This window comes from Streptomyces thermodiastaticus, assembly GCF_014656135.1.
Classification (GTDB): Bacteria; Actinomycetota; Actinomycetes; order Streptomycetales; family Streptomycetaceae; genus Streptomyces; species Streptomyces thermodiastaticus.
In genome coordinates, this window is record NZ_BNBV01000015.1 from 1 (window position 1) to 113,531 (window position 113,531).

The 113,531-nt window shown below is 73.1% G+C and carries 99 protein-coding genes, 1 tRNA gene and 3 pseudogenes (1 of these 103 running past the window's edge); 48 read left to right on the plus strand and 55 right to left on the minus strand.

Translation table 11 applies throughout. The annotated features are described in order from the left end of the window. Nucleotides 1–64 precede the first annotated feature (64 nt). Together IE286_RS15160 and IE286_RS15165 are read left to right on the plus strand one after the other, a co-directional pair. Nucleotides 65–977 (plus strand): annotated as a pseudogene (locus tag IE286_RS15160) (RecB family exonuclease); the annotation flags it as partial. A gap of 32 nt (nt 978–1,009) precedes the next feature. After that, a complete protein-coding gene (locus tag IE286_RS15165) occupies nt 1,010–1,681 on the plus strand; it encodes a response regulator (protein WP_189797252.1) in 672 nt (223 codons plus the stop codon). 99 nt (nt 1,682–1,780) lie between these two features. Here the strand turns inward: IE286_RS15165 and IE286_RS15170 are convergent, their stop codons facing one another. The 3 genes from IE286_RS15170 to metH form a co-directional block, all read right to left on the minus strand. Next, on the minus strand, nt 1,781–3,385 hold the full coding sequence (locus tag IE286_RS15170; protein ID WP_189797253.1) for an ABC transporter substrate-binding protein: 1,605 nt from the start codon (nt 3,383–3,385) through the stop codon (nt 1,781–1,783). A gap of 473 nt (nt 3,386–3,858) precedes the next feature. Next, nucleotides 3,859–4,608: an HAD family hydrolase gene (locus IE286_RS15175; RefSeq protein ID WP_189797254.1), complete on the minus strand. Its 750-nt coding sequence runs from the start codon at nt 4,606–4,608 to the stop codon at nt 3,859–3,861. 176 nt (nt 4,609–4,784) lie between these two features. Beyond that, nucleotides 4,785–8,300, minus strand: a complete 3,516-nt coding sequence (metH, locus tag IE286_RS15180) for a methionine synthase (RefSeq protein WP_189797255.1) — start codon at nt 8,298–8,300, stop codon at nt 4,785–4,787. A gap of 352 nt (nt 8,301–8,652) precedes the next feature. Here metH and IE286_RS15185 point away from each other — a divergent pair, with 352 nt between their 5' ends. The 5 genes from IE286_RS15185 to IE286_RS15205 all read left to right on the plus strand — a co-directional run bounded on the left by IE286_RS15185 (nt 8,653) and on the right by IE286_RS15205 (nt 15,291). Beyond that, on the plus strand, nt 8,653–9,417 hold the full coding sequence (locus IE286_RS15185; RefSeq protein WP_189797256.1) for an IclR family transcriptional regulator: 765 nt from the start codon (nt 8,653–8,655) through the stop codon (nt 9,415–9,417). A 491-nt stretch (nt 9,418–9,908) separates the two neighbouring features. Beyond that, on the plus strand, nt 9,909–10,703 hold the full coding sequence (locus IE286_RS15190; RefSeq protein ID WP_189797257.1) for an MIP/aquaporin family protein: 795 nt from the start codon (nt 9,909–9,911) through the stop codon (nt 10,701–10,703). 89 nt (nt 10,704–10,792) lie between these two features. Next, nucleotides 10,793–12,352 (plus strand): glycerol kinase GlpK, encoded by a 1,560-nt coding sequence (gene glpK / locus IE286_RS15195; RefSeq protein WP_372462512.1) that lies wholly within the window; start codon nt 10,793–10,795, stop codon nt 12,350–12,352. Nucleotides 12,353–12,361: 9 nt separating this feature from the next. After that, nucleotides 12,362–13,978: a glycerol-3-phosphate dehydrogenase/oxidase gene (locus tag IE286_RS15200; RefSeq protein WP_189797258.1), complete on the plus strand. Its 1,617-nt coding sequence runs from the start codon at nt 12,362–12,364 to the stop codon at nt 13,976–13,978. A 257-nt stretch (nt 13,979–14,235) separates the two neighbouring features. Continuing rightward, complete coding sequence (locus IE286_RS15205; protein ID WP_229862822.1) at nt 14,236–15,291, plus strand: PAC2 family protein; 1,056 nt, start codon at nt 14,236–14,238, stop codon at nt 15,289–15,291. Nucleotides 15,292–15,360: 69 nt separating this feature from the next. On the opposite strand, the gene mshC is transcribed toward IE286_RS15205, so the two are convergent. From mshC to IE286_RS15225, 4 genes are all read right to left on the minus strand, one after another. Further along, a complete protein-coding gene (gene mshC / locus IE286_RS15210) occupies nt 15,361–16,590 on the minus strand; it encodes a cysteine--1-D-myo-inosityl 2-amino-2-deoxy-alpha-D-glucopyranoside ligase (protein ID WP_189797259.1) in 1,230 nt (409 codons plus the stop codon). A gap of 189 nt (nt 16,591–16,779) precedes the next feature. Then, on the minus strand, nt 16,780–17,628 hold the full coding sequence (locus IE286_RS15215; protein WP_189797260.1) for an SCO1664 family protein: 849 nt from the start codon (nt 17,626–17,628) through the stop codon (nt 16,780–16,782). Continuing rightward, the gene (locus tag IE286_RS15220) at nt 17,592–18,182 is read right to left on the minus strand and encodes a DUF3090 domain-containing protein (protein WP_189797261.1); all 591 of its coding nucleotides are present in this window, start codon (nt 18,180–18,182) and stop codon (nt 17,592–17,594) included. The genes IE286_RS15215 and IE286_RS15220 overlap by 37 nt, the downstream gene beginning before the upstream one ends. Before the next feature lie 119 nt (nt 18,183–18,301). Then, a complete protein-coding gene (locus tag IE286_RS15225) occupies nt 18,302–18,988 on the minus strand; it encodes a histidine phosphatase family protein (protein ID WP_189797262.1) in 687 nt (228 codons plus the stop codon). Between the two features lie 61 nt (nt 18,989–19,049). Between IE286_RS15225 and corA the strand changes: the two genes are divergently transcribed. Beyond that, nucleotides 19,050–20,051, plus strand: a complete 1,002-nt coding sequence (gene corA / locus IE286_RS15230) for a magnesium/cobalt transporter CorA (protein WP_189797263.1) — start codon at nt 19,050–19,052, stop codon at nt 20,049–20,051. 323 nt (nt 20,052–20,374) lie between these two features. On the opposite strand, the gene IE286_RS15235 is transcribed toward corA, so the two are convergent. Then, nucleotides 20,375–21,430: an LLM class F420-dependent oxidoreductase gene (locus IE286_RS15235; RefSeq protein WP_189797264.1), complete on the minus strand. Its 1,056-nt coding sequence runs from the start codon at nt 21,428–21,430 to the stop codon at nt 20,375–20,377. A gap of 193 nt (nt 21,431–21,623) precedes the next feature. Here IE286_RS15235 and IE286_RS15240 point away from each other — a divergent pair, with 193 nt between their 5' ends. Then, complete coding sequence (locus IE286_RS15240) at nt 21,624–22,607, plus strand: aldo/keto reductase (RefSeq protein WP_189797265.1); 984 nt, start codon at nt 21,624–21,626, stop codon at nt 22,605–22,607. Next, nucleotides 22,604–25,030: an ATP-dependent DNA helicase gene (locus tag IE286_RS15245; RefSeq protein ID WP_189797266.1), complete on the plus strand. Its 2,427-nt coding sequence runs from the start codon at nt 22,604–22,606 to the stop codon at nt 25,028–25,030. The genes IE286_RS15240 and IE286_RS15245 overlap by 4 nt, the downstream gene beginning before the upstream one ends. Before the next feature lie 85 nt (nt 25,031–25,115). Here IE286_RS15245 and IE286_RS15250 read toward each other — a convergent pair whose 3' ends face one another. Then, nucleotides 25,116–25,838 carry a hypothetical protein gene (locus IE286_RS15250; RefSeq protein WP_189797267.1) on the minus strand — a complete coding sequence of 241 codons (723 nt, stop codon included), beginning with the start codon at nt 25,836–25,838 and terminating at the stop codon, nt 25,116–25,118. Between the two features lie 47 nt (nt 25,839–25,885). Between IE286_RS15250 and IE286_RS15255 the strand changes: the two genes are divergently transcribed. Then, nucleotides 25,886–26,074, plus strand: a complete 189-nt coding sequence (locus IE286_RS15255; protein WP_027758838.1) for a DUF5703 family protein — start codon at nt 25,886–25,888, stop codon at nt 26,072–26,074. Nucleotides 26,075–26,206: 132 nt separating this feature from the next. Here the strand turns inward: IE286_RS15255 and IE286_RS27775 are convergent, their stop codons facing one another. The 3 genes from IE286_RS27775 to IE286_RS15270 all read right to left on the minus strand — a co-directional run bounded on the left by IE286_RS27775 (nt 26,207) and on the right by IE286_RS15270 (nt 28,932). After that, nucleotides 26,207–26,989, minus strand: a complete 783-nt coding sequence (locus IE286_RS27775; protein WP_189797268.1) for a chaplin — start codon at nt 26,987–26,989, stop codon at nt 26,207–26,209. A gap of 186 nt (nt 26,990–27,175) precedes the next feature. Then, on the minus strand, nt 27,176–27,409 hold the full coding sequence (gene chpH / locus IE286_RS15265; RefSeq protein ID WP_189797269.1) for a chaplin ChpH: 234 nt from the start codon (nt 27,407–27,409) through the stop codon (nt 27,176–27,178). Nucleotides 27,410–27,606: 197 nt separating this feature from the next. Then, on the minus strand, nt 27,607–28,932 hold the full coding sequence (locus tag IE286_RS15270; protein WP_189797270.1) for a M20/M25/M40 family metallo-hydrolase: 1,326 nt from the start codon (nt 28,930–28,932) through the stop codon (nt 27,607–27,609). A gap of 251 nt (nt 28,933–29,183) precedes the next feature. Between IE286_RS15270 and IE286_RS15275 the strand changes: the two genes are divergently transcribed. Further along, nucleotides 29,184–29,267 (plus strand) — tRNA-Leu (locus IE286_RS15275). Nucleotides 29,268–29,359: 92 nt separating this feature from the next. Here the strand turns inward: IE286_RS15275 and IE286_RS15280 are convergent. Both IE286_RS15280 and IE286_RS15285 read right to left on the minus strand, forming a co-directional pair. Next, nucleotides 29,360–30,655, minus strand: coding sequence for a phosphoribosyltransferase family protein (locus tag IE286_RS15280; protein WP_189797271.1), 1,296 nt, complete (start codon nt 30,653–30,655; stop codon nt 29,360–29,362). A gap of 27 nt (nt 30,656–30,682) precedes the next feature. Next, complete coding sequence (locus IE286_RS15285; RefSeq protein WP_189797272.1) at nt 30,683–30,994, minus strand: dsRBD fold-containing protein; 312 nt, start codon at nt 30,992–30,994, stop codon at nt 30,683–30,685. Between the two features lie 192 nt (nt 30,995–31,186). Here IE286_RS15285 and IE286_RS15290 point away from each other — a divergent pair, with 192 nt between their 5' ends. Next, nucleotides 31,187–31,564: a YchJ family protein gene (locus IE286_RS15290; protein ID WP_189797273.1), complete on the plus strand. Its 378-nt coding sequence runs from the start codon at nt 31,187–31,189 to the stop codon at nt 31,562–31,564. A 25-nt stretch (nt 31,565–31,589) separates the two neighbouring features. On the opposite strand, the gene IE286_RS15295 is transcribed toward IE286_RS15290, so the two are convergent. Beyond that, complete coding sequence (locus IE286_RS15295) at nt 31,590–32,291, minus strand: FadR/GntR family transcriptional regulator (protein ID WP_189797274.1); 702 nt, start codon at nt 32,289–32,291, stop codon at nt 31,590–31,592. 142 nt (nt 32,292–32,433) lie between these two features. Here IE286_RS15295 and IE286_RS15300 point away from each other — a divergent pair, with 142 nt between their 5' ends. Further along, nucleotides 32,434–32,973 carry a gluconokinase gene (locus tag IE286_RS15300; protein WP_189797275.1) on the plus strand — a complete coding sequence of 180 codons (540 nt, stop codon included), beginning with the start codon at nt 32,434–32,436 and terminating at the stop codon, nt 32,971–32,973. Nucleotides 32,974–33,052: 79 nt separating this feature from the next. Next, nucleotides 33,053–34,450: a GntP family permease gene (locus IE286_RS15305; protein WP_189797276.1), complete on the plus strand. Its 1,398-nt coding sequence runs from the start codon at nt 33,053–33,055 to the stop codon at nt 34,448–34,450. On the opposite strand, the pseudogene IE286_RS27205 reads toward IE286_RS15305, so the two are convergent. After that, nucleotides 34,427–34,777 (minus strand): annotated as a pseudogene (locus IE286_RS27205) (IS5/IS1182 family transposase); the annotation flags it as partial. The gene IE286_RS15305 and the pseudogene IE286_RS27205 sit on opposite strands and share 24 nt — an antisense overlap. 202 nt (nt 34,778–34,979) lie before the next feature. Between IE286_RS27205 and IE286_RS15310 the strand changes: the two are divergent. From IE286_RS15310 to IE286_RS15335, 6 genes are all read left to right on the plus strand, one after another. Then, a complete protein-coding gene (locus IE286_RS15310; RefSeq protein WP_189797277.1) occupies nt 34,980–35,873 on the plus strand; it encodes a DMT family transporter in 894 nt (297 codons plus the stop codon). Nucleotides 35,874–35,940: 67 nt separating this feature from the next. Next, nucleotides 35,941–36,456 carry an NUDIX domain-containing protein gene (locus tag IE286_RS15315; RefSeq protein ID WP_189797278.1) on the plus strand — a complete coding sequence of 172 codons (516 nt, stop codon included), beginning with the start codon at nt 35,941–35,943 and terminating at the stop codon, nt 36,454–36,456. A gap of 180 nt (nt 36,457–36,636) precedes the next feature. After that, nucleotides 36,637–37,029: a YidH family protein gene (locus tag IE286_RS15320; RefSeq protein ID WP_189797279.1), complete on the plus strand. Its 393-nt coding sequence runs from the start codon at nt 36,637–36,639 to the stop codon at nt 37,027–37,029. After that, nucleotides 37,026–37,451, plus strand: a complete 426-nt coding sequence (locus tag IE286_RS15325) for a DUF202 domain-containing protein (protein ID WP_189797280.1) — start codon at nt 37,026–37,028, stop codon at nt 37,449–37,451. The genes IE286_RS15320 and IE286_RS15325 overlap by 4 nt, the downstream gene beginning before the upstream one ends. Before the next feature lie 138 nt (nt 37,452–37,589). After that, the gene (locus IE286_RS15330; protein WP_189797281.1) at nt 37,590–38,624 is read left to right on the plus strand and encodes a phosphotransferase family protein; all 1,035 of its coding nucleotides are present in this window, start codon (nt 37,590–37,592) and stop codon (nt 38,622–38,624) included. Between the two features lie 6 nt (nt 38,625–38,630). Further along, nucleotides 38,631–39,845, plus strand: a complete 1,215-nt coding sequence (locus tag IE286_RS15335; protein ID WP_189797282.1) for an acyl-CoA dehydrogenase — start codon at nt 38,631–38,633, stop codon at nt 39,843–39,845. A 120-nt stretch (nt 39,846–39,965) separates the two neighbouring features. Here IE286_RS15335 and IE286_RS15340 read toward each other — a convergent pair whose 3' ends face one another. Next, nucleotides 39,966–40,478 carry a PadR family transcriptional regulator gene (locus IE286_RS15340; RefSeq protein ID WP_189797283.1) on the minus strand — a complete coding sequence of 171 codons (513 nt, stop codon included), beginning with the start codon at nt 40,476–40,478 and terminating at the stop codon, nt 39,966–39,968. 57 nt (nt 40,479–40,535) lie between these two features. Between IE286_RS15340 and IE286_RS15345 the strand changes: the two genes are divergently transcribed. After that, nucleotides 40,536–41,228: a cysteine hydrolase family protein gene (locus IE286_RS15345; protein ID WP_189797284.1), complete on the plus strand. Its 693-nt coding sequence runs from the start codon at nt 40,536–40,538 to the stop codon at nt 41,226–41,228. 90 nt (nt 41,229–41,318) lie between these two features. Here the strand turns inward: IE286_RS15345 and IE286_RS15350 are convergent, their stop codons facing one another. After that, a complete protein-coding gene (locus tag IE286_RS15350) occupies nt 41,319–41,990 on the minus strand; it encodes a TetR/AcrR family transcriptional regulator (protein ID WP_189797285.1) in 672 nt (223 codons plus the stop codon). Between the two features lie 101 nt (nt 41,991–42,091). Between IE286_RS15350 and IE286_RS15355 the strand changes: the two genes are divergently transcribed. After that, nucleotides 42,092–43,054, plus strand: coding sequence for an NAD(P)-dependent alcohol dehydrogenase (locus IE286_RS15355; protein ID WP_189797361.1), 963 nt, complete (start codon nt 42,092–42,094; stop codon nt 43,052–43,054). Between the two features lie 138 nt (nt 43,055–43,192). Here IE286_RS15355 and IE286_RS15360 read toward each other — a convergent pair whose 3' ends face one another. From IE286_RS15360 to IE286_RS15370, 3 genes are read right to left on the minus strand one after another with little or no spacing between them, the layout of a single operon-like run. Then, nucleotides 43,193–43,786 (minus strand): TetR/AcrR family transcriptional regulator, encoded by a 594-nt coding sequence (locus IE286_RS15360; protein ID WP_189797286.1) that lies wholly within the window; start codon nt 43,784–43,786, stop codon nt 43,193–43,195. A 26-nt stretch (nt 43,787–43,812) separates the two neighbouring features. Continuing rightward, entirely contained in the window at nt 43,813–45,480 is a 1,668-nt protein-coding gene (locus IE286_RS15365) for a class I adenylate-forming enzyme family protein (RefSeq protein ID WP_189797287.1), read from the minus strand. Next, a complete protein-coding gene (locus IE286_RS15370; RefSeq protein WP_229862825.1) occupies nt 45,477–46,238 on the minus strand; it encodes an SDR family oxidoreductase in 762 nt (253 codons plus the stop codon). Before IE286_RS15370 ends, IE286_RS15365 begins: the two co-directional genes overlap by 4 nt. Before the next feature lie 215 nt (nt 46,239–46,453). Here IE286_RS15370 and IE286_RS15375 point away from each other — a divergent pair, with 215 nt between their 5' ends. Beyond that, complete coding sequence (locus IE286_RS15375; RefSeq protein ID WP_189797288.1) at nt 46,454–47,701, plus strand: exo-beta-N-acetylmuramidase NamZ family protein; 1,248 nt, start codon at nt 46,454–46,456, stop codon at nt 47,699–47,701. A gap of 55 nt (nt 47,702–47,756) precedes the next feature. Here IE286_RS15375 and IE286_RS15380 read toward each other — a convergent pair whose 3' ends face one another. Continuing rightward, a complete protein-coding gene (locus tag IE286_RS15380; RefSeq protein ID WP_189797289.1) occupies nt 47,757–50,549 on the minus strand; it encodes a penicillin acylase family protein in 2,793 nt (930 codons plus the stop codon). A gap of 272 nt (nt 50,550–50,821) precedes the next feature. On the opposite strand from IE286_RS15380, the gene IE286_RS15385 reads away from it, so the two are divergent. Together IE286_RS15385 and IE286_RS15390 are read left to right on the plus strand one after the other, a co-directional pair. Continuing rightward, the gene (locus IE286_RS15385) at nt 50,822–51,424 is read left to right on the plus strand and encodes a hypothetical protein (protein WP_189797290.1); all 603 of its coding nucleotides are present in this window, start codon (nt 50,822–50,824) and stop codon (nt 51,422–51,424) included. Nucleotides 51,425–51,651: 227 nt separating this feature from the next. Beyond that, nucleotides 51,652–52,719 carry an RNA ligase (ATP) gene (locus IE286_RS15390; RefSeq protein ID WP_189797291.1) on the plus strand — a complete coding sequence of 356 codons (1,068 nt, stop codon included), beginning with the start codon at nt 51,652–51,654 and terminating at the stop codon, nt 52,717–52,719. Between the two features lie 45 nt (nt 52,720–52,764). On the opposite strand, the gene soxR is transcribed toward IE286_RS15390, so the two are convergent. After that, entirely contained in the window at nt 52,765–53,328 is a 564-nt protein-coding gene (gene soxR / locus IE286_RS15395) for a redox-sensitive transcriptional activator SoxR (protein ID WP_229862828.1), read from the minus strand. A 104-nt stretch (nt 53,329–53,432) separates the two neighbouring features. On the opposite strand from soxR, the gene IE286_RS15400 reads away from it, so the two are divergent. Then, a complete protein-coding gene (locus tag IE286_RS15400) occupies nt 53,433–53,894 on the plus strand; it encodes a MaoC family dehydratase (protein ID WP_189797292.1) in 462 nt (153 codons plus the stop codon). A gap of 11 nt (nt 53,895–53,905) precedes the next feature. Here the strand turns inward: IE286_RS15400 and IE286_RS15405 are convergent, their stop codons facing one another. The 3 genes from IE286_RS15405 to IE286_RS15415 all read right to left on the minus strand — a co-directional run bounded on the left by IE286_RS15405 (nt 53,906) and on the right by IE286_RS15415 (nt 56,220). Beyond that, a complete protein-coding gene (locus tag IE286_RS15405) occupies nt 53,906–54,535 on the minus strand; it encodes a TetR/AcrR family transcriptional regulator (RefSeq protein ID WP_189797293.1) in 630 nt (209 codons plus the stop codon). A 136-nt stretch (nt 54,536–54,671) separates the two neighbouring features. Further along, nucleotides 54,672–54,959 (minus strand): YiaA/YiaB family inner membrane protein, encoded by a 288-nt coding sequence (locus IE286_RS15410; protein ID WP_189797294.1) that lies wholly within the window; start codon nt 54,957–54,959, stop codon nt 54,672–54,674. Between the two features lie 109 nt (nt 54,960–55,068). Further along, nucleotides 55,069–56,220, minus strand: a complete 1,152-nt coding sequence (locus IE286_RS15415; RefSeq protein WP_189797295.1) for an acyl-CoA dehydrogenase family protein — start codon at nt 56,218–56,220, stop codon at nt 55,069–55,071. Between the two features lie 89 nt (nt 56,221–56,309). On the opposite strand from IE286_RS15415, the gene IE286_RS15420 reads away from it, so the two are divergent. Next, a complete protein-coding gene (locus IE286_RS15420; RefSeq protein ID WP_189797296.1) occupies nt 56,310–56,957 on the plus strand; it encodes a TetR/AcrR family transcriptional regulator in 648 nt (215 codons plus the stop codon). A 41-nt stretch (nt 56,958–56,998) separates the two neighbouring features. Here the strand turns inward: IE286_RS15420 and IE286_RS15425 are convergent, their stop codons facing one another. From IE286_RS15425 to IE286_RS15445, 5 genes are all read right to left on the minus strand, one after another. Beyond that, entirely contained in the window at nt 56,999–58,081 is a 1,083-nt protein-coding gene (locus tag IE286_RS15425; protein ID WP_189797297.1) for a Zn-dependent alcohol dehydrogenase, read from the minus strand. A 13-nt stretch (nt 58,082–58,094) separates the two neighbouring features. After that, nucleotides 58,095–59,483, minus strand: a complete 1,389-nt coding sequence (locus IE286_RS15430) for an aldehyde dehydrogenase family protein (protein WP_189797298.1) — start codon at nt 59,481–59,483, stop codon at nt 58,095–58,097. Nucleotides 59,484–59,658: 175 nt separating this feature from the next. Next, entirely contained in the window at nt 59,659–60,369 is a 711-nt protein-coding gene (locus tag IE286_RS15435; RefSeq protein WP_189797299.1) for a class F sortase, read from the minus strand. After that, complete coding sequence (locus IE286_RS15440) at nt 60,359–61,024, minus strand: hypothetical protein (protein WP_189797300.1); 666 nt, start codon at nt 61,022–61,024, stop codon at nt 60,359–60,361. Before IE286_RS15440 ends, IE286_RS15435 begins: the two co-directional genes overlap by 11 nt. A gap of 450 nt (nt 61,025–61,474) precedes the next feature. Then, nucleotides 61,475–62,092 carry a TetR/AcrR family transcriptional regulator gene (locus tag IE286_RS15445; protein ID WP_189797301.1) on the minus strand — a complete coding sequence of 206 codons (618 nt, stop codon included), beginning with the start codon at nt 62,090–62,092 and terminating at the stop codon, nt 61,475–61,477. Between the two features lie 253 nt (nt 62,093–62,345). Between IE286_RS15445 and hmgA the strand changes: the two genes are divergently transcribed. From hmgA to IE286_RS15460, 3 genes are all read left to right on the plus strand, one after another. After that, a complete protein-coding gene (gene hmgA, locus IE286_RS15450; RefSeq protein WP_189797302.1) occupies nt 62,346–63,662 on the plus strand; it encodes a homogentisate 1,2-dioxygenase in 1,317 nt (438 codons plus the stop codon). A gap of 55 nt (nt 63,663–63,717) precedes the next feature. After that, complete coding sequence (locus IE286_RS15455; RefSeq protein ID WP_189797303.1) at nt 63,718–64,452, plus strand: GntR family transcriptional regulator; 735 nt, start codon at nt 63,718–63,720, stop codon at nt 64,450–64,452. Between the two features lie 77 nt (nt 64,453–64,529). Further along, nucleotides 64,530–65,705: a type ISP restriction/modification enzyme gene (locus IE286_RS15460; protein WP_189797304.1), complete on the plus strand. Its 1,176-nt coding sequence runs from the start codon at nt 64,530–64,532 to the stop codon at nt 65,703–65,705. 245 nt (nt 65,706–65,950) lie between these two features. On the opposite strand, the gene IE286_RS15465 is transcribed toward IE286_RS15460, so the two are convergent. Further along, the gene (locus tag IE286_RS15465; RefSeq protein WP_189797305.1) at nt 65,951–66,217 is read right to left on the minus strand and encodes a hypothetical protein; all 267 of its coding nucleotides are present in this window, start codon (nt 66,215–66,217) and stop codon (nt 65,951–65,953) included. A gap of 342 nt (nt 66,218–66,559) precedes the next feature. Further along, entirely contained in the window at nt 66,560–67,369 is an 810-nt protein-coding gene (locus IE286_RS15470) for an SGNH/GDSL hydrolase family protein (protein ID WP_189797306.1), read from the minus strand. A gap of 303 nt (nt 67,370–67,672) precedes the next feature. On the opposite strand from IE286_RS15470, the gene IE286_RS15475 reads away from it, so the two are divergent. The 6 genes from IE286_RS15475 (at nt 67,673) to IE286_RS15500 (ending at nt 75,992) form a co-directional block, all read left to right on the plus strand. Continuing rightward, nucleotides 67,673–68,098, plus strand: a complete 426-nt coding sequence (locus IE286_RS15475; RefSeq protein ID WP_229862831.1) for a hypothetical protein — start codon at nt 67,673–67,675, stop codon at nt 68,096–68,098. A 1-nt stretch (nt 68,099) separates the two neighbouring features. Next, nucleotides 68,100–69,194 carry a GNAT family N-acetyltransferase gene (locus tag IE286_RS15480; protein WP_189797307.1) on the plus strand — a complete coding sequence of 365 codons (1,095 nt, stop codon included), beginning with the start codon at nt 68,100–68,102 and terminating at the stop codon, nt 69,192–69,194. A gap of 394 nt (nt 69,195–69,588) precedes the next feature. After that, nucleotides 69,589–70,419, plus strand: a complete 831-nt coding sequence (locus IE286_RS15485) for a glycosyltransferase family 2 protein (protein WP_189797308.1) — start codon at nt 69,589–69,591, stop codon at nt 70,417–70,419. After that, complete coding sequence (locus tag IE286_RS15490) at nt 70,416–71,414, plus strand: glycosyltransferase family 2 protein (protein ID WP_189797309.1); 999 nt, start codon at nt 70,416–70,418, stop codon at nt 71,412–71,414. Before IE286_RS15485 ends, IE286_RS15490 begins: the two co-directional genes overlap by 4 nt. Further along, the gene (locus IE286_RS15495; RefSeq protein ID WP_189797310.1) at nt 71,411–72,214 is read left to right on the plus strand and encodes a polysaccharide deacetylase family protein; all 804 of its coding nucleotides are present in this window, start codon (nt 71,411–71,413) and stop codon (nt 72,212–72,214) included. Before IE286_RS15490 ends, IE286_RS15495 begins: the two co-directional genes overlap by 4 nt. Further along, nucleotides 72,207–75,992, plus strand: coding sequence for a lipopolysaccharide biosynthesis protein (locus IE286_RS15500; protein WP_189797311.1), 3,786 nt, complete (start codon nt 72,207–72,209; stop codon nt 75,990–75,992). The genes IE286_RS15495 and IE286_RS15500 overlap by 8 nt, the downstream gene beginning before the upstream one ends. Nucleotides 75,993–76,068: 76 nt before the next feature. Here IE286_RS15500 and IE286_RS15505 read toward each other — a convergent pair whose 3' ends face one another. Continuing rightward, nucleotides 76,069–77,490, minus strand: a complete 1,422-nt coding sequence (locus IE286_RS15505; RefSeq protein ID WP_189797312.1) for a GH39 family glycosyl hydrolase — start codon at nt 77,488–77,490, stop codon at nt 76,069–76,071. Nucleotides 77,491–77,622: 132 nt separating this feature from the next. Here IE286_RS15505 and IE286_RS15510 point away from each other — a divergent pair, with 132 nt between their 5' ends. Together IE286_RS15510 and IE286_RS15515 are read left to right on the plus strand one after the other, a co-directional pair. After that, complete coding sequence (locus IE286_RS15510) at nt 77,623–78,717, plus strand: DUF5925 domain-containing protein (RefSeq protein ID WP_189797313.1); 1,095 nt, start codon at nt 77,623–77,625, stop codon at nt 78,715–78,717. Nucleotides 78,718–78,819: 102 nt separating this feature from the next. Beyond that, nucleotides 78,820–79,593, plus strand: a complete 774-nt coding sequence (locus tag IE286_RS15515; RefSeq protein WP_189797314.1) for a DUF72 domain-containing protein — start codon at nt 78,820–78,822, stop codon at nt 79,591–79,593. 137 nt (nt 79,594–79,730) lie between these two features. Here the strand turns inward: IE286_RS15515 and IE286_RS15520 are convergent, their stop codons facing one another. After that, complete coding sequence (locus IE286_RS15520; protein WP_189797315.1) at nt 79,731–80,102, minus strand: GntR family transcriptional regulator; 372 nt, start codon at nt 80,100–80,102, stop codon at nt 79,731–79,733. A gap of 213 nt (nt 80,103–80,315) precedes the next feature. On the opposite strand from IE286_RS15520, the gene IE286_RS15525 reads away from it, so the two are divergent. Continuing rightward, nucleotides 80,316–81,245 carry a GNAT family N-acetyltransferase gene (locus tag IE286_RS15525; RefSeq protein WP_189797316.1) on the plus strand — a complete coding sequence of 310 codons (930 nt, stop codon included), beginning with the start codon at nt 80,316–80,318 and terminating at the stop codon, nt 81,243–81,245. 71 nt (nt 81,246–81,316) lie between these two features. On the opposite strand, the gene IE286_RS15530 is transcribed toward IE286_RS15525, so the two are convergent. Beyond that, entirely contained in the window at nt 81,317–81,943 is a 627-nt protein-coding gene (locus IE286_RS15530) for a class I SAM-dependent methyltransferase (RefSeq protein ID WP_189797317.1), read from the minus strand. A gap of 137 nt (nt 81,944–82,080) precedes the next feature. On the opposite strand from IE286_RS15530, the gene IE286_RS27645 reads away from it, so the two are divergent. After that, a complete protein-coding gene (locus tag IE286_RS27645) occupies nt 82,081–82,215 on the plus strand; it encodes a hypothetical protein (protein WP_267969273.1) in 135 nt (44 codons plus the stop codon). Between the two features lie 141 nt (nt 82,216–82,356). Here the strand turns inward: IE286_RS27645 and IE286_RS15535 are convergent, their stop codons facing one another. The 10 genes and pseudogenes from IE286_RS15535 to IE286_RS15580 form a co-directional block, all read right to left on the minus strand. Further along, nucleotides 82,357–83,232 carry an esterase/lipase family protein gene (locus tag IE286_RS15535; protein WP_189797364.1) on the minus strand — a complete coding sequence of 292 codons (876 nt, stop codon included), beginning with the start codon at nt 83,230–83,232 and terminating at the stop codon, nt 82,357–82,359. A gap of 572 nt (nt 83,233–83,804) precedes the next feature. Beyond that, nucleotides 83,805–84,809, minus strand: a complete 1,005-nt coding sequence (locus tag IE286_RS15540) for a DNA polymerase Y family protein (RefSeq protein WP_189797318.1) — start codon at nt 84,807–84,809, stop codon at nt 83,805–83,807. Beyond that, complete coding sequence (locus IE286_RS15545) at nt 84,806–88,390, minus strand: DNA polymerase III subunit alpha (protein ID WP_189797319.1); 3,585 nt, start codon at nt 88,388–88,390, stop codon at nt 84,806–84,808. Before IE286_RS15545 ends, IE286_RS15540 begins: the two co-directional genes overlap by 4 nt. Nucleotides 88,391–88,716: 326 nt before the next feature. Then, nucleotides 88,717–89,796: a S1 family peptidase gene (locus IE286_RS15550; RefSeq protein WP_189797320.1), complete on the minus strand. Its 1,080-nt coding sequence runs from the start codon at nt 89,794–89,796 to the stop codon at nt 88,717–88,719. A 406-nt stretch (nt 89,797–90,202) separates the two neighbouring features. Then, a complete protein-coding gene (locus IE286_RS15555) occupies nt 90,203–91,108 on the minus strand; it encodes a S1 family peptidase (protein WP_189797321.1) in 906 nt (301 codons plus the stop codon). 233 nt (nt 91,109–91,341) lie between these two features. Then, nucleotides 91,342–92,120 (minus strand): annotated as a pseudogene (locus IE286_RS15560) (DUF1684 domain-containing protein). 4 nt (nt 92,121–92,124) lie between these two features. Beyond that, a complete protein-coding gene (locus IE286_RS15565) occupies nt 92,125–93,219 on the minus strand; it encodes an LLM class flavin-dependent oxidoreductase (protein ID WP_189797322.1) in 1,095 nt (364 codons plus the stop codon). A gap of 101 nt (nt 93,220–93,320) precedes the next feature. Next, nucleotides 93,321–94,082: an amino acid ABC transporter ATP-binding protein gene (locus tag IE286_RS15570; protein WP_308115045.1), complete on the minus strand. Its 762-nt coding sequence runs from the start codon at nt 94,080–94,082 to the stop codon at nt 93,321–93,323. Between the two features lie 81 nt (nt 94,083–94,163). Further along, nucleotides 94,164–95,918 carry an FAD/NAD(P)-binding protein gene (locus IE286_RS15575; protein ID WP_189797323.1) on the minus strand — a complete coding sequence of 585 codons (1,755 nt, stop codon included), beginning with the start codon at nt 95,916–95,918 and terminating at the stop codon, nt 94,164–94,166. Beyond that, nucleotides 95,915–96,775: an amino acid ABC transporter permease gene (locus IE286_RS15580; RefSeq protein WP_189797324.1), complete on the minus strand. Its 861-nt coding sequence runs from the start codon at nt 96,773–96,775 to the stop codon at nt 95,915–95,917. Before IE286_RS15580 ends, IE286_RS15575 begins: the two co-directional genes overlap by 4 nt. A 513-nt stretch (nt 96,776–97,288) precedes the next feature. Here IE286_RS15580 and IE286_RS15585 point away from each other — a divergent pair. Continuing rightward, nucleotides 97,289–98,257 (plus strand): ABC transporter substrate-binding protein, encoded by a 969-nt coding sequence (locus IE286_RS15585; RefSeq protein ID WP_189797325.1) that lies wholly within the window; start codon nt 97,289–97,291, stop codon nt 98,255–98,257. On the opposite strand, the gene IE286_RS15590 is transcribed toward IE286_RS15585, so the two are convergent. Further along, entirely contained in the window at nt 98,254–99,540 is a 1,287-nt protein-coding gene (locus tag IE286_RS15590) for a DUF5685 family protein (protein WP_189797326.1), read from the minus strand. The two genes, IE286_RS15585 and IE286_RS15590, sit on opposite strands and share 4 nt — an antisense overlap. Nucleotides 99,541–99,833: 293 nt before the next feature. Between IE286_RS15590 and IE286_RS15595 the strand changes: the two genes are divergently transcribed. Next, a complete protein-coding gene (locus IE286_RS15595; protein ID WP_125498706.1) occupies nt 99,834–100,271 on the plus strand; it encodes a cell division protein SepF in 438 nt (145 codons plus the stop codon). 56 nt (nt 100,272–100,327) lie between these two features. Here IE286_RS15595 and IE286_RS15600 read toward each other — a convergent pair whose 3' ends face one another. Then, nucleotides 100,328–101,524, minus strand: a complete 1,197-nt coding sequence (locus tag IE286_RS15600) for an acyl-CoA dehydrogenase family protein (protein ID WP_189797327.1) — start codon at nt 101,522–101,524, stop codon at nt 100,328–100,330. Between the two features lie 108 nt (nt 101,525–101,632). Next, entirely contained in the window at nt 101,633–103,234 is a 1,602-nt protein-coding gene (locus tag IE286_RS15605; RefSeq protein ID WP_189797328.1) for an MFS transporter, read from the minus strand. 258 nt (nt 103,235–103,492) lie between these two features. Between IE286_RS15605 and IE286_RS15610 the strand changes: the two genes are divergently transcribed. Together IE286_RS15610 and IE286_RS15615 are read left to right on the plus strand one after the other, a co-directional pair. Next, a complete protein-coding gene (locus IE286_RS15610; RefSeq protein WP_372462510.1) occupies nt 103,493–104,794 on the plus strand; it encodes a putative hexosyltransferase in 1,302 nt (433 codons plus the stop codon). A gap of 292 nt (nt 104,795–105,086) precedes the next feature. Further along, nucleotides 105,087–106,106, plus strand: a complete 1,020-nt coding sequence (locus IE286_RS15615) for a phosphatase PAP2 family protein (RefSeq protein ID WP_189797329.1) — start codon at nt 105,087–105,089, stop codon at nt 106,104–106,106. Nucleotides 106,107–106,193: 87 nt separating this feature from the next. Here the strand turns inward: IE286_RS15615 and IE286_RS15620 are convergent, their stop codons facing one another. Next, nucleotides 106,194–106,409 (minus strand): I78 family peptidase inhibitor, encoded by a 216-nt coding sequence (locus IE286_RS15620; RefSeq protein ID WP_189797330.1) that lies wholly within the window; start codon nt 106,407–106,409, stop codon nt 106,194–106,196. A gap of 680 nt (nt 106,410–107,089) precedes the next feature. Here IE286_RS15620 and IE286_RS15625 point away from each other — a divergent pair. Both IE286_RS15625 and IE286_RS15630 read left to right on the plus strand, forming a co-directional pair. After that, complete coding sequence (locus IE286_RS15625) at nt 107,090–107,992, plus strand: DUF8842 C-terminal domain-containing protein (RefSeq protein ID WP_189797331.1); 903 nt, start codon at nt 107,090–107,092, stop codon at nt 107,990–107,992. Nucleotides 107,993–108,029: 37 nt separating this feature from the next. Further along, nucleotides 108,030–108,404: a hypothetical protein gene (locus IE286_RS15630; RefSeq protein WP_189797332.1), complete on the plus strand. Its 375-nt coding sequence runs from the start codon at nt 108,030–108,032 to the stop codon at nt 108,402–108,404. A 67-nt stretch (nt 108,405–108,471) separates the two neighbouring features. Here IE286_RS15630 and der read toward each other — a convergent pair whose 3' ends face one another. The 5 genes from der to aroH form a co-directional block, all read right to left on the minus strand. Next, nucleotides 108,472–109,953: a ribosome biogenesis GTPase Der gene (der, locus tag IE286_RS15635; RefSeq protein WP_189797333.1), complete on the minus strand. Its 1,482-nt coding sequence runs from the start codon at nt 109,951–109,953 to the stop codon at nt 108,472–108,474. 69 nt (nt 109,954–110,022) lie between these two features. Continuing rightward, complete coding sequence (locus IE286_RS15640) at nt 110,023–110,625, minus strand: lysophospholipid acyltransferase family protein (protein WP_189797367.1); 603 nt, start codon at nt 110,623–110,625, stop codon at nt 110,023–110,025. A 62-nt stretch (nt 110,626–110,687) separates the two neighbouring features. Then, nucleotides 110,688–111,383, minus strand: a complete 696-nt coding sequence (gene cmk / locus IE286_RS15645; protein WP_189797334.1) for a (d)CMP kinase — start codon at nt 111,381–111,383, stop codon at nt 110,688–110,690. A gap of 157 nt (nt 111,384–111,540) precedes the next feature. After that, entirely contained in the window at nt 111,541–112,626 is a 1,086-nt protein-coding gene (locus tag IE286_RS15650) for a prephenate dehydrogenase (RefSeq protein WP_189797335.1), read from the minus strand. Then, nucleotides 112,623–112,985 carry a chorismate mutase gene (gene aroH / locus IE286_RS15655; protein WP_189797336.1) on the minus strand — a complete coding sequence of 121 codons (363 nt, stop codon included), beginning with the start codon at nt 112,983–112,985 and terminating at the stop codon, nt 112,623–112,625. The genes IE286_RS15650 and aroH overlap by 4 nt, the downstream gene beginning before the upstream one ends. A 301-nt stretch (nt 112,986–113,286) precedes the next feature. Between aroH and IE286_RS15660 the strand changes: the two genes are divergently transcribed. Further along, nucleotides 113,287–113,531, plus strand: partial view of a Rieske (2Fe-2S) protein gene (locus tag IE286_RS15660; RefSeq protein ID WP_189797337.1) — the 5' portion only. Its footprint extends 211 nt past the window's final position; the window shows 245 of its 456 coding nt (coding positions 1–245); its start codon is at nt 113,287–113,289; the stop codon falls past the right edge of the window.

Consider the following 113,531-nt stretch of genomic DNA (forward strand, 5'->3'; position numbering starts at 1 on the left):
GGCGGCCGTGGTGCCCGCGCAGACGGTGGCGGCCGAGCCACCGGTCGCCGGGGCGGGCGGTGCGGTGCCGCGGGAGACCGGTGTTCCCGGGGCCGGGGCGGCCGGGGGCGCGGCCACACGGTCGCCGGCGCCGCCCGGCTCGCTCTCCCCGTCCCGGGCCTCGGACTTCATGCGCTGCCCGTTGCTGTACCGGTTCCGGGTGATCGACCGGCTGCCGGAGAAGCCGAGCGAGGCGGCGACCCGCGGCACCCTGGTGCACGCCACCCTCGAACGCCTGTTTGACGCGCCGGCCGCGGAGCGCACCGTGTCCCGGGCCAAGGCGCTGCTCCCGGACCAGTGGGACCGGCTGCGCCGCGAGCGCCCGGAACTGACGGAGCTGTTCGCCGACGATCCGGGCGGCGAGCGGATGGCCCGATGGCTGGCCCAGGCGGAGCAGCTCGTGGAACGCTGGTTCGCGCTGGAGGATCCCACCCGGCTGGAACCCGCCGAGCGGGAGCTGTTCGTCGAGGCGGAGCTGGAGTCGGGGCTCCGGCTGCGCGGCATCATCGACCGGGTGGACGTCGCGCCCACCGGCGAGGTGCGGATCGTCGACTACAAGACGGGCAGGGCGCCCCGGCCCGAGTACGCCGACGAGGCGCTGTTCCAGATGACGTTCTACGCCCTGGTGGTGTGGCGGCTGAAGGGGATCGTCCCGCGCCGTCTGCAACTGGTGTACCTGGGCAGCGGTGATGTGCTCACCTACGACCCGGTGCCGGCCGATCTGCGGCGGGTGGAGCGCAAGCTGCTGGCGCTGTGGGACGCGATCCGGCAGGCGACCGAGACCGGTGACTGGCGGCCGCGGCCGACCCGGCTGTGCGGCTGGTGCGATCACCAGGCGCACTGCCCGGAGTTCGGCGGCACTCCCCCGCCCTACCCGCTGCCGGTGACCCGGACCGGCCCGTAGCGGCCGGGCGGCCCAGGGCAGAATGGGGCCGGACCGGTTCTCAAGGCCCCACCGAAGGAGACTCACGTGGCCATCCGCGTCCTGCTGGTCGACGACCAGCCGCTGCTGCGCACCGGGTTCCGGATGATTCTGGAGGCGGAAGGGGACATCGCGGTCGTGGGCGAGGCCGGAGACGGCCTGCAGGCTCTCGACCAGGTGCGTGCCCTGCAGCCCGATGTGGTGCTGATGGACATCCGCATGCCGCGGATGGACGGCGTGGAGGCGACCCGGCAGATCACCGGGCCCGGACGGGACGGTCCGGCGAAGGTGCTGGTGCTGACGACGTTCGACCTCGACGAGTACGTGGTGGAGGCGCTGCGGGCGGGCGCGAGCGGTTTCCTGCTCAAGGACGCTCCGGCGGCCGAGCTGGTGCAGGCGATCCGCGTGGTGGCGGCCGGCGAGGCGATGCTGGCGCCCAGCGTCACACGGCGGCTGCTGGACAAGTACGCCGTCCATCTGCCGCTGAACGAGGAGCCGGTGCCGGACACGCTCAGCACGCTCACCGAGCGCGAGGTGGAGGTGCTGAAGCTGGTGGCGCGCGGGCTGTCGAACGCGGAGATCGCCGCGGATCTGTTCGTCAGCGAGACAACGGTGAAGACCCATGTCGGGCATGTGCTGACCAAGCTGGGGCTGCGCGACCGCGTGCAGGCGGCGGTGTACGCCTACGAGAGCGGTCTGGTGCGGCCCGGCGCACAGTAGACCGCGCCGGCCGGACGCCGTGTGATCGACGGGGGCGCCCCTCCCGGGTCCACCGGGAGGGGCGCCCCCGTGTGCGGTCCGTGCGTGGCCGGCGGACCGTCAGCCGCTCACGCCCCGGCCCAGCTCCCACAGTTGCAGCGCGGAGGTGGAGTTGAGGGTGTAGGCGGTACCGGTGATGTCGTCGCGGGCGGCGACGTACTGCTTGCCCTGCCACAGCGGCAGCACCGGAACGTCGTCGGCGACGATGTCCTGGATCTTGGTCAGGCTGGGAGACGCGGACAGCCGGTTGGCCTCGCGGCGGGACTGCGGGATCAGCTGGTCGCGGATCTCGTCGTTGCTGTACGGCGTGCTGAGGAAGTTGTCCTTGTCGAGGAACGGCGCCAGGAAGTTGTCGGCGTCGGAGAAGTCCGGGAACCAGCCCATGCCGTAGACGTCGTACTCGCCCTTCTGCTGGGCGGGGCGGAACTCCGTCCAGGGCGTGCCCTGGATGCTGACGTCGAACAGCCCACTGGAGGTCAGCTGCTGCTTCAGGACCTCGAACTCCCGCTGCATGGCGGTGCCGTAGTGGTCGGTGGTGTAGTGCAGGGTCAGCTTCACCGGGGTGGTGATGCCGGCGCTCTCCAGCAGCGCCTTGGCCTTGGAGACGCTCGGGTCGCCGTACCTGTTGAAGAAGGAGTTGGAGTGACCGGTGATGGTCGCCGGCACGAGCGAGTAGAGCGGTTCGGCCTGGGTGCCGTAGACCTTGGAGACCAGTTCGTTGCGGTTGACGAGCTGGGCCATGGCCTGGCGGACGGCCTTGTTCTTCACCGTCGGGGCGTCGGTGTTGAAGGCCAGGTAGCGGATCTCCAGGCCGGGGCTCTCGACGAGGTCGACGGGGCCGTCGTCGGCGTTGGACAGCTTCTGGATCTGTTCCGGCGTCATGGTCCGGGTCATCAGGTCGATGTCGCCCTTGTCCAGGGCGGCCCCCATGGCGTCGGCGTCGGCGAAGGAGCGGATCTCCACCTTGTCGTTGTTCACCTTCAACGAGCCCTTGTAGTGGGGGTTCTTGGTGAACACGGCCCGGACCAGCTCGTTGTTCTCGACCTCCGGCTTCATGGTGTAGGGGCCGGAGCCGTCCACCTGGAAGCCGGTGCGCAGCTTGTCCTTGGGGTAGATCTTCGGGTTGACGATGCCCGCGACCGGTGTCGACAGCTTGTACGGGAAGGTGGCGTCGGCGGTGTTGAGGTGGAAAACGACCTCGCGGTCGCCCTGGGTCTCCACGGTGTCGATGGTGGAGAGCAGTCCGGCCACGCCGCTGTCGGCCTTGATGCTGCGGGCGCGGTCGATGGAGTACTTCACGTCGGCCGCGGTGACGGGGTCGCCGTTGGCGAAGGTCAGCCCCTTGCGCAGGGTGCAGGCGTAGCGCTCGTTGCCGCTGTCGGTGAAGCGGCACTGCTCGGCCGCCTCCGGTATGGGGTCGCCGTCGCCCTTCGGCATGATCATCAGGGTCTGCACGGTCTGGCGCAGGATGTTCCAGAGGCCGACGTCATAGGCGTAGGCGGGGTCGAGGGGTGCGGGGGCCGCCTTGGAGGCGGTGAACCGGTCCGTGGTGCCGACGACGATCGGGTCGGCCCCGTCGTCTCCGCTCCCGGAACCGCCGCATGCGGCGAGCACCGGCGCGAGCAGGCCGACCACAGCCGGCAGCACCAAAGTCTTGCGGTTCATGCGCGATTGTCTCCAAGGCTGTCGTGTCCGTGAGCCCGGCGCGCTGGGGTGGTGCGGGCCGGGCACGGGTGGGGGGCGTTGTTCTCCCGACGAGATTAGTCCGCGCCCGTCGCGCCCCTGACAGGCACCGGAGTTGTGCGCCATCACACAGCGGAATCAGGCGTGGACGCACGGAAAATGTGCCACTGGAATATATTCGTGCAGCATCTCACCAACCGGGACACAAGGGCGGGCCGGCGACTTAGGCCGACGGGACGTTCGTACGCTCCGGTAGGTGCCCGGCCGACCGGAGGAGTGTCGAACGTCACATCATCAACGAGGGTGGTGCGTACAGGAATTGCGCAGCCGTGCGCGACCGGGGCGTACGGGTGCGAACCGGTGGGGACCGGCGGCCCGAGGCGGCTGAGGCGCACCGTGGCCGCCCGTGAGGCCCCGTGGCCGGCCGGGCATGCGCTGGCTGAGGGGGCCGGGGCTCAGTTGGGGCAGGCCATCAGGCGGTGCAGGAACGGCAGGTCGACCTCTTCGAGGGAGGTGACGACGGTGCGCCGCGGGGCCGGCGGGATCGGGGCGACGGAGGGCACGGCGACAACCCGGCAGCCCGCGGCCTCGGCGGCGGCGACTCCGGTGGCGGTGTCCTCGACGACCGCGCACCGGGCGGGGTCCACACCCAGCCGGGAGGCGGCCAGCAGATAGGGGTCGGGGTGCGGCTTGGTGCGGGCCACCTCGTCGCCCGCGACCGACAGGGCGAAGTGCTGCGGGCCGATCGCGGCGAGCACCCGGTCGATGATGCGCCGGTGGGAGGCGGAGACCAGCGCGGTGGGGACGCGGTGCGCGGACAGCTCCGCCAGCAGGCGCGCGGCACCGGGCATGAGCGGCACGGCGTGGTCGATGCGGTCCTCGAAGCCCTGGTTGAGCAGGTCCGTCAGCTCGGCGAGGCTGACGGAGGCCCCGGTGGCCTCCAGCAGGAAGCCGGCGCTGCGGCTCATCGGGCCGCCGACGACCACGTGTCTCCAGGACTCGTCGAGGGTGTGGCCGAGCGCGGCGAACACCTCGACCTCCACGTCCCACCAGAACCCTTCGGTGTCCACCAGGGTGCCGTCCATGTCGAGGAGCACGGCCTGCAGACCGGATCCGTCGGCCGATGGGGTCGTGGCCCGCGTCGTCGCACGCGTGGAGCCGGCGGACTGGGACTGGGTGCCGAGCGCAGGGACCGTGCTGGTCATCCGGGCGTACCTCCTCCAGGGACGACCAGGCCGGTTCCCACGGGGGAACCGGCCTGAGGGGGACCGACCAGTTTACGACGCCGGCGCCGCGAACGCCTCATCACGGCCGCGCGGCACCCCGGCCGAGCGCCCGGCGCCCGCGTCCCCGCAGGGCCCCGGGCGGCCGGGGCACCGGGTCACCGGGCGTTGAAGTACTTCGCCTCCGGGTGGTGGACGACGATGGCGTCGGTGGACTGCTCGGGGTGCAGCTGGAACTCCTCGGAGAGGTGGACGCCGATGCGCTCGGGCTCCAGCAGGGCGGCGATCTTGGCGCGGTCCTCCAGGTCGGGGCAGGCCCCGTAGCCGAGCGAGAAGCGGGCACCGCGGTACTTCAGCTCGAACATGCCCTGGATCTCGTCGGGGTCCTCCCCGGCGAAGCCCAGCTCGGCGCGGACCCGTGCGTGCCAGTACTCGGCCAGGGCCTCCGCCAGCTGCACCGACAGACCGTGCAGCTCCAGATACTCGCGGTAGGAGTCGGAGGCGAACAGCCGGGCCGTCTCCTCGCCGATGCGCGAGCCGACGGTGACCACCTGGAAGCCGACCACGTCGGTCTCCCCGGACTCCTCCGGGCGGAAGAAGTCGGCCAGGCACAGCCGGCGGCCGCGGCGCTGGCGCGGGAAGGTGAACCGGGTGCGTTCGTTGCCCTGCTCGTCCAGGACGATCAGGTCGTCGTCCTTGGACACGCACGGGAAGTAGCCGTAGACCACGGCCGCCTGCAGCAGGTTGTCGGTCTGCAGCCGGTCGAGCAGGCCGCGCAGCCGGGGCCGGCCCTCGGTCTCGACCAGTTCCTCGTAGCTCGGCCCCTCGCCCGTGCGGGCCTGCTTCAGCCCCCACTGGCCCTTGAACAGGGCGCCCTCGTCGAGCCAGGACGCGTAGTCCTTCAGCGGGATGCCCTTGATCACGCGGGTGCCCCAGAACGGCGGGGTGGGCACCGGGTTGTCGGTGGCCACATCGGAGCGGACGTGCCCCTCCTCCGGCCGGGTGTCCTCCACCACGGACGCGGAGGCGCGCACCCGGCGCGGGCGCAGCTCGGGCAGCTTCGCCCCGGGCACGCCCCGCTTGACGCCGATCAGGGCGTCCATCAGGCGCAGCCCTTCGAAGGCGTCGCGGGCGTAGCGGACCTCGCCCTCGTACAGCTCGTGCAGGTCCTGCTCGACGTAGGCCCGGGTCAGGGCGGCGCCGCCGAGGATGACCGGATAGCGGGCGGCCAGACCGCGGGCGTTGAGCTCCTCGAGGTTCTCCTTCATGACCACGGTGGACTTCACCAGCAGCCCGGACATGCCGATCACGTCGGCGTTGTGCTCCTCGGCGGCCTCCAGGATCGCCGAGACCGGCTGCTTGATGCCGAGGTTGACCACGGTGTAGCCGTTGTTGGACAGGATGATGTCCACGAGGTTCTTGCCGATGTCGTGCACGTCGCCGCGGACCGTGGCCAGCACGATGGTGCCCTTGCCGGCCTCGTCGGTCTTCTCCATGTGCGGTTCGAGGTGGGCCACGGCGGCCTTCATCACCTCGGCGGACTGCAGCACGAACGGCAGCTGCATCTGCCCGGAGCCGAACAGGTCGCCGACGACCTTCATGCCGTCCAGCAGGGTGTCGTTGACGATGTCCAGGGCGGGGCGGTCGCGCAGCGCCTCGTCGAGGTCGGCCTCCAGGCCGTTGCGCTCGCCGTCGATGATGCGCCGCTTGAGGCGTTCCTCCAGCGGCAGCGCGGCCAGCTCCTCGGCCTTGGACGCCTTCAGCGACGTGGCGGTGGCGCCCTCGAACAGCTCCATGAGCTTCTGCAGCGGGTCGTAGCCGGGGCGCCGGCGGTCGTAGATCAGGTCCAGGGCGGTGGCCACCTGCTCCTCGTCGAAGCGGGCGATCGGCAGGATCTTGCTGGCGTGGACGATCGCGGAGTCCAGCCCGGCCTTGACGCACTCGTCGAGGAAGACGGAGTTCAGCAGGATCCGGGCGGCCGGGTTGAGGCCGAAGGAGATGTTGGACAGACCGAGGGTGGTCTGCACGTCGGGGTGCCGCCGCTTCAGCTCGCGGATGGCCTCGATGGTGGCCATGCCGTCCTTGCGGGACTCCTCCTGGCCGGTGCAGATGGTGAAGGTGAGGCAGTCGACGAGGATGTCCTCCTTGCGGATGCCCCAGGTTCCGGTCAGGTCGGCGATGAGCCGCTCGGCGACCTCGACCTTCCGTTCGGCGGTGCGGGCCTGCCCCTCCTCGTCGATGGTCAGCGCGATCAGCGCGGCACCGTGCTCCTTGGCCAGGGCCGTCACCTTGGCGAAGCGCGACTCGGGGCCGTCGCCGTCCTCGTAGTTCACCGAGTTGATCACCGCGCGGCCGCCCAGCTTCTCCAGGCCGGCCCGGATCACGTCCACCTCGGTGGAGTCCAGGACGATCGGCAGCGTGGAGGCGGTGGCGAACCGGCCGGCCAGCTCCGTCATGTCGGCGACGCCGTCCCGGCCGACGTAGTCCACGCACAGGTCCAGCATGTGCGCGCCCTCGCGGATCTGCTCCCGGGCCATCTCCACGCAGTCGTCCCAGCGGCCCTCGAGCATGGCCTCGCGGAACTTCTTCGAGCCGTTGGCGTTGGTGCGCTCGCCGATGGCCAGGTAGGAGGTGTCCTGGCGGAACGGCACCGTCTGGTAGAGCGAGGCCGCGCCCGGCTCGGGACGCGGGTCGCGCTCCGGCGGGGTGACGCCCCGCACCCGCTCCACGACCTGCCGCAGGTGTTCGGGGGTGGTGCCGCAGCAGCCGCCGACCAGCGACAGGCCGTACTCGCGGACGAAGGTCTCCTGGGCGTCCGCAAGGCCTTCGGGGCCGAGCGGGAAGTGGGCGCCGTCCTTGGTGAGCACCGGCAAGCCGGCGTTCGGCATGCACAGCAGCGGGATGCGGGAGTGGCGGGCGAGGTAGCGCAGGTGCTCGCTCATCTCCGCGGGGCCGGTGGAGCAGTTCAGGCCTATGAGGTCGATGCCCAGCGGCTCCAGCGCGGTCAGGGCCGCACCGATCTCCGAGCCGAGCAGCATGGTGCCGGTGGTCTCGAACGCCATCGAGCACAGCAGGGGCACCTCGACGCCGGTTGCCTCCATGGCACGCCGGGCGCCGAGCACCGAGGCCTTGGTCTGCAGCAGGTCCTGCGTGGTCTCCACGATCAGCGCGTCCACGCCGCCGGCGAGCAGGCCCTCGGCGTTGGCCTGGTAGCCGTCGCGGATCGTGGTGTAGCCGACGTGGCCGAGGGTGGGCAGCTTGGTGCCGGGGCCCATGGAGCCGAGCACCCAGCGGACGCGGCCGTCGCGGGCGGTGTACTCGTCGGCCACCTCGCGCGCTATGCGGGCGCCGGCCAGGGACAGCTCGTGCACCCGGTGCGAGATCTCGTACTCGGCGGTGGCGGTGTGGTTGGCGCCGAAGGTGTTGGTCTCGACGCAGTCCACGCCCGCCGCGAAGTACGCCTCGTGCACCGAACGGACGATGTCCGGACGGGTGATGTTGAGGACCTCGTTGCAGCCCTCCAGCTGCTGGAAGTCCTCCAGGGTGGGCTCCTGGGCCTGGAGCATGGTGCCCATCGCTCCGTCGGCGACCACCACGCGGGTGGCCAGTGCCTCGCGCAGGGCGGACACGCGGGTGCGGGCGTCGGGGACGGGGATGGACGGCAACGCGGCCATGAAGGGCTCCCTGGAGGTGCGACGGCTGTCGGCTTTGCGCCTTCCGCCCGAGCGCGGACAGCCCGTTCCGAGCCGCCCGCCGGCTTCCCGGGGGAGGGCGCACGCGGCCAGAGTAGCCGGGACCGGCACCCGATGGTCAGGGCGTCCATCACCCGGACGATGATGACAACCACGTCACCTGCGCGGACGCCCGCGAGAAATCGGGTGACGCGACGGAACTCGGTCCAGCCATTGGCGATGAGTCGGCATGGACCGGTAGTGTTCGGCATTGCCGAACGGCGGTGGAGGCTCGACGGAGGACGGCCCCACCCGCCGCTCGGTGACGGTCGAAGGGGACGGAGGCAGGACGGCGATGGCACGGAACATCCAGTCGCTCGAGAGAGCGGCCGCGATGCTGCGCCTGCTCGCGGGTGGCGAGCGGCGGCTCGGTCTGTCGGACATCGCCTCGTCGCTGGGCCTGGCCAAGGGCACCGCCCACGGCATACTCCGCACCCTGCAGCAGGAGGGCTTCGTCGAGCAGGACGACGCCTCCGGCCGCTACCAGCTGGGCGCGGAGCTGCTGCGGCTGGGCACCACCTATCTCGACGTGCACGAGCTTCGGGCGCGCGCCCTGGTGTGGACGGACGACCTGGCCCGCTCCAGCGGGGAGAGCGTCTACGTGGGGGTGCTGCACCAGCAGGGGGTGCTGATCGTGCACCACGTCTTCCGGCCGGACGACAGCCGGCAGGTGCTGGAGATCGGCGCCATGCAGCCGCTGCACTCCACGGCGCTGGGCAAGGTGCTGTCGGCGTACGACCCGGTCGCGCACAGCGAGGCCGTGGACAGCGAGCGCAAGGCGTTCACCGACCGCACGGTGTGCGCCCTGGAGGACTTCGAGCAGATCCTGGACCTGACCCGGGCCCGCGGCTATGCGGCCGACGTGGAGGAGACCTGGGAGGGGGTGGCGTCCATTGCCGCACCCATCCACGACCGGCGGCGGATGCCGGTCGGCGCGGTCGGCATCACCGGCGCCGTGGAGCGGGTGTGCCGGGAGGGCGAGCTGCGCCCGGAGCTGATCGCGGCGGTGCGGGACTGCGCCCGCGCGGTCTCCCGGGACCTGGGCGCCGGGCGGTTCTGAGCCGGGCCGCATCCAGGCGAGCGTGCGTCTCACCGAGGGGCCGGTACGTCACCGACGTGCCGGCCCCTGGTCGCGCCGCGCCCCCGGCCGGTCCGCCCGCCGTACGCCCGGGCGCTTCGCGTTGCGCCGTACGCCCGGATGTTCCGCGCGCCGTACGCCCGACCCCCTCCGGCACCGCGTCCCCGGCCCGGTCCGGGCACGCCTCCCCCACCCCCTTGCGCATCCCCTCCCCGCCCCCTCGCCCACCGCGTCCCACGCGCCCCACCAGGACGATCAGTAACGATCGTGCATTGGGCAACAGAACTCTTGACGGCCACGTGACGGCCACGTGAGACTCCCGTCCATCGGTCGGCATTGTCGAACGCCTTGCGGCAATAGGCGCTAGAGTGTGACAAGGCCAAGGGACCGGCAACGCTCTCACACCGAGGGCGCCAACCCCCGGGACGACCCGGGGTTCGGCTACCCCTGGACGAAGGACAAAGGAGTCGCGGGTGTCCAGCTCCGACATCTTCATCGGCGAGACCGTAGGGACCGCCATACTCATCCTGCTCGGCGGAGGCGTCTGCGCCGCCGTCACCCTCAAGGCCTCGAAGGCCCGCAACGCCGGCTGGCTCACCATCGCCTTCGGGTGGGGTTTCGCCGTGATGACGGCCGCGTACATCTCCGGGCCGCTCTCCGGAGCACACCTCAACCCGGCTGTGACGCTCGCGTTCGCCATCAAGGACGGCGACTGGACCGACGTCCCGACCTACCTCGCCGGTCAGCTCCTCGGCGCGATGATCGGTGCGGTGCTCGTGTGGGCCGCCTACTACGGGCAGTTCCAGGCTCACCTGACCGACAAGGAGATCGTCGGCGGTCCGGGGGCGCAGGCCACCTCCGCCAAGGCGGTCGAGGCCCGGGACAAGGGCGCCGGCCCGGTCCTCGGAGTCTTCTCCACCGCTCCGGAGATCCGCCACACGGTGCAGAACCTCGTCACGGAGATCATCGGCACCTTCGTGCTGATCCTCGCCATCCTCACCCAGGGTCTGAACGACAAGGGCAACGGTCTGGGTGTCGTCGGCGCACTGATCACCGCGTTCGTGGTCGTCTCCATCGGTCTCTCGCTCGGCGGCCCGACGGGTTACGCGATCAACCCGGTCCGTGACCTCGGCCCGCGGATCGTGCACGCTCTGCTTCCGTTGCCCAACAAGGGCGGCTCCGACTGGAGCTACGCCTGGATCCCGGTGGTCGGCCCGCTGGTCGGCAGTGCGATCGCCGCCGGCGTCTACAACGCCGCGTTCGCCTGACGACCGGCGCGCCCGCGCCCCCGGGCGGCGGGCGCGCACCGCACCCGCAACCCACCGACCACGGACTTCACAGGACCGAGGAGCACACAGTGACCGACGCCCACACCACCGCCATCGCCTCCCGCGGCCACGGACCCTTCATCGCCGCCATCGACCAGGGCACCACCTCCTCGCGGTGCATCGTCTTCGACCGGGACGGCCGGATCGTCTCCGTCGACCAGAAAGAGCACGAGCAGATCTTCCCCCGGCCCGGCTGGGTCGAGCACGACGCCGCCGAGATCTGGACCAACGTCCAGGAGGTGGTCGCCGGAGCGATCGCCAAGGCCGGCATCACCCGCGACGACATCAAGGCCATCGGCATCACCAACCAGCGCGAGACCACCGTGCTGTGGGACAAGAACACCGGTGAGCCCGTCCACAACGCCATCGTCTGGCAGGACACCCGCACCGACGCCCTGTGCAAGGAGCTGGGCCGCAACGTCGGCCAGGACCGCTTCCGCCGCGAGACCGGCCTGCCCCTGGCCTCCTACTTCGCCGGCCCCAAGGCCCGCTGGCTGCTCGACAACGTCGAGGGCCTGCGCGAGCGCGCCGAGCGCGGCGACATCCTCTTCGGCACCATGGACACCTGGGTCATCTGGAACCTGACCGGCGGGGCGAACGGCGGCCGGCACGTCACCGACGTCACCAACGCCTCCCGCACCCTGCTGATGAACCTGCACACCATGCAGTGGGACGAGCGGATCTGCCAGTCGATCGGCGTGCCGCGCCAGATGCTGCCGGAGATCCGCTCCTCCGCCGAGGTCTACGGCGAGATCAAGGGCGGCCGGCTCGGCGAGCTGCTCGGCGGCGTCCCGGTCGCCTCCGCGCTCGGCGACCAGCAGGCGGCCCTGTTCGGCCAGACCTGCTTCAGCGAGGGCGAGACCAAGTCGACGTACGGCACCGGCACCTTCATGGTGATGAACACCGGTGACAAGATCATCAACTCCTACAGCGGCCTGCTGACCACCGTCGGCTACCAGATCGGCGACAACAAGCCGGTCTACGCCCTGGAGGGCTCGATCGCCGTCACCGGCTCGCTGGTGCAGTGGATGCGCGACCAGATGGGCCTGATCTCCACCGCCGCCGAGATCGAGACGCTCGCGCTGTCCGTCGAGGACAACGGCGGCGCGTACTTCGTACCGGCCTTCTCCGGCCTGTTCGCCCCGTACTGGCGTGCCGACGCCCGTGGTGTGATCGCCGGCCTGACCCGGTACGTCACCAAGGCGCACCTCGCGCGCGCCGTCCTGGAGGCCACCGCCTGGCAGACCCGTGAGATCGCGGACGCCATGACCAAGGACTCCGGCGTGGAGCTGAAGTCGCTGAAGGTCGACGGCGGCATGACCTCCAACAACCTGCTGATGCAGACGCTCGCGGACTTCCTGGACGCCCCGGTGGTGCGCCCGATGGTCGCCGAGACCACCTGCCTCGGCGCCGCCTACGCCGCCGGTCTCGCCGTCGGCTTCTGGAGCAGCACCGACGAGCTGCGCCAGAACTGGCGCCGCGCCGCCGAGTGGACCCCCCGCATGGACGCGGCAACCCGCGACCGTGAGTACAAGAACTGGCTCAAGGCCGTCGAACGGACCATGGGCTGGCTCGAGGACGAGGAGTAAGAAACCGTAATGACCAGTCAGTCCACCCTGCAGTCCGTGCCTGCCCTCGGGACGCACCCGGCATCCGGTTCGAACCCGAGCCGTGCCGAGACCCGGGAGCAGCTCTCCAAGGCGACGTACGACCTCCTGGTGATCGGCGGCGGCATCCTGGGCATCTCCACCGCCTGGCACGCCGCGCAGTCCGGCCTCAGGGTGGCCCTGGTCGACGCCGGCGACTTCGCCGGCGCCACCTCCTCCGCCTCCTCCAAGCTGCTCCACGGCGGACTGCGCTACCTGCAGACCGGTGCGGTGAAGCTGGTGGCGGAGAACCACTTCGAGCGCCGTGCGGTCTCCCGCCAGGTGGCCCCCCACCTGGCCAACCCGCTCACCTTCTACCTGCCGGTCTACAAGGGCGGACCGCACGGCGCGGCGAAGCTCGGGGCGGGCGTGTTCGCCTACTCGGCGCTGTCCGCCTTCGGGGACGGCGTGGGTCACCTGCTCTCGCCGGCCAGGGCGCAGCGGGACGTGCCCGAGCTGCGCACCGAGAACCTCAAGGCCGTGGCCGTCTACGGCGACGACCAGATGAACGACGCCCGCATGGCGCTGATGACGGTCCGCGCGGCCGTCGAGGCCGGCGCGGTCGTGCTCAACCACGCCGAGGTCACCGGGCTGCGCTTCACCCGCGGCCGGGTGACCGGTGCGGAGGTGCGCGACCGGATCGGCGGCGAGGAGTTCGGGGTGAACGCCCGCCTGGTGCTCAACGCCACCGGCCCGTGGGTGGACCACCTGCGGAAGATGGAGGACCCGGACGCGGCGCCGTCCATCCGGCTGTCCAAGGGCGCGCACCTGGTGCTCAAGCGGACCTCGCCGTGGAAGGCGGCGCTCGCCACCCCGATCGACAAGTACCGCATCACCTTCGCCCTCCCCTGGGAGGACATGCTGCTGCTCGGCACCACGGACGAGGAGTACGAGGGTGACCCGGCCGAGGTCGCCGTCACCGACAAGGACATCGCGCAGATACTCGACGAGGCGTCTCTCTCCGTCCGCGATCAGCAGCTGCGCCGCGAGCTGATCACCTACTCCTTCGCGGGGCTGCGGGTGCTGCCGGGCGGCCCCGGTGACACGGCCAAGGCCAAGCGCGAGACGGTGGTCACCGAGGGCAAGGGCGGCATGCTGTCCGTGGCCGGCGGCAAGTGGACCACCTTCCGGCACATCGGCAGGACGGTGATGAAGAAGCTGCAGTCCCTGCCCGGCCGGCCGCTCGGCGAGGACTTCGAGCCGGTCTCCACGCTGCCGAAGAAGCTGCCGCTGCCGGGCATCGCCAACCCGCGCGCGGTCGCCCACCGGCTGCTGGTGGACCGCCCGGCCCCCGGTCCGCGGATGGCCGCCGACACCGCCAGGCACCTGGCCACCCACTACGGCTCGCTGGCCTTCGACATCGTCCGCCTGGCCAACGAGCACCCGGAACTGGGCGAGCGGATCCACCCCGAGGCTCCGGAGATCTGGGCGCAGGTCGTGTGGGCCCGTGACCACGAGTGGGCGGAGTCGGTGGACGACGTGCTGCGCCGCCGCACGACGCTGACGATCCGCGGTCTGGACACCGACGAGGTCCGCGGCAAGGTGCAGGACCTGCTCGACCGGAAGTGAGGAGCCACCCGCCGTCCTCGGCGGCGGGCGGCACGAGCGTGGGGCGGCTCCCCATACGCGGGTGGCCGCCCCGCCGTCGTCGGCCGGGACCGCCCCGCCCGGCGTGCGCGCCGCTCCGCGTCGGCGGCCGCGGGTGTCCGGGCGGCGTGGACGGGGCAGTGATGCGTTCACTCCCCCGGGCAAGGGGGTGCGGGCGCCCCCGCGGCACGCCGTAAGGTTGGTGGGTCAGGCGAGGGCACGTCGGAAGGAGGCACTGGGTGATCGAGCTCGAGGGGGTTCCCGAGCTGATCGACCCGGTCATGGTGGCCGCGTTCGAGGGCTGGAACGATGCCGGCGACGCCGCCTCCACCGCGGTCGCGCACCTGGAGCGGGAATGGAAGGGCGAGGTGTTCGCGGCGCTGGACGCCGAGGACTACTACGACTTCCAGGTCAACCGCCCCACGGTGTTCATGGACGGCGGTGTGCGCAAGATCACGTGGCCGACGACACGGCTGTCGGTGGTGCGGGTCGGCGGCGACAACCCGCGGGACCTGGTGCTGGTCCGCGGCATCGAACCGTCCATGCGCTGGCGCTCGTTCTGCAACGAGCTGCTGGGCTTCGCGCACGAGCTGGGCGTGGAGCTGGTGGTCATCCTGGGCGCGCTGCTCGGGGACACCCCGCACACCCGGCCCGTGCCGATCAGCGGGACCACGTCGGACGCGGATCTGGCCCGGCGGATGGACCTGGAGGAGACCAAGTACGAGGGGCCGACGGGCATCGTCGGGGTGCTGCAGGAGGCCTGCACGCACGCCGGTGTCCCGGCGGTGTCCCTGTGGGCGGCCGTCCCGCACTACGTGTCGCAGCCGCCCAACCCGAAGGCCACCCTGGCCCTGCTCAACCGTCTCGAGGACCTGCTGGACCTGCGCATCCCGCTCGGCGAGCTGCCGGAGGACGCACGCGCCTGGCAGCTGGGCGTGGACCAGCTGGCCGCGGAGGACAGCGAGGTCGCCGAGTACGTGCAGACCCTGGAGCAGGCGCGGGACACCGCGGAGCTGCCGGAGGCGTCGGGCGAGGCGATCGCCCGGGAGTTCGAACGGTATCTGCGGCGCCGTGACAGCGCCGGCCCGGCGGCCTCGGGCGGGCACGCCACGGCGGACGGCGGCGAGAGCGGCTCGTTCCTGCGGGACACCCCGAGTGAGCGCACCCGGCCGCCCCGGGCGCCGAAGCCCGAGACGGACACCGGCCGCACCGCCGACACGGGCGGCGGGGAGTCCTCCGGCTCCTCGGACGGCCCGGACACCCCGGACGACTCCTCCGCGCCCTCGGAGGACTGAGCCGGTCCGCGAGACGCCGAAGGGGCGGTGCGCCGAGCGCACCGCCCCTTCGTCATGCGTCCCGGACGGTCACAGGGCCACGCCGAGCAGCGCGTCCACGGCACGGGAGACCAGGCCGGGGGCGCCGGTGTCCGTGCCGCCCCGCTCCTGCTGGAGCGCGACCCAGCGGTCCACCGCGGCGAGCGCCGCCGGGGTGTCGAGGTCGTCGGCGAGGGCCTCGCGGATCTCCTCGATCAGGGCGTCCGCGGCGGGCCCGTCGGGCCGGGAGACGGCCGAACGCCAGCGGCCCAGGCGGGCGACGGCTTCCTGCAGGCCCTGGTCGGTCCACTCCCAGTCGGAACGGTAGTGGTGGGCGTGCAGGGCGAGCCGGATGGCGGCGGGGTCCACGCCGTCGCGCCGCAGCTGGGAGACGAACACGAGGTTGCCCTTGGACTTGGACATCTTCTCGCCGTCCAGCGCGACCATGCCGGCGTGGACGTACGCCTTGGCCATGGGGAACTCGCCGGTGAGCACCTGGGCGTGCGAGGCGCCCATCTCGTGGTGCGGGAAGGCCAGGTCTGACCCGCCGCCCTGGACGTCGAAGCCCATGCCGAGGTGGTCGAGGGCGATGGCCACGCACTCGATGTGCCAGCCGGGCCGGCCACGGCCCAGCGAGCCGCCGTCCCAGCTGGGCTCGCCGTCGCGGGCTGCCAGCCACAGCAGCGGGTCGAGCGGGTTCTTCTTGCCGGGACGGTCGGGGTCGCCGCCGCGCTCGGCGGACAGCAGCCGCATCGCGGTGGCGTCGAGGCGGGAGACCTGCCCGAAGTGGGGGTCGGACTCGACGGAGAAGTAGATGTCCCCCTCCAGCTCGTAGGCCGCGCCGAGGTCGCGCAGCCGTTCCACCAGCGGGACGATGCCGGGTATCGCCTCCACGGCGCCTGTGTAGTGCTTCGGGGGCAGCATGCGCAGGGCGGTCATGTCCTCGCGGAACAGGGCCGTCTCCTGCTCGGCGAGCTTCACCCAGTCCACGCCGTCGCGCTGCGCTCGCTCCAGCAGCGGGTCGTCGACGTCGGTGACGTTCTGGACGTAGTGCACCTGCCGCTTGGTGTCGAGCCATACGCGCTGCACGAGGTCGAACGCGTTGTAGGTCGCCGCGTGACCCATGTGGGTCGCGTCGTACGGGGTGATGCCGCAGACGTAGAGACGGGCGACGGGTCCGGGGCGGAGAGTGACCCGTCCCCCGGACGCGGTGTCGTGGATCCTCAGGTCGCGGCCCTGACCTGGCAGGGCGGGGACTTCGGAAGCGGGCCAGGCATGCATGTCATGAGCGTAACCGGGGGTCGGTTCCGTCCACGAACCGGACTGTCCGAATGACCGGGAAGGCACTCTTGCCGAACGTCCGCGGATGTGATCCGCCGCTGCCGGTCTCGGGCGTTTCGCACCTGTCGCGGGGGGAACGGGCGGGTTCCGCCCGCGGGCCCCGCACCGGTACCGGGGAACCGGCGGGCCCTACACCGGGGGCCAGGGGATCGCGGGCCAGGTGCCCGACGGCTCGGGGTGGACGCCGCCGGTGAGCAGGGCGGCGACCCGGGCGCGGGTGGCGTCCAGCTCGGCCGGGGTGATCAGCCGCGCCAGCCGGCCGGCGAGGGGGCCGTCGTCGCCGAGGGCGTCCTGGAGCGATTTGAGCACCTCCAGCGCCTGTGCCGGCAGGGGTTCGCCCGCCCAGCCCCACAGCAGGGTGCGCAGCTTGTCGTCGGTGTGGAAGGTCACACCGTGGTCGATGCCGTACAGGCGGCCGTCGCGGGTGGGCAGCAGGTGGCCGCCCTTGCGGTCGGCGTTGTTGATCACCGCGTCGAGGACGGCCAGCCGGCGCAGCCGGTCGTCGTCGGCGTGCACGAGCAGCGCGGTGCGGCCCTCGCCGACCTCCGCGAACCCGATCGCCTTCCAGCCCTCGCCGGGCTCCTCGCCGTCGACGAGCGCGAGCAGCTCCGCCTCGGGCGACGCCTCGATCCACAGCTGGACCATGCCCTCGCCGTAGGGGCCGTCGCGCAGCACGGTCGGCGGGACCAGGCCCCAGCCGGTGGCCTCGGAGACCTCGTAGGCCGCCACCTCGCGGGCGGCCAGGGTGCCGTCGGGGAAGTCCCACAGCGGCCGTTCCCCGGCGACCGGCTTGTACACGCAGAGCGCCTCCTGGCCGTCCAGGGCCACCGTGCACAGCAGGGCGGCGTTGGACGCCTCACGGATACGGCCGCGGACGGTCAGCTCGCCGTGGGCGAGCAGCTCGGTCGCGGGCAGCGCCGCCTCGCGGGACGCACCGGGCGTCACGCTCCGCGGCGGTATCCGTTCTGGCGCGGGCATACGTGTCCTTCCGGGTCGAGCGGGAGGCTGCACAGCGGGCACGGCGGCCGCCCGGCGTTGACGACGTCGAGAGCGCGTTTGGCGAAGGCCCTGGCCTGGGCGCCGGTGAGCCGGACCCGCAGCATCGGGGGGCCGTTCTCCTCGTCCTGCAGCAGCCGCTCCTCGGCCTCGGCGAGGTCCTCGTCGGAGTCGGCGTCGAGTTCCACCAGGGCCTGCGCCTCGACGATCATGCGCTCGTTCTCGCCGTCCCAGGCGAGCGCCATGGTGCCGACGCGGAACTCCTCCTCGATGGGCGTGTTCAGCGGAGCGGTGTCGGCGATGTCGGCGGGGGCCACCGCGGGCACGGCGGCGCTGCCGCCGCTGCGGCGCAGCACCTCGTCGAGCAGCTCGTCCATGCGCTGGGCCAGCGCGGCCACCTGGGTCTTCTCCAGGGCCACACTGGTCACCCGGTTGCCGGCGGTGGCCTGGAGGAAGAACGTCCGGCGCCCGGGCAGTCCGACCGTGCCGGCCACGAAGCGGTCCGGGGAGTCGTAGAAGAACACCTGACGGGACACGTTCCTGTCTCCTGCAAGTCGGTCGGAAGAGAGTCGGGAGGGTTCGGGAGCGGGCTGGGGCTGGATCGTCGCCGCGGGCCGGCGGCCGGTGGCGACGCTTCACCCTACTGCGCCCGCGATCACGGTGCTCCCGCTCCGCCCCCCACGGGTGCGTCCTCGTCCGCGGGTTCCTCGCGCGGGACGAGCGAGGCGAAGTCGCCGGTGTCGCCCAGCCGGACCAGGAAGGGCCGCGTCCGGGTGTAGCGGATCGCGGTCACCGAGCAGGGTTCCACGGCGATGCGCTGGAACAGGTCCAGGTGCAGGCCGAGGGCGTCCGCGACGAGGGACTTGATGACGTCGCCGTGGGAGCACATCAGGTAGACGGCGTCGGGGCCGTGGTCGCGCTCCACGCGCGCGTTCCATTCCCGCACCGCCTCGGCGGCCCGGGTCTGCATGGCGCGCAGGGACTCGCCGCCGGGGAACGCCGCGGCCGAGGGGTGCGCCTGCACCACCTCCATCAGCGGCTCGTCCTTCAGCTCGGCGAGCTTGCGGCCGGTCCAGTCGCCGTAGTGGCATTCGCCGATCCGCTCGTCGGTGTGGACGGTCAGCCCGGGACGGGCGTCCAGGAGAGGCTGTACGGTCTCCCGGCAGCGTTGCAGCGGACTGGTGACGACCTCGGCGACCGGCAGGCCGTCGAGCCGGCCGGGCAGCGCGGCGGCCTGGGCGGCGCCGCGTTCGTCCAGACCGACGCCGGGGGACCAGCCCGCGAGCACGCCCGCGGTGTTGGCGGTGGACCGTCCGTGCCTGACGAGGAGCAGCATGGGCATGCGGCCAGGGTAGGCGTACACGCGGAGTGTGCGTCAGCCGGGCGAAGGGAGAACACGCTCCGTGATCGTCGACTGTGGCATCTACCGCGACGGGCGCCGCCTTGAGGGCCCGGAGGACTTCTCAGCCGCCCTGGCCGGGGCGCGGGCGGCCGGCGGCTTCGTCTGGGTGGGCCTGCACGAGCCGAGCGCACGGGAGTTCGACCTGGTCAGCCAGGAGTTCGCGCTGCACGCCCTGGCAGTGGAGGACGCGCTGAAGGCGCACCAGCGGCCGAAGATGGAGGTCTACGACGACTCGCTGTTCGTGGTGCTGAAATCCGTGGTGTACGAGCCGCGCCGCGACGCCGTCTCCACCGGCGAGATCATGATCTTCCTGGGTGACGCGTTCGTGGTCACCGTCCGCCACGGCGAGGGCGCCGGGCTGGCCGCGGTGCGCAGCCGGCTGGAGCGGGAGCCCGCGCTGCTCGGCAAGGGCCCGACGGCGGTGCTGTACGCGATCGCCGACACGGTCGTCGACCACTATCTGGACGTGGCCACCGAGCTGCAGACGGACCTGGAAGAGCTGGAGGCGGAGGTCTTCTCGCCCGCCCGGGCCGGCTCGCGGCACATCGCCTCGCGCATCTACGCGTTCAAGCGGCAGATCACCGAGTTCCGGCGGGCCACGGTGCCGCTGGGGCCGCCGTTGGCCCGCCTGGGCGGCACGGGCCCGTCCGCCTTCGCCACGGCCGTGCCCTTCGTCGACGACACGGCACGGCCCTTCTTCCGGGACGTCAGCGACCACCTCACCCGGGTGAACGAGTCGGTGGAGAGCCTGGACCGGCTGGTGTCGGACGTGCTGTCGGCGCATCTGGCGCAGACCAGCGTGCAGCAGAACGACGACATGCGGAAGATCTCCGCGTGGGCGGCCATGGCCGCCGTGCCCACGCTGATCGCCGGCGTCTACGGGATGAACTTCCAGCACATGCCCGAACTGCACTGGCTGTGGGGCTACCCGGCGGTGATCGTGCTGATGGTGGTGCTGGAGGTGCTGCTGTACCGCCTGTTCCGGCGCCGCGACTGGCTGTAGGGCACCGGGCGGTTCGGGGCGGGACGGGGCGGACCGGCGGACGGGGCCGGCCGCCGTGCCCGGGGCCGGGAACCGGCGGTGCGGGCCCGGGGGCGGTGGCGGGGGCGCCGAGCACGTCGCGCCGCTCGGGCATCGTCAGGGGACGGGCTGGGCCGAACGGAGCAGCTCAGGCGCACCGCGGGGGCGGCGGCCGCCCCGCGCGGCGGCGCGGGGCGTGACCGGGCGGCGCCACGGGCGTTGTTCTCCGTGACGGCCGTGGCGGGGAAGACCCCCGAGCCCCCACCACGGCCGCGGAAAGGCTTCCCGGTGCGGTGCGAACGGCGTCAGGCCAGTCCCGCGCGCTCCAGGGCCTCCGCGCCGGCGCGCAGCGCGGCGATCCGCTCGTCCAGGGTGAGACCGGCGGGCGACAGGGTGAGCGTGGTGACGCCGGCCTCGGCGTAGGCCTTCATCCGGTCGGCGATCCGGTCGACGGAGCCGAGCAGCGTGGTCTGGTCGATGAGATCCTCCGGGACGGCTGCCGCGGCACCCTGCTTGTCGCCGGCGAGGTACTTGTCCTGGATCTCCGCGGCGGCCTGCTCGTAGCCCATGCGGCAGGCGAGCTGGTTGTAGAAGTTCTGCTTGCGGCTGCCCATGCCGCCGACGTACAGGGCGGTGTACGGGCGGAAGGTGTCGGCGAGGCGGCCGAGGTCCTTGTCGTCGCCGAGCGCGAGCGGCACGGTCGGGCAGACGTCGAAGCCGTCCAGGGTCAGCCCGGCCTTCTCGCGCCCCGCCCGCAGGTGACGGATCGCGGTCTCCTCCAGGTGGGCGGCGGAGGGGAAGATCAGCAGCGCGCCGTCGGCGATCTCGCCGGTCTGCTGCAGGTTCTTCGGGCCGATCGCGGCGATGTACAGCGGGATGTGCTCGCGCTGCGGGTGCACCGTCAGCTTCAGCGGCTTGCCGGGGCCGTCGGGCAGCGGCAGCGTCCAGTGCGCGCCGTCGTAGGTCAGCCGCTCGCGGGTCATGGCCTTGCGGACGATCTCGACGTACTCGCGGGTGCGGGCCAGCGGCTTGTCGAACTTCACGCCGTACCAGCCCTCGGAGACCTGCGGGCCGGAGACGCCCAGGCCGAGACGGAACCGGCCGTGGGACAAAGAGTCCAGGGTCGCGGCGGTCATGGCGGTCATCGCGGGCTGCCGGGCGGGGATCTGGAAGATGGCCGAGCCGACGTCGATGCGCTCGGTCTTCGCCGCGACGAAGGCGAGCACGGTGGCTGCGTCGGAGCCGTAGGCCTCCGCCGCCCAGCACACGGAGTAGCCGAGCCGGTCGGCCTCCTGCGCGACGGCCAGATTGTCCGCGTCCATCCCGGCACCCCAGTAGCCGAGGTTGATCCCGAGCCGCATCCGCATCCCCTTACCGATGAGTAACGTGCTTCGTGCGCAGACCCTAGCGCGGGGCCGTCACCCGCGGCAGCTCCCGCGGGTGTGACGGCCGCCTCGCGGGCCGGGGCGGGCAGGCCGCGCGGCGTGCCGGGGGCCGGTGCGTTGCGCACGGGGTCACCCACGTGGCGGGTCACGGCCAGTAATCTCGGCATTCATGGAGCAGAGGCAACTCGGCCGTACCGGCCTGCGCGTGTCCAGGATCGGCCTCGGCACTCTCACCTGGGGGCGGGACGTCGACGAGCACGCCGCCGCGGACCTGCTGAAGGCGTTCTGGGAGGCGGGCGGCACCCTCGTCGACACGGCCGACGTGTACGGCGACGGAGAAGCGGAGTATCTGCTCGGGCGGCTCATGAAGAACCTGGTGCCGCGCCGTGATCTGATCATCTCGACGAAGGCGGGCAGCGTCCCGGACCCGGACCGCCGCTTCGACTGCTCCCGCGGCCACCTGCTGTCGGCACTGGACGCCTCCCTGGCCCGGCTGGGCACGGACTACGTCGACGTGTGGCACGTTCACGCCTACGACCCGTACACCCCGCTGGAGGAGACCCTCCAGGCCCTGGACGTGGCCATCGGCAGCGGCCGGGTGCGGTACGCGGGGGTGTCGAACTTCTGCGGCTGGCAACTCGCCAAGGCGGCGACCTGGCAGCTCGCGGCGCCGGGCGCGCGGACCCGGCTGGCGAGCACCCAGATGGAGTACTCGCTGCTGCAGCGCGGTGTCGAGCGGGAGGTGCTGCCGGCCGCGATCGATCTCGGCATCGGCATGCTGCCGTCCTCCCCGCTCGGGCGCGGCGTGCTGACCGGCAAGTACCGCAACGGGACGCCGCCGGACTCCCGGGGCGCCTCGGAGCATCTGGCGCCGTTCGTGGAGCCGTACCTGGACGAGACCGCGGGCCGCATCGTGGACGCGGTGACGACGGCGGCGGACGGTCTGGCGGTGACCCCGCTCCAGGTCGCCCTGGCCTGGGTGCGGGACCGGCCCGGCGTGACCGCCCCGATCGTCGGCGCGCGCACGGCGCAGCAGCTCGCGGCGGCATTGTCAGTGGAGGCCCTTAATCTTCCGGAGGAAATCTGCCGGGCGCTCGACGACGTGTCGACGCCCGTGCACCGCTATCCCGATCACGACTGGAGCACGCTGTGAGCACGGAGCCGGAGACCACGGAGAACGCCGAGCCGGGGGCCCGGGACACCGTGGAGCCCGGTACGGCGGACGCGGCACCGGCCGAGGACGCCGCCGGGGCGGAGGACGGCCCCGCCGGCGCGGCCCCGGACACGGACGCGACGGGAAGCGGGGCACCCTCCGGGGGCGGCGCGCCCGGCGGGGGTGAGGACGGCGGGACGACGGACGGCGGGACGGTCCCGGATGCGGACACCGGCGCCGAGGACGCCGCGGACACGGACACCGTCGCGCGGGACACCGCCGACACGGGCGAAGACGGCGGGGACGGTGCGGCCGCGTCCGAGATGTCGGAGGCGGAGGCCGAGCTGGCCGCGCAGCGGATCGAGCGGGAGCGCATCGAGCGGCGCAAGGCGCAGAAGAAGGGCCCGATCGAGAGCGGGGGCAAGCTCACCGGCCGGGCGGCCGAGCTGCTCGCGGCGGTCCGCGCGGTGGAGAGCGGGGAAGCGGCCCCGGCCGCCGTCTTCGCGCCGCCGCAGCCCGAGCCGGCGCGGCGCGCGCCCGCCCCGGAGCCGGTCCGGCGGCCGGGTCCGGTGACCGCCGGGCGAACCGGCGCTCTGCCGGTCCCCGACCCGCGGACCGTGCAGGCGCTGCGGCGGGTGCTCGCCGAGGGCGGCGCCCCGGAGGCGCTCGCGGTGCCGGCCGCCACGGTGCTCGGCGCGGGCGCGGGGGAACGGCTGCGGGAGGACCCCTGGCAGCTGCTGCGCGTCAGCGGGGTACGGCCCGAGCAGGCCGACGGCTTCGCCCGGACCCTGCTCGGCGACGCCTGCGGTCCCGGCGACGCACGGCGCGGCCGGGCCTTCACCGTCTGGCTGCTGCGGCAGGCGGCCCTGGCCGGTCACACCTGTCTGGAGATGCCCGCCCTCGTCGAGGCCCTGGCCCGGCGCGGGGTGCCGGACCCGGACGCCGCACTGCACGCGGCCGTCGCGGAGGGCGAGGCCCTGGTGTTCCAGGACGCCCTGGACGAGCCGGGCGCGGCACCTGCCGCCGTCCGCGGCCGGGACGGCACGGTGGGCGAGGAGGAGGACGACGTCCGCCCGGTCCGGGTCCTGGTCGGCCTGGAGCGGTTCGCGCTCGCCGAGGAGAGCCTGGCCGACGGACTGGTACGGCTGGTGAACTCACCGCCGCGGCCCGTCGCCGCCGAGGACTGGGAGCGGGCCGCGACGTCCGCCGGGGGGTCGGCCGCCGAGCTGATCCGGGCGGTCGCGGCCCACGGCCTGGTGCTGCACACGGGCGGGGAGGCATCCCGCGTCGACCCGGCACGGCTGCTGTGCGCGGCCCGTGCTCTCGGGCTGCGCGCCTCGGCCGTCACCCACAGCCCGCTCGGCCGGGACGCGTTCGCGCGGCTGCTGCGGCAGGAGCAGGCGCAGCAGCCGACGGACCGGTCCCCCGGCGAGGGAGCGTCGACGGATCCGGCCGGGAACGACGCGTCTCCCGTGGCCACGGTGGCCGGGCTGCTGTCGGGTGCCGAGGGGCCGGGACGGGACGCCGACGGCAGCGTCGAGGCCGACCTGCTGGTCGTGCTGGACGCCCCGCAGCTCGACGTGGAGACCGCGGCCCTTCTCGTGGAGTCGCTGCCGGACGGGGCCCGGCTGGTGCTGGCCGGGGACCCCGGTGTGCTGTGGTCCGTGGGTCCCGGGCGGGTGTTCGCGGACCTGCTGGCGGCCCGGGTGTGCCCCCAGGTGGCCTCCCGGGTGCCGGATCCGGGACCGCTGGGCGAGCTGGTCTCCGGTGTGGGCGTCGGCGAGCTGAACCAGGTGGCGGCGCCCGGCAAGGAGGTCGTGATCGTGCCGGTGCGGGACGCCGGGGAGGCCGTGCACCGCACCGTCCAGCTCGTCACGGACTCGGTGCCGCGGGCGATCGGCGTCCCGGCCGAGCACACCGTGGTGATCACCCCGGGCCACGGTGGCGCGGCGGGCACCCGCGCCCTGAACGCCGCGCTCAAGGAACGTCTCAATCCGGGGCCGGGCCGCTTCGGCGGCTTCGACCCGGGCGACCGGATCGCCTACTCCCCCGTCCCGGGACGTACGCTGCCCGGCCATGTGGTGACGGCCGACGCCGACGGGCTGCATCTGTCCTGTGCCGGCACCGCCGTGGTGGTGCCCCAGGAGCAGGTGGAGTCCCGGGTACGGCACGGCTGGGCGCTGACCGCGCACCAGGCCGTGGGCGGCCGGTGGCCCGCGGTGGTCGTCGTCCTGCCCGGCGATGCGACGCAGGCGCTCAGCCGTCCGTGGGTCTACACGACGTTCGGCCGGGCCGGCCGTCATCTGTCCGTGGTGCACGGTGCCGGCCAGGCGCTGCCCCGGGCCGTGGCCGAGGTGCCGGCGAAGCCGCGCACGACCCGGCTGCCCGTGCTGCTGCGCCAGCAGGAGCAGCAGGCGGCCTGACCGGGCGCGTCGCTCCCGCGCCGGGCGCGCCCGCGAAGCGCACCCGGCGTACTCGGGCGGGGCCGCCCGGGCACGCCGGGTGTTCTCAGGTCCGGTCCAGCGGCTCCAGGTCGTCCTCGTCCTCGTCGCCTTCCTCGAACCCGTCGTCCTCCTCGTCCTCCTCGTCGTCGAAGTCGTCGTCCGCGTCGTCGTCGAACTCGTCGTCGTCGAAGACCGCGCTGACGTCGAAGCGGCAGACCACCTGCTCGGGGTCGACATGGTCGAAGGGTGCCTCCAGCCATTCGCCGGGGTCGGCCGCTTCGTCCGCGGCCGTGACCCACAGCGTCGAGTCGCCCTCCTCCAGGCCGAACTCCCGGTGGCGGGAGGCGATCTCGTCCGGCTCGTACTCGCCGAACAGGACGCCGAGCGCTCCGTGCAGCGAGCCGGTGGCGCCCTCGCCGATGCCGGTGCCCGTCTCGACGTCCGCGGCCTCCACCCGCTGGGCCTGGGACAGCAGCCGCCGCGGCTCGGCGACGGTGTAGTCGCGGCGGATCAGCACGCTGATCGCGTGGGGTTCCTCCGGGCCGGTGTACGGCGGCAGCGTGTCGTCACCGGGGATCTCGAAGGGTGTGACCTCGTCGTAGCGGTCGTAGAGCAGCTCGTCGTACGCCTCGGCGGCGGCTGCCAGCTGGTTGAACGCCTCGTAGACGGCCGGGTCGTCCTCCCCCGACCTGCGTTCGACCGCGGCGAGATGGCGGTCGAGCGCGGCCTTGACCGCCTCGGCGGCGGCCCGTACCTCGGCAGCGGTGGGCTGCGCAGCATCAGACATACTGCAGACGCTATCCGTACCGGGCCTCAGCCCGCACAATAGATGCGATGCCGGAATACGAATTTGTCGACGTGTACGTACCGCGCGGGGTCTCCCGCAAGGAGACGACACGTCTGCTGACGGACCACGCCGAGTACGGACACTGGGAGTTGTACCGCCTGAGCCTGCTGCGCGACGGCAGCCGCCGGGTGCGGCTGCGACGGCGGATCATCCGCCAGGTGCGCGCCACCTGGTGAGCCCGCCCCGCCGGTGGTGAGCAGGGACGACCGCTGACGAGCCCGTGACACGTCGAACGAGCGGGCCCCGCTGCCGCGGGGTCCGCTCGTCGGTGTGCCCGGCCGCCGTCGGGGCCGGCCGGGCGGTGTCCGTCAGGCCGACGCCCGGGCCTTGCGGTAGAGGAGGGCGCCGGCGAGGAGCGCGCCCGCGCCGGTCGGCAGCAGCACGCCGAGCGGCAGCTCGCTTCCGGTCTCGGCGAGCTGGGCCGTGTGCGGCGTGGTGACGGTCTGCGGAGCCGGGTGGTTCACGGGCACGGAGTCACCGGGCGTGCTGGTACCCGGGGTGTCCGGCGTGGTGGGCGTACCCGGGCGGCCCGGCGTGCCCGGGGTACCGGGGTGGCCCGGGTGACCGGGACGGTCCGGAGGGTTGCCGTGGTCGCCGGGCGGCGTGGTGTGGCCGCCGGAGCCGCCGTCGTTCGCGCAGCCGTTGCCCACGGCGGCGTTGCCGATGCCGATCACGTCGACGCTGTTGCCGCAGACGTTCACCGGCACGTCGACCGGGACCTGGATGTGGTTGCCGGAGCCGACGCCCGGTGAGCCCTCGCTGTGGCCGCCGGCGTGGGAGCCGCCGTCCGTCCCCCCGTGGTCGTGGCCGCCGTGTCCGGTGCCGCCCTGGTGCGCGGACGAGTCGCTGCCGCCGTTGGCGCACGCGTTGCCCACGGCCGGGTTGAGCACACCGACGACGTCCACGGTGTTGCCGCAGACGTTGACCGGCACGTGTACGGGCACCTGCACCGAGTTGCCGGACAGCACGCCCGGCGAGTGGGACGCGGCGCCGGTCGCGCCCGCGTCGGCATGGGCGGCACCGCTCGCGGCGGCGATCACGCCGGTCGCCGCCGCCACGGTCATCAGGCCCTTGCGGGTGACCTGTCGCATGTATGGAATCCCTGTCTTCGACCTTCTGGAACCTTCCGGAACGCGTGGTCGCGGGCGGCGTGCGCGCCGCCGTGACCGCGCGGAAAGACCGGCCGGCCCCGGAACGCGTGGCGCGCGCTCCAGGGCCGACGGCTTAGGACCCCCCACGGAGCCGATGGAGTCAGACCCGCTGAGCGGGGCGCGACGTCACTTGTTGATGCAGGTGTTGCCGAAGGCAGGGTTCAGCAGCCCGATCACGGAGATCGTGTTGCCGCAGACGTTCACCGGCACGTGCACGGGCACCTGGATGACGTTGCCGGACACGACGCCCGGGGACTGCACGGCAGCGCCCTGGGCACCCGAGTCGGCAGCAGCCAGGCCCGCACCCGCGAGAACCAGTCCACCGGTGGCAACCGCGGTCGCGACGACCTTCTTGAGCATTCTTCCTCCTAGTTGGCAGGTGCGATCACATGGAGCCGATCGCATGAGATGCAACGAGGCGGAGGTGATCGGGATACGAGCTTATGGTCAGCTTCACTCCCGCTCGTGCACTCTCGCACACCCGGCCGAATTCCGCGGTTGCGCGGGGGCCGGAATGTGCGGAAGTGCCGGACGCCGCAGGGGACTTCGGGGGCGGCTCAGGCGGCGTCGATGAACCGGTCGAGCACCCGGACACCGAACGTCAGTCCGTCCACCGGCACCCGCTCGTCCACGCCGTGGAACATGCCCGCGAAGTCCAGCTCCGGCGGCAGCTTCAGCGGCGCGAAGCCGAAGCTGCGGATGCCGAGGTCGTCGAAGGACTTGGCGTCGGTGCCGCCGGAGAGCATGTACGGGATGGCCTTCGCGGCCGGGTCCTCGGCCACGAGCGCCGCCTGCATGGCCTCCACCAGCGGCCCGTCGAAGGTGGTCTCGACGGCCTTGTCGGCGTGCACGTCCTCCCGCTTGACCCGGGGCCCGAGGATCCGGTCCAGGTCGGCGAGGAACTCCTCCTCGTGACCGGGCAGGAAGCGTCCGTCGACGTGGGCGGTGGCCTCGCCCGGGATGACGTTGACCTTGTAACCGGCGCCCAGCTGGGTCGGGTTGGCGGTGTTGCTCAGCGTCGCGCCGATCAGCTTGGCGATGCCGCCGAGCTTGGCGAGGGTGCCCTCCATGTTCTCCGGGTCCAGCTCGGTGCCCAGCGCGTCGCCGAGTTCGTCCAGGAAGGCCCGCGTGGTCTTGGTCACCCGCACCGGGAACTTGTGCCGGCCCAAGCGCGCCACGGCGTCCGACAGCTCGGTGATCGCGTTGTCCCGGTGGATCATCGAGCCGTGTCCGGCCGTGCCGGCCACGGTCAGCTTCATCCAGTGCATGCCCTTCTCGGCCGTCTGGATCAGGTAGAGCCGCCTCTGTTCGCTGACGGTGAAGGAGAAGCCGCCGACCTCGCTGATGGCCTCCGTGACGCCCTCGAACAGCTCGGGGTGGTGGTCGACGAGATACCGGGCGCCGTAGGTGCCGCCGGCCTCCTCGTCGGCGAGGAACGCCAGCACGATGTCCCGCGGGGGCTTGCGGCCGCTGCGCATCCGGTCGCGCACCACCGCCAGCGTCATCGCGTCCATGTCCTTCATGTCGACCGCGCCGCGGCCCCACACGCACCCGTCGGCGACCTCGCCGGAGAAGGGGTGGTGGGTCCAGTCTCCGGCGTTGGCCGGAACGACGTCGGTGTGGCCGTGGATGAGCAGCGCGGGCCGGGACGGGTCCTCGCCCTCGATGCGCGCCACCGTGGAGGCCCGGCCGGGGTGCGATTCGAAGATCTTCGGCTCCAGCCCCACCTCGGCCAGCTTCTCGGCGACGTACTCGGCGGCCTTGCGCTCGCCCGGCCCCGAGTGGTCGCCGTAGTTGCTGGTGTCGATCCGGATCAGCTCGCGGCAGAGGTCCACGACCTCGTCCTCGCCGGTGACGCTCCTGGCCGTGTCCGTCTCGCTCACGCTGGTTCCTCCCGGTGTGTGTGCTGGTGGCCCACCTCGGGTGCCGGTGGTCCCCCCTCATCCTCCCCCGCATTCCGGTCCCGGCAGAAGACAGCCCCCGCCACAGGCCCGGGACAGCCCCCTGCTCGTCACACGCCGTTCATACCGGGCGGCGAAGAGGGCGCGCAGGACGGCAGGTGATCGAGCACCCCCGGAAGCCTGGTAAGGTTTTCTTCGTCGCCGCGAGCGAGAAGACGAGCGGCACACACCCTGTCCGGGTGGCGGAATGGCAGACGCGCTAGCTTGAGGTGCTAGTGCCCGTATAGGGCGTGGGGGTTCAAGTCCCCCCTCGGACACCCCACACAGGCGGTGCCGGCCGGTCGACGGTCGGCACCGCTTTCGCATGTCCCTCGGCCGCCTCCCTTCGTTTCGTTCCGCGCCGGCGGGCTCACACGGTCGCGGCCGCCATGTGGTCGGTGAACCAGTCGCGGGCCAGCCCGGTCACCTGCTCCAGGGCTCCGGGCTCCTCGAACAGATGGGTCGCGCCGGGGACGATCTCCAGCCGGTTGTCACAGGTCAGCCGGGCCTGGGCCTGGCGGTTGAGGTCCAGCACGGTCGGGTCCGCGCCGCCGACGATCAGCAGGGTGGGCGCGCGGACGTGTGCCAGTCGCTCCCCGGCGAGGTCGGGCCGCCCGCCGCGGGAGACCACGGCCGCGATCGCGACGCCCGGTTCCGCGGCGGCCCACAGGGCGGCGGCCGCGCCGGTGCTGGCGCCGAAACAGCCGACGGCCAGGTGCCCGGCCCGCGGATCGCCGCGCAGCCAGCTGATCGCCCCGGTGAGCCGTGCGGCCAGCAGCGGGGTGTCGAAGACGTTGGCCCGGTCGTCCGCCTCCTCCTCGGTGAGCAGGTCGAACAGCAAGGTGCCCAGCCCGGCCCGGTTCAGTCCGCGGGCGACGAACCGGTTGCGCGGGCTGTGCCGGCCGCTGCCGCTGCCGTGCGCGAACACCACGATCCCCCGGGCACCGGCGGGCACGGTCAGCCGGCCGCCGAGCCGCACGGCCCCGGCCGTGACCCGCACCTCCTGGTCCACCTGCTCCGCCGGTCCGGCGGCGGGCCGGTGCTGCCGCAGCAGGGCCACCACGTCCTCGTCCTGAAGCTGGGCGAAGTCGTCGTAGAACTGGCCGACGGCGAAGAAGTGACCTGGGGTGGCCAGAGCGACCAGCTCGTCGGCGGCCCCCGCGAGCCGTGCCGTCCAGTCCGGCGGCGCCACGGGCACCGCCAGCACCGTCCGCGCCGCTCCCCTGGCCCGCACCGCGTGGCAGGCGGCACGCGCCGTGGAGCCGGTGGCCACGCCGTCGTCGACGACCACCGCGGTCCGTCCGGCGACGGGAACGGGCGGGTGCCCGCCCCGGTAGCGTTCGGCCCGCCGGGCCAGCTCCCGCCGCTCCCGCTCCTCCACCCGGGCCAGCTCCTCGGGGCTGACGCGGACCTCGCGCAGGACGCGTTCGTCGAGCACCCGAGCGCCGTCCTCGGCGACGGCTCCCATGGCCAGCTCGGGCTGGCCGGGCACGCCCAGTTTCCGCACCAGGCACAGATCCAGCGGCGCGTTCAGGGCCGCCGCGACGCCCGCGGCGACCGGCACGCCCCCGCGGGGCAGTCCGAGCACCACGACGTCCTGGCCGGCCAGGCCGGCGAGCCGGGCGCCGAGACGCCGGCCGGCTTCCTGACGATCGGAGAAGAGCACGGCGGGCTCCTTCGTCGCGGCGGGAGGTCACTCCCGCGCCGACCACAGCGGGGCGGGCGGGGTCGCATCCGGTGCTCCGGCCGCCTCGATGTCGCCCGCGGCGGCGCGCAGCAGCTCACGGCCCAGGGCGACCAGGGCGCGTCCGGCGGCGAGTTCGTCGCCGATCTCGGGCACCGCGGGGTCGTAGGGATTGCGCCGCGCCTCGGCGCAGGTCTCCAGGACGTTGTCGCCGGTGTCGAGGACGATACGGGCGGTGGTCTCCGGGTCGTGCTCGGACAGATACAGGTTCAGCCGCCATTCCTTCACGGACGCCGGCCGGCTGTCTACGGGTCGCGTCATCGTCGCTCTCCCCTCGGCCTGCGTGGGGACACTGCCACATCTCCACTGTGCCTCGCACCGCTGCGGGCCGCGCGGGCGACGGCGGCCGGCCGCGCACCGGTGGGACGACGGCGGCCCTGCGCGCGCACCGGTGCGGGCGGCCGGGGCCGGCACGGGCAGAATGCCGAGGCCGGCACGGGCAGAATGAGGGTCATGACTCCCCGTTCCTGCCCGTGCGGGCTGCCCGAGCCGTACCAGGAGTGCTGCGGCCGCTTCCACCGCGGTGTTGCCGCCGCGCCGACCGCCGAGGCGCTGATGCGGTCGCGGTACAGCGCCTTCGCGCGTCAGGACGCGGAGTATCTGCTGCGGACCTGGCATCCGCGGAACCGGCCCGCCCGGCTGGACCTGGACCCGCGGATGCGCTGGACGGGCCTGGAGATCCTCGGCACCACCGGCGGGTCCGCCTTCCACACCACCGGGACGGTGACCTTCCGGGCGTCCTACCGGGGCGGAGTCCTGCACGAACGCAGCCGCTTCGAGCGGGTGGACGGGGCGTGGGTGTACGTGGACGGCGACTTCCTGCCCGAGTAGGGCTCCCGCCCGAGCGAGGTCCCCGTTACGGCGCCAAGATGTCCAGTTCCTGCAGCGCACCCTCGGTGATCTCGCGGGTGAGCTTCTCGGCGCGGGCGGCGTCGCCCTCGCGGACGGCCTCGGCGACCTGCACATGCAGGGTGACGGCGGCCGGGTCGGGGTCCTCGAACATCACCTCGTGGTGGGTGCGGCCGGCCAGCACCTCGGCGACCACGTCGCCGAGCCGCGCGAACATCTCGTTGCCGGACGCGTCGAGGATCACGCGATGGAAGGCCACGTCATGGACGAGGTACTGCTCCAGCCGGTGCCCGCGTGAGTTGGCGACCATGCCGAGTGCGCGCTCGGTCAGCTCCGCGCACTGCTCGGGTGTGGCGTGCCGCGCCGCCAGTCCGGCCGCGACCGGCTCGACGGCCGACCGCAGCACGGTCAGCGACCGCAGCTGCCGCGGACGGTCGGCCCCGGCCAGGCGCCAGCGGATGACCTGGGGATCGTAGACGTTCCACTCCGACGCCGGCTGGACGATCACGCCGACGCGGCGGCGGGAGGCGACCAGGTGCATGGACTCCAGCACCCGCACCGCCTCGCGCATCACGGAGCGTGAGACGTCGAAACGCTGTGCCAGCTCGTCGGTGCGCAGAACGCTGCCCGGAGGGTATTCACCCGCGGTGATGGCGGGGCCAAGGGTGTCCAGTACATGGCCGTGCAGCCCCCGGCCCGGTGTGCTCATGCACTCAGCGTACGGTGTGGATCACGCTTCAAAAAAGTCAGACTTGTATGTCACAGTCTCTTGAATTCGTCATACCTAATAGGTTTCAGTGAGGCGGACGCCGAGTGACGGCGTTCCACGTCGAGGAAGACAGAGAGGCAGTATGCGCACCCCCCACGTCGTCGTGGTGATGGGCGTCGCCGGCACGGGCAAGACCACCATCGGTCCCCTGCTCGCGGACCGGCTCGGCGTCCCGTACGCCGAGGGAGACGACTTCCATCCGCAGGCCAACATCGACAAGATGTCGGCCGGGATCCCGCTCGACGACGACGACCGATGGCCCTGGCTGGACGCCATCGGCGCCTGGGCCCGCGGACGGGCCGGGCTCGGCGGTGTGGTGAGCAGCTCGGCACTCAAGCGCGCGTACCGGGACCGGCTGCGGGCCGCGGCCCCCGGCATCGTCTTCGTCCACCTCACGGGCTCCAGGGAGCTGATCGCGAGCCGGATGGCGCAGCGTCAGGGGCACTTCATGCCGACGGAGCTGCTGGACTCCCAGTTCGCCACGCTCCAGCCGTTGCAGGCGGACGAGCGCGGCGTCGAGGTGGACGTCTCGGGCACGCCCGAGGAGATCACCGAGCGTGCCGTGGCCGCGCTGGCGGACCTCGACGGCGCCACGCAGTCCGCCGAGGCACGGCCGTCGTGATCCCCGGCGTCTTACCCCGCGGTCGCCGACTGCGGCACCGCTTTTCTCCCCATCCCTCTTCACCTGCAAGGGAACCCCCGTGACCAGACTCAGCGTCGAGATGCTGGCAGCGGACGCGCCCCCGCCGATCACCTCGGCCGGACACGCCCAGCTGGGCATTGCCGTCCTCGTGGGCATTGCCGTCATCGTCCTGCTCATCACCAAGTTCAAGCTGCACGCCTTTCTGTCCCTGACCGTCGGCGCCCTGGTGCTCGGCGCCGTGGCCGGGGCACCGCTGGACAAGGCGATCACCAGCTTCACCGGCGGCCTCGGTTCGACGGTCGCGAGCGTCGGCGTGCTGATCGCGCTCGGTGCGATCCTGGGCAAACTGCTCGCGGACTCCGGCGGCGCCGACCAGATCGTGGACACGATCCTGGCGAAGGCCGGAGGCCGGGCGATGCCGTGGGCGATGGTGCTGATCGCCTCGGTGGTCGGACTGCCGCTCTTCTTCGAGATCGGCATCGTGCTGCTGATCCCGGTGGTGCTGATGGTCGCCAAGCGCGGCACCTACTCGCTGATGCGCATCGGCATCCCGGCGCTGGCCGGTCTGTCCGTGATGCACGGCCTGATCCCGCCGCACCCCGGTCCGCTGGTCGCGATCGACGCGGTCAAGGCCAACCTCGGGGTGACGCTGGCGCTCGGCCTGCTGGTGGCCGTCCCGTCCGTGATCGTCGCCGGTCCGCTGTTCTCCAAGGTCGCCAGCCGCTGGGTGGACGTCCAGGCCCCGGACCGCATGATCCCGCAGCGCGCCTCGGACGACCTCGAGCGCCGCCCGAGCTTCGGCGCGACGCTGGCCACCGTGCTGCTGCCGGTGGTGCTGATGCTGGCCAAGGCACTGGTGGACATCGTCGTCGACAACCCCGACGACGTGACCCAGCGGGTCTTCGACGTCATCGGCTCCCCGCTGTTCGCCCTGCTGGCCGCCGTGATCGTGGGCATCTTCACCCTGGGCCTCCCGGCCGGCTTCAGCAAGGAGCGCATCAACTCCACCGTCGACAAGGGCCTGATGCCCATCGCGGGCATCATGCTGATCGTCGGTGCCGGCGGCGGCTTCAAGCAAACGCTGATCGACTGCGGCGTGGGCCAGATGATCCTGGACATATCCAAGGACTGGTCGATCTCGGCGATCCTGCTCGCCTGGATGATCGCGGTGGTGATCCGGCTCGCGACCGGTTCGGCGACCGTGGCCACCGTCTCCGCGGCCGGTCTGGTCGCCCCGCTGGCCGCCGACATGTCGACCGCCCACACCGCCCTGCTGGTCCTCGCGATCGGCGCCGGCTCGCTGTTCTTCAGCCACGTCAACGACGCCGGCTTCTGGCTGGTGAAGGAGTACTTCGGGCTGGACGTCGGCCAGACGGTCAAGACCTGGTCCCTGATGGAGACGATCCTGTCGGTGGTGGCGGGGGCCCTGGTGTTCGTGCTGTCTTTGATCATCTAGGGGCTGTCTCTTCGGTCCGTGCCGTGTCCGGACGAGGATGGCGGCAAGGTGGAGTGCGGTCTGGTGGGCGATCCGAGTCCGTCGGTTCGTGTTGCCAGGCCGCACCGCTGTTCCAGGCGGTCGATCCGCCGCTCGACCGCGTTGCGCTGCTTGCGAGCCTCCGCGTCGAGCCGGGCGGACGGCCGCCGCGGCGTCCTGTGCGCAGGCGGTGACCGATGTGGCCCGACGGCTGCGGGATGACCGCGGGGATTGGCGGCGGCGCGGGCGGCTGCGGATCGCACGGGAGGAACAGGCGCAGACGCGGTTCGTGGCGACCCGACCCGGACGGCGTACACCCCGGCGCGCCGCTGAACTCCTCACGCCGTCGGACGTACGGCGTACGGGCGCCCACGGACACGGCGCGCCGGCGCGGGCGCGAGGCCACGGAGTGTGCCCGATCTCATGCCGGCGGGGCGGCAGGCGGCGTCCCGGGGCGCTACAGTCGGCGATTACGACCCCGTGACCCGGCCGGACGAGCGAGGTACACAGCGTGTCGGTACTGGTTCTGATCCTCGCCGTGAGTGCCGCATGCTGCCTCGGCTTCGGTTTCGTCCTCCAGCAGAACGCCGCCCAGCAGGCGCCGCTCGGCGACTATCTCTCCCCGCGGCTGCTGCTGGATCTGGTGAAGGTGCCCCGCTGGCTGGGCGGACTCGGTCTGATGATCGTCGGCATGGTGCTGGGCGCGCTGGCGCTCGGTCGGGGTGAGATCTCGCTGGTGGAGCCGCTGCTGGCGACGAACCTGTTGTTCGCGCTGGTCCTCTCGCGGCGGCAGACCCGCCAGCCGCTGGGCCGGCAGGGCTGGCTGGGGCTGGTGCTGCTGGCGGGCGGGGTGACGGCGTTCCTGCTGGCCGGGCGGCCCCGCGCGGGCCACGCGGTCACCGATCCCCTGCGGCACTGGCTGATCCTCGGTGCCGTGGTGGGCGCGGCCCTGCTGCTGACCACGCTGGCCAAGCGGTTCCGGCTCAGCTGGGGGCCGGCGCTCCTGGCGCTGGCCGCGGGGCTGCTGTACGGGGTGCAGGACGCACTGACCCGGGTGAGCGGGGAACGGTTCGCCGCGGGCGGCTGGGGGGAGCTGTTCGCGGCCTGGCAGCCGTACGCCCTGGTGGTGCTGGGATTCACCGGGCTGATCCTGGTGCAGAGCGCCTTCGAGACGGCGCCGCTGCGCATGTCGCTGCCCGCGCTGACCGCGGCCGAGCCGCTGGCCGGGATCGCCTGCGGCGTGGGCTTTCTCGGCGACCGGCTGCGCACCGACGTCGGCGCGCTGACCGGGGAGGCGGCGGGCCTGGCGGCGATCGTCGCGGGCATCGTGCTGCTCGGTCTGCATCCGGCCATGCCCTGCGGCACGGCGGTCCCGCGGCAGGAGCGCGACCTGCAGCGGCGCTGACGTCCGGCACCGCCGGCGCCCGCCCCGCCACCCCGGGGGCCGGGCCCCGCCTGCTTGGATGGCCGGCATGAGCGCTGCAGACGAGATCATCGACATCGTCGACGAACAGGACCGGGTCGTCGGGCAGGCCCCGCGCGGCGAGGCCTACGCCGAGGGGCTGCGCCACCGCTGCGTCTTCGTGCAGGCCAGGGACGCCGAGGGCCGGGTCTTCGTGCACCGCCGGACCCCGACGAAGCTGGTCTTCCCCTCGCTGTACGACATGTTCGTCGGCGGGGTCGTCGGGGCCGGCGAGAGCTACGACGAGGCGGCTCTGCGCGAGGCCGAGGAGGAACTGGGGGTGACGGGGCTGCCCCGGCCCGAGCACCTGTTCACCTTCCTGTACGACGGCGGGCGCGGCCGCAGCTGGTGGTCGGCGGTGTACCAGGTGCGCTGCGACCTTCCGGTGCGGCCGCAGGCGGAGGAGGTGGCCTGGCACGCCTTCCTGCCCGAGGAGGAGGTGGAGCGCCGGCTCACGGAGTGGGAGTGGGTGCCGGACGGGCTGGCGGCCTACGAACGGCTGCGGGCACACCGTTCGGCGGGATGAGGCGGAGCCCGGCGCGGATCAGGCGCGGACACGACGAGACCCGGCGCGGATCAGGCGCGTATCCGGCGCGGATCAGGCGCGTACCCGGCGCGGACACGCAGCGTAAGCGGACCCGCGGACCCGCACAGCCGCGCCCGGTCCGGGAACCGGCCGGGGCCCGGCGCCGGTAAGGTCCCTGGCGTGATCCGAGTCGTACGGAACGTCCGGTTGTGGTTTGCTCCCGAGGCCGTCAGGGAGGAGGGCAGTACCCCGGACTACCGTTTCTCGCTCGCCAACGAGCGCACCTTCCTGGCCTGGCTGCGCACCGCGCTCGCGCTGATCGGCGGCGGGTTCGCGGTGGACCAGTTCCTGCCGGACCTGCCCCGTCCCTGGCGGGTCGGCCTGGCGCTGGCGCTGCTCGCGGCCGGGGTGGTGTGCGCGCTACGGGCGGTCGACCACTGGGTCCGGTGCGAGCGGGCGATGCGCCGCGGAGAGGATCTGCCGGCGTCCCGCTTCCCCGCGGTGCTGAGCCTGGTGATCGCGGTGGTGGCCGTCGCGATGGTCGTGGTCGTCCTCGCCGGCTGGGCGGGATGAGCGGGGCGCGCGGGCCGGGTGCGGGCGCCACCGACGGCGGGGACGACGGCGAGGGCGCGGGCCGCCCCCGGGACGCGGAATCGCATCAGGATCCAGGGCAGCACCAGGAACCGAGCCCGCCCCGGGATCCGGGGCTGCAGCCGGAGAGGACCCGGCTCGCCTGGCGGCGGACCACCCTGTCCGGCACGGTCGCGGCCGTGCTCGCCGTGCGCACGGCGCTGCACGACGGGGCGACACCGGCGGGCCTGGCCGTCGGCGCCCTGTGCTGCGCCTGCTGGCTGGGCCTGGTGCTGCTCGCCGGCGCGCGAACCCGCCGCCTGGGCTCCTCGGCCGTCCCGCCGGCGCTCGCACCGCGGGCGGCCGCGGCGGCGGCCCTGTGCACGGTGGCCCTGGCGGTGGGCGCGGCGGCGCTGGTGATGTGAGGACCGTCCCGCCGGTCGCGTCCCCGAGCCCCTCGGGTCCTTCGTGTCCCCGGTCACGCTCTGTCCGCACACTGGACGACATACCGACTAGTCAGCATGATGGTCGCCGATGATGTCGTCGCGTCCCTGGGAGCGTGCATGAGCGCCGATCACCCGCCCGGTCTCGATCTCGACCGCCTGCGCGGACTGCTCGACCGTGAGCGGCCGGGCCTGGTGCAGGGACCCCTGACGGGCCGGCTCATCGAGGGCGGACGGTCGAACCTGACGTACGCGGTCTCGGACGGCACCTCCCGGTGGGTGGTGCGGCGGCCTCCGCTCGGCCATGTGCTGGCCACCGCGCACGACATGCGGCGCGAGCACCGGGTGATCAGCGCGCTGCACCCGACGCGTGTGCCGGTGCCCTCCCCGGTGCTGCTGTGCGAGGACGAGGAGGTGCTCGGGGCGCCGTTCTACGTCATGGACTTCGTCGAGGGCACGCCGTACCGCACCGCCGCGCAGCTCGCCCCGCTCGGCCCTGAGCGCACCCGCGACGCGGTGCTGTCGCTGGTGGACACGCTGGTGGAGCTGCACGCGCTGGACCCGGCCGAGGTGGGCCTCGCGGACTTCGGGCGGCCCGAGGGCTTCCTGGACCGGCAGCTGCGGCGCTGGGGCAAACAGCTGGACGCGTCCCGCAACCGCGAGCTGGAGGGGATCGACGAGCTCCACGCGGCCCTGGGCCGGCATCTGCCCGTCTCCCCCGCACCGGCCGTGGTGCACGGGGACTACCGCCTGGACAACGTCCTGCTCGGGGACGACGACCGGATCACAGCGGTGCTCGACTGGGAGATGTCCACGCTCGGCGATCCGCTGACCGATCTCGGCCTGCTGGTGATGTACAGCACGCCGCTGGGCCTGCCCGGCTCGCCGGTGTCCACCACCGCCGAGGCTCCCGGACACCCCTCCCCTGCCGAGCTGGTTCAGCGGTACGCGGCCCGCTCGGGCCGGGATGTGACCGGGCTGTCCTGGTACACGGCGTTCGCCTGGTTCAAGCTGGCGGTGATCCTGGAGGGCATCCACTACCGCTACACGCTCGGCCAGACCGTCGGCCGCGGTTTCGACCGCATCGGCGACCTCGTGCCCGTCTTCATCCGGCACGGCCTGACCACCCTTCACGAAGGCCTCCAGGAGGGCTGATCCCGCATGGACTTCGCGTTCGACGCGCGCACCGAGGAGCTGCGCGCCCGGCTGCTCGCCTTCATGGACGAGTACGTCTACCCCGCCGAGCAGGTGGTGCACGAGCAGCGGGCACGGCTCGCCTCGCCGTGGCAGACCCCGCCGGTGGTGGAGGAACTGAGGGCCGAGGCACGCCGGCAGGGCCTGTGGAACCTGTTCCTGCCGGATGCCGAGTACGGGGCCGGGCTGACGAACCTGCAGTACGCGCCGCTCGCCGAGATCACCGGCCGTTCCCCGCAGCTCGCGCCCACCGTCACCAACTGCGCGGCCCCGGACACCGGGAACATGGAGGTGCTGGCCCAGTTCGGCGACGAGGCGCAGAAGAAGCAGTGGCTGGAGCCGCTGCTGGCCGGTGAGATCCGTTCCGCCTTCGCGATGACCGAGCCCGAGGTGGCCTCCTCGGACGCCACCAACATCACCACCCGCATCGAACGGGACGGCGACGAGTACGTCATCACCGGCCGCAAGTGGTACATCTCCGGCGCGATGCACCCCGACTGCAAGATCTTCATCGTGATGGGCAAGACCGACCCGGACGGGCCGGACATCCGCCGCCAGCAGTCGATGGTGCTGGTGCCGCGGGACACCCCGGGGGTCAGGGTCGAGCGGGCGATGCGGGTCTTCGGCTACGAGGACCACTACCACGGCGGCCACGCCGAAGTGGTCTTCGACCACGTGCGGGTGCCGGCGTCGAACCTGATCGGCGAGGAGGGCGGCGGTTTCGCCATTGCCCAGGCGCGCCTCGGGCCGGGCCGCATCCACCACTGCATGCGGCTGATCGGCATGGCCGAGCGGGCCATCGAGCTGATGTGCCGGCGCGCGGTGTCCCGGACCGCCTTCGGCAAGCCGCTGGCCCAGCAGGGCGTGATCCGGAACTGGATCGCCGACGCCCGGGTGACGGTGGAGCAGCTGCGGCTGCTGGTGCTGAAGACCGCGTGGCTGATGGACACGGTCGGCAACAAGGGCGCGCACACGGAGATCCAGGCCATCAAGATCGCCACGCCGCGCGCGGTGGTGGACATCCTGGACCGGGCGATCCAGCTGCACGGGGCGGGCGGCGTCAGCCAGGACTTCCCGCTGGCCGAGCTGTACGCCGGGGCACGCACCCTGATGCTCGCCGACGGACCGGACGAGGTCCACCAGCGGTCGCTGGCCCGGCGGGAGTTGAAGAAGTACCTGTGACGCCGGGGCCGGCCGGGGCGGCCCCGGCCGTTGCGCAGGGAGGCCGCCCCGCCCCGGCACCTGCCGTCCGCCGCATCCCCCGTCCGTCCGGGCACAGGAATCCGGGGCCGACCGGCAGCGTCAGCCCAACACCTCCCGCAGCCAGGCACGTTCCGCCTCGCTTGTGGCGCGGGCGATGGTGAGCATGCCCCGGCGGTAGAGGTCGTCGACGTCCTCGGCGCGCAGCGGGCTGTCGCCGTCGTGGAAGAAACTCGCGGGCTGCTCCAGGAACTCCAGACGCCGGCGCAGCACCGCGTGCTGCTCGGCGGTGTCGGGGAGCTGGGAGAGAAAGGCCAGGACGGTGAAGTACCGGGTGCTGTCGCTGATGTCCAGGCCGTCGGCTTCCCGCAGCCGGCGCAGAAGTTCGGCACGGCCGGCGGCGGTCAGGCTCAGGGTGTTACGCCGGGCGGCCGAGGCACCGGGCTCGGTTCTGCGGTCGAGCAGCCCCGCCTTGACGAGCCGGTCGATCGCCGGGTAGAGGCTGCCGTCGCTGACCGGACGGGTGTGGCCGTTCAAGTGCGCTATCCGGTGGCGCAGTTGATAGCCGTGCAGCGGCCCTTCGGACAGAAATCCCAGGATCGCGAGTTCCAGCATGCTGCTACTCTCTCACATCGAAACGAGGTGCCTCGAATCGATGCAAGGGGGCTGGGGATGCCGTACACCGAGGAGTGGGTGACCGCACGGGCACGTGACCTCTACGCGCACGGCCGGGCGGCCTTCGATGTCCGCCCGGAGCGGACGGCATTGCTGGTCATCGACATGCAGGACGAGTTCGTCCGGCCCGGCTGGAGCCCCTTCTGGGTGCCGGCGGCCACCCGGATGGCACCCCGCCTGCGCGGGCTCGTCGAGGGATGCCGGTCCCTCTCGGTTCCGGTGATCTGGACGATCTTCGACGACACGCATCTCGGACTGGACCGGCCGAAGGCCCTGCGCCACCTTCCGCACGGCGACACCGACTGGCGCCGGCCGGGCCCGGCCGAGGTGTGGGAGCCGATGGGCCGCCGCCCCGACGAGGTCGTGATCCGCAAGCCCTCGTACGGCGCCTTCTACGACACCCCGCTCGACACGATCCTGCGCAATCTCGGCCGGGACACGGTCGTCGTCACGGGAACGCTCACCAACTACTGCTGCGGCACCACGGCCCGGCAAGCCTATGAGCGCGGCTACCAGGTCGTGTTCGGGTCGGACGTCACGGCCACCGACGACGAGTCCCGCCAGGAACCGGAACTGGCCGTGCTGCGCAAGGGGTTCGCGCTCGTCCTGACCGCCGAGGAGATCATGGCCCGGCTGGCCGGATCCGGCGTCCGCCTCCCCCGGGCCGCCGGCGCCGAGGACCCACACTGATACGGCACCCGCGCCGATCGCCGAGGCCGGTCGCCGGACCGGCACCCCCTGCGGCGGGAGCCGCATCACGTCCTCACGGCGGACACCGCATCACGCCCTCTTAGCGGACACCGCGTCCGGGGCGATCGGGAGGCTGCGCAGGGTCAGTGCGGACGGCGGCGGCAGCGGGCGGTCGGCTGTGCCGGGGCGGAAGGAGTGGAGCAGGTAGGCGACCAGCCGCCGGGACGCCGCCTCGTCGTCCGGTGCCGCGGCCACCAGTCCGCAGTGCGCCAGCAGGACCATGACGAGGTCGGAGGGGTGGAAGTCGGCCCGCAGCGCGCCCGCCGCCTGGGCCCTGCGGACCAGGGTGGTGACGTCCCGTTCGGCCTGTTCCCGGGCGCGTGCGTGGTGCGACGTGGTCTGGGGGAAGGCGGCGGCGAACGCGGCCGGGAAGCCGCGTTCCTCCCGTTGCGCGGCGCACAGGGTCTCCACCAGGTGCTGGAAGCCCTGCCACGGGTCGGGGGCGGCCAGGGCCTCGGTGAGTGCCCTCGCGCAGGTCTCCATCTGGCGTGCGAACGCGCCGCGCACCAGGGCGTCCCGGGTCGGGAAGTGCCGGTAGAGCGTCGCGACGCCGACCCCGGCCCGGCGGGCCACGGTGGCCATCGGCGCGTCGATCCCATGCTCCGCGAAGACCGCACGGGCGGCGACGAGGATGCGTTCACGGTTGCGCCGGGAGTCCGCCCGCACGCCGTCCCGGGGTGCGATCCGAGAAGATTCCGCCATCACTGTTTCTCGCTTCCGGCTCAATCGGACGAGTTCGTCCGGTTCCCAGCCTACGGTCGGTGCCGGACCCCTGGAACGATCCCGATCGCAAAGGCGAGGCGATGGACGACCGCATGATGACGGCAGTGCTCTACGACCGCTACGGCGGCCCCGAGGTGCTCTGCACCACCCGCGTGCCGCGCCCCGAGCCGGCCCCCGGCGAGATCCTGGTGAAGGTGCACGCGTTCAGCGTCAACGGCATCGAGACGACCGTCCGCAACGGCCGGCTCCGTCTCCTGACCGGCCGCACGTTTCCCCAGCGCATCGGCCTGGACTTCGCCGGCGAGGTCGCCGCGACGGGCGCCGGAGTCGTCGGTTTCGTGCCCGGCGACCGGGTGTGGGGGATCCTGGGCCGCTCCTCCTTCGGCAGCGCCGCCGAGTACGTGACGGTGCCCTCCGAGCGGGCCGGTCCGGTCCCCGACGGCCTCGATCTGGTGGAGGCGGCCACGCTGCCGGTGGCCACCACGGCGGTCACCGCGCTGCGGGACAAGGCCCGGCTGCGCCCCGGTGAACGGCTGCTCGTCCGGGGCGCGGCGGGCGGGGTCGGCAACGCCGCCGTCCAGCTCGGGCGGGCGTACGGGGCCCAGGTCACGGGCCTCGCCCGCGCGGCCAACCTGGACTTCGTGCGCGCCCTCGGTGCGCACCGGGCCGTGGACCACCGCAGCGTGCGTCCGGCGGAGCTGGGCCGCTTCGACGTCGTCCTGGACACCGTGGGGACCGATCCTCGGGACTGGCGGCGCCTGCTGAGGCCCGGCGGGCGCATGGTCACCATCGCCTTCGACACCCGCCGGCCCGTCGCGTGGCTCGGCTCGGTCGCGGCCAGCACGGTCCACGGACGCGGCCGGGTGCGCTACTTCGCCGGCAACCCGAAGCGGGAGCACTTCGACGACCTGGCCCGTCATGTCCGTCAAGGCTTGCTGCGTCCCGTGGTCGACAGGGTTTTCCCGCTCGAGGAGACGGCGGCGGCGCACGCCGCGCTGGAGGCGGGCGGTGTCCGCGGCAAGTACGTGGTCCAGGTCGTGTGAGGCGTCCGCCGCAAGTACGTGGTCCAAGTCGTGTGAGACGTCCGCGGGTCGCTCGTCACGGGCGCCCGGCGCACACGGTGGCGGGTGCGCCCGGCCCGCCCGGCCCGTGACCGCGGCGGGCGCAGCCGCCGCGGGGCCTCAGGGCCGCAGCGCCCGCATCAGCAGGTCGGCCAGGTGGCCGGCGACCTGCTGCGGGCTGAGCGGGCCGTCGGGGCGGTACCAGGTGGACAGGTGGTGGACGGAACCGAAGTGGTAGTCGACCACCAGGTCGGCCGGGGTCGCGGTGGAGAACACGCCCTGCCGCTGGCCCTCCTCGATGAGCGCGCGGAAGCGTTCGTGGTAGCGCCGGCGCTCGGCGCGCACCTGCTTGTTCTTCTCCGGGCTGAGGTGGTGCATGGAGCGGAAGAAGATCGCCGCGTCGTCCAGGTTCTCGATGGTGGTCACCACCACGTCCGCCGCCGCGTCGCGCAGCCGCTGCTCCACCGGGGCGTCCAGGCCGGCGAAGTGGTCCAGCCGCTCCTGCTGGACCCGCAGCACGCGGGCGTACACCTCGTGCAGCAGGTCCTCCTTGGACCCGAAGTAGTGGTAGAGCGCGCCCTTGGTGACGCCCGCGGCCTCGACGATCTCCTGCACCGAGGTGCGGTCGTAGCCCTGCTCGGCGAAGAGCCGGGTGGCGGCGGCCAGGAGCCGCTGGGGCACGGGGGTGCCGTCCTTGTCCGTGGTCCTGGGCACTGGCGCCACCCGCCTTTCCTCGTCGTTCACTGACTGTCTCGCGTGCGGGAACGCAGTTCCCGCCGCAGGATCTTCCCACTCGCCGTCTTCGGCAGATCCGGCAGGATCTCCACCTGCCGCGGATACTTGTACGCGGCCAGTCTCTCCTTGCAGTACGCGGCGAGCTCGGCCGGGTCCGCCTCGGCGCCCGGACGCAGACTGATGAAGGCCTTCACGGTCTCGCCGCGGTAGCCGTCGGGCACACCGACGACGGCGGCCTCGCGCACCGCGGGATGGGTGTACAGGACGTCCTCCACCTCGCGCGGCCAGACCTTGAAGCCGGAAGCGTTGATCATGTCCTTCTTGCGGTCCACGACGTAGAGCCAGCCCTGTTCGTCCATGAACCCGATGTCACCGGTGCGCAGCTCGCCGCCGGGGAAGGTCTCGGCGGTGGCCTCGGGCCGCCGCCAGTAGCCGGGGACCACCTGCGGGCCGCTGACGACGATCTCCCCCTGCTCGCCGAAGGGGACCTCCCGGCCGTCGTCGCCGACGATCCGGACCACCGTGTCGGGTCCGGGCACGCCCACCGCTAGCGTCCCGGAGACCGGGTCGACGGGCGCCTCCCGGCCGGGCGGGACGGAGGCGCAGGGCGCGGTGCACTCGGTGAGGCCGTAGCCGTTGCGGATGTACGGCCCGAAACGGTCACGGAAGGACTCCACCAGGGCGGGCGGCAGCGGGGCGCCGCCGGAGGAGATGACGTGGAAGGAGGAGAAGTGGTCCGGGCCCGCCGAGGGGTGTGCGGCCAGCGCCATGAACGCGGTCGCGGGGCCCACGGTGTAGTGCGGCCGGTGCTCAAAGAACGCCTCCAGCACCACCCCGGCCTGGAAGCGGTAGGCCAGCACCAGGGTGCCGCCGCTGGTCAGGCAGGCGCCGAACTGGCAGACGATGCCGGTGATGTGGAACAGCGGCGCCAGCGCGAAGTACACCGGTGCCGCGGGCAGGCCGAGGCCGGCGCGCTGCCGTTCGGCGTTGTACATGATGTTGCGGTGGGTGTTGGTGGCGCCCTTGGGGGTGCCGCTGGTGCCCGAGGTGTAGCTGATCAGCGCGATGTCGGCGGGGGCGGGGGCGCGGTCCTGCGGGGCGGGCAGGCCCGCGCGGGCGACGGCGGTCAGGTCGTCGGCGTCCGCCGCCGGACCGAGCCGTTCGAAGGCGAGGACGCGGGGATCGTCGCGGGTCTGGAAGTCCCGCTCGCACGCGGTGAGCACCACCCGTACCGGGGTGCCGGCGGCGGTGTCGCGCAGATACCCCTGCCAGGCGCGGTCCGAGCAGATCAGCGCGGCCGCCTCCGAGTCCCGCAGGACGTGGGAGACCTCGGCCGACTTGTACATCGGGTTGACCGGGACGACGCTCGCCCCGGCCTTCCAGGCGCCGAGGACGGCCAGCACGAAGTGCGGGGAGTTCTGCAGCATGACCGCCACCCGGTCGCCGCGGACGATCCCGCGGGCGGCCAGATGACCGGCGACCGAGTCGCTGAGGGCGTCCACCTCGCGGTAGGTGAGGCGGGCGTCGAAGTAGGCGAGAAAGGTGCGGTCCGGGGTCTCGGCGGCCACCCGGCGCAGGGCGTGCACCAGGGAGTCCTCCGGGTCGACGGGGGCGCGCTGGGCGTCGGTGAGCAGGGCCAGCCAGGGCTTGGCGGCGTAGCGGGAGGCGGTCACCGGATCTCCTCCCACGTGCGCTGCAGGCGGTTCATGGTGGTCAGCCAGCGTTCGGGGTCGGCGGCGCGGCCCTGGTAGAAGCCGGCCACCTCCGGGTGCGGCAGGATCAGGAAGCGGTCCTCCGCGATGCCCTGGAACAGGGCGTCGGCGACATCCTCCGGCTCGATCGCGGTGGGCTTGAGCACCAGGTCGCCGGCGCTGCCCGAGGCGTCCAGCATGTCGGTGCGGACCCCCTGCGGGCAGATGGCGTGCACCTTGATCCCGCGGTGGCGGTAGGTGAGCGAGAGCCATTCGGCGAAGGCGTAGGCGCCGTGCTTGGTGACGCTGTACGGGGCGGCGCCGATCATGGTGAGCAGTCCGGCGGCGGAGACGGTGGCGACGAACCGGCCGCTGCCGCGTTCCAGCCAGCCCGGCAGCAGTGCCCGGGCGGCGCGCACGTGGGCCATGACGTTGACGTCCCAGGCGCGCTCCCACGCCTCCTCGTCGGCCGCCTCGGAACCACCGGTGCCGACACCGGCGTTGGCGCACCAGATGTCGACGGTGCCGCCGAGGGCGTCCCGGGCCTCGGGGACGATCGCGGAGGCGTCGCCGGGCAGCGCGATGCCGCCGGTCTCCTCGGCCACGGCCCGCGCCTTGTCCGCGTCGAGGTCGTTGACGACCACCCGGGCTCCCTCGGCGGCGAACCGGCGGGCCAGTGCGGCCCCTATGCCGCCTCCGGCTCCCGTGACGACGACCCCCGCTCCCTGCACGGCTTCCACGTTGCGCCTCCCTCGACCTCGGTGTGCGACGCGTCGCACAGCGGCTCCGCCGCGACACACTAACCGGTCGGTATGTTGTGCGGAAAGGGCGCGGCAGGGCCGGGACCGTCACCGGTGTGGACCTCAGGCGGTGCCGCCGGCGCGTTCCCAGCCGGCCGGGGCGCGCGCTAGCGTGCGTGACCACTGACCCGTGCCGGGACATCGGAGGTCACCGCATGAAGCTGTCCAGACGGAGCCTGCTCGCCACCACCGCCGCGGTCGCGGCCTCCACCGTGCCCGCCGCGCAGGCCGAGGCGGCCCCGCAGGGGCACGGCCGGACGGTGCGCACCGGCTTCGAGCGTCTGGCGGCCGACGGCTACGCGCTGCTGGACGGGCAGCGGGTGGGGGTCGTCACCAACCCGACCGGCGTCACGAGGGACGTGCGTCACATCGTGGACGTGATGCACGCCGACCGCCGGGTGGACCTGGTCGCCGTCTTCGGCCCCGGGCACGGCTTCCGCGGCACCGCGCAGGCGGGCGGCTCCGAGGGCCGCACCGAGGACCCGGCCACCGGGCTGCCGGTGTACGACACCTACCTCGTCAGCGGGCAGGCGCTCGCGGACGTCTTCACCGAGTCCGGGGTGGACACGGTCGTCTTCGACATCCAGGACGTGGGCGCCCGCTTCTACACGTACATCTGGACGCTGTACGACTGCATGGAGGCCGCCGCGCTGGCCGGCAAACGGTTCGTGGTGCTGGACCGCCCGAACCCGGTGACCGGACGTCAGGCCCTCGGGCCGGTGCTGCACAAGGAGTTCGCCACCTTCGTGGGACGGCAGCCGATCGCCCAGGCACACGGCATGACGGTCGCGGAGCTGGCGCGGCTGTTCAACGGCGAGTTCCTGTCCCGGCCGGTGCCCCTGGAGACGGTGACGACGACCGGCTGGCGCCGCACCGACCACTACGACGCCACCGGGCTGCCGTGGGTGCCGCCGAGCCCCAACATGCCCACTTGGGACACCGCTCTGGTCTACTCCGGCACCTGTCTGTTCGAGGGCACCAATCTCTCCGAGGGCCGCGGCACCACCCGGCCGTTCGAACTGCTCGGCGCCGAGGGCATCGACGCCCGCTGGGCGGAGGCCGCCAACGCCCTGGACCTGCCCGGGGTGCGGTTCCGCGAGGCGTACTTCGCGCCCACCTTCTCCAAGTTCGCGGGCACGACCGTCGGCGGGGTGCAGCTCCACGTCCACGACCGGGACGCCTTCGACCCGGTGCGCACGGGCATCGCGCTGCTGGTGACGGCCAAGCGGGTCTGGAGCGGTTTCGCCTGGCGCTCGGACGACTGGATCGACAAGCTCACCGGTTCCGCCCGGGTGCGCACGATGATCGACGCCGGGGCCGGCACCGACGAGGTGGTGGCCGCGTGGCAGGAGGAGCTGGCGGCGTTCCGCCGGGTGCGCCGGCACTACCTGCTCTACCAGTGACACAGGCCGGCGGTGCGGCGGCGGGTTTGAGGGAGCGGCCCGCCGCCGCGGTGTGTCACCGGTGGGAGGTGAACTCCACCACCTGCTGGTAGGTGGGCCGGTTCTGCCAGCTGATCCTGTCGTGCTCGATGCCGCCCAGGGGGCGCTGGACGACCGAGTCGGCGCACCACTGGTCGCCCGCCGCGCACTGGTCGTCGCCGGGGTAGACCTCGGCCGCGGACTTGCCGGCCGCCTGCTTCAGGGTGCCGAGCAGCACGTCCCGGCAGGCGCTCAGGTCACCGTTGCCGCAGTAGGTCCGTGCCAGCGGGCCGCGGACCGGCTCGCCGAGCACCGCCCGGATGTCCTTGTCGACGTAGCTCCACCAGCCGTACTGGAAGGCGCTGCCGGCGTGCGACCCGGTCGGGCCGTGCCCGGCGGAGGGCGCCTCGTCCACGGTCAGATTCGCGGTCATGGCGTTGTACAGCTCACTGCCCAGGCCGGGTTCGAACTCGGCCTTCACCAGCAGCGGCCACCAGGCGTCCATGATGCGGATCGCGTCGGCGTGCGCGTACGTCGTCGAGCCCGCCGAGGTCTCGGCGCGCTTGCCGCCCGCGGACACCCAGGCGTCCAGGGCGTGCACGGCCTCGGCGGCCGCGGGGTCGGTGACCGGTGCGGTGCCGATGACCTTCAGCAGCTTCGGCAGCACGTCCTCGGCGCGCAGGTCGGTCACGGCCGCGTCCGCCATGGCCCGGGTGAGCGAGGCGCGGGTGACGCCGCCGGCCGCGACGAGCTTGCCCACCCGGTCGTCCAGCAGGTCGCCGCGGTGCACCGAGCCCTCGCCCCAGGGCGCGGCGGCGTAGTCCTCGGCCTGCTTGTTGTTCCAGGAGATGTAGTAGTCCTGGTCGACGGACTGCGGGTGGGCGGAGGGCGGGGTGTAGTCGGCGGTGTTCGTGTCCGGGTCCCAGCCACGCCACTCGTACGCCGGCTCGGCCAGCACCGGGAACTCCGCGTCCACGTCGTCCGCCCGGACCGGGTTGTCGCCGCTGTTGTAGTACGCGGTGTGCTGCGCGTCGGCGTAGAACCAGTTGAACGTGAAGTTGATGTGCTGTGCGGCCTTGAGGAAGTCCTGCGGGCCCTTCACGAAACCGGGGTCGTTGAGCATCTGGAAGCCGATGATCGAGTCGGTCTCGTGCAGGTAGGAGGAGCGCAGGGTGGTGTAGGCGACCTTCTTGCCGCCGACGGTGGCCCGGTACTGCACGGGGCCGTACTTGGTGCGCCACACGCGCATCGTGTAGGAGCCGGCGGCCGTGGAGTCGGCGACCGTGGGCTTCCAGGAGTTGGTCCGCTCGACCTGGTCCATGGCCGTGCAGGTGCCGTGGTACAGGTAGTGGTGGTCGTCCTGGCACAGCTCGACGGCGTAGGTGTCGATGACGTCCTGGCCGGAGGTGGTGGCGCTCCACGCGTAGTCCTGGCCGCGGCCGAGCTCGACGTACATGCTCAGCCCGGCGAAGGAGGCGCCGCGGGCGCTGACGCCGGGGCCCTGGATCTCCTGGAGCAGCAGCAGCTGGGGCGCGAAGTAGCCGGTCTGCGGCCCGAACACGGCGACGGGGTGGCCGCTGGCGGTGTGGGCGCCGCTGACGACGAGGGCGTTGGACATGCCGCGGCGGGCGGAGGACACGGCGGTCGTCGCGGCCGTGGCGGACGCGTCCTTCGCGCCGGCGGTCTTCGCGCTGCCGGTGCGGTCGTACACCAGGGGTTCCTCGGTGACCGAGCCGGGGTCGGGCAGCGCCCTGCCCTGCGGCTCGTCCGGCCTGGTGGCGTAGGGGAAGCTCTGCCCGTCGTGGACGGTCAGCACGGCCTCGGGGTCGTTGCGCTCACGGAAGGACTCCCAGACCCTGGTGCCCTCCTCGACGCCGTACTTCGACTGGGCGGCCAGCAGGGACAGGGCGTTGTTCACCTCGCCGCCCCCGCCGGCGCCGAACAGCGAGCCGACCACGGAGGCCAGCGCGACCAGGTCGGTCGCCGTGAAGTGCTCGATCTTCCCCGCGTTGGTGAGGGCGTCCTTGTGGCCGGTCAGGACGTACTCGCCGGGGAAGTAGCGGCCGGAGTCGGAGGCGTCGATGTAGGCGTTGATGCCGTCCAGGTAGGCGTCGACGTCCGCGAGGGCCTGCTGCCCGCGTTCGCCGTTCGTGGCGACGACCCGGTCGATCTGGGCCTGCAGCTCGGCCTCGGTGTACGGGGCGTTGCGGTAGAACTGCTGCTCCAGGCCCTGGTTGGCGGGTGCCCCGCCCGCGAAGGAGGTCAACTGGCCGCGCCCGACGTGCCGGAAGAGGTCCATCAGCCACAGCCGGTCCTCGGCGGCGGCGTACCCCGCGCCGAACTCGGTGCCGTAGCGGGTGGTGCCCGTGATGTGCGGCACGCCGGTTCTCTTGTCGCGGACGATGGTGACGTCGTCCCGTCCGGCGGGCTTCTCGGTGGAGGCGACCTGGTCGGCGGGGACGCCGAACGAGGCGTCGTTGAAGAAGGTGTCGATCTTCTCGTCGGTGAGGGCGGGATAGCCGGACGCCAGGTCGGCGTACGGGCCGAGCTGGTCGGCGGCGTGCGCGGGGCGGGTGCCGAAGGCCTGGTGGAGCAGGATCTGGGCGAGGGTGGCGTTGCCGTTCTCGCCGGGCGGCAGGATGTCGGAGCACCGGCCGCCGCAGTGGTCCTCCGCGGCGGCCTTCGGGGCCACGTTGGCTGCGACCGCAGGGGAAAGCGGTGACAAAAGTCCGGCAATGAGGACGCATACCGATGCGGTCTTCAGGAACCCGGTGATTCTGCGGGGAGTTCTCACTGCGTCGAGCGCGTTGCGTGGGGTGCGCCGTGACATGACTGCTCCTCCCGACGGGAACGGGGCGGCACGTTACCGCCGGCATCCCCGGGTTGGAAGATGAGCATGCGTCACTTGTCCGGGAGCGGACCCGTGGCGGACGAGGCGGTCAACGAGGCCGGCGTTATGGCGGTCATCGGAAATCGGATGGAGCCGGATCGCGGCTCGGCACGTCTATGCGGCGACGTGCGTCGGGCCGTCGCGTGCGGCGGCCGGACCGCGCCGCCGAAGTGACCACAGGACAGGTGCGGGTGTGACGGAGGTGCAGACCGATGGCCGGTTTCCGCAGCTTGGCGAGACAGGTGAGGGACCCACGGTGCGACCTGGCGCTGCGGCGCTACTCACTGCGCAAGTGCCTTGAGCGCTTCGCCCCCTACGGCCACCGGGCGACCTGGGACCACTTGTGCACCCACTGGGGCTTCGGCCCCGAGGACCGGTCCGCCGATCCGGCCCGGCTGGTGGCGGCACTTGAGGAGCTGGAGGAGGCGCGCGCGGTCTGGCTCGACTACGAGCAGCAGTTCGCACGGCGCCGCAGGCAGGAGAAGCACGACGGGCTGCGCCGGCCGGGCAGCAGGGACGACTGGCACCGGATGACCTGGGGCGGGTTCGGCGTCCTGTGGTGCGACGACCCGCGGGTGCATCCGTCCGGTCCGCTGGCCGAGGTGCTGCGCCGGCTGATCGCCGCGCTGGAGCGCCCACCGGGTGCGACCTGCCCGGTGTGCGGCTGCGAGCGGCTGGAGTGGCGCCACGGCCTGCAGCATGAGCCGTCCTTCGGCCCGGTCTGCGCCCATTGCGGAATCCTGGTCCCGCGGCACATCCTCACACCGCAGGCACTGGCCGAGTCGCAGCGGGCGCCGCTGCTGGTGTCGGCCTGAGCACGCAAGGGGTGCGCCGGGGTGCCGCACCCCTCGGCAACGGGGGAACGGGGGGCACCACACCGCGGGATGGCCCACGCGTACGGGGCCGTCACCGGTGGGGCGAGGAGCGCGAGCGGCGCTGCGCGGGGACGGTAGCAGGACGAAATCCGCTCGCTCCACCGTTTTCCGCCGCGGACAGTGAAGGCCATGACCTGCGAACCTTCCGACTGTCCACGGAGCTGCTGATGTCGACGCTGCGCGTCACCGCCGAGATCCTGACCGTCCACGAGCATCCGAACGCCGACGCCCTCGAACTGGCCCAGGTGGGCCTGTACCGAGCCGTCGTCGCCAAGGGCGCCTACCGCACCGGCGACGCGGCCGTCTACATCCCCGAGCAGGCCGTGCTGCCGGACGAGCTGATCGAGGAACTGGGGCTGACCGGACGCCTCGCGGGCGCCCGCTCCAACCGGGTCAAGGCGGTACGGCTGCGCGGCGAGCTGTCGCAGGGCATCGTGTGCCGGCCGAAGGCGCTCGCGGGCGCCGACCTGGCCCGGGCGGCGGCCGAGGGGACCGACTTCGCCGAGCTGCTGGGCATCACCAAGTGGGTGCCGCCGGTGCCGCCGATGATGAGCGGCGAGGTGGAGCCGGCGCCCGGTCTGCTGCCCTGGCTGGAGATCGAGAACATCCGCCGCCACCCGGACGTCTTCACCGCCGGGGAACCGGTGGTGCTGACGGAGAAGGTGCACGGCTCGGCCTGCCTGCTCACCTACCACGCCGAGGACGGCCGGGTCGAGGTCTCCTCCAAGGGCTTCGGCGCCCGGTCGCTGGCGCTGAAGGAGGACGAGCGCAACCTGTACTGGCGCGCGGTGCGGCACCACGGCGTGGCGGAGGCGGCGGCCCGGCTGGCCGGGCGGCTCGGCGCCCGCCGGGTCGGCGTCTTCGGCGAGGTGTACGGGGACGGGGTGCAGGACCTGACCTACGGCGCCGACGCCCGCCGGGACACCCTGGGGTACGCGGTGTTCGACGTCGCCGCGGAGATCGACGGCACGGTGCGCTGGCTGGACCCGGCAGGGCTGCTCGACGGCGAACTGCCGCTGGTGCCGCGGCTGTACGAGGGTCCGTACGACATCGACACGGTGCTCGCCTACGCGAGCGGCCGGGAGACCGTGTCCGGGCGGGAGCTGCACCTGCGCGAGGGCGTGGTGATCCGGCCGGTCGTGGAGCGGTACAGCCCGGTGACCGGCGGCCGGGCCATCGCCAAGGCGGTCAGCTTCGCCTATCTGACCCGTAAGGGCGGCACCGAGTACGAGTGACGCGGGCGGGCCGCGGCCGGGCAGGGGGCGCGGGAGCCGGCGGTGCTACGCCGACGGCTCCCGCGCCGTCGTCCGCCCGGGCGTCCGGGTCGCGCGTTCCGGCCTCCGGGTCGCCCCATCCGGCGTCCGGTCCTTCCGTTCCGGCGTCCGGTTTTTCCGTTCGGGCATCAGCCGGGAGCCGGTCAGGCGGGCGCCGAAGACGTCGTCCGGGTTGGACAGCACGCACGACTCCAGGGACAGGCAGCCGCAGCCGATGCAGTCGGTGAGGTGGTCGCGCAGCCGGTTGAGCTGGGCGATGCGCTGGTCCAGCTCGGCGCGCCAGGCCTCGGAGAGCCGGGCCCAGTCCTCCCGGGTCGGGGTGCGCTCCTCGGGCAGTTCGGCCAGTGCCTCACGGATCGTGGCCAGCGGTATGCCCACGCGCTGCGCGGCGCGGATGAAGGCGACCCGGCGCAGCGTGTCACGGCTGTAGCGGCGCTGGTTGCCCGGGGTGCGGCGGCTGGTTATCAGCCCTTTGGCCTCGTAGAAGTGCAGCGCGGAGACGGCGGCGCCGCTGCGCGCGGACACCTGGCCGACGGTCAGCTCGTGGATCGTCTCGGGAATCTGGGGCACCCCGCAGAGCCTACCCACGCCCGCCGCGCCGGGTCCGTTGACATCGTCTCCCCGCCCGACCATGCTAAGCAGTTGCTTAGACACGCGAGCGAAGGGCCGGTCACATGGCAGAGCCGAGGATCTTCACGTCCGCCGACGAGCTGAAGGCGGCGGTGGGCGAGCAGCTGGGGTACACGGACTGGCTGGAGATCGACCAGAAGCGGATCGACCTGTTCGCGGAGGCGACCGGCGACCACCAGTGGATCCACGTGGATCCCGAGAAGGCCGCGGCGGGCCCGTTCGGCACCACCATCGCCCACGGCTACCTCACCCTGTCGCTGCTCCCGCTGTTCGGGCCGCAGCTGATCCAGGTCGAGGGCGTGACGATGGGGGTCAACTACGGCACCAACAAGGTGCGCTTCCCCTCCCCCGTGCCGGTCGGCTCCCGGCTGCGCGCCACCGCCACCATCACCAAGGCCGAGGAGGTGCCCGGCGGGGTGCAGGTGACGGTCGCCTTCACCGTGGAGCGGGAGGGCGGCGACAAGCCGGTGTGCGTGGCGGAGTCGGTGTCGCGCTACTACCTCTGACGGGCGCGCGGCTACTTCTCGGCGGCGCCCACCATCCGCAGCACGAGGTCGGCGTAGAGCGCGCCGACCTCGTCGGGCGTGCGGGGGCCGTTCACGTTGAACCAGCGGGCCACGTCGATGCACAACGACAGCACGGCGAGCGTCGTGCCCTGCACGTCGAGCACATCGAACTCGCCCGAGCGCACACCGTCCTCGATGATGCCGCGGACCTCGGCGTCGCACTGGCGGCGCAGCGCGACGATCTCGGAGCGGGCCTCGGGGCCGAGGGCGTCGAGTTCGTACTGCACGATCCGCGCCGTGGTGCGCCGCCCGGCGTGCCAGCGGACGAAGGAGCGGACGGCCTCCGCCAGCCGCTCGGCCGCGCTCCCCTCGCTCCGGGCCGCCGTGCGCAGGATGGCGACGGCCTTCTCGTGCCCGAGCCGGCTGATGCGGTGGAGCAGCTCTTCCTTGGTCTTGTAGTGGATGTAGAGCGCGGCCGGGCTCATGCCGGCGCGGCTCGCGATGTCGCGGGTGGTCGTGGCGTGGTAGCCGCGTTCGGCGAAGGCCTCCACGGCGGCGACCAGCAGCCGGCGCGCCGCGTCCGGGGTGACCTCGGCCCACGGTTCCGCGTCGCCGCCGATCGTCTCCTCCGCCGTACTCATCGCTCTCACTCGCCCCTTCCGGTGACAGGAGCACCACCATACCGCTGCCGGTGAGCGGGCGCTTAGAGACGGGGCGCCGGCCGCCCGCCGTCCGGGGCGGGCAGGGCCGGCACCGGCGGGCGCGGGGCACGAGGGGTCACAGCTTCTCGAAGGGGTCGTGTTCCGCGAGCAGCTTCTCCAGACGGGCCTGGTCGACACGGTTGACGATCTGTCCCGCCTCCTGGCGGTCCCGGATCACCTTGGCGAGGGTGAAGGCCGAGGTGACCAGGTACAGCACCGCGATGCCGAGGAAGGCCCGCACCCAGGCGTCGGCGTCCAGGCGGGCGATGCCGATGGCGGTCGCGGCCAGGGCGACGGCGAAGGAGGCGACGGCCTGACCGTAGAAAGCGGCCGTGCTCTGCTGCTTGACCGGTGTGTCGTTCATGCACCGAGCATCCGCGCCCCGGGCCGCCGCCGCATCCGCCGGGATGCTCAGGTGAGGTACTCATGCGCGGAGCACGCCACCGGCGGACGCCGGCCGCGCCCGGGGCGGATCAGAACGCGGAGACCCCCGTGAGCGCCCGGCCGATGACCAGCTTCTGGATCTGGCTGGTGCCCTCGTAGAGGGTCATCACGCGGGCGTCGCGCAGCAGCTTGCCCGCCGGGTACTCGTCGATGTAGCCGTAGCCGCCGTGGACCTGCAGGGCGTTGTGGGCGGCGCGCACGGCGGCCTCGGAGGCGAACAGCTTGGCCTTGGAGGACTCCACGGCGAAGGGCTGCCCGCGGTCGACGAGGTCGGCGACCCGCCAGGTCAGCAGGCGGGCGGCGTCCACGTCCACGGCGATGTCGCTGATCAGCTCCTGGACCAGCTGGTGGTGGGCGATGCTCTTGCCGAACTGCTCACGCTCCCCCGCGTACCTGACGGCCGCGTCCAGCGCGGCCTGGGCTATGCCCACGCAGCCGGCGGCCACCGACATCCGCCCCTTGGCGAGGGCGGACATGGCCACCGAGAAGCCCTTGCCCTCGGGGCCGAGCATCGCGGAGGCGGGCACGCGCACGTCCTCGAGAACCAGCTCGGCGGTCGCCTGGCCGCGCAGGCCCAGCTTGCCGTGGATGGTGCGGCGGCTCAGGCCGGGGGTGTCGGCGGGGACGAGGAAGGCGGAGATGCCCTTGTGGCCGGGGGCGTCGGTGGAGCGGGCGAAGAGCAGCACCACGTCGGCCCAGGTGCCGTTGGTGATGAACATCTTGGTGCCGTTGACGACGTAGTCGTCGCCGTCGCGCACCGCCCGGGTGGTCAGGTGGGCGGCGTCGGAGCCGGTGCCGGGCTCGGTGAGCCCGAAGCAGCCGACGTACTGCCCGCTGGTCAGGCCCGGCAGCCAGGCGCGCTTCTGCTCCTCGCTGCCCCAGGCGGCGATCGTCTTGGCGACCAGGCCGAGGGAGACGGAGACGATGCCGCGCACGGCGGAGTCGCCGCGGCCCAGTTCCTCGGTGACCAGGCAGTACGCGAGGTGGTCGCCGCCCGAGCCGCCGTACTGCTCGTCGATGGTCAGCCCCAGGAAACCGACCTCGCCGAGCTTCTTGACGATGCCGCGGTCGACCTCCTCGGCGCGGTCCCAGGCGGCCGCGTGCGGGGTGATCTCACGCTCGACGAAGTCCCGGGCCAGCTGCCGGACCGCCTCCTGCTCCTCGCTCAGCTCCAGGTTCACCACGCGTCACCCCACCGATGCCAGATCTTGAAAGTCACAGATTTTAATTATCACTGCTAGTTTTTGTGCGCAGCCCTACTATGTGCGCCATGGCCCGACCGCGCAAGCCCCTGCTCAGCACCGACCGCATCGTCCAGGCGGCGCGGGATCTCGTGGACGCGGAGGGCCTCGCGGCCGTCTCCACCCGGCGTCTCGCCGCCGAACTGGGGGTGAGCGGGCCGTCGCTGTACAACCACTTCCGCACCAAGGACGAGATCCTGGAGGCGGTCGCGGACTCGGTCAGCGCACAGGTCGACCTGTCGATGTTCGAGGACGGCCGGGACTGGCGGACCGCGCTGCACGACTGGGCCGTCTCCTACCGGGCCGCCCTGCGCGACCACCCCAACATCGTCCCGGTGCTCGCCCGCGGCCCCGGACGTCGGCCCGCCGCGCTGCGCCTGGCCGACGCCGTCTACGGCGCGATGGTCGACGCCGGCTGGCCGCCGGCCCAGGCCACCTCGATCGGCGCGCTGATGCGCTACTTCGTCATGGGCTCCGCGCTCGGCTCCTTCGCCGGCGGCTTCGTGGACGACGCCGGCGCCTACGACCCGGCCGACTATCCGCACCTCGGCCAGGCGCATCTGCTGGCCGAGCAGCAGGAGAAGATCGACGAGCGGGCGTTCGAGACCGGGCTGAGGGCGCTGCTGGACGGACTGGAGCAGCAGTACCGGCAGATCGTGCGGCCCGCCTCGGGCTGAGGCGCCCCGGCGGGCCGTGCCCCGTCGTGGAACACCCGGTCTCAGAACACCACCAGGGACCGGCCGCCCTTGCCGGCCGTCATGTTCTCGAAGGCGGCCGGGATGCCGTCCAGGCCGATGCGTTCGGTGACCAGCACGCCCAGGTCCAGGCGGCCCGCGCGGACGTGCTCGGCGAGCACGGGCAGGTCCCGGGCCGGGTCGCAGTTGCCGTAGACGCAGCCGCTGAGGGTGCGGCCCCAGTGGAAGATCTCCAGGGCGTTGAAGGTGACCTGCTCGTCCTTGCCGCCGATGCCGACCACCGTGGTGCGGCCGCCGCGGCGGGTGGACTCCCAGGCGGCGCGGATGGAGACCGCGCGGCCCACGCACTCCACGGCGGCATCGACGCCCTGCCCGCCGGTCACGGCGCGGATCTGGCGCGGGGTGGTCGCGGAGGCCACCACGTAGTCGGTGGCGCCCGCGGCGCGCGCCAGCTCCTCCTTGGCCGGGGAGACGTCGACGGCGACGATCTGCGCGGCGCCCGCGATCCGGGCGGCCTGCATCGTGGCCAGGCCCACCCCGCCGGCGCCGAACACGGCGACCGTCTCCCCCGGCCTCACGGCCGCGGCGTGGTGGACGGCGCCGTAGCCGGTGAGGACGGCGCAGCCGAGCAGGGCGGCGTCGGTGAGCGGGACGCCCTCCGGCAGCGGCAGCACGCAGGAGGCGGCGACGACGGTCTCCTCCGCGAAGGCGGCGACGTTCAGCCCCGGGTGCACCTCGGTGCCCGCGACGGTGCGGGCGTGGATGCCGGCGGCGCCGCTGAGCGCGTCGGCGCACAGCCACACCTCGCCGCGCGCGCAGGCGGGGCAGCTGCCGCAGGAGGGAGCCCAGTTGAGCACGACGGCGTCGCCCGGTGCGACATGGGTGACGCCCTCGCCGGTGGCGACCACGGTGCCGGCACCCTCGTGGCCGAGGACGGCCGGGACCGGCACGCGCATCGTGCCGTTGCTCAGCGACAGGTCGGAATGGCAGACACCGGCGGCGGCGAGACGGACGCGGACCTGGCCGGGTCCGGGAGCGGGCAGCTCGATCTCGGTGATCTCCAAGGGCGAGCCGACGGCGGGCAGGACGGCGGCACGGACGGCCATGGCGCGGGCTCCTTCAGAACTGGAGGGACTTGGTCTGCAGGTACTCGGCCAGTCCGTGCCGGCCGAGTTCACGGCCGACGCCGGACTGCTTGTACCCGCCGAAGGGTGCGAGCGGGTTGAACCGGCCGCCGTTGATGTCGACCTGGCCGGTGTCCATGCGGCGGGCGAAGGCGACCGCCTCCGCCTCGTCGCCCGCCCAGACGGCGCCGGCCAGGCCGTAGACGGTGCCGTTGGCGATGCGCAGGGCGTCCTCCTCGTCCTCGTAGCGCAGCACGCACAGCACCGGACCGAAGATCTCCTCCTGGGCGATCGTCATCTCTGGGGTGACGTCGGCGAAGACGGTGGGGCGGACGAAGTAGCCGCGCTCGCGCGGGGCGTCGGGGCCGCCGGCGACCAGGCGGGCGCCCTCGGCGATGCCCTTCTCGATGTAGCCGCGCACCCGGGCCTGCTGCCGTGCGCTGACGACCGGTCCGATGCGGTCGCCGTACTTGCCGGCGGCGGCCGCGGCGATCTGGACGGCCTCGTCGTACTGGTCGCGGTGGACCAGCATCCGGGTCCAGGCGCTGCAGGTCTGGCCGGAGTTGGACATGACGTTGGCGACGCCGACGTTCACCGCCCGGGCCAGGTCGGCGCTGGGCAGGATGACGTTGGCGGACTTGCCGCCCAGTTCGAGGGCGACCCGTTTGACGGCCGCGCCGGCGAGGGCGCCGATCCGCTTGCCGACCGCGGTGGAGCCGGTGAAGGAGATCATGTCGGTGCCCGGGTGCTCGGCGAGGGCCTGCCCGGCGACCGGGCCGAGCCCGGTGACGAGGTTGAACACGCCGGCCGGGATCCCGGCCTCGTGCACGGCCTCGGCGAACAGCCGGGCGGTGAGCGGGGTGTCCTCGGCCGGCTTGACGACGACGGTGCAGCCGGCGGCCAGCGCGGGGGCGACCTTGGCGACGATCTGGTGCAGGGGGTAGTTCCAGGGGGTGATCGCGCCGACCACGCCGACGGGTTCGTGGTGGATCGTGGAGTTGCCCGCCTTCTCCTCGAAGGCGTACGTGGTGGCCAGGTCGGCGTAGGAGGCGGCGACCGCGATCGGCACGGAGGCGTGCACCGCCTTAGAGAGGGCGAGCGGCGACCCGAGTTCCGCGGTCACCGTCTCGGCGATCTCGTCCTTGCGGGCTTCGAGGACGTCCCGCAGGGCGGCCAGGCGGGCGGCGCGCTCGGCGGGCGGGGTCGCCGCCCAGACGGGGAAGGCGGCGCGGGCGGCGCGCACCGCCGCGTCGACGTCCTCGGCGGTGCCGGCCGGCACGGTCGCGACGATCTGTTCGTCGACCGGGTTCACCACCTCGATGACCTCGTCACCCGCGGCGGGGCGCCAGGCGCCGCCGATGTACATGCCGTCGTGTGCCTTCATGGTGCTCCTCCGGGGCGGGGTGCCTCGTCGGACCGTCCGCCGCGCATGGCGGGCGGCCGTCCGCGTCACGGCCTGTCGGTGAAGCCACAAACTAGCGTCGATAGTTTTATGGCGCCAGAGGCTCCGCGCGCACCCCGGGGTTTCACACCTGGCGGCGCCGGCCGGGAGACGTCGTTCACTTCGTCGACGTCAGGTGGGAGAAGACGACGATGTTGCTGGAGTAGCCGGTGCGGCGGGTGTAGAGGCCGCCGCAGGTGATCAGATGCAGCTCGGGGCGGCGGGCCTGGCCGTACACCTCCTTGTCCGGGAAGCGGGTCTTGTCGAACACCCGCACCCGGTCCACGGTGTAGACGGCGGTGCGGCCGTCCGCGCGCCGCACCTCGATGTGGCGGCCCGGCTTCACCTGGCCCAGCGCGGCGAACACGGCGGCCCCGGTGGTGGTGTCGCGGTGCCCGACGGCGATGGCGGTGCCCGCCTCCCCCGGTGAGGGCCCCCTGTCGTACCAGCCGACCACCTTGGGCCGGTCCACCGGCGGGGTCTGCAGCTGCCGGTTCTCGTCCAGGCCGACGGCGACGACGGGTGCGTCGATCCCGAGGGAGGGGATGCGCAGATGCGTCGCCCGGGAGCGGGGCAGCGGCTCGGGCGGGGGCGCGGACGGAACAGGTCCCATCACGCCGCGTGCGGACGGTGCGGACGGCCCGCCGGCGCCGTCCGCACCGTCCGCGGCGTGCGCGGTAGCGCCGGCGGCCCGCTCCGGGCCGGTGTGCTGGTGGAACCCCGCGCACCGGACCCCCCACACCACCAGGACGGTCGCGAGCACGGCCGTCCTGGTCAGACGGTAGGCGCGGGTCCGGTACCAGGGTCTGCGCCGGCGCCTACGCGGCACGGCGGGGACGCCGGCGGACCAGCCGGAGGTAGGCGACGGTGCTGGTCACGACCAGGCCCACCGCCCCGGCCGCGGCCACCGGGGAGAAGGCCTGCGCGGTGTCGACGAGGCCGCCGCCGCCCGCGTGCACACCGCCCTTGGGCCCGTACGGGCCGCCGTGCTCGCCCGCGCCGCCGTGCTCGCCGTGTCCGTCCTCGGTCGGCCTGTCGGAGCCGCCGTGGTGCCGGCCGTCCTGGTGGCAGTTGACGCGGAAGATCTTCTCCTTGGGGTTGCTGCCGATCGTCCAGGTCAGCCGGTACTGCCCATCCGCCAGCGTCATCTCGTCGGTGTGCCCGGCGCCGGAGTTCAGGCCGAGGGCGATGGCGCCGGTGACGGTGGCGCTGCTGGGCAGCGGCGGCTGGGCCTGGATCGTGTAGCCGACGGTGGTCAGCTCACCGAAGTTCGCCGCCTCCAGATAGAACTTGCAGACGACCGGGTCGTCCTTCGGCACTCCGTAGGGCACACCCACTCGGTGGATCCTGATGTCGCCGGCGTCTCCCGGGGCGGCCTTGGCCACCGGTGCCGCCAGCCATGTGGCACCCGCCAACGTCAGGGCCGTCAGGGCCGCGGTCGCACCGACACGGGAGCCGAGGGTGCGTGGGGTCAGGGTGGGCATGGCGCGCTCCTCCGAGTCAGACGATTTTCATACAAATCGCTCGTTCACCTGACTCTCTTACACACCCCTCCATCCCGGTGCGGGACCGACACCCGACGCGCCGTCACCGATCACACGACCGGCCCAGTCACCCACCCCGGCGGCGGACACGCCGTGCCGCGCACGCGGACGGTGCACCAGGCAGCCGCGCGGCGCGGCGTACGCCCCGTCCGGCCGCGTCCACCGTCCGGTGGTGCCCGCCCTCCGCCGGGGCGGGACGGGACAGCCGGCGGGACACTGCGGGCGGGCAGGGCAGGGCGCGCGGCGTCAGCCCCCGCCCGTCACCGCGCGGCGCGGGAAAGGCGCAGGGGAAGAGGTGCAGGGGGAAGGCGGACAGGACAGGACAGGGCGGGGCAGAACAGGGCGGACCGGACCGGGGACGTAAGCCCGGCAGGCGGGCGGCATAAGGGGTCAGTCAAGGACCCGGCTCAGGTAGGCACGCAGCAGCTCCCGTGTCTCCGCGATGATCTTCTTGTCGCCCTGGGGGTCGACGCGGAAGGCGAGCTGCACGAGGGTGTCGGCGGTCTCCACGGCGATCAGGAAGACCCGGCGCAGGTCGTCGTCGGGCTCGCGGCCCAGGCGGCCGGAGAGCAGGGAGACGAGGCGGTCGGCGACCCGGTGGTTGGGCTCGGTGTGACGGGCGCCGAGCGGGATCTGGTTGCCGAAGTCGACGAGCGAGAAGCCGGGCGCGGTGCGCTTCATCAGCAGGTACTCGTCGAGCACGGCGTCCACGGCGGCCCGCCAGTCGCCGTTTGCGGCCGCCTTCAGCCGCTCGGTGACCCGTTCGGCGTACCGCTCCAGGTTGCGCTGGGCGAGCGCGTCGGCCATGGCGCGCTTGTTGCCGAAGAAGCGGTAGACGGAGCCGATGGGCACGCCCGCCCGGGCGGCGACGGCACGCGTGCTCAGCGCGTCGTAGCCGACCTCGTCGAGCAGATCGGCGCAGGCGTCGAGGATCCGGGTCAGCCGTTCGGCGCTGCGCCGCTGCACGGGTGCGCGGCGGAGCGGAGTCGCAGGAGGCACGGATCTCATGATGCCGCCCCGTACGTCCCCGGTGAAGCTCTCGTTCCGGGGTCTTCCGAGGTGCTCCCGGGGAGTTCCGGAGCGCTTGGGGGGTGTCTCCCCGCGCACGGCCCGGCCCGCCGAGGGGCCCCGCCCCGGGCACGGGACCGGTGGCCGACGCGTACCGCCCGGCGAACAAGGTCCTCTTGCGTCCGGGTCGGCCCATTCCTACGGTGGCGCACAGGATTCAGGACGGACGTCTGGCACTGCGTGAGGAGCGACGATGAGCGGGGACGCACGCAAGAGGGCGGAGGGGCTGTCCTACCTCTGCGGTTTCGGCAACCAGCACAGCTCCGAAGCGGTCCCGGGCGCCCTGCCGCAGGGCCGCAACTCCCCGCAGCGCTCTCCCCTCGGGCTGTACGCGGAACAGCTCAGCGGCACGGCGTTCACCGAGCCGAGGGCGCACAACCGCCGCTCGTGGCTGTACCGCATCCGCCCCTCGGCCGCGCATCCGCCCTTCGCCCGCACGGGGAACGGCACCCTGCGCACGGCGCCGTTCAACCAGACCGTGCCCGACCCGAACCGGCTGCGCTGGGACCCGCTGCCCGAGCCCGGTGCGGGCACGGACTTCCTGGCCTCGCTGTGGACGCTCGGCGGCAACGGCGACGTGGCGCAGCGCACCGGCATGGCGGTGCACCTGTATCACGCCACCGCCTCGATGGAGCGCGTCTTCAGCGACGCGGACGGCGAGCTGCTGATCGTGCCGGAGAAAGGCGGGCTGCTGCTGCACACGGAGTTCGGTCAGCTGCACGCCGAGCCCGGCCATGTGGCGCTGATCCCGCGCGGGGTGCGTTTCCGGGTCGAACTCCTCGACGCCACCGCCCGGGGGTACGTCTGCGAGAACTACGGCAGCCCGTTCCGGCTGCCCGAGCTGGGCCCCATCGGCGCCAATGGGCTCGCCAACGCCCGTGACTTCATGGCTCCGGTGGCCGCCTACGAGGACGTCGAGGGCCCGGTGGAGGTGGTGAACAAGTTCTGCGGCAACCTCTGGGCGGCGACCTACGACCACTCGCCGCTCGATGTGGTCGCCTGGCACGGCAACCATGTGCCCTACGTCTACGACCTGCGCCGTTTTAATGTGATGGGCACCATCTCGTACGACCACCCGGACCCGTCCATCTTCACGGTGCTCACCTCGCCGTCCGACACCCCGGGCCTGGCCGGCGTGGACTTCGTGCTCTTCGCGCCGCGCTGGCTGGTGGGCGAGGACACCTTCCGGCCGCCGTACTTCCACCGGAACGTGATGAGCGAGTACATGGGCCTGATCGAGGGTGCCTACGACGCCAAGGCGGAGGGTTTCGTGCCGGGCGGCGGCTCGCTGCACAACATGATGTCGGCGCACGGCCCGGACCGGGAGACCTGGGACAGGGCGAGCACCGCCGAGCTGCGGCCGCAGAAGCTGGACGACGGGCTGGCGTTCATGTTCGAGACTCGCTGGCCGGTCGCCCTCACCCCGCACGCGCTGCGCGCCGAGCATCTGCAGCAGCACTACGACGACGTGTGGCGGGGCTTCGAGCGGCACTTCCGCCCGGCGCACTGAGGGCTCCCCGGCAGCCCGGCCGCCGCCCGGGGTGCCCGACCGGTACGGAGGGCGCGTGACCTGTTTCGCTCCGGACTCCATCGTTCTGAACCGCAAGCTGCCGCTGTGGTACCAGGTGTCGCAGTCGCTGCGCGCCTCGATCCTCGGCCGCTCGCCGCAGGACCCGCTGCGCCTGCCCACCGAGGAGCAGCTGGCCCGGCACTACGGGGTGAGCGTGCTGACCATGCGTCAGGCGCTGAGGGAGCTGGAGGACGAGGGGCTGATCAGCCGGCACCGGCGGCGCGGCACGTTCATCGAGCCGGCCGCCCGCCGCGGCTCCCCCGTCCGGCTGCTGGGCTCCGTCCAGCAGTCCGGCATGACCAGCGAGCTGCTGGAGCACGGCACGCGCCCGGTGCCGGCGCGGCTCGCCGAGTACTTCCCGGACCTGGCTCAGGTGGCCGTGTACCACCGGCTGCGCCGCGACGACGAGACCGGTGACCCCACCAACCACGCCCGCAACCACGTCCGTCCGGAGCTGGCCGAGCGGATCGACCCGGACGATCTGACCCGCCGTCCGATGACCAAGGTGCTGCGGGACGTGGCGGGCGCGGACATCGGCCGGATCACCGACACCGTCGAGGCCCGGCTCGCGGACCCCGAGACGGCCCGGCTGCTGCGGGTGCCGCTGCTCAGCCCGATCCTGCACTACACCGGGGTCACCTACGACCGGTCGGGGCGGGTGCTGGACGTGGCGGTCATCCACTACCGCGGGGACCGTTTCTCCTTCTCGGTGACGCTCGACGCGAGCTGACGCGCCCTGCCGGCGTTCGTCCCCGGGGTGCGGAACCCGGCCGCCGGCCGGTCGCCGGGCCGGCACCGCGTCGTACGATGCCCCGCGTGACGCACGACGACGCTCCGCTCCTGGCGGACCTCATGCCGTGGTCCGTCGCATCGCCGCGGCTCGGCCGGGGCTGGCCGGCGGCCCCCGACGCCGCCAGCCTCAAGGCCCGGTGGGACGCCCTGCTCAAGGCCGAAGGGCCCGACCGGGAGGCCTTGTTCGAGCCGACCCGCGCCCGCACCACGCACACCGCGGTCGCGCAGCTCCCGGGACGCACCGGCGGCACCGAACGGCTGGCCCGCGCCGCGGGTCCGTGCCCCGATCCGGTACGGGTCCTGGCGGGTCCCTTCGACGAGCAGTGGCTGATCCCCGATCACCGGCTGATCGACGCGGCCCGTCCCGAGCTGTGGCGGGTCGCGGACGAGCGGCAGATCTTCACGGTCGAGGCCGCCGCCACGCCGGCCCCCAGGGGACCGCTGCTGCTGGCGACGTCGCTGCTGCCGGTGGCCCGCGCGGGCCGGATCCGCCCGCTGTACCGCCGCCCCGGCGCCGCCGACCCGAACCTCGCGCCGGGCCTGCTGGACCATCTGGCCGTCCGGCTCGGGCACCGTCCCGACGCGCTGGACGTGCTCGCCTGGATCCTGACCGCGGTGCGGCCGGGCCCGTCGGGTCTCGTGGTGCCGCTGACCGGGGACGCCGAGGTGTGGGCGCGGGGCGTGGAGTGGGGGCGCCGGCTGCTGTGGCTGATGCGCCGCGACGGCGAGCGTCCCAAGCTGCCGGGCGGGCGCCGCCCCTATGTGCGCGCGCCCCTGCCGGCCCGCCCGCCGGCCCTGCGCTACGACCGCGACGAGGAGGCGCTGCTGCTCGGTGAGGGCCGTATCGCACCGGTGCCGGGCGAGGCCTGGGACTTCGAGGCCGGCGGGGTCCGGGTGCTCGAGCGGTGGTTCGAGGCTCGCGTCGCGGAGGGCGAGCCGGGCACGCTCGGGGCGATCCGCCCGGCCGTGTGGCCGCAGGAGTGGACCTCGCAGCTGCTGGAGCTGATCACGGTCCTGGCGCTGCTGTCCCGGACTCCCCCGGTGTCCGCGTCCTGGCAGGTGACGGACGAGATCACCGCCACGGAGCTGCGGGCGGCGGGTGTGCTGCCGGTGCCGGAGCGGGCGCGCCGGCCGGCCACGGTCCTGGACCACCCCGAGGAGGGCCCGGAGGGCCAGTTCGCTTTGGTGTAGATCGCGTCGGTCCAGATCGCGTCACGAGGGCGGGGACACCGAGGCGCCGGGGCGCCGGCCGGGGCACCGGGCGGTGGCGCGGCCGGGCGCGGGCGACGGACCCGCGCCCGCCGTCCGGCGGGGCGCCGTCGCCGCGCGCCGTGGGGATGACGGGCGGCGGGTGCGCGATGCCGCGCCGGGGAGGTGGTCCGGGCGCGGGGTGCGGTGGGCGCTGGTAAGCGGCCTCGGCCGGGCGGCGTCGGCGTTCAGTGACCGCCGAACAGCGAGCGGCGCAGCCGGCGCAGCGGCGCGAACAGGGACACGTGCCGGACGCGGGCGTGCCGGCCCGAGACATCACGGGCGTCACGCGCGGTCAGCTCACGCAGCAGCGAGGCCGCCTCGACCGTCTCGCACCGCGGTACCGCGGGACCCGCCAGCACCGCCAGGTGGCGGTCCAGGCGCCTGCTGGTGGCGCTGCTGCCGCAGGTGATCGCAGGGACCCTGGCCCTGCTGCGCACTGTTATCTGTTCCATGTCACTCCCCACCCGTACGAGTCCACCCGGCCCGGGCGAGGCTAACCCTATCGCCCCACAAGGGCACGCGGGTATTGCGCCCCCAGGATTCACCTGTGACGCAAGGGGGTTGACGGCTACGCTCCGAATCGGCTTGCGAGAGCGGGGAGTTGACGAGCCGCTGGTGGCCGGGGGCGGTGCCGTGCGCCGGCGGGCCGCGGATCACGGCGTGTGACCGGACGAGCGCCCCGGACCGGGGCAGGTCCAAGGGCGCGTCGCCGGTGCCGGTGAGCCGGCCGCCTGGCGCACCGGCGGGCGTGCCGGCCCGATGCGCCAGGCGGTGCGGACGGTACCGCGAGTCCGTCAGGCCGCGGCGTCGAGCACCGGCAGGTAGCCGCCGGACTGGCCGGCCGCCGTCGGGTGGTAGGACTGGCCGAGGTTCAGCCAGTCCACGCTGTGCAGCCAGGAGCTGCCGGAGCAGATCTCGTGGCCGCTGAAGGTGGTGCGGACGTCGCCGAAGGTGAAGCCGTGGTTCGCGGCGATCTTGGCGATGGCGGCGTCGAGGTGGTCGGCGGCGCCGTTGATCGCGGAGCGCTTGGTCTCGGACAGGCCGAGGCAGGTCTGGCCGAGCAGGTAGAAGCGGGGGTAGCCGAGCACGACCACATGGGCGGACGGCGCCTTGCTGCGGATCGTGGAGTACAGACGGTCGAGTTTGCCGGGCAGGGTGTTGTCGACGTAGGCCTTGGCCGTGTCGATGCGGGACAGGCAGCTGCTGTCCGACTGCAGCACACAGGTCGTCATGACGTCGGCGAAGCCGGCGTCATTGCCTCCCACGGAGATCGACACCAGGGAGGTGGAGGAGTTGAGCGGGCCGAGCTGGTCGGCGAGGACGTCGTCGGTCGTCGCACCGGAGCACGCGGTGAAGGCGAACGACGAGGGGGCGTGGGCGGCGTTCCACAGGTACGGGTACGCCTTGGTGCTCCGCTGGCAATCGCCGCTGGAGTCGATGTAGCTGCCGGCGCCGACACCGGAGGAGTACGAGTCGCCGAGAGCGACGTATCCGCCGGCGGCGGCCTGCTGATCCGATGCCTGCGCGAAGGCCGCTCCGGTCAGGGTGAGACCGGCGGCCAGAAGAAGAGAGCCGATATAGGTGACAAGTCGGGAACGTCTCATGGAACCTCCCTTTAGCAGGATCGCTGCCTCAACCGTGGTAGCAGCTACGCGTGTTGACTGGAAGTGTTCATGCCAACTTTGTCGAGAAGCGGACCGCCGATCGGAGGGACATGGGGGCGCACGGATGTGGTGATGCGCCGTCAGAAGTGACCCGGGAGACAGCGGGAGACAGATGAGAAGCAGTGGTCACCGCCCGGCAGGATTCCGGCCGGTGACTACCGATCGTTTTGGCATCTTGACGGCCCGTGCACCACTGAGCGACATTGAAGCCCGGCATCCGGCGCTTCGGGGGGCAAGTCGCCCATGCACCACTCCACACGCATCACCACAGATTCACCGGACGGCGAGCGCGCGCGGCCGGGACCGGGGAGAAACCTGCCGCCCCTGCTCGCGGGCGCGGCGACGGCCGCCGTCGGGACCGGCCTGCTGCTCGCGCTCACCGACTCCTCCTCGCCGCTGCGCGGCCCGCTGACCCTGCTCTTCCTGCTCGCGGCGCCGGCCGCCGCCGTCGCGGCCTGGCTGCGCGGGCTCGATCCCTTCGGCCGCGTGCTGGCCTCACTGGCGGGCGCGGTCGTGCTCGACATGCTGGTGGCCCAGACGATGCTGGCGCTGCACCGGTGGTCGGTCCCCGGCGGGATCGTGGCCGTCACCGTGGTCAGCAGCCTCGTTCTCCTGCTGGTTCCCCTGCGGCGGCCGCGCGGCCGCGCGGCGAGAAGACAGGGCGTGTGACGTGGACATCAGCGTGTACCACCCGGGCGAGCTGACCGCCGCCGACCGGGCGGCCTGGACCGCGATGCAGTCCAAGGCCCATCTGCACGGCTCGGAAGAGCTGGCGAACCCTTTCCTCTCGCCCGAGTTCGCGCTCGCCGTGGGGCACTGCCGGCGCGGGGTGCGGATCGCGGTGATCCGTGAAGGCGGTGAGCCGGCCGCGTTCTTCCCGTTCCAGCGCTCGGCCGCCGGGGTCGGCCGGGCCGTCGGGCTCGGTGTCTCCGACGCCCAGGGCCTCGTCCACCGCCCCGGCTTCACCTGGGACGCCAAGAAGCTGCTGCGGGCCTGCGGGCTGGCGGTGTGGGAGTTCGACCACCTGGTGGCCGGTCAGCCGCCCTTCCAGGAGTCGGCCACCGGCGCCTTTGCGTCCCCGGTCATGGACGTCGACCAGGGGTGGGACGTCTATCTGCGCGAGCTGCGGGCCCGGTCGCCGAAGTTCACCCGGACCACGCTCGCCAAGGAGCGCAAGCTCGAACGGGACGCCGGGCCGGTGAGGTACGTCCACGACGAACGCGACCCGGCCGTGCTGCGGACGCTGATGACCTGGAAGTCCGCGCAGTACCGGCGCACCGGGCGCAGCGACCGCTTCGCCCACGAGTGGATCACCCGGCTTGTCACCCGGCTCTTCCACACCCGCTCCGAGCCGTTCGCCGGGATCCTGTCGGTGCTCTATGCCGACGGCCGGCCGGTCGCGGCGCATTTCGGTCTGCGCACCGAACGGGTGCTCGCGTGCTGGTTCCCCGCCTACGACCCGCGGTACGCGAAGTATTCACCGGGACTGGTGCTGCATCTGCGCATGGCCGAGGCGGCCGCCGCGGACGGGATCGCCTATCTCGATCTCGGCAGGGGACGGAAGGAATACAAGGATTCCCTCAGAACACGGGAGTTACAGGTGTACGAGGGCTGGGCGACCAGGCGTCACCCGGTGGCGATCGGCCACCGTGCACGCCGCGCCCCGGTGCGGGCATTGCGGAATCTGGTGGTGTCGCGGCCGGAACTTTTCGAACCCGCCGATCGAATCCTGAAGCGGATGGGGAAAATCCGTTCGCGCTCTTGAACGAGAGGGAGTACGGCGCCTGACGGAAATTCCAACAAAAGCCCGAGGCGCCACTCCAGGTCTTGCCATACTGGTTCAATCGTCAATACCGTCGTACATCTCACCCGCATCGGTACGTCCCGCACGTGGTCCCAGGGGAGGGCATTCGGGACCGGGGCGCGCCGGCGCGGGGCGCGGTAGGGGGGTGCCGTGCCCGGTGGTCGGACGACCGCCGGGCCGTGCCGCGCGACCGGCTGCCGTCCGTTCCGGCAGCCCGGCCAGCTTTGCCAGCTCACCCCGCGGGCACGCGTGAGCGCTGCGCCGTGCCTCGGGGCGAGAACCCCCCTTTCGACCCGGACACACAGCCGGGCCGCCCGGCGACGGGCGGTCCGCCGGACGAGAGGGACACCGAGTCATGAGTTCCGTTCTCCACCCGCCGTCCTCCGGTCAGGATCCATCACCGGCAGCCCAGTACCGGCCGATCACGTCCCACCTGGCCATCGCACCGCCGGTGAGTGTGGTGATTCCGGCCATGAACGAGGCGGAGAATCTGCCGTACGTCTTCAAGACCCTTCCCGAGTGGATACACGAAGTGGTCCTGGTCGACGGCAATTCCACCGACAACACCGTCGAGGTGGCCCGCGAGCTGTGGCCCGGCGTGAAGGTCGTGCGGCAGCAGGGCAAGGGCAAGGGCGACGCCCTGATCACCGGATTCCAGGCGTGCACCGGCGACATCATCGTCATGGTGGACGCGGACGGCTCGGCCGACGGCGGCGAGATCGTCTCCTACGTCTCGGCGCTGGTCTCCGGCGCCGACTTCGCCAAGGGCTCCCGCTTCGCCAACGGCGGCGGCACCGACGACATGACCTTCGTCCGCAAGCTCGGCAACCGGATCCTGTGCGCGGTGGTCAACCGCAAGTTCGGCGCCCGCTACACCGACCTGTGCTACGGGTACAACGCCTTCTGGCGGCACTGCCTGGACAAGATCGACCTGGACTGCACCGGCTTCGAGGTCGAGACGCTGATGAACATCAGAGTGGTCAAGGCCGGGCTGAAGGTGCAGGAGATCCCCAGCTACGAGTACCTGCGCATCCACGGCGCCAGCAATCTTCGGGCCGTGCGGGACGGGCTGCGGGTGCTGAAGGTGATCCTCAAGGAGCGCTCCAACCGGCGTGAACTGCGCCGCCAGGAGCGGCACTCCCCGCTGCTGGCCGCGTACCCGGCGGACCTGGGGGAGACGTCTTGAGCGCTCCCGGCATCTCCGTCGTGATCTGCGTCTACACCGAGGACCGCTGGGAGGACATCCTCGCGGCGGTCTCCTCGGTGCGGGCGCAGTCCCGGCCGGCCCTGGAGACGCTGCTGGTCGTCGACCACAACACGGCGCTTCTGGAGCGGCTGCGCAGCCAGTACAAGGAGGCGGACGACGTGCGGGTGCTGCCCAACGCGGGCCCGCGCGGACTGTCCGCCGGCCGCAACACCGGCATCGCGGCCAGCCGCGGCGAGATCGTCGCCTTCCTCGACGACGACGCCGTGGCCGAACGGGACTGGCTGCGCCACTTCGCCGGGCACTACGCCGACCCGCGGGTGATGGCGGTGGGCGGCCGGACCGTGCCGGTGTGGGCGTCGCGCCGGCGGCCCGCCTGGTTCCCGGAGGAGTTCGACTGGGTGGTCGGCTGCACCTACCGGGGGCTGCCGCCCGGCACGGTCCGGGTGCGCAACGTCCTCGGCGGCAACGCCTCCTTCCGGCGCAGCGCCTTCCACGTGGCGGGCGGTTTCGCCACCGGCATCGGCCGGGACGGGGACAAGCGCCCGCTGGGCTGCGAGGAGACGGAGCTGTGCATCCGGCTCACCCGGGCCCGGCCGGACGCGGTCCTGCTGATCGACGACCGGGCGGTCATCCACCACCGGGTGCCCGGCGACCGCGAACGGTTCCGTTACTTCCGCACCCGCACCTACGCCGAGGGCCTGTCCAAGGCGCTGGTGGCGCGCAGCGTCGGCGCGGCCCAGGGGCTCGAGTCCGAACGCCGCTACACCACACGGGTGCTGCCCGCGGGCGTGGTCCGCGGGCTGTGGGACGCGCTGCTGGCCCGGCCGGGCGGTGCGGGGCGGGCCGGCGCGATCGTCGCCGGGCTGCTGACGACGGCAGGCGGCTACGCCGTCGGCAGCCTGCGCGCCCGCCGGGGCGGCACCCGCTTCCAGGTGGTCCGCATCGAGGACGGCGAGGGGGAAGAGACAAGATGAACGCACCCGTGCCGGTGCTCATGTACCACGCGGTGGCCCGGGAGCCGAACGAGGCCACGCGCGCTCTGTCGGTGTCGCCGGAGGCGTTCGCCGAACAGATGGCGGTGCTGGAGGACCTGGGCCGCCATCCGGTCACCACCGCGGAACTGGCCGCGCACTGGCGGTCCGGCGGCCGCTCACCGCTGCCCGAGAACCCGGTGCTGATCACCTTCGACGACGGGTACGAGGGCGTGCACCGCCACGCCCTGCCGTCGCTGGCCAAGCACAACTTCACCGCCACCCTGTTCGTCTCGACGGGCTGGCTGCGCGGGGCCTACGACACCGGCGGCGGCCTGGACACGATGCTGGACTGGGACCAGGTGCGTGACCTGGCGGCCGGCGGGGTGGAGATCGGCGGGCACAGCCATACCCACCCGCAGCTCGACCAGCTCGACGACGACGCCTTGTGGTCGGAGCTGATCCGCTGCAAGGAGATCGTCACCGCCGAACTGGGCACCGCGCCGGTCTCGTTCGCCTATCCGTACGGCTACTCCGACCGCAGGGTGCGCCGGCGGGTGAGGGCGGCCGGCTACCGCCAGGCGCTCGCCGTCGGCAACGGCCTGGCGCGCCGCGCGCAGGGGCCGTACGCCCTCCAGCGGCTCACCGTGCGCCGTTCCACCACCACCGAGGAGTTCGCCCGGCTGGTGCAGGGCCGGGCGACAGCCCGGACCTTCGCCGTGGACCGGGCCCTCACCAAGGGCTACGCCCTGGTCCGCAGAGCCCGACAGGTCCGCCGGAAGGCCATCCGTACCCGTGTCTGACACGACGACCACCACAGAGGCATCGGCCACCGCATCCCAGCCGCCCGAGCAGCCGCGGCGCCGGCTGCGCCTGCTCGGACGGGGCCGCTCGCCCGGCGGCAACCAGCTGTTCCGCAACGCGTACGCGCTGATGCTCAACACCGGGATCTCCGCGGTGCTGGGCCTCGGCTTCTGGCTGGTCGCCGCCCGCTACTACACCGACGACGCCGTCGGCCAGGGCTCGGCCGCCATCGCGGCCATGAAGTTCCTGGCCGGGCTGACCGCGGTCACGCTCACCGGCGCCCTGGCCCGTTTCATCCCGGTCTCCGGGCGGGCGACCGGCCGGCTGATCGCCCGGACGTACGCGGGCAGTTGCCTCGTCGTGGCGCTGGCGGCGGCGGTGTTCCTGCTCACCCTGGACACCTGGGGTCCGTCCTACCGCTTCCTGCACGGCCTGACCCATGGGCTCGGGTTCATGGTGGCGGTGATGGCCTGGAACCTGCTGACCCTGCAGGACGGGGTGCTCACCGGGCTGCGCAGCGCGACCTGGGTGCCGGTGGGCAACACCGTGTTCTCGGCGGTGAAGCTGGCGCTGCTGGTGCTGCTGGCCGCGGCGATCCCGACGGCCGGTGTGTTCGTCTCCTGGGTGGCCGCGATCGCCACCTCGGTGGTGCCGCTGGGCTGGCTGGTCTTCCGGCGTCTGGTGCCCCGCCACGTCAAGGCCACCGAGGGGCACGCGACCGCGCCGACGCTGAGGGAGATGGGCCGGTTCCTGGCCGGTGACTACACCGGCTCGCTGTTCTCCCTCGCGGTGACCTACCTGGTCCCGGTGATCATCGCCTCGCAGGTCAGCTCCGCGGACAACGCCTACTTCTACATCACCACCACCATCGGCGGCACCGTCAATCTGCTCGCCGTCAACATGGGCGCCTCGCTCACCGTGGAGGGCTCGCACGACCCGGCGCGGCTGGCCGCCAACACCCGGGCGGCGCTGCTGCGCATGGCCCGGATCATGGTGCCGGTCTGCGGTGTGCTGTTCCTGCTGGCGCCGCAGATCCTGCACGTCTTCGGCGAGGGCTATGCGCAGGCCGCCACCCCGCTGCTGCGCTGGTTCGCGGTCGGGGCACTGCTGCGGGTGGTGATGGAGACGTACTTCGCGGTGCTGCGGGCGCGCAGCCGTACCGCCGGGCTGGCCTGGCTGCAGGGCCTGCTGTGCGTGCTGGTGCTGGGGCTGACGCTGCTGCTGCTGCCCCGGATGGGCCTGACCGGCGCCGGTGTCGCGGAGATCTCCAGCCTCGCGGTGATCGTCGCGATCGCCACGCCCAGGCTGTACCGGATCCTGCGGGCCGCGCCCGCGGCCGCTGCGGCCGAGGCACCGGCGAAGGAGGCCGGCGCGGGCACGGACGCGGCCGGCGGCGCCGTAGAGGAGCAGCGGACCGAGCTGGTCCGCTCCGCCACTCCGGCGCTGGGCGTCCACATCGACTTCGACCACGTGGAGCGCCGGCCCGACGTCCGGCCCGGGCCGGGCACCCCGCCCACGGGCGTCACCGTGCCGGGTCCCGGGCAGCCGGACGTGCCGGACGCGCCCTTCACCACCGCCGAACGCGCGGTGCTGCCCGACCCGCCGGCCGTCCGGGAGGAACGGGCGGCCGTCGCCGAGGCGGCGGTGCACGGCGAGCCGGGCCCCCACCGCCCGCAGCCCGGGCCGGACGCCGCAGCACGGCCCGCGGCCGACGCCGGGGCCGCCGGGACTCCCCCGAGCTCCTGGCGGCAGCGGCTGCTGCCCACCCGCGCCGGAGTCGTCCTCGGCTGTCTGCTGATCGCGGCGCTGCTGCTGTACTGGGTCCCCGCCGTCCGGCTCGGCGACGGCGACCTGGACCGGATGGGCGGGCTCGGCCTGATCTCGGTGCTGCCGCTGCCGACGCTGGCCGGCGCGGCGCTGCTGGTCACGGTGTTCGCCGCGCTGCTGTGGCTCCGCCGCGAGCACCGGACGCTGCTGCTGGTGACGCTGCTGGCCACGGTGGTGTCGCTGCACGCGCTGCCGGCGGTGATCGAGACCGAGCCGCGGTTCGCGACCGCCTGGCAGCACCTGGGATTCCTCGACTACGTCGACCGCACCGGCACCGCCGTCCCGGACCTGGACGCCCGCTGGAGCTGGCCCGGGTTCTTCGCGGTGGCCGCGTTCGCCGCGCGGGCCTGCGGGCTGAGCGACCTCACCGAGGTCATCCGCTGGTGGCCGATGACCATTCAGCTGCTGTATCTGGCGCCGATGTTCCTGCTGGCCCGGTCGCTGCGGGCGAGCTGGCGGGCCCGCTGGACCGGCGTGTGGATCTTCGTGCTCGGCGGCTGGGTGGGCCAGGACTACTTCTCGCCGCAGGGCTTCACGTTCCTGCTCTATCTGGTGTTCGTGGCGATCCTGCTGGTCTGGTTCCGGCCGCCGCGGATGCTGTGGGCGTCGGTGCGTCCCGGGGAGGCGGAGGTCGAGCCGGCCGGGCGGCGGCAGCGTGCGGTGCTGCTGGTCGTGCTGATCGGGCTGTTCACGGCCACCGTCCCCGCCCACCAGCTCACCCCGTTCGTGATGCTGGGCGTGGCGGCGGTGCTGGTGCTGACCGGCCGGTCGGAGCTGCGCGGGCTGCCGCTGCTGTGCGGGGTGATGGTGCTGTTCTGGCTCGGTTTCATGGCCGAGCCGTACTGGTCGGGGCACTTCGACGAGCTGTTCGGCGGGGTCGGCGGCATCGGCAGCAACGTCTCGACGTCGGTCTCGGGCCGTATCGAGGGCGGCGACCCCACGCACCAGCTGGTGCTGTACGCACGGGTGCTGCTGGCCGGGACGGTGCTGCTGCTGGCCTGCTGGGGCTGGTGGAGGCGGCGCGAGCACAAGTACCGGGAGCGTTCGCTGCTGGTGCTCGTCTGCGTGCCGTTCCTCGGTTTCGGTCTGCAGTCCTACGGCGGCGAGATGGCGCTGCGGGTGTTCATGTTCGCCCTGCCCGGGGCGGCGCTGCTGGCCGCGCTGGCGCTGTTCCCGCGTGCCGGGGTCACCGCCGAGGAACGGCAGAAGGACCGGGTGAGCCTGGCCCCGCTCGCCGCGCTGCTGACCGGGCTGCTGCTCATGGGCGGCTTCCTGGTGGCCCGGTGGGGCAACGAGCCGTTCGAGCGGATCCGGCCCGGCGAGGTCGCGGCGATGGAGTACGTCTACGCCCACGACAAGCCGACGGTCCGGGTGCTGTGGCTGAGCAGCGACACGGTGGACAACGTCACGCCGGCCATGCCGTGGGGCGCGCGGGACATGGAGCGCGTCGACTACCGGCCGACCCTGGCACCGGCCGACCCGGTGCTGGTGGGCGGCCTGGTCAAGGCGCTCAAGGACGCCGGCCCGAACTCGTATCTGATGATCAACAAGAGTCAGGTGACGTATCTGCGGCTGGACGCGGGCTACTCGCCCACCTGGGAGTCGCGTCTGGTGCGGAACCTGGACCAGCGGCCGGAGCTGAAGAAGGTCCTCGCCAACGACGACGTGACGATGTACGCGCTGCGCACCCCGCCGTCCGGTGAGGTGCCCCAGCCGGCTCCCGGTCCGGCCGGCCCGAAGGTGACGTGGACGCCGTGGTCGGTGGCCGGCGGGGTGGCGGCGCTGGTGCTGGTCGTGCTGCTGGCCGCCCGTGAGGTCGTCCGCGTCGCGGTGCGGCCGGGGGTGCGTCAGCTGCGGTGGCTGCAGGGCAGTTTCTGGTTCTCGCTGCCGCTGCTGGCCCTGCTGATCGCCTCGGTGGTGCAGCGGTTCTGGACCATGGGCCGGACCTGAGGGGCGTGACGCGTCCGCCTCTGTGCGGCGGGCGCGTCAGCAGCGGGTGCGGCGGCCGGTGAGGTGGCCGGGCGGTTCACCGCTCGAGCCACCTCACCTCGTAGGCCTGCATCGCGAAGCGCCGGCCGTCGACCTGGGCGCTGATCGCCCGGTCGAGGGTGTTGACCACCAGGACGGTGTCGTCGTCGGCCAGGACGCGGACGTTGGGCACGTCGTCCGGGGCGACGGAGACACTGCGGTACGTGGTGCCGGGCGGGAAGGCGCGGCTGAACCGGGTGAGCAGGTCGTACAGGGGCAGGGGCCGGCCGCCGTCGGCGCTGTCGGTGGGGGTCCACAGGCAGCCGGGGCAGTCGGTGCCCTTCTCCTCCTCCGGGTTCCAGTAGAAGCCGGTGGTGGCGCCGCCCTTGGCCATGGCGATCATTCCGGCGGCCTGGACGGCGACCCGGTGCGGCTCGGACCATTCCTTGCGGTCGTCGTTGCCGTCGGCGGGTTCGACGTAGTACTCGGCCCACCACAGCGGCAGGCCGCGCGTCTGCTGCCGCACCCACCGCCCGACGGCCGTCAGCTTGTCCGTGGCGGCGAACTCGTCGGGCAGCAGCTCGTCGTCCTTGGTGTAGCTGGAGCCGTCGACGACCACGAAGTCGGCGCCCGCCTTGTGCGTGTTCCAGTAGGTGAAGGCGTCCAGGACCCGCTGGTCCATGGCGCCCCACGGGCCGCGCACCGCGGTGGAGGCGTACTGCGTCTGCCGCGGGTCGACGCTGTCCATGACGAGGTACGGCCCGCCCACCATGATCTTCGGGTTCACCTGTTTGAGCGCCCGGTAGACCAGGTTGTACAGCTCGGTGTACCCCTCGTAGTCCCAGCGGTCGGCGGTGTCGTTCCAGAAGCCCTTGAACTCGTTCCAGACGATGAAGTGGCGTACGTCCGGGTAGCGGCGGGCCACGGTCGCGGCGAGCGCGGCGTAGTCCCTGTAGTGGTCCGGTGTCGGGGCGGTCTCCAGGGCCTGCTGGCTCCAGTCGGTGGTGTCCGCGCCGGGGCGGCCGCCCTTCATCCAGTCCGGTGCGCAGCACAGGGTGATCACCGGGGTGGCGCCGGAGGCGCGCATGAAGTCCACCCGGCGGTCCAGCGCGGCGAAGTCGTAGCGTCCCTTCACCGGCTCGGGGTTGTCGGCGCCCCAGCCCATGATGGCCTGGTTCTGCGGCAGTCCGGCGTTCTTCGCCAGCATCGCGGCGACCCGGTCCGTGGCGGCGCCGCTGCCCTCGTCGGCACTGAACTGGGTGTGCGTGAACCCCCATCCGACGGACGGCTCGTCCGCGTGGCGCGGCGGTCCGGGTGTGCCGTGCACCCTGGCCCCGTCGCGTGTCGTGCCCTCGGTGCTCGGATCGCCCGGCAGCGTGGCGACCAGCGCCACCACCAGGGCCACCACGGCCGCGCCCACCCCGAGCAGCGCGGTGAGCCGCCACCGCCCCGCCCCCGTGTCCCACCCATGACGTCCCATCACCCACCACAGTACGGGCGGAATGAGCGCTTCGGGCAGGGTTCGGCCAGGATCGGGGCGCACCCGCGCGACACGGGTCGTGCGCGGTGGAAACCGGGTGCGTCCGGCCCCCCGGTGACGGATCATGACGGCATGTCCGCGAACCCGCACGACGCCCTGCCGATCCGGCTCACCGTCGACGACTCCGACTCTCCCTCCGACGTCGTCGACGCGCTGTTCCTCGGCCGTTTCGCGACGGGCGAGCAGCCCTGCGCGCACACGGTGAGCATCGACCGGGTGCGCCCCGGTGCCACGCTGCTGCCCGAGGGCGCCCGGGTGCTGCGGGTGGCCCGCGACGACGACCGCAGCGCGACCCTCGCCGAGGGCGTCGGCTGGACATTGCTGGTCTCCCGCTGGAACCGGGGCGCCGACGTCACGGTCACCGCCACCGGCGCCGAGCTGGCCGAGGAGATCCTCCGGCAGGCCACGGACGGCGCGGCCGACGAGCCGGAGCCGCAGCCGGAGAACGTCACCATGGGCTTCTGGTACCTCTCTCCCCGGCGCGGCCCGTACCGCACCACCCGGCAGATCTCGGCGGGCACCTGGGACGAGGTCCGGGCGAACTACACGGCACCGGTCGCCGTCGCCCTGGACCGCCTGATGAAGACCACGCCCGACACCATCGCCGGGCGGCTGCTCCTGCTGCACGGCCCGCCCGGCACCGGCAAGACCTCGGCGCTGCGCACCCTGGCCCGCAGCTGGCGCGACTGGTGCCAGGTGGACTGCGTCCTCGATCCCGAGCGGCTCTTTGCCGATGTGGGCTATCTGATGGACATCGCCATCGGCGAGGAGGACCCGGCCGGCAAGGGCCGCTGGCGGCTGCTGCTCCTGGAGGACTGCGACGAGCTGATCCGCGGCGAGGCCCGGCACACCGCGGGCCAGGCCCTGTCGCGCCTGCTCAACCTCACCGACGGCCTGCTCGGCCAGGGCCGCAACGTGCTGGTCGGCGTGACCACCAACGAGGACCTGGAGCGCCTGCACCCGGCCGTGGTCCGCCCCGGCCGCTGCCTGGCCCGGATCGAGGTGGGCAAGCTGACCCGGCAGGAGGCGGTGGCCTGGCTGGGCACCGAGGAGGGCGTCTCCCGCGACGGCGCCACCCTGGCCGAGCTGTACGCCCTGCGCCGCGGCACCTCGCCGACGGCACTGCCGGAGCAGCGGGAGGGGGCGGGGGCGGGGTTGTATCTGTGAGGACGGGGAGGGCGCGGGTGAGGCACCGGTGACCTGCTGCGCGGGCGCGCTCCGTCCGGCCGTACGGTGCCTCGATGAGGGATCCGGTGTTTTGATGGAGGTATGACCCTGTTCGTCGGAACGTCCGGCTGGCAGTACAAGGACTGGCGCGGGGTGCTGTACCCGGAGGGCTGTCCCACTCGGCTGTGGCTGGAGGAGTACGCCGCCGCGTTCGCCACGGTGGAGTGCAACAACGCGTTCTACCGGCTGCCGGCGCGGGAGACCTTCGAGGCGTGGCGCGACCGGGTGCCGCCGGGCTTCGTCGTCGCGGTCAAGGCGAGCCGCTTCCTCACCCACGTCAAACGGCTGAAGGACCCCGAGGAGCCGGTGGAGCGGCTGATGACGCGGGCGGCGGGCCTGGGCGACCGGCTCGGTCCCGTGCTGCTGCAGCTGCCGCCGACGCTCCGCGCCGATGCCGGCCTGCTGGACGCCTGCCTGGCGTGCTTCCCGCCGGGCACCCGCGTCGCGGTGGAACCGCGCCACGAGTCGTGGTGGACCCCGCGCATCCGCGGCGTCCTCGAAGGGCGGGGTGCCGCGCTGTGCTGGGCCGACGTCCAGGCCCGCCCGGTCACCCCGCTGTGGCCCACCGCCGGCTGGGGCTACGTCCGCTTCCACGAGGGCCGCGCCACGCCGTGGCCGCGCTACGGGCAGCGGTCCCTGGAGTCCTGGGTGGACCGTGTCGCGACCGCCTGGCCGGACGTGCCGGACGTGTACGTGTACTTCAACAACGACCCCGGGGGCGCGGCGGTGCGGGACGCGGTGGTGTTCGCCCGGGCGGCACGGCGCGCGGGCCTGACGGTGACCCGCACGCCGGAGACGGTACCGGCGCCCGGCTGACACCGGCGTGGGCGGGCGTGTGCCGACACCGGCGTGCGCGGTGTCGCGCCCGGTGCCGCCTGCCGCGCACAGGCCGTATGGCCGCCTACCGCGCACAGGCCGTATGGCCGCCTGCCGCGCACAGGCCGTGTGGCCGGCTACCGCGCGTAGGCCGCGCGCAGCGCGTCGCGGACCGCGGCGAGCGCCGCCTCCTCCTCCAGCCCGAGCCGGCGCACCCGCTCGGCGTAGGCCTGCGCGGCCTCGGCCGCCTGACGCTCGGCGGCCGAGCCGGCCGCGGCCACGAAGGTGCCGTTGCGGCCGCGCGTCTCGATCACGCCGTCGCTCTCCAGCGCCCGGTAGGCCTTGGCGACCGTGTTGGCCGCCAGCCCCAGCGACTCGGCGAGCGCACGCACCGTGGGCAGCCGGTACCCCACCGGCAGTGCTCCCGAGCGCGCCTGCTCGGAGATCTGCGCCCGCACCTGCTCGTAGGGGGGCGTTACACCGTCCTTGATCCGGATCTGCAAGGTCACGGTGCGATTGTCGCGCACACCCGGGGTCTTGGCGGTGCGGGGCGGCGGGGGTGCGGTCGCCGCCCGGGCGGCGGTCGGGAGGCGGTCGGGAGGCGGTCGGGAGGCCCGGCGCCGTGACCGTCGTGATCGCTGCGGCCGGCACGACGGGCGCGACGGGGCGCGGCCCGGAAATTCGGAGGCGGTGCGCGGGTGTCCTGCGTAGCCTGCGCCGCCATGACCGTCATCGTTCGCGAGGTGCGCGCCGACCAGCGCGCCGATCTGGAGGGCTTCGCCCGCGTACGGGACCGGGCGCTGCCCTGGATGCTGTACACCGCCGACGCGCTGGCCCACGACCTGGCCCATATGCCGCCCGAGGCGCACTACCGCCCACTGGTGGCGGTCGCGGACGGGGAGGTGATCGGGACGGCGCAGGTGCACATGGTGCACGACAGCAGCGATCCCGGGGTGGGCAGCGTCAACGTGTACGTCGACCCCCGGCACACGGGTCGTGGCGCCGGCAGCCTGCTGGTGCGGGCCGCCGAGGAGTACCTGGCCACGCTCGGCGCGGTGCGGATCTGCTCCTGGGTGCTGGACGAGCCGGGCAACCGTGCCTTCGCCGAACGGCGCGGCTACCACAGCGGCCGCTCCGCCCACTTCCTCCGCCTGGACCTGGTACGCGGGACGCTTCCGCCGCTGACGGACCCGCCGCCGGGTGTGGAGCTGCGCCGGGGCAGCGACTTCGCCGGCGATCCGCGTCCCCTCTTCGAGCTGGACGCGCAGACGACCGCCGACGAACCGAGCGATGTGTCCTACGAGCTCACCGACTACGAGGCCTGGCTGGCGGAGACCTGGCGGCATCCGCTGTTCAGCCCCGAGCTGACGTCGGTGGTCCTGGTCGACGGCCGTCCCGTGGCGTTCACCATGGCCCGCACGGACGGCGGCACCCGGTACGGCACCTCGATGACGGGCACCGCCCGCCCGTTCCGCGGCCGGGGTTTGGCCAAGCTCGCCAAGACCGACTCCCTGCACCGGGCCCGGGCCGCCGGGTGCACCGAGGCCCTGACCGGCAACGACACCGGCAACGGGCCGATGCTGGCGATCAACAAGTGGCTCGGGTACGAGGTGTGCGCCACGGAGGTCCGCTACCTCCGCGACCTGGGCTGACACCGCCCCGCAGGGCGCGCCGGACAGGGCGGTGTCGCATCTGTTCGTCCGTCCGCCCTCCCGCGGCCGGCTCACACCGTCGCCACCACCGCGTACCGCTCGTCGTCCACCTCCTTCCCCCACAGTCGCGCATCCCCGGACAGCTGTTCGACCTGGGTGTGATCCACGAGAGGGGCGAGAAGAGTGAGGAGGCGATCCGTGGGTATGCCGACCGGGGTGAGCGTGCCCCAGACACCCTCGACGAGGACCAGCCGCCCCGCCGGGCGCAGCAACGACCGCCAGTGCCGCAGCGCACCGGCGGGGTCGGGCAGCGCCCACAGCACATGGCGCACCAGGACGACGTCGAAGCGCCGCCCGCCCACCGGGGGTTGTGCGGCGTCCCCGGCCAGGAACTCCGCGTCGTACCCGGCCGGCTTGGCGCGGGCGCGCTCCAGCATGTTCGCGGACAGGTCCACGCCGGTGACCCGGTGCCCCTGCTCGGCGGCCAGGAGCGACAGGCTGCCGGTGCCGCAGCCCAGGTCGAGGACGTCGGCGGGAGCGGCCGGCAGCCAGCCGCGCAGCCGCTCGGCCCAGGCGGCCCGCACCTGCGGATCGCGCAGTCCGTGATCGGGTTCGTCGTCGAAGTCCGCCGCCTGGGCGTCCCAGTCCACGGGCCCCTGGGCCGCCCCCTGGTCACCGGTCGTCGTCTGTGCACGCATGGCACTCAGAGTGACACCCGCCACTGACAACCGGTTCGTGACGGCCACCACAGACAGAACGGCATCGATCAGGAACTCTCGCCCGAAAGGTCTACCTCCGGGAGAACACGGAACCCGGGGAGACGAAGGAGGCAGTGATGCGCCGTATCACCGTGCAGAAGCTTCCGAGGAAGTCGGACGCCCGCCGGATCCGGGAGGAGGCCGACGAACGCCCCGGCGCACGGCCGGAGGTGCGCAAGGACATCGCCCGCACCTGGTGGCCGGACGCCTGACCCACGACTCGGGACACGCAACGCGCGCGAACTCCCGACCCACAACGCGCGCGGCGCCGCGGTCCCGGCTCCTGGACGGCTCGGACGGCGACGGGGCCCGTCCGGCGCTCGGGCCGGACAGGCCCCCGGTGAACCGACCGGTCAGCTGACGGCGGACGCGCAGGTGGTCGGGGTGGCGTGGGCCGGATCGAGAGCGTTGGCCACCTCGTGGTGGGCGATGCGGTCGCTCAGAGCGATCGCCAGGTGCTCGGACACGTCGGCCGGGCACAGGTCCTGCAGCAGCACGTTGTGCACGTCGGGGCCGCTCAGGAACTGGCTGCGCCAGGGAGTGACGACCTCGTCGTACCGGGTGGCGATGACGGTGTAGTGCACGCCGGGCACGGTGTCGCCGCCGGCGTTGAGCTTGGTGAGGAAGTCGGAGCCGGCGATCTGGTCGGCGATGGCGGGGGTGGCGGTGTCGAGCAGGTCGCTCGCACCGGGGAAGTACTTCAGCAGCTCGGTGAGACCGAGCAGGGTGGTGCCGTGGTTGCTGGGGGCGATGCCCACGAGGGCGTTGACCTTGGCCGCGCCACCGAGGAACTTCAGGTAGTAGCGGGGCATCATGCCGCCCTGCGAGTGGCCCACGATGTCGACCTCGGCGGCACCGGTGGCCGCGAGCACCTTGTCGACGAAGGCGGACAGCTCCTGCGCCGACTTCTCGATGGGCCCGAGACCGCAGAAGACGGGCACGCCCGGCAGCCGGCCGTAGTCGAAGGAGTAGACGCAGTACCCACGGTCCTGCAGGTACGGGGCGAGGGAGAGCCAGTTGTCGACGGAGTTGCCGAAGGTGCCGTGGACCAGGACGACGGGGCGGGGGTGGGCTGCGGACGGCTTGCAGTCGTAGTCGTTCCAGCCGGAGCTGGGGGCGCTTGCGGCGGAGGCGTCGGAGGCGTGGGCGGCGGCAGCCGGGACGGTGGCGACGGCGACGGCCAGGAGCAGCGCGGCCAGATGTCTCAGCGCTCGCGCGACAGGCAGCATCATGCGATCTCCTTGCGACACGAGGGAGGTGCGGTGGCACTACGCCCCTGTGATCCGGATCACGAGGATGCTGTTCATTCGTCAAGTTACGGACCAGTAGTCCGGGTGTGAAGTTACGTGTCGGTAAAAAATCCGACGGTGGAAGGAATCGGGGCAGCGCGCCTGCGGACGGGGTGTCAGGCGGAGGTGGCAGCACGGTTGTTCAGGCGGGCGGCGCCGTGCGGCCGTCGGGGGTGGGTGAACTGCGGACGCCGACGAGAAGACGGCTCTAGGTCAGGCCTCGGCCAGGCGCCCATGACAGGGCCTCAACGGGCGGGAGACACCTTGCCGGAATCGGTGAAACTCATGTAAACCACGGCTCCTGCGCCGTAAACCCGCAGATCGCGCACTCGGCTCCCCGCGCGTGCGGGGATGGACCCGCCTCCAGGTTCTGGTCGGAGTCGTCCAGTTCCGGCTCCCCGCGCGTGCGGGGATGGACCCCAGTTCCTCAGCAGCCACGCCACGGTCTGCTCCCCGCGCACGCGGGGTTGGGCGCATGCACTACCCGGATCCCCGCACACGCGGGACCCCCCTCAAGCCGCCCACCCCGCCCAAGTCCCCAGACTCACCAGACCCCCCAAAGCCCCCGGCATCACCGCCCGCGGCCCGAACCTCGCCCGCGCTCGGTCCGCGACCTCCTCGATGCGGCGGGCCTTGTCGTCGGCGGGGTCGAAGCTGAGCTGGTGGGTGGCCTGTTCGGCGGGGGCCAGGCCCTCGGTGCGCAGGGCGAGGGCGCGGACCCGGGCGCGTTGCAGGCCCAGGGACTCGTACATGCCGTAGGCGGTCCGGGTCAGGGCTGCCGAGTGGGCGGTGGGTTCGGGCAGGGTGCGGGTGCGGGTCGTGGCGGACCTGTCGGCGTAGCGCACGGTGAGGGTCAGGGCGCGGCAGACCGTGCCGGAGGTGCGCAGCCGGGCGCCCAGTTCCTCGGCGGCCGACAGCAGGGCCCGGCGGTGGCGGTCGGGGTCCAGCTCGTCGCGGTCGAAGGGGCGTTCCGCGGCCAGGGAGCGCGAGAGGGAGTCGGGGACGACCCGGCTGCGGTCGATGCCGTTGGCCTTCTCGTGCAGTTCGCGGCCCGCCTTCGCGCCGACCAGGCGCTGGAGCGTGGACTGGGGTGCGGCGGCGACCCGGCCGAGGGTGTCCAGGCCGTACTCGCCCAGGGTGCGGGCGGTGGCCGCGCCGACGCCGGGCAGTGCGGTGACGGGCTGGTCGGCGAGGAACGCGGTGACGGCGTCCTCGGACACCGCGCAGGTCACGCCGGGCCGGGCGGCTCGCCGGGCCATGCGGGCCAGCATCGGGCCGGGTCCGGCGCCGATGAGGCAGTCAACGCCGTAGCGGGCGAGTGCGCGCACCCGGATCACCGAGGCGAGTTCGACGGCGTCGCGTCCGAAGTACCGTTCGGCGCCGCGCAGATCGGCCAGGGCGCCGTCCGGCGGCAGTGCCTGGACGACCGGGGTGAACTCCTCCAGCAGTCCGAGCAGTTCCGGCAGGGCCGTCTCGCCGGGCGAGGGCAGCTGGAAACGTACGCAGAGAACGGTCATCCCGCACTCCCTGGACTCTGGTGCCACAACGTCCTTCCGCTCGGGGATCCTTCGCCGGCCGGCCGCAGGTCCGCCCAGGGGTGCATCTGGTAGCCGGTGGACATGCGGATCCGGCGGCCTGCCCGGGCGGTCTCCAGCGGGTCCTGGGCGGCGGAGCCGGCGGGTGCCGGCCGGCCGTCCGAGCCGGCGAGCCGGGCCCGCGACGCTCCCGTGCCGTCGCCGTCCGGCGCGCCCCGCGCGTCCTTGCCGGCCGGTGTGCCGTGCGTGTCCCCGCCGGCCGAGCGCGCCAGCCGGGCCGCCACCTCCTCCAGGCCGCCCTCGGCGCGCAGTGCGGCCAGGTCGGCGAGGTTCCAGGCGGCGGTTCCCACCACGCTCAGGCTGTGCGGGCCGCGCCGCTGCACGGTGCCGCGCACCAGCAGCAGCCAGGAGTGGAAGACGGTGTGCGCGCAGGCGTCGTGGGAGTCGTCGAAGAAGGCGAGGTCGACCAGGCCGGTGCCGTCGTCCAGCGTGGTGAAGATGACCCGCCGGCCGGAGCGGATCGGCGGGGTCTGGGTGGCCGCCTTGGCACCGGCGACCAGCACCGTCTCGCCGTGCCGGACCTCGCGCAGCCGGCGGGCGGAGACCACGCCCAGCTCGTCGAGGAAGGCCCGGTGGTCGTCCATCAGGTTGTGGGAGACGTCCATCGACAGCACGCCCAGTTCGGCGCTGAGCCGCTCGGCGTCGGACAGGTCGGGCAGGCCGGCCGCGGCGGTCTTCCGGCCGCCGGACAGGGGCAGCTGTCCGCCGCCGGCGCCGCGGGTGCCGCGGTGCAGCTCGGCCAGGTGCAGTTGCAGGTCGCGGCGGTTGGCGCCGAAGGCGTCGAGCGCGCCCACCTGGGCGAGGCGGGCGGCGACCGGGCGGCTGGGCCGGGCCCGCTCCCAGAAGTCCAGCAGCGAGGCGTACGGCTGCCCGTCCGCGATCCGCCGCGCCTCGGCCTCGCTGATGCCGTGCACGTCGCACAGGGCCAGGCGAAGTCCCCATATACCGGACGAACGACCCCGTGTCACCCCCTTGGAGTCAGACACCAGTTCGATACGGTGAGCGACTCCCGACTTGTTCACGTCCAGCGGCAGGATCGGCACCCCGCGCCGCCGCGCGTCCGCCAGCAGCAGCCGCTTGGGATACATCCCGGGGTCGTGGGTGAGCAGTCCGGCGTAGAAGGCGGCCGGGTGATGGGCCTTCAGCCAGGCCGACTGGTACGTGGGCACGGCGAAGGCGACCGCGTGCGCCTTGCAGAAGCCGTACGAGCCGAAGGCCTCGACGATCTCCCAGGTGCGCTGGATCGTTTCTGCGTCGTATCCGCGGGCCGCCGCGCTCTGCGCGAACCACACCTTGATCCGCCCCTGCGACTCCGGGTCGGACAGCCCGCGGCGCACCCGGTCCGCCTCGTCGCGTCCGCAGCCGGTCATGATGTCGACGATGTGGATGATCTGCTCGTGGAAGACGACGACGCCGTAGGTCTCCTCCAGCGGCCCGCGCAGGTCCGGGTGCGGATAACGCACCGGGGCCCGCCCGTGCCGGGCCTCGATGAACGGCCGCACCATGTCGGCGGCGACCGGGCCGGGCCGGAAGAGGGAGATGTCCACGGCCAGGTCGTGGAAGTCGGCCGGCTGCAGACGCCCGACCAGGTCCCGCTGGCCGGGCGACTCGATCTGGAAGCAGCCGAGCGTCTCGGCGGAGCGGATCAGCCGGTACGTCGCCGGGTCGTCGCCGGGCAGGGCGTCCAGGTCGATGCGCTCCCCCGTGGCCCGCTCCACCTCGGCGACGGCGTGCGCCATCGCCGACTGCATCCGCACGCCCAGCACGTCCAGCTTGAGCAGGCCGAGGTCCTCCACGTCGTCCTTGTCGAACTGGGACATGGGAAAGCCCTCACCGCTGGTGGGCACCACCGGGGTGCGCGACAGCAGAGAGGCGTCGGACAGCAGCACCCCGCAGGGGTGCATGGCGACCCCGCGCGGCAGCGCGTCCAGGGCCTCGACCAGCTCCCACAGCCTGCCGTACCGCTCCTGCTCCCCCGCCAGCTCCTTCAGCTCGGGAAGTTCCTGAAGGGCCGCGCGGGCGTCGCGGGCGCGGATGTGCGGGAAGGACTTGGCGATGCGGTCGATCTCGGCGGGGTCCAGGGACAGGGCGGCACCCACGTCGCGGATGGCGTGGCGGACGCGGTACGTCTCCGGCATGGAGACCGTGGCGACCCGCTCGGCGCCGAACCGGTCGATGATCGCGCGGTAGACCTCCAGGCGGCGGGCGGACTCCACGTCGATGTCGATGTCGGGCAGGACCATCCGCCGCTTGGACAGGAAGCGCTCCATGAGCAGTCCGTGCTCGACGGGGTCGGCGTGGGCGATGCCGAGCAGATGGTTGACGAGAGAGCCCGCGCCGGAGCCGCGCGCCGCGACCCGGATGCCCATCTTCCGTACGTCGTCCACGACCTGGGCGACGGTGAGGAAGTAGGTGGCGAAGCCGTGGTAGGCGATGATGTCCAGTTCCTCGTGCATCCGCTCCCAGTAGGCGCGCCGGCCGGCGTAGCCGCGCAGCACCATGCCGGCGGCCGCCCGGGAGGCGAGCGTGCGCTGGGCGGTGCGGCGGGCGGCGCCGACCAGGTGCGGCTCGGGGAAGTGGACGGTGCCCATGCCGAGGTCGTCCTCGGGGTCGACCAGGCACGCGGCGGCCGTGGCCTCGGTCTGCTCCAGCAGGCGGCGGGCGGTCTCGCGCCGGAAGCCCGCGGACTCCACGATCCGTTCGGCCGCGTGCAGCATGGCGCCGGGGTCCTTCAGCCAGGCCTCACCGGAGTCCCGTTCCTTGGCGGGGTCGATGGGGACCAGGCGGCGGGCGGCGTCCAGGACGTCGGCGACCGGCCCCTGGCCGGGGTCGGCGTAGCGGACGGCGTTGCTGAGCACGGGCCGGACGCGCTGCTCGGCGGCGAAGCCGACGGTGCGGGCGGCCAGACGCAGGGAGCCGGGCCCGGTGCCCGTGCGGCCGTGCCAGACGGCCTCCAGCCGCAGGGCGTCGCCGTAGACCTCACGCCAGGGCACGAGGAGCCGCGCGGCCCGGTCGGGGCGGCCGGCGGCCAGCGCTCGGCCGACGTCGGAGTCGGGGCCGAGCAGCACGATCAGTCCGTCGCCGTGGTTGTCGGACCAGGCGAGCCGGGGGGTTGCGTCGGCGGTGTGGGCGGCGGTGACCAGGCGGCACAGGTCGGCCCAGCCGCGGGCGCCGTCCCGGGCGAGGAAGGTCACGCGGGGAGCCGACTCGTCGACGAAGGCGCCGCCGCGCACCGGTGCCCGGCGCCGTTCGGGCCGGGCGGGCGTCTGCTGCCGCACCGGCTCGGGGCCGGCCACCGCCAGGTCTGCCCCGAACAGCGGACGCACCCCCGCCGCCGCGCACGCCTTGGCGAAGCGCACCGCACCGGCCAGGGTGTCGCGGTCGGTGAGCGCGAGAGCGTCCATGCCCCGTTCGGCGGCACGCTCGGCCAGCCGCTCCGGGTGCGAGGCGCCGTAGCGCAGGGAGAACCCGGAGACGGTGTGCAGATGTGTGAAGCGCGGCACACACACCTCCCGCCTCGTGAGCCGGTCCGTCCCGGACACGCTCTCGAACATCAGTTCACTCCCTACGACACCACCATACCTCCCCTCCCGAACATGTGTACGACATCCGTTCGAGCACCTCCCACCTGCGCAAACGCATTCCGGCGCCCCGCTGCCGCAGTCCGGGAGAGCACAGGGAGGACCCGGGAGCACCCGGGAGACCGGCGGGGGAACGCCGGAGCATGCGGGAAGAACGGCGGAGAACGCGGGAGAACGGGCGAGAATGCGGGAAGCCCCGCCCTCGCTGTGCGAGGACGGGGCTCCCGCGGGTGCCGGACGGCGGAGTCTCAGCCGATCTGGGTGCCGGTCGCCGACAGCGCCTCGGTCACCGGCTGGAAGAAGGTCGTGCCGCCGGAGGTGCAGTCGCCGCTGCCGCCGGAGGTCAGGCCGAGAGCGGTGGAGCCGTCGAACAGCGCGCCGCCGCTGTCGCCGGGCTCGGCGCAGACGTCGGTCTGGATCAGACCGCTGACCGTGCCCTCGGAGTAGTTCACGGTGGCGTTCAGGCCCGTGACGGTGCCGGTGTGCACCTGGGTCGTCGAGCCGCTGCGGGCCACCTGCTCACCGACGGTCGCGTCGCCCGCCTGGGTGATCTGCTGGGTGGAGCCGTTGTAGAGATCGACCGCGCTCGGGTGGTCGACGTCGGCGGTGTACTGGACCAGGCCGTAGTCGTTGCCCGGGAAGCTGGACGCCGCGTTGCGGCCGATCACCGTGCCGCTGGAGTCCGACCAGGTGCTGATGGCCTCGGTGCAGTGACCGGCGGTGAGGAAGTACGGCTGGCCGTCCTTGACCACGTTGAAGCCGAGCGAGCAGCGGCCGCCCGAGCCGGTGATGGCGTCACCGCCGGCGATGAAGGACTGGAACGTCCCCTGCGAGCGCTTGATCTCGGCCTTGTCGCCCAGGCTGTCGACGACCTTGGAGAGCTTGGCCCACTTGTCCCCGGTCACCGTGCTGTCGGCGGTGACGACCACCTTGTTGGTGACGGGGTCGGTGACCCACGAGGTGCCCGGGATGGTCGCGTCCTTCACCAGCGTCGCCCGGGCGGTGTCGAGCTCGGCGAGGGTGTGGCGGACGATTCTGGCCTTCGCGCCGGCCTGCTCCACCTTCTGGGCGGTGTCCTCGTCGAGCACGTTGACCACGAGCGCCTTGGACTCGGCGTCGTAGTAGGTGCCCGCCGTGGCGCCGTCGAGGTCCTTCAGCAGCGTCGAGGCGAACTTTCCGGCCGCCGGCGCGGACAGGACCTTGGCCTGGGGAGCCTGCGCGGGCTCACTGGCGTTCGCAGTCTGGAAGCTCATGCCCGCGGCGATGAGCACAGCGATGCCCGTGCCCGCCAGGGCCGTACGGCGCACGGAAGTACGACGGTTGTTCAATTGATGTCCTCCTGTGGGGGGTTCGGCACCGGAGGTTGTGGGGACCTCGCGGAGCCGAAAGGAATGGGACCGGCGCCCACTATTCCGAGCCGCGACGGGAGCACACAAGGTCGAGTTCTGGACGTGTGTACGTCAACCGACGTACGCCTCCTGCGTTCCGCGCGCCCGAGGTCATCGCCCCTGTGTTCGCAGAGCAAACGCTACGAGTGAGTAACTCATCGACGCGCTGTGAGGTTCACTCCTGTCTGGAATTGATCGGTGTCCTGACAGGTGCTCACCGGGCGCCGGAAGGGCGCGGACACGACGAGCCCCCGTACGCCCGGTGCGCGTACGGGGGCTGTGACTGCTGTCGGCCGACAACATTCAGGACTCGGACCGCCGGGCGGTCCGGCAGGGGCGGGGGACGTCAGTAGACGTGGACCCCGTAGGCGTTGAGCGCCTCGGTGACCGGCTGGAAGAAGGTCGTGCCGCCGGAGGTGCAGTCGCCGCTGCCGCCGGAGGTCAGGCCGTAGGCGACACCGCTGTTGGAGTACAGCGGACCGCCGGAGTCACCGGGCTCGGCGCAGACCGTGGTCTGGATGAGACCGGAGACGATGTCGCCGCTCCCGTAGTTGACAGTCGCGTTGAGGGCGGTGACCCGGCCGCTGTGGATGCCGGTGGTGGAGCCGCGCCGGTAGACGGTGGTGCCCACGGACGGCGTGGCCGCGCTGGTGATGTCCACGCTGCCCACGCTGCCGGACTTGTCCACCGAGCCGTTGGTGTAGCGCACGATGCCGTAGTCGTTGCCCGGGAAGGACGACCCGGCGGTGGTGCCCAGCGTGGTCGAGTGCGAGGAGTTCGACCACCAGGTGCCCGCGCCGTCGGTGCAGTGACCGGCGGTCAGGAAGTAGTAGTTGCCGCTGCTGTCCTGGACGTTGAAGCCGAGCGAGCAGCGCCAGCTGCTCGCGTAGATGGCGTCACCGCCGGAGATGAACTTGCTGAACTTGCCCGGGGTGCGCTTGATGGTCAGCGCGCCGGCGTTGGCTCCGGCCTCCTGCTTGATCTTGTCGATCTCGGCCTGGGAGACCGTGCTGTCGACGGTGACGACGACACGGTTGGTCTTGCTGTCGACGGCCCAGGCGGTGCCCGGGATGTCGGCCTTGAGCACCGAGTCGCTCGCCTTGGTGAGCTGGGCGGTGCTGAAGGTGGTGACCTCGGACGCGTTCGCGCTGGGGACCGCGAACGCGGCGGCGGCCACGAGCCCGGAGGCGAGGGCGACCAGCCGGGTCGGTCTCGCGATGCCGCTGCGGGGGGTGGTGCGCTTGATCCTCACTTCGTTCCTCCACCAAGGAAGTCGGGGGCCCGTGTGGGGTCGGGGCCCGTGAGGCGCAGCCAGGGGCGGACTCCCGGATTCGGATAGTTGTGCCCCTGACAAGCGCTGTGGGGGAGTATTCGGCCGAACGGACGGTCGGCGCAAGAGTGCCTTTCGGCCGCGCGGCGCGGTCCGGATCGCTCAGAGCGCTGCCATCCGGCCATTTCTGACGGTGCGCCGACGGGGCACCGGACTCACCGCAGGGTGCGCTCCCCCGCCGGTATCGCGAGGTCCAGGGTGTTCCCGGGCGGCGGGAACGGGCAGAGGAAGTGCTCGGCGAACGCGCACGGCGGCAGCACGGCCCGGTTGAAATCGGCCGTGGTGCGCCCCTCGGCGTCCGGGGCGTCGGCGTACAGGAACCGGAACCGGAAGCTGCTCTTCCCACTGGTGGCGTCGGCGAACACCGCCCACAGCGTGCCGTCCGGCTGCACCGCGGCCTGGAGCGTGTGCTCCCGGCCCTCCAGGGCGAAGGCCAGCTCCCCGGCGAGGGCGAGCCCGCGGGTGCGGCCGTCGGCGTTGGGCACCCGCACAGTGCGGCTGTCCGGGTACGGCGTGAAGCGCGCCGGCACCGACCAGCGGGCATCGTACGGGGTGGCCGAGATGCCGCGGAACGCCCGGCGGGCCGCGGAGGACGGGTCGTAGACCCGTACGGCCCACTCCCCTTCGCGGCGAGCACGACCAGCCGGCGCTCGCCCAGCGCGACCCGGGCACCGGCCACCGGCCCGCTGTCGGCGCCGAGCCGGACCCGGCCGGCGACGGGCCGGCCGTCGACGGTCAGCCCGTCGGCCTCGCCGGCCTGGAGCACGACCGCGTCCCCGTCGGCCCGCCACTGCCCGGGGAGGTCCGCGAGGCGGCCGTCGGGATGGTCGTGGAGCCAGTGCGTGCCGGTCAGTGCGAGCGGCCCGTAGGGTGCCGACACCGCCTCGGTGCGGTCCTCGTGCCACTGCTTCCAGCGGGCGGATGCGTCCGTCATGTGATCAGCCTTTCCATGGGTGGCCCGGTGGACGAACCGGATGCCGGGTGAGGGCGGGCCGGGCCAGCCCCAGATGCTCGCGCAGGGTACTGCCCGGGTAGAACGTGCGGAACAGGCCCCGGTGCTGAAGGACCGCCACCGTACCGTTGACCAGGCGTTCCAGGTCACGGACCGGTTCACGGGGCACCAGGAGAAAGCCGTCGGCGGCGCCGCCGCGGTACCAGGCGGCGATCAGTCCGGCCAGGTCGACCGGGCCGCCCCGGTACAGCGGCCCCGGCGCGGCCCGCCGCGGCCGCCGTGTGCCGTGGCCGGGCGTGAGGCCGTGCTCGAACGAGCCGAGCCCCCATGCGGGTTCGGCCACGTACTCCATGCCGCGCAGGTCGACCGCCAGACGGACCAGCACCCGCAGGGAGTCCGGGTCCCGGCCGGCCTGTCGCGCGGCGGCGCGCAGCCGGTCCCGTGCCGCACCGGCCTGTTCCGCGCCGGCGGCGCGGACGAGCACCACGTCGGCGTGGCGGGCCGCCGGGCACCGGGCCGGGTCCTCGGCGTCGACCATGCGCACGGGCCCGCCCTGCGGGGACGGCGGCACGTCCGGTCCGGTCGCCGACGGCACACCGCCGCCCTCCTGGTCCTGACCGTCGGCCTCCGGTGGCCGGCCGTCCCGGGCGGCTCGGGTGTCCCGGGTGGCTCGGATGTGCCGGGTGGCTCGGGTGCATCGGTCGTCCTGGCAGTCTTCGCTCTCCCCCGCACCCGGGCCCGTGCCGGGCGGGCCGGGGAGCCGGACGAGCTGACCGGCCCGGCCCCCGCTGACCCGGTCGAGGGCCGCGACGGCCGCGGGGACGCGGCAGGGGCCGGGGTGCGGTGCGGCGAGGACGGGGACCAGGCCGATGCGACGGGTGGCCGCCGCCGCGCGGGTGAGGACGGTGAGCGCGTCCGGGCCCGGCCGTGCGGGGTCGTCGCCGAGGGTGACGAAGTCGAGGCCGCCGCGCTCGGCGAGCCGTACCGCGTCGACGCAGGGCTCGGCGCCGCCGTCCGGCGGCACGGCCCGGTCCACGGCGGCGGCCAGGTGCAGCAGCCCGCGGCCGTGCCGTGCACTCATGCGGGCTGTTCCTCGTCGTGCGCGGGTGCGGGCGGCCTGCGGCGTGCGCCGTCCGCGACGGCCGGCCGCGGTGCGGGGGGTCGGTTCCGGTACGGCACGTGTCACAGCACCTTCGACAGGAACGCCCGGGTCCGCTCGTGCCGCGGCCGGTCGAGCACCTCGCTCGGCGGGCCCTGCTCCACGATCCGTCCGTCGTCCATGAACACCACGGTGTCGGCGACCTCGCGGGCGAAGCCGATCTCATGGGTGACGACGATCATCGTGGTGCCCTGCCGGGCCAGGTCCTTGATGACGTCGAGGACCTCGCCGACCAGTTCGGGGTCGAGCGCGGAGGTGGGCTCGTCGAAGAGCAGCAGCCGGGGCTCCAGGGCGAGCGCGCGGGCGATGGCCACCCGCTGCTGCTGGCCGCCGGACAGCCGGCGCGGGTAGGCGTCGGCCTTGTCGGCCAGGCCGACCCGCTCCAGCAGGCGCCGCGCGGCCGCCTCGGCCTCGGCGCGGGGCCGCTTCTGCACGGAGACGGGTGCCTCGACGATGTTCTCCAGCACGGTCAGGTGCGGGAAGAGATGGAAGTTCTGGAAGACGAAACCGATGCGGGTGCGCTGCTTGAGCACCTCCCGCTCGGGCAGTTCGCGCAGCCGGTCGCCGGAGCGCCGGTAGCCGACGAGGGTGCCGTCGACGTGGATGGCGCCCCGGTCGACCTTCTCCAGATGGTTGATGGTGCGCAGCAGCGTGGACTTGCCGGACCCGGACGGGCCCAGGACCACGGTGACCTGGCCGCTGCGGACCTGCAGGTCGATGCCCTTGAGGACCTGAAGCGAGCCGAAGCTCTTGTGGACGGACCTGATGTCGACCATGACGCTCATCGTGGGATTCCTTCAGCGGGTGAGGAGAGACGTAAGTCAGGGGGCCGTGCGGCCGGACCGGGCCGGGACGGGCGCCGGGCGTCACGCCGCCACGCGTGCGGCGAGCGCGTGCAGGAAGGCCAGCACGGCCCGCGCGGTGGCGTCGTTCTGCCGGAAGGCGGCACCGCCGGTGCGCGGCCGGGTGAACGCGCCCGGGGTGCGGCCGTCGGTGAACGGGCCGAGCGCGAACCGGCGCGGGTGCGGCCGCCCGGCCCGGTCCAGGACGCGGCCGTCGGCCGCGTCCACCCGCAGCAGCCCGTCGGGCGTCTCGGCGGCGCCCTCGTGGTGCAGCTCGCGCAGCAGCGGGTCCCGGGCGCGCCGGACGGTGGGGGCGGGCAGGCGGGCCTCGACCAGGGCACGGGCTTCGACCGTGTGGCCGGGGACGGTGGGACTCGACGCCCGGAAGACGCCGCCGGCGGCGGTGACCGTCATGTCCGCGCCGACGAAACGGAGCAGGCCGGCCCGGGACAGGGCGAGCATCTGCCGCAGCCGGGGGCCGGGCGGACCGGAGGCGAGGAAGCTGAAGAATCCGTGCCACCAGGGGCCGATGTCGCCGAGCCGGACCAGCTGCCCGTAGACGGACAGCAGCGCGAGGAAGACGGCCAGGTCGGGGCTGTGCGCGGGGTCGTGACGGCGGGCGAGGTCGGCCTCGATGTGTCCGCGCAGCAGCTGCTGGAACTCCTCGGGCGAGGCGACGTGCACCCCGTCCAGGGGCCGGTCCAGGGCGGCCAGGTCGAGCCGGTCGGCGGGGTCGGGCACGGCGGCGGCGACCAGCGCGGCGCGCTCGGCGTCACCGGCGTCGGCGTACCGCCGCTCGAACTGTGCCCAGGCCATGGCCGTCCGCTCGGGGTGGGCGGTGAACAGCCGGTGGTAGTGGGCGAATCCGAGTTCCTTCGTCACCAGCGGCCACACGTCGCGCCGGAAGTCGAAGCCGCCGGGGCGGGCGAGCAGCGCCTCGGTCTCGGCGGGGCCGAAGAAGCGCGGCAGCGGCGGGCGTTCGCCGGTGAGCTCGTACCCGATCTTGGAGTGGTAGGGCACGCCGCGCCGCGATCCGACGTACAGCACCGGCTCGTGACCGGAGGGTATGTAGGTGTCGCCGTCGTACCGCCCGCCGCGGCCCTCGGTGAGCAGCACCATCAGGTCGACGAAGGCCAGCCCGAACCCGCGGACGAGGACGCTCTCGCCGCCTTTCAGCGCGGACAGGTCGCTGTCGGCGGTGAAGTCCGGCGGCAGGTGGACCAGGCCGTGGGTGCGGGCGTGTTCGGCCAGTGCCGCCTGCTCGGGGTCGGGTTCGGCGTCGAGGTGGCCGAGGGTGAGGACCACGAGGTCGGCCAGGAGCGGGCGCGGGCGGCCTTCGAGCCACACCTGCTGGCGGCCGTCGCGCGGTCCGCTGACGCGCAGGGCGCGCCGCGGGTGGTGGTGCACGGTGACGCCGGCGGGCAGCGCGGCCACCGCCTGGTCGTAGACCCAGCGCAGATAGGCGCCCTGGAGCCGGCGGTCGGTGAAGGTGCGGCCGGGCAGGCCCGCCCACTCGTGCAGAGTGGGCCCCTCGCGCACCGGGCCTGCCATGTCCACGGTGTCGTCGGTGAACATGGTGACGTCCTCGGCGTGCGAGTTCATCCACAGCAGCGGGGACTGCGCGTCCCGCCAGATGCGTCCGGAGCCGGGCGGATACGGGTCGACCAGGTGGATGTCGAGCCCGCAACCGGCGTACAGCTCGGGGGCGTTGGCGGCGATGCGCTCGATCAGACCGGTTCCGCGCGGCCCGGCGCCGACGATGACGAGCGAGGGCCTCACCGGGTGCGCTCCGAACCGCGCGCGTAGTGCTTCTCCACGGAGTACTGGGCGACGCCGAGCACGGAGGTGACCACGGTGTACCAGATGGTGGCCACCATCAGCAGCGGGATGACCTGGTAGGTCTGGTGGTAGATCAGCTGCGCCGAGTACAGCAGGTCCTGCACGGCGATGACGCTGACGATCGAGGTGCCCTTCAGGGTGCCGATCAGCATGTTGCCGGCGGGCGGCACGATGGAGCGCATGGCCTGCGGCAGGACGATCCGCCGCCAGCGCCGCAGCCGGCTCAGGCCGAGCGCCTGGGCGGCCTCGATCTGGCCGCGGTCGACGGACAGGATGCCGCCGCGCACCACCTCGGCGGCGTAGGCGGCTTCGTGCAGGGTGAGGCCGACGATCGCGACGGTGACCGGGCCGAACAGGTCGACGGTCCGCACCCCGAGAATGCGCGGGTACAGCGCCCCGATGTTGAACCACAGCAGCAGCTGCACCAGGATCGGTATGGACCGGAACAGCCAGACGTATCCCCAGCTCACCGCGCGCAGCACCGGGTTGCCCGACAGCCGGAAGACGGCGAGCAGGGTGCCGAGCGCGAAGCCGAGGGCCATCACCACGGCGGTCAGCCACAGCGTGAGCCACAGCCCGCGCAGCACCGAGGCGGAGGTGAAGTAGTCGGCGACGACGTCCCACTGGAACGCCTTGTTGCGCACGACGGAGGTCAGGGCGAGCGCGAGCAGGACGAGGACCACGGCGGCGGCGGTCCACTGTCCCAGCCGGCGCTGCGGCAGGATGCGCAGGGCCTCCTCGGCCGGTTCGGGCTCGGGTGGGGCGGGGGCTTCGGTGACAGCGGTGCCGATGGACATGTGAAGGCTCCGTGATGTGCCGGACGGACACGGGTGGATGTGCCTTCACACGTGACAGCCGCGCGGACGGTGCGCCGCGGCGGTCGAGCACGGCCCAGCCCCTCAGCAGGACCGCCCTTGCAGGGTAGGGCGCGTCTCACGTCCGCTGTCAAGGGCGTCCAGGATGTGAGCAGTATGTCTCAAGGCGGTTGACGGGGAACGGGATGCCTGTTCCACTTGGCCCATGCATCCGCAGCAGTGGTTGATCACGCGCTCCCACATCGACTTCGGTCGAGTGTGGTCCTCCTCCTGTTGAGCCATCCCACTGCGCGCCCGTGACCACGGGCGCCTCCGGCGTTCTCACCGTGCGCCGTCCTGGGCCTTCCTGCCGCACCACCGCGCCTTCACACGCTTGTCCCCTCCCCTCGTCGCAGGGCCCTGGCACCGGTGCGCCGATCCCGCGCACACCCACGTCATCCGACCTGTGCTCCTGACGCCTCGCCGCGTCCTCGCCCTTCCTGGAGACCGCACCCCATGCGTACGCCCATCCGCACCGTCCGACGGCACGTCCTCCTGCCTGCCCTGACCGGCTGCGCCGCGCTGGTGCTCACCGCGTGCGGCTCGGGGGCGGGCGCCACGGCCTCCGCCGGCGCCGCCGCCGGGGCCGCCGAGCAGCTCCCGACCGCCGACGTCGTCTCCGGCGTGCCGAAGGATCCGGCCGCCGCCCGGCTGCTGCCGCCCGGCGTGACCAGCCTGACCGTGGCCTACTCCGTCGGCGGCACCCCGCCCGGCACCTCCTATCTGTCCGACGGCAAGACCCTCGCCGGCCAGGACGTCGACTTCACCGACGCCGTGGCCAAGGTGCTCGGCCTGCGCCTGCACGTCCGCCAGGCCGGTTTCGAGGCGATCCTGCCCGCCCTGGGCAGCGGCAAGTACGACGTCGGTGTCGGCAACTTCGGCGTGACCGACGAGCGGCGCAAGACCATCGACTTCGTCACCTACATCAACGACGGCCAGGGCTTCGCCGCCCGCAAGGACAGCACGCTCGGCCGGGTCACCGACCTGAGGCAGCTGTGCGGCCTGACCGTGGCCACCGGCGCCGGGACCACCTTCGAGGCCACCCTGGAGAAGAACAGGCACCGGTGCACCGACGCCGGGAAGAAGGCGTACCGCGTGCAGACCTACAGCGAGACCGGCGCCCTGTGGTCCTCGCTGCAGCAGGGCCGCAGCGACGTGGTGATGTCCACCATCAACGGCCTGCGGTACGCCGTCGCCCACCAGCCGGGGCTGAAGTTCCTGAACGAGTACCAGCGCCTGGACGTGGGCTTCGCCTTCAAGAAGGGCACCAAGCTGGCCCCGGCCTTCCAGGCCGCGGTCAACCGGCTGATCAGCGACGGCACGTACGACAAGATCCTCGCCAAGTGGGGCACGACGGCCTCGGCGATCAAGCAGTCGCGGATCTCGCCGCCGGAGCTGAAGAACGGGACGACCGAGCGGAACTAGCAGTCGCCGTCGCAGCAATTGCAGCAGCAGTTGCCGCAGTCGCAGCAGTTCGTGCAGCCCTCGACGCACTGACCGCAGCGGTCACCGCACTCGCAGCAGGCGTCGCACCAGTCGCTGTGGCAGCAGCCTTCGCGCTTGCGCCGCGACCACGGTCCTTCGAATTCCTTGGCACAGCACACCTGGCAGGTGCAGCACAGCCCGAGCGCGGCCGCGCAGCCGGCGAAGAGGCCGCGCGGGCGCGGCGGCTTCCCCTCGGCCGGGTCGCCCTCCCAGGGGCGGCCGGGGCCCTGGGGCGCCTGCGGATCGTGAGGTGCCCGCGGATCGTGGGGCACCTGGGGCCCGGGGGTGTACGGGGTCAGCGGCGGGCCGAAGGCGCCCTGCGGCCGGTGCGGCGCGGGTGCCGTGTGGGTGCACGCCCCGGTGCCGAAGGCGCGGTCCACCGAGCGCGGCAGTTCGTGGGCGAGCAGGCGGTGGACGAGCCGGCCGTCGCCGAACTCCACGTCGTTCAGGGCGAGCCCGATGCCGTGCACCGCGTCGTCGGCGAGCCGGCGGGCCTCGGCGAGCGTCGTGCCGGTCGCGGTGAGCGGGTTCCAGGCGCCGCGGGCGGCGTCGGCCTCGCGGTCCTCCACCGCGTCCAGCAGATGCGCGAGCCGCCCGAACAGGCGCCCGGCCTCGGCGAGCGGTGCGGCGTTGCCCGGCCGGCCGGCCAGGTGCGCGGTGTGGGCGAAGGCCGCGGCGGTGGCGGTCTCGGTGGGTTCGGTGACGGTGAGAAGCGGCGTGCCGGGTCCGGCGAGCGCCTCGATGCCGGTCTGCCGGTCCACGGCGTCGACCAGGACGGCGGTGTCGAAGCCGACGCCGGCCCCGGTGCGGGCGCCGCTCCGGCTCCAGCTCGCGGCGACCTTGCGCGCGGCGAGCGCGACGGGGCGCCGGGAGAGCACCCCGTCACCGTCGGCGACGTGGTCGCGCACCTTGGCGGAGGCGAGCACCAGGGAGACGGCGGCGGCGAGCCGGGGGCCCTCGCCGAGGGCGACGGGGGCGGTGCGCATGCCGCGCAGCGGGCAGGGTCCGGCGGTGCGCCGCAGCCGCCCGCCGCCGGCGCGGTCGGGGAGGGCCTGAGCCTCTGTCAGGACGGATATCAGCAGGCCGTCGTAGTTCGTCGCGATCCGGGCGAGCTGCCCGTGCTCGCTGCGCAGGGCCAGGCACAGCCCGCACAGATGGGCCGTCCACTCGGCGGTGAGGCGTCGGCCGAGCCTGTGACGGCAGGGCCGGACGATGCCGAACACGATGTTCCTCCGTGGCGTCCGTGACGGTGGGCGGCGGTGCCGCCGCCCGGTGGGCGGCGTTCACCCGGACGCACCGGCCGTCACCCATGCGCCAGGGACAATCATATTTCACTCACAGTCAGCAGTAGTCCGTCACAACGCCCTTGGGAACACGGACTTGCAGCCGATGTGTTGTGCACCAGTACCGTCACAAACCCCCCGCGCGGTGTCTGTTCGCTTGGCGCACTGTCAGCATCATGGATGACCATAGGGGTTGCGGCACGCATGCATGACCGCTGTGAGAGGAGGCGTCCATGGGATCGGTACGCAAGGCAAGTGCGTGGCTCGGCCTCGTCGACGACAACGAAGACGAGCGCTACTACGACGACGACTACGCCGAGGAGGCCGAGTCCGCGGACGCCTGGGTGACCGACCCCCGGGTGAAGGTGGCGTCGGACACGGCGGAGGACAAGGGCCGCCGGATCGGCACGGTCACCCCGGACAGCTTCCGGGACGCCCGCGTCATCGGCGAGCTGTTCCGCGACGGCGTGCCGGTCATCATGAACCTCACCGCGATGGAGCCGGCCGACGCCAAGCGCGTGGTCGACTTCGCCGCCGGCCTGGTCTTCGGCCTGCGCGGCTCCATCGACCGGGTCTCGACCCGGGTGTTCCTGCTCTCCCCCGCCGACACGGAGATCGTCACCGGCGACCCGGGAGCGCACCGGTCGGACGGCTTCTTCAACCAGAGCTGAGGCAGGGCCGCGCACCGGCCCTGCCCCCCTGCGGGCCTCGCCGAAGGCCCCGCCGCTCACCGGAACGCGTCGAGTCCGGTGAGCGCCTTGCCCAGCACGAGCTGGTGCATCTCGACGGTGCCCTCGTAGGTGAGCACCGACTCCAGGTTGGTCGCGTGCCGCATCACGGGGTATTCGAGGGAGATGCCGTTGGCGCCGAGGACGGTGCGCGCCGTGCGGCAGATCTCGATCGCCTCCCGTACGTTGTTGAGCTTGCCGAAGCTGACCTGCTCGGGACGCAGGCGGCCGGCGTCCATCCGCCGCCCCAGATGGTGGGCGAGCAGGATCCCCTTGTGCAGCTCCACCGCCATGTCGGCGAGCTTGCCCTGGGTGAGCTGGAAGCCGCCGATGGGCTTGCCGAACTGCTGGCGCGTGCGCGCGTAGTCGAGCGCGGCCTCGAAGCAGGTGCGGGCCGCGCCCATGGCGCCCCAGACGATGCCGTAGCGGGCGTGGGACAGGCAGCTGAGCGGACCGCGCAGACCGGTGACCTCCGGCAGGACCGCGTCCGCGGGCAGCCGGACGTCGTCGAGGACGAGTTCGCTGGTGACCGAGGCCCGCAGCGACCACTTGTGCCGGATCTCGGGGGCGGAGAAGCCGGGGGTGCCGGCCGGGACCAGGAACCCGCGGATGCCGTCCTCGGTCTGCGCCCAGACGACCGCCACCCCGGCCACGGAACCGTTGGTGATCCACATCTTGCGGCCGTTGAGCACCCAGTCCCCGCCGTCCCGCTGGGCGTGGGTGCGCATCGAGGCGGGGTCGGAGCCGTGGTCGGGCTCGGTCAGGCCGAAGCAGCCGATCACCTCGCCGGCCGCCATCCGCGGCAGCCACTGCTGCTTCTGCTCCTCGCTGCCGTAGCGGTGGATGGCGTACATGGCCAGCGAGCCCTGCACGGACACCAGGGAGCGGATCCCGGAGTCGGCCGCCTCCAGCTCCAGGCAGGCCAGCCCGTACTGCACGGCGGAGGCGCCCGCGCAGCCGTATCCGCTCAGCGACATCCCGAGGGCGCCGAGCTCGCCCAGCTCGCGGGCCAGTTCGCGGACGGCGGGCAGCTCGCCCTTCTCGTACCACTCGGCGATGTGCGGCAGCACCCGGTCGGCGGCCCAGCCGCGCACCGTGTCGCGCACGGCCAGGTCCTCCGGCTCCAGCAGGTCGTCCAACCCGAGGGGGTCGGTGGGGTCGAACGGGGGCAGCGACGACTTCGGCGACGCCGGCATGGACACCTCCGGGTAGTGAAACTAGCAGCGCTAGTTAAATGGCTCCGGGGCCGACGTTACGACGTGGTGCGGCCCGCGTCCAGGGTGATCCGGCGCGCGGGCCGCCGCTCAGGCGGACACGCGGGCCCGTTCGGCCTCCCGCGGGGCGGGCAGTCCGACCGGGGCGCCCTCGCAGTGCATCGTCCGCGGCAGCCGCAGCGCCATCACCGCGCCCAGCATCAGCAGGCCGACGCTCACCAGCAGCGTCAGGTGCAGCCCGTGCACGAAGGAGTCGCGGGCCGCCCGCCGCAGGGCGTGCCCGGCCGGACCGCCCAGCCGCCCGGCGACGTCGTAGGCCTCCCCGAGAGAGTGCGAGGCCGCTGCCGACGCGGCCGCCGGGACGCCCGGCACCCGCGCGAGAGCCGGGGCGTACGCGGCGTTCATCACCGTGCCCAGCAGGGCGATGCCCACGCCCGCGCCCAGCTGGTAGGACGTCTCGCCGACCGCGGCCGCGGTGCCCGACTGCGCCGGCGGCGCCTCGTTCAGCATCGACTCGTACGCCCCGAACAGCGTGGTCTCCAGCCCGAGCCCGAGCAGCACGAACCCGGTGAGCAGCAGGGCCTTGTCGTCGTGCCCGCCCATCCCGGTCAGCAGCAGCACCGCCAGCGCCGTGACGCAGAATCCGGCGCACACCATGCGGCGCGGCCCGAACCGGCGCAGCACCCGCGCCCCGGCCAGCCCGGCCGCCATCGCGGCGATGGTCAGCGGCAGCAGCCGCAGCCCGGTCCGCAGCGGGGACAGGCCGAGGACCAGCTGCAGATACTGCGCCGCGATCAGCTCCAGGCCGACCAGCGCCAGCATCGCCAGCACGATGCAGCCCACCGCGGTGCCGAACGCCGGCCGCGCGAACATCGCCACGTCCACCAGCGGGTGCGCCCGCCGGCGCTGCCGCCGCACGAACACCGTCAGCAGCGCCAGGCCCGCCAGCAGCGGCCCCAGGGTGAGGGCGCTCCACGCCCCCTCGCCCGCCCCGAGCCGCTTCACGCCCAGCACCGCGCCGAACAGCCCGAGGGCGGCCAGCACCGCACCGCCCACGTCCCAGGGCCCGTCCTGGTCGCCGGTGGACTCGGGCAGCAGCAGCCGGCCCGCCGGCAGCACGGCCAGCATCAGCGGGATGTTGACGAGGAAGACCGACCCCCACCAGAAGTGCTCCAGGAGGAGCCCGCCGAGCAGCGGGCCGATCGCCGCGCCCACCGCGGCGACCGCGCTCCACACGCCGATCGCCAGCGCCCGCTCGCGCCGGTCGGGGAAGACGTGCCGCAGGATCGACAGCGTGGCGGGCATGATCATGGCGCCGCCGGCCCCGAGCAGCGCCCGCGCGAGGACGAGCGTCGCGGCGTTCGGCGCGAAGGCCGCCAGTGCGGAGGCGAGACCGAACAGGCCGTAGCCGAGCAGCAGGACGCGTCTGCGCCCCACCCGGTCGCCCAGCGTGCCGAACAGGATCAGCAGCGCGGCGCAGACCAGCGGGTAGGTGTCGACGATCCAGAGCAGCTCCACGGCGCCGGGCCTGAGGTCCTCGGTCACGGCGGGCACCGCCACGTGCAGCACGGTCGCGTCCACCGCGACCAGCAGCAGGCTGACGCACAGCACCACCAGGACCACCCAGCGGCTCGTACCCGCTCCGTTCTGCAGACGGCGCGGCCGGACGGCGGCCGCGGTCGTCCCGGACATGTACGTACCTCCCAGATGAGCCCTCACCGCTCCGGCGGCACGCGGGGACACGGCCCGCGGCCGGGCCGGGCGGCAGCGGGGGCCGGGCCCGCGTGACGGAACGGCGAGTGGCACGCCAGCGTACGCGAGTCCCCTCCCTCGTCACGTGGCCCAACTCTCACCGCCGCACCCCGACACGTGTGGCGTACCTCACGTCCGCCGGGGGCGGGGCCGCACGCGGGCGCCGGGCCGAGCGGGCGCCGGTCGATAATCGGGGCTGTGAGCGATCTTGAGACGCGCGCGGCCGCGGCCCGCACGACGGTGCCGGACCGTGTCCGGAAAGCCGCGTCGTCCGCTTGGCGGCGGACGGGCCCTGCCGGGCACGGCCTGGGCCGCGCCGCCCCGGCACTGCTCGGGTACGCGGCCGTCCGCGCCCTGGAACTGCTGGTCCTTTCGGTGTGGAGCGCCGCGCGCGGCACGAGCGCGTACACCCTGCTGACCGCCCGCTGGGACGCGCTGTGGTACGCCCGGATCGCCGGCGCCGGCTACGGGTACCAGGTGCGGCTCGCCGACGGCGACGTCCACTCCGACCTGGCCTTCTTCCCGCTGCTGCCGTTACTGGAACGGCTGGGGGCGGCACTGGGCCCGCTGAGTTGCGCGGACGCGGGCTTCCTGGTGAGCCAGTTCGCCTCGCTCGCCGCGGCCTGGGGCGTCTTCGCCGTCGCCGATCTGGTGGCCGGGCGGCGGGCCGGGGTGTGCGCGGTGCTGCTGTGGGCGGTGGTCCCGGTCGGGATCGTGCAGTCGATGGCGTACAGCGAGTCGCTGTTCACCGCGCTCGCCGCCTGGTCGTTGTACTGCGTCCTGACCGAGCGCTGGGTGCCGGCGGGCGTGCTGGCGCTGGCGGCGGGGCTGACCCGGCCGGTCGGTGCCGCGGTGATCGCCGCGGTGTGGGCGGCGGTCCTGGTGTCGTTCCGGTACGGCCCGCGCGCCCGCACCGCGGACGGCCTGCCGCGTCCGTCATCTGAGGCCGCCCCGGCGCGTGTGTCCGGCACCGGTCACGGGACGGCGGGCGGCGCACCCTCCGCGCTCCCCCGTGTCCTCGGCATGCTGCTGGCCCCGCTCGGCGCGGCCGGCTATGTGCTGTGGGTCGGCCACCGCACCGGGCGGGGTCCGCTCGGCTACCTCGACGTCCAGGCCGGCTGGCACAACGGGTTCGACGGCGGCTACGCCTTCGCCCGGTTCGTCGCAGGCAAGTTCACCTCCTTTTCCGCGGTGCCGGCCGGGCTCGGGCTCACCGCCGGTGTCGCACTGGTGATCTGGCTGTACGTCATGGGCGCGAGACAGCGGCAGCCGCTGCCCCTGCTCGTCTACTCCGGCGTCATGACCGCGCTGGCGCTGTGCGCGTCGGGCTACTTCGGCTCCAAGCCGCGGCTGCTGCTGCCCGCCTTTCCCCTGCTGCTGCCGCTCGCCACGGCGCTCGCCGGGCTGCGCACCCGCCGGGCGGCCCTGGTGACCGGCGGATGCGCGCTGGCCTCGGCGGTGTACGGGGCGTTCTGGCTGAACGGCTCCGGCCCCCCGTGAGCAGCCGCGTGAGCATTCCCCGCGCGCGCCCGCCGCTCCTGGCGTCGGCCACAGCCCGCCCGCCGACCGCTGTGTGCACACGGTGAATTCCCCCGTGAGCGCCCGGACACCGTATTCATAAGCGCAGCATAAGAACACACCGGAACGCCCCGGAGAATTTACGGTGTCCCGAGCGTGCTCTTTCCAGAATGGGCAAAAGAATGACACGCTGAGAGCAATCCCACATCACATCGTCATCACGAACCCCGTGATGCGTCGGGAAGCCACCCTCACTCCCTGTAACGTCGATGGGGTGCGTACCGAAGGAACCCTCGCCCGCCTGGACCGGGTCTTCGCCAGGCTGGACCGTGAGCCGCAACGACCGGCGCACATCGACGTACCGACGATGAGCAGGCACCGGTTCGTGCTGTTCTCGGCGACGCTGGCCTTCTACCTGGCGATCGTCTGGGCCGTGGTGACCACTTCCTGGCTGGTGCGCCTTGACTGGCAGGTGATGTTCTTCCGCCCCTACCAGCAGTGGCCGCAGATCCACGCGTTCCTCGACTACTACGTGGTGCTCGGCCAGCGCGGCCCCACCGCGGTGATGGTCGCCGCCTGGCTCGGCTGGCGCTCCTGGCGGCAGCACACCCTGCGCCCGCTGCTCACCCTGGCCACCTCGCTGCTCCTGCTGAACGTCACGGTGGGCGCCGCGAAGTACGGCATGGGGCGCCTCGGACCGCACTACGCCACCGTGATCGGCTCCAACGAGATGGGCTTGGGCGGCGACATATTTCCCAGCGGCCACACCGCGAACGCCGTGGTGACCTGGGGCATCCTCGCCTACCTGGCCTCCACCGCCCGGGCGCGCCGCTGGCTGTCGGCCGGATCGGCGGTGACCTCGCTCGGCGTGGGCCTGACCACCGTCTACCTCGGCACGCACTGGCTCAGCGACGTCCTGCTCGGCTGGGCGGCCGGGCTGCTCATCCTGCTGGCCCTGCCGTGGTTCGAGCCGCTGACCGCCCGGGCCGAGCAGGGAATCCTCGCGCTGCGCGACCGCTGGCGCGATCGGTGGCGCGCACGCCGTGGCCGCGGTGCGACGGCGGCGCCGGCCGAGGCCGCCGGTGTCCCCGTGGTGCTCGCTCCGCGCTCCCCCGCCCCGCGGGAGGCGGTGGCCCGCGAGACGGTTGCCGCGGGCCGTGCGCCGCGACCGCCGGTGTACCTGGGAGGACCACCCGCGAGCCGCGCGGAACGCGCCGTGCTCGCCGGCAGCCGCCGGCCGGCGCACCCGGGCCGCTCGCCGCGGGGCACGACGTCCACCACCACACGGTCCTGAGCGGCATCCCGGCCCGGACGGCCGCACGACAAGGGGGCGCCGCACAGCTGCGGCGCCCCCTTCGCCATGGTGTCGCCGTGGTGTCGCTCAGCCCTTCCAGGCGCGGGCCACCCGCCCGTCACGGACCTCGAAATTGAGCCGCCCGAACCGGTACTCCATGGTGATGACGGCGCCCGGCGGCAGCGAGCGGACCGTGGTCCAGCCCCGCTCCCGCGCCAGCCTCTCGGCCTGCCCGGCCTCGAGGCCGACGTACCGTTCGGGACTGTCCTGGGGCTCCGCCGGCGGAGTGGGTATGGGTGCCATACCGTCACGCTAGGCCCTCTCCCCGGGCTGCGAAAGCCCGGCGGGACACGCAAAGTCACCGCCGGACGCGAAATCTCCCGGGACCGCACGGCGCCGGAAAAAGAAGGGAAAAGCGCGCCGGGAAGACGGTGAGCGGCACACCGGAGGGCACGCGGACGGCTCGAAAGAGACGGCGGAATTCGGACGGGCAAGCGGTCATGGCGCCGGGCGCACGAGAGGATCACCCCTCATTTCTCCGGAACGCCGGACGCCGGAACCGGAACCGGAAACCGGTGCGCCCACAGGAAACTCACAGACTCGGCACGGCGCATCGCCGTGCGCGCCGGCCACCCGGCCGGGCGGCGACCGCCACCACGGGAACCGGCCTTTCCGGCCACCCCCTTCATTCCTCCCTTTCCCTGAGGTGCCGACCGGGTTTCCCTCAGGCGCCGGCCAGCGGGACGGCTCTCCCCCGCCCCTCCCGTCCCGTCATCCCCCCTGCCTCGCAGGGCAGTTGACGACGGCCGGCCGCGTGCGCGCCCGGCGTGCTCCGGCGCGCCGGGCGGTTCGATTCCGTTCGGCGCGGGGCGTGACTCCCGCCACGGATCCTGCGTTGTCTTCTGCATGAGCCGGGGGCCCGCCCGGTTCCCGGGCCGGGAGCCCCCGGCCCGGCCATGTACCGCATCCCGAGGGAGCCACCCGTGCCGCGCATGCTCGACGTCAGCGACGCCGTACGCGCCGAGATCGGCGACGAAGAGGCCGACCGGCTGCTCGCCGGAGAGACCGCCCCGGGCAGTTACGACTGCACCTCCTGCCGCACCCCCGGCGACGTGGAACAGGAACGCACCAGCACCGTCCTGTTCGTCGGGGAGGAGACCGCCGTTCTCGCCTTCGCCCACGCCACCTGCCTGCCCTCCCAGGTCGTCAAGGTCACCGAGGAGCAACTGCGGGGCGCGGTGCGTTCCATCACCGCGGACGCCGCCGCCCAGGGCGGTGTGCCCCCGCAGTACGCGCCCGCCGCGCAGCCCGTCGCCCAGCAGCCCGTGCCGCCGCAGACCGCCGCCCCGCAGCCCGTGCCGCCGCAGACCGCCGCCCCGCAGCCCGGTGCGCGGCCGCCCGTGCCGGAGCAGGCCGTGCTCGGCGTGACCAGCGGGCTGGTGCTGATCTCCGGGGAACTCCACCCGGCCCTGGTCGTCGAGCCCACGGCGCCCATCGTCCGGCCGGGCACGACCGGCCCCGGCGACGAGTTCCTGACCCTCCTCGTGGAGCAGGGCTTCCAGCCCGTGAGCGGCCTCGACGCGGTGCCGCAGGTGCTGCACGGCTGGTCGGTGCTGCTGGCCGCGGGGCAGCTGCACGCCGTGCTGATGCCCGGCCCGGGCGGCGGGCAGCCGGTGGCCTGGTGGCAGGCGCACCAGCCGCTCACGGTCAGCGACGGCTGGCGGACCGCGGCCGGCAAGCACCAGCAGGTGGTGGTGTGCGCGGCGCCGGTCGGGTCCATCGGGCGGCAGCCGCGGGAGGACCTGCTGCGCGCGGCGCTGGACAAGGCGGCGGCCGAGGGGCGGCTGGTCGCGGCGACGCTGCCGCTGGCCGGAACCGGAAGCTGAGCCGCATCCCTTCGGCCTCGGGGTCGTTTGCACATACGTGCACGCATATGACGCTCCTCGCCGCCAGTCCTATCCGCCGGTCCGGTCCGCACGGCCGGCCCAGGACTCCCAGGGCGGCTTCTCGGCCACGCCGATCTACGACGCGCTCTACGCGGAGTACGTCACGTCCTACCGGACCCTGCCGGGCGACCGGACCGGTGAGGAGGACCTGCGGTTCACCGGGTTCGGCAGCCTGTCGCAGGGCACGAGCTCCCACGGGTACCGCACCTACGGCGCCGGGTCCTACGGCACCCGGCAGTACGGCGGGCGGCAGCAGTCCCCGTGGCAGCGCGTCGGCCCCCTGCCCCGGCAGGACACGGGACACCGGGCCACCCCGGCCGCGCTGCCTCCCGGCCCGCGCCGCGGCACATGACGCCCGGCCCGTCCACGGCGGAGGGCGTCCCCCGATCCGGGGGACGCCCTCTTGCCGCAGCTCGTCGTTACTTCTTCTTGCCGCGCCGCTCGCGCACCCGCACCGAGATGTGGATGGGCGTGCCCTCGAAGCCGAACTCCTCGCGCAGCCGGCGCTCGATGAAGCGCCGGTAGCCGGCCTCGATGAAACCGGAGGCGAACAGCACGAACCGCGGCGGCTTGGTGCCGGCCTGGGTGCCGAACAGGATGCGCGGCTGCTTGCCGCCCCGCACCGGGTGCGGGTGGGCCGCGACCAGCTCGCCGAGGAAGGCGTTGAGGCGTCCGGTGGGGACCCGGGTCTCCCAGCCGGCCAGGGCCGTCTCCAGGGCCGGCACCAGCTTCTCCACATGGCGGCCGGTGCGGGCGGAGACGTTGACGCGCGGCGCCCAGGAGACCTGGCCCAGCTCGGCCTCGATCTCCCGCTCCAGGTAGAAGCGGCGCTCCTCGTCGAGGGTGTCCCACTTGTTGTAGGCGATGACGAGCGCCCGGCCCGCCTCGACGGCCATGGTGATGATCCGCTGGTCCTGGACCGAGATGGACTGCGAGGCGTCGATCAGGACGACCGCGACCTCCGCCTTCTCCAGCGCGGCGGCGGTGCGCAGGGAGGCGTAGTAGTCGGCGCCCTGCTGCAGATGGACCCGCTTGCGGATGCCCGCGGTGTCCACGAACGTCCAGGTCTTGCCGCCGAGTTCGATCAGCTCGTCCACCGGGTCGCGGGTGGTGCCGGCCAGCTCGTCGACGACGACGCGTTCCTCGCCGGCCACCTTGTTGAGCAGGGAGGACTTGCCGACGTTCGGGCGGCCGATGAGGGCCACCCGGCGCGGGCCACCGAGGGCCGTTCCGCCGAAGGTCTGGCGCGGCGCCTCGGGCAGCACCTCGAGCACCGCGTCCAGCATGTCGCCGGTGCCGCGGCCGTGCAGCGCCGAGACCGGGTAGGGCTCGCCCAGGCCGAGGTTCCACAGAAAGGCCGCGTCGGCCTCGCCGCTCGGGCCGTCGACCTTGTTGGCGCACAGCACCACCGGCTTGCCGGACTTGCGCAGCAGCCGGACCACGGCCTCGTCGGTGTCGGTGGCGCCGACCTTGGCGTCGACCACGAAGACCACCGCGTCGGCGGCGTCGATCGCGTACTCGGCCTGCGCGGCGACGGACGCGTCGATGCCGAGCACGTCCTGCTCCCAGCCGCCGGTGTCGACGACCTTGAAGCGGCGGCCGGACCACTCGGCCTCGTAGGTCACGCGGTCCCGGGTGACGCCCGGCTGGTCCTCCACGACCGCCTCGCGGCGGCCGAGGATCCGGTTCACCAGGGTGGATTTGCCGACATTGGGGCGGCCGACGACGGCGAGCACGGGCAGCGGGCCGTGTCCGGCGGCCTCGATGGCACCCTCGACGTCCTCGAGGTCGAAGCCCTCCTCCGCGGCCAGCTCCATGAACTCCGCGTACTCGGCGTCGCCGAGTGCCCCGTGGTCGTACTCGTGCGCAGCCGAGTCGCCGGGCTGGTTCTGGTCGTTCATGAAGTCCGTACCTCGTCGTTCCGTTCGTGGTGGTCGGTGGAGCGGCCCGTCGGCCGACGGGCTGATCCACTACTCAAGTGTCGCCGACCGCCCGGTCAGCCGCCTGGCGTTTTCCAGGTGGGCGGTCAGCCGTTTCCGGATGCGCTCGGTCGCCTCGTCCAGCGCCCGGCGCGTACGGCGGGTGCCGTCCTGCCCCGCCTCGAAGGGCTCGCCGAAGACGACGTCGATGCGGGAGCGCAGCGGCGGCAGTGCAGGGACCAGCCGTCCCTTCCGCTCGGCGCTGCCCAGGACGGCGACCGGCACGATCGGCGCGGCGCCGCGCACCGCGAAGTACGCCAGCCCGGCACGCAGCGAGGCGAAGTCGCCGTCGCCCCGGGTGCCCTCCGGGAAGATGCCCAGCACCCCGCCGGCCCGCAGCACGTCGAGGGCGCGGGTCAGGGCGGTGCGGTCGGGACGGGAGCGGTCCACCGGCAGCTGGCCGATGCCGGTCAGGAAGGTGCCCAGCGGGCCGACGAACGCCTCCTTCTTGATCAGGAAGTGCGTCGGCCGGGGCGCCACGCCCATGACCAGAGGGCCGTCGATGTTGTGGGAGTGGTTCACCGCGAGGATCAGCGGCCCGGAGGCCGGGACCCGCCAGGCGCCGAGCACCCGGGGCCGCCACAGCCCGTGCATCACGCCGACGCCGAGCCGTCGCCCGGCCTCGGCTCCCCTCGCCGAGGGAAGAGACGGCTGGGTCACTTCCCGGCCCGCTTCTCCTCGACGAGGGTGACGACGCACTCGATGACCTGCGGCAGGGTCAGGTCGGTGGTGTCCACCTCGATCGCGTCCTCGGCCTTGGCCAGCGGCGAGGTCTTGCGGCTGGAGTCGGCCGCGTCCCGCTTGATCAGGGCCTCGCGGGTGGAGTGCAGGTCGGCGCCCTTCAGCTCGCCGCTGCGGCGGGCGGCACGGGCCTCCGGGGAAGCGGTGAGGAAGATCTTCAGGTCGGCGTCCGGCAGCACGGTGGTACCGATGTCGCGGCCCTCCACGACGATGCCGTTCTCGGCGGCCGCGGCCAGGGAACGCTGCAGCTCGGTGATCCGCGCCCGCACCTCCGGGACCGCGCTGACGGCACTGACCCTGTCGGTGACCTCCTGGGTGCGGATCGGGCCGGAGACGTCCACGCCGTCGACGGTGATCGTCGGGTTGGCCGGGTCGGTGCCGGAGACGATCTCGGGCTTGCCGGCCACGGCGGCGATCGCGGTGGGGTCGTCGATGTCGATTCCGTTGGTCACCATCCACCAGGTGATCGCCCGGTACTGGGCTCCGGTGTCCAGGTAGCGCAGGCCGAGCTGCGCGGCCACGGCTTTCGACGTGCTCGACTTGCCCGTGCCGGACGGGCCGTCGATGGCGACGATCACGGGCTGGGCGGTCCGGGCGGCGCCGTTGTCCACAGCAGGGCACCTTCCTGGTGAAGGGTGACGGATGGGTGTGCGGGCCGCCGGCTCGTGGGGCGCCCCGCACAAGGTTACTGGTTGTGCGGACACCTCCCCACGGGTGGCGGTCCCGGCCCGTGTGCGCGGCGCCGCGGGGGACGGCACCGGCCGCCGTCTACTGGCGCAGCGCCCAGCCGCGGTCCCGCAGGGCGGCCGAGAGCACGGGAACGGCCTTCGGTTCCACCATGAGCTGCACCAGGCCGGCCTGCTGCCCGGTCGCGTGCTCGATCCGCACGTCCTCGATGTTGATCCCGGCCGCCCCCGCGTCGGCGAAGATGCGGGCCAGCTGGCCGGGCTGGTCGTCGATGAGGACGGCGACGACCTCGTAGGAGCGCGGCGCCGAGCCGTGCTTGCCGGGGACGCGGACCCGTCCGGCGTTGCCCCGCCGCAGCAGCGACTCGATACCGCTGCTGCCCTCGCGGCGCTTGGCCTCGTCGGAGGACTCCAGCGCGCGCAGGGCCCGCACCGCGTCGTCCAGGTCGGCGGCGACGTCGGAGAGCAGGTCGGCGACCGGCCCGGGGTTGGCGGACAGGATGTCGATCCACATGCGCGGGTCGGAGGCGGCGATCCGGGTCACGTCCCGGATGCCCTGCCCGCACAGCCGCACCGCCGCCTCCTCGGCGTGCTCCAGGCGCGCGGCGACCATGCTGGAGACCAGCTGCGGCATGTGGGAGACGAGCGCCACGGCACGGTCGTGGGCGTCGGCATCCATGACGACCGGAACCGCGCGGCAGAACGAAACCAGCTCCAGGGCGAGGTTGAGGACCTCGGTGTCGGTGTCCCGGGTGGGCGTGAGCACCCAGGGGCGGCCCTCGAAAAGATCGGCGCTGGCGGCCAGCGGCCCGGACTTCTCCCGGCCCGACATGGGGTGGGTGCCCAGGTAGCGGGTGAGGTCCAGGCCGAGCGCCTCCAGGTCGCGGCGCGGGCCGCCCTTGACGCTGGCGACGTCGATGTAGCCGCGGGCCGTCTCGCGCCGCATGGCGTCGGCGAGCACGGCGGGCACGTGGGCGGGCGGCACGGCCACCACGGCCAGGTCGACCGGGCCGTCGGGCGCCGTGTCGGTCCCGGCGCCCAGCGCCGCGGCGGTACGGGCCTGCTCGGGGTCGTGGTCGGCCAGGTGCACGGTCACACCGCGCTGCGTCAGGGCAAGGGCGGCGGAGGTGCCGATGAGGCCGGTGCCGAGGACGAGTGCGGTTCTCACTGGGCGATGTCCTTGCGCAGAGCGGCGGCCGCACCGAGGTAGACGTGGGCGATCCCGGAGCGGGGCTTGTCGGACTCGACGTGCGCCAGGATGCGGACCACACGGGGCATGGCCCCCTCGACGTCCAGTTCCTGGGCGCAGATGAGCGGCACGTCCGTGATGCCGAGCCTGCGCGCGGCGGCCGCCGGGAAGTCGCTGTGCAGGTCGGGCGTGGCGGTGAACCAGATGCTGATCAGGTCGTCCGTGCTCAGGCCGTTGCGTTCCAGTACGGCGGTCAGCAGGGCTCCCACCTGCTCGCCCATGTGACCGGCTTCGTCCCGCTCCAGCTGGACGGCCCCGCGGACCGCTCGTACCGCCACGGTGCTGCTCCTCGCTGATCGTGCTGGGGTGTCGGCGTCCAGCCTAGTCACCTCCCGGAGGGCGGGCGTGCGCCGACCGCCTGCCGGGACACCGGGCCGTGGACACCGGCCGCCTGCCGGGACACCGGGAGCGTGCGCCGGACGGGACCGGCGGTTGCGGCCCTGGGGACGCCGGGCGCCTTCGACACAACCCGAGTCCGATTTGCTCGGATTTCCTTCGTCTTGGGCTTTTTCGATGCCAAGATGCTGATCGTTCCACTCGGAGCGATCTTCCTCTCCCGGCATCTGACGGAGTGACGGCATGACTCAGGGTTCGACCCGGCGCATGGTTCTCGCGACGGGCGCGGCGGCGCTCGTCGCCGGCTGCAGCGGCACGGACACGGACGGCGGCAGCTCGGCCGCGACCTCCTCCGCTCCGGCCGCCGCGGACAGGCAGGCGGCGCCCGCTCAGACGCGCGGGGTGGCCGCCGGCGAGGAGCTGGGGCGCACCGTGGACATCCCCGTCGGCGGCGGCAAGGTGTTCGCCGCGCAGAAGGTCGTCGTCAC

What these genes read in the sequence shown, in the direction of transcription:
- IE286_RS15170 (WP_189797253.1), bottom strand. Translation starts at nt 3,385, where the DNA reads ATGAACCGCAAGACTTTGGTGCTGCCGGCTGTGGTCGGCCTGCTCGCG.
- IE286_RS15175 (WP_189797254.1), bottom strand. Translation starts at nt 4,608, where the DNA reads ATGACCAGCACGGTCCCTGCGCTCGGCACCCAGTCCCAGTCCGCCGGC.
- metH (WP_189797255.1), bottom strand. Translation starts at nt 8,300, where the DNA reads ATGGCCGCGTTGCCGTCCATCCCCGTCCCCGACGCCCGCACCCGCGTG.
- IE286_RS15185 (WP_189797256.1), top strand. Translation starts at nt 8,653, where the DNA reads ATGGCACGGAACATCCAGTCGCTCGAGAGAGCGGCCGCGATGCTGCGC.
- IE286_RS15200 (WP_189797258.1), top strand. Translation starts at nt 12,362, where the DNA reads ATGACCAGTCAGTCCACCCTGCAGTCCGTGCCTGCCCTCGGGACGCAC.
- mshC (WP_189797259.1), bottom strand. Translation starts at nt 16,590, where the DNA reads ATGCATGCCTGGCCCGCTTCCGAAGTCCCCGCCCTGCCAGGTCAGGGC.
- IE286_RS15215 (WP_189797260.1), bottom strand. Translation starts at nt 17,628, where the DNA reads ATGCCCGCGCCAGAACGGATACCGCCGCGGAGCGTGACGCCCGGTGCG.
- IE286_RS15225 (WP_189797262.1), bottom strand. Translation starts at nt 18,988, where the DNA reads ATGCCCATGCTGCTCCTCGTCAGGCACGGACGGTCCACCGCCAACACC.
- IE286_RS15235 (WP_189797264.1), bottom strand. Translation starts at nt 21,430, where the DNA reads ATGCGGCTCGGGATCAACCTCGGCTACTGGGGTGCCGGGATGGACGCG.
- IE286_RS15240 (WP_189797265.1), top strand. Translation starts at nt 21,624, where the DNA reads ATGGAGCAGAGGCAACTCGGCCGTACCGGCCTGCGCGTGTCCAGGATC.
- IE286_RS15250 (WP_189797267.1), bottom strand. Translation starts at nt 25,838, where the DNA reads ATGTCTGATGCTGCGCAGCCCACCGCTGCCGAGGTACGGGCCGCCGCC.
- IE286_RS15255 (WP_027758838.1), top strand. Translation starts at nt 25,886, where the DNA reads ATGCCGGAATACGAATTTGTCGACGTGTACGTACCGCGCGGGGTCTCC.
- IE286_RS27775 (WP_189797268.1), bottom strand. Translation starts at nt 26,989, where the DNA reads ATGCGACAGGTCACCCGCAAGGGCCTGATGACCGTGGCGGCGGCGACC.
- chpH (WP_189797269.1), bottom strand. Translation starts at nt 27,409, where the DNA reads ATGCTCAAGAAGGTCGTCGCGACCGCGGTTGCCACCGGTGGACTGGTT.
- IE286_RS15285 (WP_189797272.1), bottom strand. Translation starts at nt 30,994, where the DNA reads ATGACGCGACCCGTAGACAGCCGGCCGGCGTCCGTGAAGGAATGGCGG.
- IE286_RS15290 (WP_189797273.1), top strand. Translation starts at nt 31,187, where the DNA reads ATGACTCCCCGTTCCTGCCCGTGCGGGCTGCCCGAGCCGTACCAGGAG.
- IE286_RS15295 (WP_189797274.1), bottom strand. Translation starts at nt 32,291, where the DNA reads ATGAGCACACCGGGCCGGGGGCTGCACGGCCATGTACTGGACACCCTT.
- IE286_RS15300 (WP_189797275.1), top strand. Translation starts at nt 32,434, where the DNA reads ATGCGCACCCCCCACGTCGTCGTGGTGATGGGCGTCGCCGGCACGGGC.
- IE286_RS15315 (WP_189797278.1), top strand. Translation starts at nt 35,941, where the DNA reads ATGAGCGCTGCAGACGAGATCATCGACATCGTCGACGAACAGGACCGG.
- IE286_RS15325 (WP_189797280.1), top strand. Translation starts at nt 37,026, where the DNA reads ATGAGCGGGGCGCGCGGGCCGGGTGCGGGCGCCACCGACGGCGGGGAC.
- IE286_RS15330 (WP_189797281.1), top strand. Translation starts at nt 37,590, where the DNA reads ATGAGCGCCGATCACCCGCCCGGTCTCGATCTCGACCGCCTGCGCGGA.
- IE286_RS15335 (WP_189797282.1), top strand. Translation starts at nt 38,631, where the DNA reads ATGGACTTCGCGTTCGACGCGCGCACCGAGGAGCTGCGCGCCCGGCTG.
- IE286_RS15340 (WP_189797283.1), bottom strand. Translation starts at nt 40,478, where the DNA reads ATGCTGGAACTCGCGATCCTGGGATTTCTGTCCGAAGGGCCGCTGCAC.
- IE286_RS15345 (WP_189797284.1), top strand. Translation starts at nt 40,536, where the DNA reads ATGCCGTACACCGAGGAGTGGGTGACCGCACGGGCACGTGACCTCTAC.
- IE286_RS15350 (WP_189797285.1), bottom strand. Translation starts at nt 41,990, where the DNA reads ATGGCGGAATCTTCTCGGATCGCACCCCGGGACGGCGTGCGGGCGGAC.
- IE286_RS15355 (WP_189797361.1), top strand. Translation starts at nt 42,092, where the DNA reads ATGGACGACCGCATGATGACGGCAGTGCTCTACGACCGCTACGGCGGC.
- IE286_RS15375 (WP_189797288.1), top strand. Translation starts at nt 46,454, where the DNA reads ATGAAGCTGTCCAGACGGAGCCTGCTCGCCACCACCGCCGCGGTCGCG.
- IE286_RS15380 (WP_189797289.1), bottom strand. Translation starts at nt 50,549, where the DNA reads ATGTCACGGCGCACCCCACGCAACGCGCTCGACGCAGTGAGAACTCCC.
- IE286_RS15385 (WP_189797290.1), top strand. Translation starts at nt 50,822, where the DNA reads ATGGCCGGTTTCCGCAGCTTGGCGAGACAGGTGAGGGACCCACGGTGC.
- IE286_RS15390 (WP_189797291.1), top strand. Translation starts at nt 51,652, where the DNA reads ATGTCGACGCTGCGCGTCACCGCCGAGATCCTGACCGTCCACGAGCAT.
- IE286_RS15400 (WP_189797292.1), top strand. Translation starts at nt 53,433, where the DNA reads ATGGCAGAGCCGAGGATCTTCACGTCCGCCGACGAGCTGAAGGCGGCG.
- IE286_RS15405 (WP_189797293.1), bottom strand. Translation starts at nt 54,535, where the DNA reads ATGAGTACGGCGGAGGAGACGATCGGCGGCGACGCGGAACCGTGGGCC.
- IE286_RS15410 (WP_189797294.1), bottom strand. Translation starts at nt 54,959, where the DNA reads ATGAACGACACACCGGTCAAGCAGCAGAGCACGGCCGCTTTCTACGGT.
- IE286_RS15420 (WP_189797296.1), top strand. Translation starts at nt 56,310, where the DNA reads ATGGCCCGACCGCGCAAGCCCCTGCTCAGCACCGACCGCATCGTCCAG.
- IE286_RS15425 (WP_189797297.1), bottom strand. Translation starts at nt 58,081, where the DNA reads ATGGCCGTCCGTGCCGCCGTCCTGCCCGCCGTCGGCTCGCCCTTGGAG.
- IE286_RS15430 (WP_189797298.1), bottom strand. Translation starts at nt 59,483, where the DNA reads ATGAAGGCACACGACGGCATGTACATCGGCGGCGCCTGGCGCCCCGCC.
- IE286_RS15440 (WP_189797300.1), bottom strand. Translation starts at nt 61,024, where the DNA reads ATGCCCACCCTGACCCCACGCACCCTCGGCTCCCGTGTCGGTGCGACC.
- IE286_RS15445 (WP_189797301.1), bottom strand. Translation starts at nt 62,092, where the DNA reads ATGAGATCCGTGCCTCCTGCGACTCCGCTCCGCCGCGCACCCGTGCAG.
- hmgA (WP_189797302.1), top strand. Translation starts at nt 62,346, where the DNA reads ATGAGCGGGGACGCACGCAAGAGGGCGGAGGGGCTGTCCTACCTCTGC.
- IE286_RS15460 (WP_189797304.1), top strand. Translation starts at nt 64,530, where the DNA reads ATGCCCCGCGTGACGCACGACGACGCTCCGCTCCTGGCGGACCTCATG.
- IE286_RS15465 (WP_189797305.1), bottom strand. Translation starts at nt 66,217, where the DNA reads ATGGAACAGATAACAGTGCGCAGCAGGGCCAGGGTCCCTGCGATCACC.
- IE286_RS15470 (WP_189797306.1), bottom strand. Translation starts at nt 67,369, where the DNA reads ATGAGACGTTCCCGACTTGTCACCTATATCGGCTCTCTTCTTCTGGCC.
- IE286_RS15475 (WP_229862831.1), top strand. Translation starts at nt 67,673, where the DNA reads ATGCACCACTCCACACGCATCACCACAGATTCACCGGACGGCGAGCGC.
- IE286_RS15485 (WP_189797308.1), top strand. Translation starts at nt 69,589, where the DNA reads ATGAGTTCCGTTCTCCACCCGCCGTCCTCCGGTCAGGATCCATCACCG.
- IE286_RS15495 (WP_189797310.1), top strand. Translation starts at nt 71,411, where the DNA reads ATGAACGCACCCGTGCCGGTGCTCATGTACCACGCGGTGGCCCGGGAG.
- IE286_RS15505 (WP_189797312.1), bottom strand. Translation starts at nt 77,490, where the DNA reads ATGGGACGTCATGGGTGGGACACGGGGGCGGGGCGGTGGCGGCTCACC.
- IE286_RS15510 (WP_189797313.1), top strand. Translation starts at nt 77,623, where the DNA reads ATGTCCGCGAACCCGCACGACGCCCTGCCGATCCGGCTCACCGTCGAC.
- IE286_RS15515 (WP_189797314.1), top strand. Translation starts at nt 78,820, where the DNA reads ATGACCCTGTTCGTCGGAACGTCCGGCTGGCAGTACAAGGACTGGCGC.
- IE286_RS15525 (WP_189797316.1), top strand. Translation starts at nt 80,316, where the DNA reads ATGACCGTCATCGTTCGCGAGGTGCGCGCCGACCAGCGCGCCGATCTG.
- IE286_RS15530 (WP_189797317.1), bottom strand. Translation starts at nt 81,943, where the DNA reads ATGCGTGCACAGACGACGACCGGTGACCAGGGGGCGGCCCAGGGGCCC.
- IE286_RS27645 (WP_267969273.1), top strand. Translation starts at nt 82,081, where the DNA reads ATGCGCCGTATCACCGTGCAGAAGCTTCCGAGGAAGTCGGACGCCCGC.
- IE286_RS15535 (WP_189797364.1), bottom strand. Translation starts at nt 83,232, where the DNA reads ATGCTGCCTGTCGCGCGAGCGCTGAGACATCTGGCCGCGCTGCTCCTG.
- IE286_RS15540 (WP_189797318.1), bottom strand. Translation starts at nt 84,809, where the DNA reads ATGACCGTTCTCTGCGTACGTTTCCAGCTGCCCTCGCCCGGCGAGACG.
- IE286_RS15565 (WP_189797322.1), bottom strand. Translation starts at nt 93,219, where the DNA reads ATGAGTGCACGGCACGGCCGCGGGCTGCTGCACCTGGCCGCCGCCGTG.
- IE286_RS15570 (WP_308115045.1), bottom strand. Translation starts at nt 94,082, where the DNA reads ATGAGCGTCATGGTCGACATCAGGTCCGTCCACAAGAGCTTCGGCTCG.
- IE286_RS15580 (WP_189797324.1), bottom strand. Translation starts at nt 96,775, where the DNA reads ATGTCCATCGGCACCGCTGTCACCGAAGCCCCCGCCCCACCCGAGCCC.
- IE286_RS15585 (WP_189797325.1), top strand. Translation starts at nt 97,289, where the DNA reads ATGCGTACGCCCATCCGCACCGTCCGACGGCACGTCCTCCTGCCTGCC.
- IE286_RS15595 (WP_125498706.1), top strand. Translation starts at nt 99,834, where the DNA reads ATGGGATCGGTACGCAAGGCAAGTGCGTGGCTCGGCCTCGTCGACGAC.
- IE286_RS15600 (WP_189797327.1), bottom strand. Translation starts at nt 101,524, where the DNA reads ATGCCGGCGTCGCCGAAGTCGTCGCTGCCCCCGTTCGACCCCACCGAC.
- IE286_RS15605 (WP_189797328.1), bottom strand. Translation starts at nt 103,234, where the DNA reads ATGTCCGGGACGACCGCGGCCGCCGTCCGGCCGCGCCGTCTGCAGAAC.
- IE286_RS15620 (WP_189797330.1), bottom strand. Translation starts at nt 106,409, where the DNA reads ATGGCACCCATACCCACTCCGCCGGCGGAGCCCCAGGACAGTCCCGAA.
- der (WP_189797333.1), bottom strand. Translation starts at nt 109,953, where the DNA reads ATGAACGACCAGAACCAGCCCGGCGACTCGGCTGCGCACGAGTACGAC.
- IE286_RS15640 (WP_189797367.1), bottom strand. Translation starts at nt 110,625, where the DNA reads ATGCACGGGCTGTGGCGGCCCCGGGTGCTCGGCGCCTGGCGGGTCCCG.